The organism is Bifidobacterium saimiriisciurei, from assembly GCF_010667655.1.
Lineage (GTDB): Bacteria > Actinomycetota > Actinomycetes > Actinomycetales > Bifidobacteriaceae > Galliscardovia > Galliscardovia saimiriisciurei.
The window spans coordinates 1-85801 of sequence record NZ_WHZU01000015.1 but is presented as its reverse complement, the minus strand read 5'-3'; the positions used below and the strand labels follow the sequence as shown (position 1 = coordinate 85801).

Genomic DNA, 85801 nt, shown 5'->3' with positions numbered 1-85801 from the left:
CGCGTTCGATGATGTCGCCGTCCTTCATCACGAGAATCATGTCGGCGTTCTTGATGGTCGAGAGGCGATGCGCGATGACGAACGACGTGCGTCCCACGGTCAGCTGGTCCATGGCCTTCTGGATCAGCTCCTCGGTTCGCGTATCGACGGACGACGTGGCTTCGTCGAGAATCAGGATCGGCGCGTCCTGAATCATGGCTCGCGCGATGGTGAGCAGCTGCTTCTGGCCGGCGGACAGGCTCGTGTTGTCGTTGAGCACCGTGTCGTAGCCATCGGGCAGGGAGCGGATGAACCGGTCGAGTCCCACGGCGCGGCAGGCGGCCTGCACCTGCTCGTCGGTCACGCCCTGCTTGGAGTAGACGATGTTCTCGCGGATGGTGCCTTCGAAGGTCCAGGTGTCCTGCAGCACCATGGCGAACTGGTTGTGGACCTCGCTGCGCGGCACCGACGCCGTCGAGATGCCGTCGATGCGGATGTCGCCGCCGTCGAGATCGTAGAAGCGCATGAGCAGGTTGACCATGGTGGTCTTGCCGGCGCCGGTCGGGCCGACGATGGCGACCTTCTGCCCGGCCCTGACCTTGGCGCTGAAGTCGTGGATGACGGGTTTGCCCGGCTTGTAGCCGAAGCGTACGTGGTCGAATTCCACATCGCCGCGCAGGCCGTTGCTGTCGCCGGCCTCATCGGCGATGCGACGTCCTTCGAGCGCCGTCTCGTCGCTCATTTCCGGCTCCTCGAGGAAGCCGAACACGCGTTCGGATGCCGCGGCGCAGCGCTGGAGGTTCTGGAACGCCTGCGCGAACTGGCTGAGCGGCTGTGTGTAGAGGCGGATGTACATCATGAACGCCACGATGACGCCGAATTCGATGGTGCCGTTCATGGCGAGCGCGGCGCCGACCACGCAGACGGCCACGTAGCCGAGATTGCCGATGAACTGCATGATGGGCATCATGAGGCCGGAGAGGAACTGCGACTTCCAGCCGGAGACGTACAGACGGTCGTTGTACTTCTCGAACTGCGCGATGGAGTCGTCCTCGCCGGAGTACGCCTTGACGATGACGTGGCCGGCGTACATCTCCTCCACGTGGCCGTTGACCTCGCCGAGGGCGAGCTGCTGCAGCGTGAAGTACTTCTGCGACGCCTTCATGATAATCATCATGATGATGAGGCCGATGACGCTGACGCCGATGGCGGTCAACGTCATGGTCACGTTGTTGTAGAACATCATGATGAGCGAGCCGACGAACAGCGTGATCGACGTGATGAGCGAGCCGAGCGACTGACCGAGCGTCTGGCCGATGGCGTCGACGTCGTTGGTGATGCGGCTGAGAACATCGCCGTAGCTGGTCTTGTCGAAGTATTTGAGCGGCAGGCGGTTGATCTTCCTCGAGATCTCGTCGCGCAGACGCTGGGCGGTGCGCTGGGTGACAGTCGCCATGATCCAGCTCTGCACGTAGGTGAGCAGCGCGTAGCCGACGTACAGCACCACGAGCGTGACGCAGATCTTCACGACGGCGTCGAGGTCGATGGCGTTCATGACCGGACGTCCGTTGACCATGGCGGGCAGGCCCTTGGTGATCTCGTTGGTGACGTCCTTGAGTTTATCGGGTCCGATGATCTGGCAGACGGTGCCGGCGGCGCCGAGAATCAGCGCGACGACCATGGCGGGCAGATACCGCTTGCAGAAGCGGACGAGCTTGCCCATGATCTTGCCGAAGTCCTGTGGTTTTTCGGTCGTCTGGTTGCGACCCATTGGTCCTGGCATATGGTTCTCCTTATAAGTCCGTTGGATTCGATGGCGCTGCCTACGCGCGGCTAGGCGGCGAGCTCGGCTTCGCTGAGCTGGGATTCGGCGATCTCGCGGTAGACCTCGCAGTTCTCCAGCAGTTCGTGATGCGTGCCCTGGCCGACCACGCGGCCGCCGTCGAGCACTATGATGCGGTCGGCGTGCATGATGGTGCCGATGCGCTGGGCCACGATCAGCTTCGTGGAGTCGGCGCATTCCCTGGCGAGCGCCTCGCGCACCTCGCGGTCGGTGCGGAAGTCGAGCGCGGAGAACGAGTCGTCGAACACGAGGATCTCCGGATGGCGCCATACGGCGCGGGCGATGGACAGGCGCTGCTTCTGGCCGCCGGAGACGTTCGAACCGCCCTGGGCGATCTCGGCGTCGATGCCGTCCGGCATCTTGCTTACGAATTCGCTGGCCTGGGCCACGTCGATGGCGGCCTGCACGCCGGCCGCGGTCGCGGTGCCGTCGGCATCGGTGGCGTCGGTGCCGGCACCGTTCAGGCCGGTCTTGTCGCCGTAGGCCACGTTGCTGGCCACGGTGCCCTTGAACATCACCGAGCGCTGCGGGACGTAGCCGATCTTGTCGCGCAGGGCCTTGAGCTCATAGTCGCGCACGTCCACGCCGTCGACGAGCACCCGGCCCTCGGTGGCGTCGTAGAATCGCGGCACGAGATTCACCAGAGTGGATTTGCCGGAGCCGGTGGAGCCGATGAAGGCGACCGTCTGCCCCGGTTCGGCCCTGAAGCTCACATGCTCGAGCATCGGCTCGCGCGAATCGGGATAGGTGAAGCTCACGTCGCGGAATTCGACCTCGCCGCGCAGCTCGCGGCCGGCGGCGTCCTTCGCACCGGCGGTTCGCGTGCCGGAGACCACGGTGGGCTCGGTGTCGAGCACTTCGAGGATGCGCTTGGCGGAGACGTCGGCGCGTGGCCAGAGCACGAACACCATGCTCATCATGAGGAAGCTCATGATGACCTGCACGGAGTAGCTGGAGAACACCACCATGTTCGAGAACAGCGTGAGCTTGTCGGTCATGTCGGCCGCGTCGATGAGGTAGGCGCCGATCCAGTAGACGGCGAGCATGAGGCCGTTCATCACGGTGTTCATCAGCGGCATCATCACGCTCATCGCACGGTTGGTGAACAGCTGCGTGCCGGTGAGCTCGTCGTTGGCACGGTCGAACTTGGCCTCCTGATAGTCCTCGGCGTTGTAGGCGCGCACGACGCGCAGACCGGTGAGGTTCTCGCGCGAGACACGGTTGATGTTGTCGGTCAGCGTCTGCATGGCCTTGAACTTCGGCATGACCAGCGCCATGAGGACGGCGATGGCGATCAGCAGGACCACGACGGCCACGCCGGTGGCGAGCGTCCAGTCAAAGCCCTTGCCGGCGATCTTGCACACGGCCCATACGGCCATGATCGGCGACTGGACGAGCAGCATGAGGCCCATGGTCACGAACATCTGGATCTGCGTGATGTCGTTCGTGGAGCGGGTGATGAGGCTGGCCGTGGAGAAGCGGTTCATCTCGGCGGGGCCGAACGATTCGACGCGCGAGAACTCCAACGAGCGCAGACGACGGCTGAACGACGCGCCCACGCGGGCGGTGATCAGACCGGTCAGCGCCATGCAGACGACGGCTCCCAACGAAACGGCGAGCATCTTGCCGCCGGCGACCCATACGTCGTGCATCTCACTGCCGGGGGTCTCGACGAGGCGGGTGATGTCGGCCATGTAGTCGGGCAGTTCCAGATTGAACCAGATCTGCGCCACGGTGAGCAGCAGGCCGACGAACAGCTGCCCCCATTCGGCTTTGGAAAGGTATTTGCAAATGCGTATCACGATAGTTCCCCTGTTTTCCTTGTTGTTTTCCCGAAATTTAGTTTCCAGTAATTATTGTTTACGGTGTTCAAGATTGGTCAAAAATAAGACCCGGACGAACCGGGACCATAAAATCGGCTTTCGAAGGCGCATTGCTTAAGTCCTCGCCCTTTCGCAGACGGCTTTCCCAAGCCGCCAACGGACGACGCAAGGCCCGCGAAGCGTCAGATCGCACATGGCGGACCCTCCGGCGGCGAGGGGAAGCCCTCGTCGCGCATATAGTCGACGAACTCCTTGCAGCGGTCGAGGAACTGGCGCGTATGATCCTCCCCCATGCGTTCGAACACATGGACGAAGCGGTCGTGAATCTCGGTGAAGGTCCGACGGTCGGCCTCACGGCCTTTGTCGGTGATGCTCACCAGCACGTTGCGGCGGTTGGACGGGTCGGTCTCGCGAACGACCATCCCCTTCTTCTCCAGGCGGTCCAGAATCGCGGATACGCGACCGGGGCTCACGGCAAGCATGTCGGACATACGGCCCGGGGTCAGCGGGACGCTGGACATGGCCAGCATGTGCAGCGCCGGCATCTCGCCCTTTGCGCCGCGGTTCACCGTGTCGATGTTCTTGCCGCGACTGCGCACGGCGAGGGCGAACATCTCATCGACGGCGTCTTCGGCATATCCCATGACGACCCCTTTCCGAGAATCCGACGCCATGTGCCGACATCGCAGGATGTCGGATGACGCCGCATGACACCGTGCGGCATCATGACGTCACCACGCGTCGTTCTCGATATATTTTCTACCACCAATATTTCATAGTGTCAAATATCGACGTCCCCACGCCCGCCGCCGCGCCTTTCGCATATCCCGCGATTCCTTCGCCCGCAGCCCCAAACACCGAAAACCCAAGGCCTTCAAAAGACGAAATCCCGTTCAATGGACGAAAAACGACCGCTGACATACGGTGCGGCTACCCTCGGTACACGGCAAACAAACGACCACGGATGTTTCACGCAGACGAAGGATGTTTCACGCGCGATGTTTCACGTGAAACACGCGCGGCCGCGCACACGCGTTTCACGACGCGACGCCGCACGGCCGCGCATAACGCGAGGACACAACCGCCGGCCGCATCACAGAGAAGGAAGGGAACGTCATGGCCGAGAACCCATCGACCAAACCCCGCGAGACCGACGACGTGCCGGTGCCCGCGAGCCTGCGTAAATCATTGAAGAACCGTCATATCCAGCTCATCGCGCTCGGCGGCGCCATCGGAACCGGCCTGTTCTACGGCTCGTCCGAGTCCATCGCGCTGGCCGGACCGGCCATTCTGCTGGCCTACCTCATCGGCGGTCTTGCCATCTTCATGATCGTGCGAGCGCTGAGCGAGATGTCGGTCGAAGACCCGAAGGCCGGCGCATTCAGCTACTACGCCACCCAGTACTGGTCCAAGCGCGCCGGTTTCGTCTCCGGCTGGAACTACTGGTTCAACTACATCCTCGTCTCCATGGTCGAGCTGTCCGTGGTCGGCACGTTCGTGAACTACTGGTTCCCCGCTATCCCGACGTGGGTCTCGGCGGCAGTGTTCCTCGCCGCCATCGCGGCGGGCAATCTGCTCGGCGTCAGCCAGTTCGGCGAGTTCGAGTTCTGGTTCGCCATCATCAAGATCGTGGCCGTCGTCGCCATGATCCTCGGCGGCCTGGCCGTCATCATCTTCGCCCTGCCGACCGATTCGGGCATCAAGGCCAGCTTCGCCAACTGGTTCACCGTGGGCGGCGGCTTCTTCCCCAACGGTCTGATGACCCACACCGACAGCGGCTGGACCGGCCTGCTCATGGCCCTCGTCGTCGTGATGTTCAGCTTCGGCGGCACCGAGCTCATCGGCATCACCGCCGGCGAGACCGAGGACCCGCGCCGCACCATCCCGCGCGCCACCAACGACATCATCTGGCGAATCCTCGTCTTCTACATCGGAGCCCTCGGCGTCATCATGGCCGTGGTGCCGTGGAACATGATCGACGGCAAGTCCAGCCCGTTCGTGCAGATCTTCGACTCCGTGGGCGTCCATGCGGCCGCCGGCATCCTCAACTTCGTATGCCTCACCGCCGTGATGAGCGTCTACAACTCCGGCCTGTACGCCAACTCCCGCATGCTGTACTCGCTGGCCAAGCAGGGCAACGCCCCCGCCTACCTCGGCAAGCTCAACAAGCACGGCGTGCCCGTGGCCGGCGTGCTCACCTCCGCGGTGATCACCGCCATCGCCGTGGTGGTCGTGTTCCTGTGGCCCGAGTTCGCGTTCAACTACCTGATGTCCATCGCCACCATCGCCGGCATCATCAACTGGACGATGATCATGTTCACCGAGATGAAGTTCCGCCGCATCGCCTTCGCGGGCAAGTCTCCGGCCGACTCCGCACTGGCCGGGCTTTCCGGCCAGAAGGCGCTCGACGCCATCCACTTCAAGCTGCCCGCCGCCAAGGTGACGCCGTGGATCGTGCTCGCGTTCCTCGCGCTCGTGGTGGTGCTCATGCTCTTCTCCCCCAGCTACCGCGTGGCCGTGATCGCCGGCGTGATCTGGCTGGCCGTGCTGCTGGCCGCCTACCAGCTCACCCAGGCGAAGAAGTAGAGGGATAGCGCACCCGAATCATCCATCCCCATCAATCGCCCATCGTCTTCATTGCGGCACGTCGGCTTCGGCCCCCGGTCTGCAACGAAGACGATGGGCGATCGCCGTATGCGCGTACGTATGCGCGTACGTATGCGCGTGTCACGCGCGACGCCAGAAATCCACCAATGCTTCAGCGAACTCCTTTGGCCGGTCGTAGGTCGGGATATGCGCGGCGTTCTCGAACGCGGCCGGCGTTATCCCCAACGCCTCGGCCTCGCGGCCGTAGACCGCGGTCGGCCAGACGTCGTCATCCACGCCATACATGATGTTCATCGGCAGGCCCTTATGCAGCCGCCGCAGATCGTCGGTCACGTCGTCGAACCGCGTCATGAAATCCGCCACGGACGCCAGATGATGCCGCGACGTCGCATGCATGTTCTGACGAAACAGTTCGGCCAGCCTGTCGCCCTGCGGCTCGTCGCGCAGTTTGGGACGATAGGCGTAATACAGCAGCATCGGGCCGAATACGCGAATCAGCGTCGGCGCCGCCGCGAACAGCGGCGTACGCCGTACTGGCACCGCGCCCGAATCGAACACCGTCAGCGAGCGCAGCAATTCCGGCCGCCGCAACGCCACCCGGCGGGCCACGACGCCGCCGAAGCTGTGGCCGACCAGGTCGACGGGCCGGTCGCGTGCGCCAAGGCGTTCCAATATCTCGCAGCCGTCGTTTACGAAATCATCCAAATCGTAGGCCCGGCGATCGAATGGCACGGCCGAGTCGGCCTGCCCCCGCTGACTGTACGCCACGATGGCGGTGGAACGGCCGGCGTCAACACGACCGGCATCAGATTCCCGGTCGATGGCTTCATGACCGGCCGAGGCCTCATGAATCCCCAACGCTTTCCACAGCGTGGGGAAGAACGGGATGAAATCCTCCTTCGAGCCGGTGAAGCCGGGGATGAACACGGCCACGCGGTCGGCGGAGTCGAGATTACGCGAGCCGATCGCCGTAAATCGGCCGATCGAGCAGTCGATGCCGAATGTGCGAAGAAAATCCGGGGTGTCGAACGGCCCGAACTGCGGGATTCTGGGAAAACGATAGCTCGCCATCCGTTCAGCATAGGTCCCGTTCCATTGAAAACGCGAGTTTTGTGGCCCCACCGCATGCAATAGGGCTCTTTTCGTTCCACATCGTTGAAATTCCAACGACCTGAAACCTCGACCCGGAAACCGAAGCCATATGCCTCGCAAAACGGCGCGGAAGCGTCATCGGAGCTCCACACTCTCGCAACCAACAACGCCTACCATGAGGTTGTATGAGTGTTCTACACGAAGACATTGGCAGTGACGCAATAAACGGCAACGAAGCTAACGACGACAACGATATGAACGGCGGCATAATCGGCAGTCCGACCAACGAGGCCGCCGGTGAAAGCAACAATCCGACGACCAGGCCCGCCGCGGCTCCCGCGACCATGCATGCGTGGCAGATACGCGAACAGCCGGGACCCATCACCGGAGACCCCTTGGAATGGGTGGAGAAACCCGTGCCGCAACCCGGGCCGGGCGAGGCGCTGATCCGTGTGCTGGCGTGCGGCGTGTGCCGTACCGACCTGCATGTCTCCGAAGGCGATCTGCCGGTGCATCGCGACCATGTGACGCCGGGCCATGAAGTGGTCGGCGAGATCGTGGCGTTGGGACCGGACGCCGGCATCGACGTGTTCGGCAACCGATTCGAAGCGCATATCGGCGAGCGCGTGGGCGCGGCGTGGCTGCGGCATACGTGCAGCGAATGCGAATTCTGCCATAGCGGCAAGGAGAATCTGTGCCAGCATTCGCTGTATAACGGCTGGGATGCGAACGGTGGATACGCGGAGTATATGGTGGCGCCCATCGAGTACCTGTATTCGCTGGAGCCGCTTCTGGGAGGCGGCGACGGCGCAGGCAGCACCCCGTATTCGGTGCAGACCGTGGCGCCGCTGCTGTGCGCCGGCATCATCGGGTTCCGCGCACTGAAACGCACCGGGCTGCTGGACGGGATCTCGTTCGATGGTCTTGACCTCGACAAGGCCCGTGAGCAGATCGCCGCGCGACTGGGCCATAAGCCGGTGCTGGGATTGTATGGCTTCGGCGGGTCCGCGCATATCACCGCACAGGTCGCGTTGGCGCTGGGCATGCGCGTGCATGTGCTCACGCGCGGCAAGGAGGCGCAGCGTCTGGCGTTGAAGCTGGGCTGTGCGTTCGCCGACGACGCCTATGAGATGCCTCCGGAGCCGTTGGACGCGGCCATCATCTTCGCGCCGGTCGGGGCCATCGTGCTGCCGGCGCTGGAGGCGCTGCGTCCGGGCGGCGTGCTGTCGTTGGCCGGCATCCATATGAGCGATGTGCCGGCGCTGAACTACGAGAAGCATCTGTTCCACGAGAAGGAGATCCGTTCCGTGGAGTCGAATACGCGGCAGGACGGCCGTGAGTTCCTGGCGTTCGCCGCGGCGCATCACATCACCATCGACGCGCATCCGTATCCGCTCGATCAGGGCCAGCAGGCGCTGAAGGACCTGAAGGCCGGCGCGTTCACCGGCGCCGCCGTATTGATGCCATGAGATCGGGCGAGTATACGTCCATGAAGTAGTGCATCGAGCGGGGACAATGGGGAACTGCCGAGTGGACAGCTCCCCTCACGCATGAGGGGAGCCAATCCGGAAAGCGTCCTGCGCTACGCGCGGCGCTTGCACAGGGCGACGCCGACGCCGGCGAGCACGACGGCGGCCAGGACCACCGCACCCACGGCCGCGCCGGTCCTGCCCAGCCTGCCGGCGTTGGAGCCGGACTTGCCGGACTGCTCGTTGCCGCCGTACTGGGAGCCGCCGCCATTGCCATCGGCATCGGTCGCGGAGCCCGAACCGGTCGAGATGCCGGAACCGTTCCCCTGCTGCGACGGCTGCGTACCGGGCTTGTCGGAAGGCTTGTCGTTCGGCTCCGGAGAGGGGTCGGGCTTCTGCGAAGGCTCGGGATCAGGAGTCTCGCCCTCACCGCCGGAGCCCTCGCCTCCCGAGCCGGAACCGTCGCCGCCCTCCGGCAACGTCCACAGCAACGTTCCCGCCGCCGGCCAGTTCCTCCCCGAGGCGCCGACATCAAGCCCTTCCGGCATCGCGCGCTCGTAGGCTTCGGCCAGATATCGGTATGCCTCGCCGGTCATGTCGACCTTGCGCACCGACTTGTAATAGTTGTACAGCACGCCGAGATACACGGTCACGTCGCCGTCGTTGGACACATTCCGATTCTCGGAAACCGTCACGCCATCGCGATTGAACGAGAATTCACGCTGCGGCGTCCATGTCACGGCCACGCCCGTATGGTATTTCACGTAATAATCCACGCCGGCAAGCAGACGGTCGTCGCCGAATTCGAACGGCGTAACGGCGTCCTTCGCGTTCGAGACCACGCCGGTGCGCGCGTCGACCTTCGTGCCCTGCACATAGATCGCCTGCGCGAGCGTGGTCAGCCCGCCGATGTCGTCGCGCGCGTGACCGGCGTCGCGTCCCATTTCGGCGACCTGCACATGCTGCTCCGATTCGGGCAGCGCCTCGCCGGTCAGCTCGTTTTCGGTCATCCATTTCATCTGATAGTTGATGGAGCCGGTGCCGTTGTCGGCGGAGATATCGTCCGCGCCGCCGCCGACGATGCGTTTGACGGCGCGCGCATACGATTCGCCGTCGTTCTCCCAGACGGCCTTGGCGAGCAGTCCGGCCAGACAGAACTGCTCCTGATTATGGAATCGACGCTGTTGGAATCCGAACGCCGGCTCATACATATCCAGCGCCTTGGTGAACCGTGCGGTATCGTCGTCGTTCCAGATGAGCGAATCATCGGCGGCGGAGCCGTCTGCCGCCGGCGCGGGATCGGTCGCGCGCATGATCTCCGCGGCCATGGCAAGGTTCGCGCTGGCGACGCCGAGACGGAAGCTGTACGTGCCCTGCACGAATTCGACGGACGCGTATTTGCGGATGATGTTCAACGCCGTGGCACGATACGTGTTGTCGCCGGTGATGTACCACATGACGGCCTGCTTGAACGCGGTGTCGCCGTCCCATTGGAATCGCATGGCGAAATAATCCTGCGGATCGATGGACTTCTTGCCGCAGTAGTCGGTCTTCCATGGTCCGAGCACGTTGACGAAGCACGACTCGTAGTAGACACGCGGATTCTTCCTCGCGAACGCATAGGACGAGTACGCCTTGTAGGCACTGAGCCACGGCTCCTTGCCGGCGCGGACGCCGTCGCGCATGGCATTGAGATAGTCGGCGTTCATGATGACACCGGGATGGTGGAACGTGACCGTCTTCCCCACACTGTCGGTCGGGTCGGTGAAGGACACGGTGTTGGTGGAGTCCTCGGCCTGGGGGACGTAATCGGTGATGCCGGGAACCGTGACGGACTCGTCGGCGGAGGCGGCGGAGCCGGGAATCAGCAGTCCGGCAAGCAACACGGCGAGGCCGACGATGGCCGCCATAAGGGAACGGATGATGGAACGGGAAGGCACGAAACAACCTCGCTGTCGATGATGGAAGACGACGATGACGGACCGAGGGAAGCGGGCGCCCCACGCGGTACGCGCGGCTCCCCTCGCTCCCATCAAGATTGAGGGGAGCCGAGGGGAGCCGCTTCGGGAAAGCATCCTGCGCTACGCGCGGCGCTTGCGCAGGGCGACGCCGACGCCGGCGAGCACGACGGCGGCGAGGGCGATCACGCCCACGGCCGCGCCGGTCCTGCCCAGCCTGCCGGCGTTGGAGCCGGACTTGCCGGACTGCTCGTTGCCGCCGTACTGGGAGCCGCTGCCATCGGCATCGGCATCGGTGGAGGAACCGGAACCGGTCGAGCCGTTCGACGAACCCGAACCGTTGCCGCCGGGCTGCTGACCGTTGCCGTCCGAGTTGCCACCATTGCCCTCGGCAGGCACCGTCACGGTGATCTGCGCGCTGGCGCCGGTGGTCGGGTCGGTCACGGTCACGGTGGTCTCGCCGGCCTTGAGGCCCTTGATGCGGCGGTCGGAGGTCGGGTTGGCGCCCATGTCGACGAAGCCGACGACCTTCTCGTCCGCGATCTTCCAGTCGAGCTTGCTCACATCGACGCCGTCGCCCTTGACCGTCACGTTCAGGCCGGTTTCGGCACCGATCTTGAGCGTGAGCCTGCCGCCGTCCACACCGTCGCCGGTGATGTTCAGCGTCGGCTTGACCGGAGTGGTCTCCTCGGCCTTCTCCAGCTTCACGGTGTACGTGGTCTTGGAGCCGTTCTCGGCGGTCACGACGACCGTCACGACGTCCTTGGCGACGGTGACGTCGGCCGTGGCGGCCGTGGCGCCCAGCGTGTACTCGACCTGCTGAGCGGTGACGCCGTCCGGGTCGGCGACCTTCACGGTCGTGCCGTCGGCCGTGGCCGCGGCCTTGAGCTGGTCGGCGGTCAGCGCGACGCCGGCGACGGCGAGCGACTTGAGCGAGGAGTCGTCCGACTTCTTCGCCTCGACAGTCACGTCGAACGTGGCGGTCTTGGTCTCGTCGGCCTTGAGCTTCACGGTCAGGGTCTGCTTGCCGGCCTTGGAGCCGTCGAAGCCGGAGACGGTGTAGTCGGCGGCGTCAAGGACCTTTTCGGTCTTGTCGCTCATGACGGCGGTCACTTCGAGGCCGTCGGCGTCGAACTTGTCGCCCACGGTGTACGTGGTCTTGGCCGGCTGCTTGGTCACCTTGATGGATTCCACGGTCGCTTCGGCCGGCTCGTCGCCGTCTTCGCCCGGGAACAGTTCGGCGAGGCCGACGGCGCGGTTCCAGATCTTGAAGTTGTCGATCTGGCCGCCGAAGTCCTTGTCGGATCCGTAGAACGACAGGCCGAGGTAGCCGGAGGCGCTGGTGGTGCCGGCGAAGTCGGCGGCGGTCAGCGTGGTGGTCTTGGTGGCCACGAGCTTGCCGTCAAGGTAGTAGCTGATGGACTTGCCGCCCTTGACGACCACGTCCACGTGCACCCACGTGTTCTTGGCGGGCGTGGAGCCGGTCAGCTGGGTCTGCGAGCCGGACTTCGAGGCCTCGACTCGCGTGTTGGAGCCGCAGCTGACGATGTTCACCAGATAGTTCTTGTCGTTCTGGCCGAGGGCCCACGGGTAGACGCAGGTGTTGGCGCCGTCCCACTGGTAGTCGGCGGAGATGGTGATGTCCTTCTGGCCGGTTTCGACCACGCCGGACGGGATTGTCACGTACGCCGAGCTGCCGTGGTTGCCGCCCGGCACCTTCAGCGACTTGCCGTTGTCGTCATGGTCGGCGAGGGTGGCGCCGGAGTTCACGATCTTGCCGTCGAGTTTGTCGCCGGCGGAGCCGGTGTTGTCGACGACGGCGTTCGCGTCGGCCGAGGCGGAGTCGCCGTCGAACGTGTACTCGAGGACCGGGTCGCCGGACGGCACCTTGGCGCCGTCCTTGACGATGGTGACCGTGTAGTACTTCACGGTCTTGTGGTCCTGTGCGTAGGAGGCGATGTCGACGGTGGTCACGTCGTTGTCGAGCGTGATCGTGCGGTCCTTCGTGTCGTCGATGATGACGCCGTCGACGGTGACGTACGATCCGGCGTCCTTGACGCCGATCGTCGCGTCGACGGACTTCGCGTTCTTCGGCACGGTGAGCGTGTACGCCGTCTTCGAGGACTTGAACGCGGGCGCGAGGTCGCCTTCGCTGAACTTCAGCGACTTCAATGCGGCGTCGTCGTTCAGCCCGGCAGCGTTCTGGGTGCGCACGCCGTAGACGCCGCCGACGAGGCCGCCGGTGGACTTGAACAGCACGCGGACCTTGCCGTCCTTGGCCTGGGCGACCAGGTCGGCGGGCAGTTCCTGCGTATCCCAGTAGAAGGCGTTGGCGCCGTTCCTGTCGTTGATGGTGACGGTGTAGGTCTTCGCGTTGGCGGAGACCTCGCCCTTCGAGTTGTCGGCGACCGGCGTCGGGTCGACGATCATGCTGAACGTGCGGCCCTTGTCTCCCGAGTAGTACTGCGTGCTCAGGTAGTTCCTGGCACCGGCGGTCACCTTCAGGTCGTAGCTGAACCAGCCGTTGGCCTTGGCGTCGCGGTACTGCTTGCCGGCGTAGGTGCCGGCGTTCGAGTCGTCGGACTTGGCGGCGTTGTGGGCGAGCTCCTGCTGGAACTCGTTGTCGAAGGCGTCGACCGCGTCGGTGATGAGCGACTGGGTGGCGGCGTCGGTCTTCTTCTTGAGGATGTTCTGCTGGTAGGCGCTGGAATCGACCTCGGCCATGTCCCAGTAGATGGCGTACGTGGTCTTGTACGTCGAGTAGTAGGGGTGCAGTTCGAGTCCGGCGGCGTCGCCGTCGACGTTCTTGAACTTGAACGTCAGGGTTTCGCGGTTGCCTTCGTCGGCCTTGTCGGTGCGCACGAGGTTGCCGGTCTTGCCGTCGGCGCTGACGCCCTTGAGCCACTCGCTCACGCTCTGGCCGTCAGTCGGGATGACCGCGGCCTTCGCGTTGGCGTCGGAGTCGTAGTTGGCCACGCGCACCTTCACGCCGCCGTACGAGTAGTTCGTCTTGTAGTTGGTGTCGGTGAGCGCGCCGGCGAGCACGACGGGGCCGTACTGGAAGGCGACCCAGTTCTTGTTGTCGGCGGCGTCGATGGCCTGGAGCTTGGCGGGCAGCGTGTACGAGATTTCCGTGCCGTTCCTGATGGCGACCGTCAGCCAGCCGTTGGCGTCCTTGGTGAGCTCCTGCGTCTTGCCATCGACGACGAGCTTGACGCCGGAGGCGATGGCCCATTCGGGCACGCGCAGCTTGAGGTTGGCGGAGCCGGAGCCGGAGACCTTGAACGTCACAACGTCCTGCTTCGGCACGTTGGCCGTCTGGACGATCTTCAGGTCGTGGCGCTTGTCGGTGTAGGTGGACGACCAGAACATGTTCACGTAGACGTTGTCGGCGTCGGTGAAGTAGAACGAGTCGTTGAGCTTGGCGAAGTTCTCGATGCCCGTGCCCTGGCAGCACCAGTACTCGCCGATCGCGCTGCCGAACCAGTCGGCGTCGTAGTCGGTGCCGGAGACGCCGAACACTTTCGGGTAGCCGGCCTTCATCGGCTGGAAGTACATGGTCATGCCGGTCTCGGGGTTCTGCGAGGCCACGATGGCGTTGATGAACGTGTGCTCGTAGTACTCGGAGTACTTGGAATCCTTGGTCACCTGGAACAGCAGTCGGGCGAGCTTGAGCATGTTGTACTCGTTGCAGGTCTCCACGGTGGAGAAGTTGCGGTAGCCGCCGTTCTGGTCGCCGTTCTGGGTGGCGTCCTTCCACAGCTGGTCGGCCACGTGGAAGTGCTCGGACTGCGAGTTGCCGCCGTTCACGTACGTGTGGTCGTTGACGACGATGTCGAAGAAGTTCTTCGCGGCCTTGAGGTACAGGCTGGTGAGCTTGTCCTGCTCGTCGGCGGAGAGGCTGTTGTAGAGGTCCTGGTCCTCGGTGTAGGCCACATAGCGCTGCATGGCGCCGGTGAGCTTCGGGATGGTGGTGTTGGCGTGCAGGCCGTTGAGCACGTCCTGGCCGTTGGCGAGCTTCTGGAACAGTGCGGTCTCGTCGAAGAGGTGCGCGGCCTGGAGCACGGTCTGCTTGTCTTCGGCGTTCGCGATCTCCGCCACCTGGTAGAGCGCGTCGTTCATGCCGCCGTATTCGGTTTGGAGCATGTTGGTGGAGGCGTGCGCGGCCTTCCAGTTGACGACGTACTTGGCGAAGTCGACGGCCGCGTCCTTGGCGGTCTCGCGGGTCTCGGCGTCGGTGGAGTACTCGTACGCCTGCACCATGCCGGCCTCGATCTTATGCAGGTTGTAGAACGGCACGAGCAATCCGCCACCGCCGTTCGGCACATAGCTGGCCGAGAACGCGGGGAAGAAGCCGGCGTTGGCGGCGTCCTTCTTGGCGTAGGCCTCCTGCGCCTCGCGGATGCCCTTGACCACGGCGGTCAGGTTGGCGGAGAGCTCCTTCTTCTGAGCGTCCGTAGCGAACGTGGAGCGCTGTGCCTGCGAGGCCGCGGAGATCCAGTGGCCCACGAAGTGGCCGGTAAAGCGGGTCGGGTTGTTGGACTTGTCGGGGTTGCGCGAGCCGGACGGGCCGTTCTCCCAGCCGCCGTAGTTCTGCACGCCCTTGGTGTCGAGGCCGGCGTTCGCGCGGAACTCGACGAGCAGTCGATCGGGCTTGAAGCTCAGCAGGTATTCGACTTCCTTCTTGCCCGCGTTCTGCAGGTAGGAATCCGAAACGGTCACGTTCTCCATGCCCTGCTCGGAAAGGTAGTTCTTCAGGTATTCCACGTCGCCGCTGCTGCCGTTGTCGGTCTGGGCGGGCACGGTCACGGTGAACGTCTTGCTCACAGCCGCTGAGCCGTACGACGAGGTGACGGTGATCTTGGCGGTCGCGTCCTTCTCGCCGACAGCCGGTCGGGTCACCACGCCGTCGTTCGAGACGACGTCCTGGTTGTCGGAGACGTAGGTAAGGGCCGAACCGTTGGCGGCGTCGGCGTTGAACGTCAGGTTGGCGGTGGCCTTCGACGTGATGTTCACGTTGTCGAGCGCGGCCTGCGCGAGCTTTTCGGCGCTGAAGTCCTTGACGCCGATCTTGGCCTCGCGTTCCACGTCGGCCGTGGTGGCGACGGTGCTCCACAGCTTCACGTCGTCAAGCGAGCCGGTGAGCTGGCCTCCGCTGGCATGCGTGCCGTTCCAGCCGATGTACTTGGTGGTGTCGTCGGCGGCGATCGTGCCGGCCGACGTCGTGTTGCCGGCGGTCGCCGTCCTGCCTTCGCCGTTGATGTAGAACTTCGCGGTCTTGGTCTTGGCGTCGAACGTGACCATCACGTGCGTCCACGTATTCGCCGGGAAGATGTCGGCGCGGCTGCCGGAAAGGTTGAATTCGAGCGGCTGTCCGCTGCCGGCGCCGTTCGCGCCCACGCCCACGGAAAGCACGAGCGGCTTGGAATCGGAATTCGAGCTCAGATACCAGCCGTTGTCGTTGTACTTGCCCTTGCCCCACATGAGGATCTGCTCGCCGGTCATCGTGGCGCTCGGATTCCAGTAGAACGATAGCGAGAGGCTTTCGGGCTGCAGCTTCTGGCTTGCGCCGAGGCTCAGCGCGCCCTTGTCGAGCCTGACGGCCTGCCCGTCGACGCCGTCCACGTAGGTCGGTGTGCCCTTGTACGCGGCGACGGCGTTCCCGGCCGTGCTGTCATCGTTCAGATTGCCGTTGAATCCGAGGCTGAGCACGTTGTTGGCATCGGTCGTCGCCTCGGTGATCGATGACTTGTCGGCCGCATACGCCGCGCCGGCCGGCAGCAGCGCCAGCAGCATCGGCACGGTCGCGGCCATCGCCACTCCCCTGCGCCACCGTGATGGTTTCCTATCCATGCGAGATTCGTCCTCCTCTTGACTGTGTCCCGTGATGTTCCTCCCCTGCCGTGGCGTGCTTTGACGAGATTCGATATCGGCTGTCGCCGCCGTTCTCTCCCATCGTCGAAGGGGTGTTCGTCTTCGCAACGGGTTTGTCGGCGGTCTGCCGGACGATCGGCTGACCGGCCCATCAATCGATTGGCCGATCGGTTGACCGGAAATCGGATGGCCGGAAATCAATCGCAAAATCGATTGCGAAATCGATTGGCCGGGCCGTCGTCGTCTGCTCCTCCTTGCGCGGGGCCCTCGCTGTTGAGGACCTGCACCTGGTCGGCACGGTTTTCAGTTGTGCCGACCGCCACGTCGACAGGGCACACCGACCGTCGTGCGTCAATCCGTTGACGCACGGCAATCGTCGTGATGCCGTCGATGCCATTGCGACGATGCGTTTGTCATATATCGTTTGGCGTTGCGACATACATCACTGTGTGACCGCTAACACATCATTCTATCATGAGACCGCTCACAAACCCGCTGGGCACCGCAACTCAGTCACATACCAAAAGAGCGTTTCACCCATCCCGTTCACGAATGGTGTGATATCGGCGCATTCACACATTCGTGTGCGTGAAAACGAAGGGCCTCTCGTCCGTCGTGGAAGACCACGGACGAGAGGCCCCTTGATGGGCAACGCCCATCAGCCGGCTGCGCCGACGACGTCTCCCCTCAAACCTGCGGGGAGCCGGTCAACGGCGCCTTACGCGCGACGGCGACGCAGCGCGAGGACCACGCCGGCGCCGGCAAGCGCGACGGCCGCGAAGGCCACCACGCCCACGGCGGCACCGGTACGGCTCAGCTTGCCGGATTCGGAACCGCCCTGCTCGTTGCCGCCGTACTGCGAGCCGGACTGGCCCGCGCTGCCGGACGGCTTGGCGGCGCCGTTCGAGCCATTGGCATTCGAAGAACCGCTGCCGTTGCCCGACTGGCCCGGCTGCTCGCCGCCGCCATCGGTGACGACGGTGACCTCGACGGTCGCGGTCTTGCCGTTCGCCGTGGTGGCGGTCACCTTGGCGGTGCCGGTCTTGAGAGCCTCGAAGGTCTGCTCGCCGGCGACGGCGGCGCGGGCCTTCGTATCAGCGGCGGCGGCCTTGAGCACGGTCTCGTCGGAGGACTTCCACGCGACGGTCGTGTCGGTGGCGTTCTCCGGCTCGACGGAAGCGGTCAGCTTCACGGACGCGCCGACCTTCAGCGTGAGCTTGCCGTCTGCGACACCGTCACCGGAGATGGCGACGGACGCGACCGGCACATCAGGCTGGCCGGGCTTGGCGAGGGCCTTCTGGGCGGCAGCGAGGTCGGCGGTCGCGGAGTCGACGTCCTTCTGGGCGATACCGGAGTCGAGGAAGGTCTGCTTGGCCTTCTTGGCCGCGGCGAGCGCGTCCTCGAACGCCTTCCAGCTGTCGTCGGTGTAGCCGTCGTTCGTCACCTTGCCGGCGACGTCGATGGCCTTGTCGAGTGCGGTCGTGTCGGCCATCTTGACGGCGCCCACGCCTTCGTCGGTCGGCTTGATGGTCTGCATCAGGCCGTCCTCGCCGAAGTGGATCTCGTCGATGGCGGTCTCGCGGTGGTAGCCGAGGCCGCTGGTGAACACGCCGAGCGGCGTGTAGTGGCGATGGTAGGCCATGAACCAGCGGTCGTTGCCGTCCGCGTCGGTCACGTGCACGTCGGACTGGTGTGCGGTGCCCTGCAGGTTCTTGGAGGTGTCCTTCTGCAGCAGCACGCCCTTGTACGTGATGGCGCCGTCGATGGAGTCGGAGACGCCGTACTCGACGTGGTAGTTCGGCGAGTTGGCGTCGTCGCACGACCAGGTCCAGTGGTACTTGCCGTCACGGTAGGCGACGACCACGGACTCGCGGAAGTTGCGCAGGCCGTTGAGCTTCTTCACGGTGCCGGCCTTGACGCTCATCATGTCGTCGCTGAGTTCGGCGATGGCGGGCGTGCCGTTGCCGTACAGGATGTACGACTTGTTGGTCTTCGGGTCGGTGAAGATCGACGGGTCGATGGCCTGGCCGACGGTCACGCCCTCCATGGTGCGCGTGACGATCGGCTGGTCGGCGGCCTTGTACGGGCCGGCAGGGTTGTCGGCCACGGCAACACCAATCGCGGACTGGCCGTTCGGGTACTTGGCGCAGTAGTAGAAGAAGTACTGGGCCTTGCCGTTGATGACCTTCTTCTCGATGGTCGGCGCCCACGCGGAGCCCACGGACCATGGCGAGACGGTGGTCTGGTCGGTCCAGTAGGACTGCTTGTTGCCTTCGTGGCTCTTGTCCACGTCGAGGATCACGCCCTCGTCCTTCCAGTTCTTCAGGTCGGTGGACGACCATGCGTGGAAGTAGTTGCCGCTCCAGCTCTTGAATCCGTCGGTGGTCGGGAAGATCCAGAACTTACCGTCGAAGTAGTCGATGTCGGGGTCGGCGTACTGGCCGGGCAGCACCGGGTTGTTGCCCACGGTGGCGGCCTTGAGCGTCCACGTCTCCGCGGTTCCGTCGGCGTAGGTGACGACGAGCTTGCGGTCCTTGGTCAGGTCGGCGGTGCCGCCGTTCGTGAACGCCTGGCCGTCGAGCGTGAGCTTGACGGTGTCGGCGCCGCGGTTGAACGACACGGTGACCGGGGTCTTGGCGGCGTCGCCGCGGCCGTTGAGCACGGTGGTGACGGTCCTGGCGTTCCAGTCGAGCGAGGAGCGCACGAGGGAGTGGTCGTCGGTGCCGCGAAGATCGGCGGCCTCGTCGGCCGTCGGGGCGCTGCCTACGTTGATGCCCTGCAGCGTCACTGGGCTGGCGTCCTCGATCTCCTTGTCGGAAAGCACACGGCCGTAGATCTTCACGTTGTCGAGCAGGCCGGAGTAGTACTCGCCGGAGCCCCAGTTGGCCTTGCCCAGCTGGAGGATGCCGCCGCCCTCGCCGAGGATGCTCGGCAGTTCGAGGCCCTTGACGTCGGTGCTTTCCTTGACGAGCGCACCGTTGACGAACACGCGGGTGGCGGTGTCGCTCACGGTGACGGTCACCTTGTACCAGCCGCTTGCAGTCGCGGAACCGCTGGCGTTGCCGCGGGTGTCACGGTTGCCGTCGGTGTTGTAGCGCTCCACGCTCACGGAACCGGGCTTGGCCATCACGCCGAGATAGTGCTCGGACTTGTTGTAGACGGGTGCGGCGGTGCTCGGCGCGGCGTAGAACGCCCAGCCGGGGTTGTTGGCGTCGGGCTTGGCGTCGAAGGTGACGGTCAGGTCGTTTACGCCCTTGAGTAGCGGCGTGCCGTCGGCCTTGGTCACGTTCAGCCAGAAGTCCTTGCTCACCTTGGCCGCAGCGGTGTTGTTCTTGTCGTTCGTCGCCACGGCGGCCGTGCCTTCGATCGTCGCCTTGGCTGCGGAGCCGGCGTCGTTGATGTCGCCGGTCGCGCCGGCCTTCAGGTCGTCGAACGTGAAGTCGGCGAGCACATCACCCGTCGGCTGGTCGGGATCGGGATCGGTGGCGCCGGAATCGGAGATCTCCGAGGCGGCGAGCGCACGGTTCCACACCTTGACGTTGTCGAACGAGCCCTTGAAATACGGGTCGCTGTAGAACGACTTGCCGAGGTAGCCGATGAGGTTCTTGCCGAGGTCGGAGACGGTGGCGGAGGTGGCCTTGTTCTGGGCGACCTGCTGGCCGTCGGAGTAGACGGTCATGGTCTTGTCGTCGAGGACGACGGTGACGCGGTGCCATGCTCCGTCGAGCGTGGCGTCGGCCTTGGATTCGGCGCCGTAGGAGCCGACGGTGATGCGGTTGGCGAGCGTGCCCTTGTTGTACTTCATGAAGTAGTACTTGGCGGTGCTCTTGCCGAATGCGAATGTGAACTGGTTCGTGTTCGCGGCGGTCTCGGACTTGACGTCCATCTGCACGGTCAGCTTGTTACGGCCGTCGAACAGACCCTTGGGGAACTCGGCGTACGTGCCGGAAGTGCCGTCGAGCGTGAGGACCTTGCCGGAGGGGGCTGCCGAGGCGGTGTCGTCGGCCTGTGCGGCGGCGGCATCGGCGTCGGTTGCGGCGGCCGCGCCGTTGAGGGTCAGGTCGTTGCTGCCGGTGCCGTCCTTGCCGGCGGAGGTTCCGTCGAAGTCATAGGTGGCGATCGGCGCCGAGCCGGCGGCGTCGGGCGTGACGGTCTCGACCTCGTCGCCGTAGGCGGCGAGCACGGCCTTCTGTTCGGCGGCCGTCAATGCCATCACGCTGCCGTGGCGGAAGCGCAGCGGGAAGTTGGAGGTGGTCTTCGTGGTGCCCTTGCTGGCCTTGAAGTCAGCGAGGTTGGCGATGGTGAAAGCGCGGTAGCCCTGGTTGTCGCCCATGATGACCCACGAGCCGTCGGTCTTCTGGAAGACGGTGAGGCCTTCGATGCCGCCGAGGCCCGCGGCCGACGTGGTGATGATCTTCTGGTCCCCCTGCGCCGGGTTGTTGGCCTTCTGGTATTCGGCGAGCTTGGATGTGCCGTCGGCGTTCACGGCGTTGTCGCGGTCGACGAGACGCGTCCAGTGTTCGGCGTCAAGCGTGGGCGAGGTGTCGACGACGGTGTTCCAGTCGGAGGTGGAGAAGCGGTAGTAGTTGCCGTCCTCGCCCTTGACGATGGTCGTGTCGATGATGTTGGCGTTGCCGACGCCGCTTTCGTCGATCCAGCGTTCCGGCGTGGTGAAGGTCTTGAAGTCCTTGGTGTACGACTTGTAGACGCCGAGCGGGGTGCTGGTGTTGCTGTTCGGCTTGGACGACCAGTACACGAGGTACTCGCCCTTGGCCTCGTCGTAGATGGCTTCCGGCGCCCATGCGCGGTTGGCGTCGTCCCAACCGGCGAACACGGCCTCGGCCTTCGTCCAGTTCACCAGGTCCTTGGACTTGGAGACGATGAGATTCTTGGACTGCTGGCTCCAGTCCTTGCCGCCCGCCGATCCTTCGGCGTGCAGGTCGGTGCCGATCATGACGTACTTGTAGCCGTCGGCGTCGGCCTCATGCAGGCGGATGATGTGCGGGTCACGGATGCCCTTGTTGGCCACGTCGGATGTGATCAACGGCTGGTTGTCGTTGAGCTTGTTCCACGTGACGCCGTCGGCGCTGTAGCCGTAGTAGATCTTCTCGTAGTCCGTGGCCTCGAAATGCAGCCACAGGTAGCCGTTGCTGCCGTCGGCCACATCATCGGTGGCGGCGGCCTGCGTGACGGACTGCGTCTGTTGTGCGGCGAGCGCCTTGGCCACTACCGCCTGCGTGGTCGGACTGACGATCGACGTCGCCTCCGCCGCGTTGGCCGCCGGCACTATCGCCGCCAGCATCGGTATGGCGGCAACCGCTGCCACCACTTTTGTCCATTTCCCCATGATTCTCCTCTGAAATGGGTGGATTGAATCGATATTGAGTTATCGCGATATTCGGTTATGCATATTCAGTTGTGGTCATTGAGTCCGGCGGGATGGGTTGTGACCGTTGCCGTTCTCGGATGGATATGGGCATCGTCGTTGTGCGCGCTCACATCATCGGCGGCAATACAGCCTCGCATTGCCATGATGTTTTTGCGCGACGTTTCGTCGGACCTTGACGACCCGTCACATGTGAACCCTCACAAAGACTTTCGTTCATTCTACAGCATCTCCGATCGCCACCACGATTCGCATGGATCATGCGCTATCGGAGCATTGGCACATTCGTGCGCGTAAAAACGAAGGGGTCCCTCGTCCGTCGTGGAAGACCACGGACGGACGAGAGGCCCCTTGATGGGCAACGACCATCAGCCGGCTGCGCCGACGGCTCCTCTCAAACCTGCGGGGAGCCGATCAACGGTGCCTTACGCGCGACGGCGACGCAGCTTGAGGGCCACGCCGGCACCGGCAAGCGCGACGGCCGCGAAGGCCACCACGCCCACGGCCACGCCGGTCTTGCTCAGCGAACCGGACTTGCCGGCGTCGGAGCCGGTCTGCTTCTGCTCGTTGCCACCGTACTGGGAGCCGTTGTCGGCGCCCGGCTTGGTGGTGGCGGCGGTCTTGCCCGGCGTCGGCTTGGTGCTCGGCTTGACGGCTTCGGCCTTGACCAGCTTGGCGTTCTGCAGGTTCTTCAGCGCGGTGTCGACGTCGGACTGCTTGGCGGCGCTGTTCTTGAGCACTGCCTGGGCTGCCCTGAGCGCCGTCTGGTAGGCGGCCCACGAGTCGGCGGTGTAGTCGGACTGCTTGAGACCGTCGGCCTTGGCGATTTCCTTCTCCAGCGCGGACTTGTCGACCGTGGCGGTGGCCTCGGTCACCGTGAGCTTGAGCTCGCCCTTGATTGAGGAATCGGACACCGACGTGGCAGTGATGACGGTGGTGCCGGCCTTGAGCGCCGTCACCTTGCCATCGGCGTTCACCGTGGCGACCGACTTGTCGGACGAAGACCACGTAACCGACGGGTCGGTGGCGTTCTCCGGTTCGACGGAGGCCTTCAGCGTCGTGGTCTCGCCCGCCTTGAGCGAGTCGGCGCCGGAGACCTTCACGCCGGTGACCGGGACGGTCATCGGCTTTTCGGCCTCGCCGACGGTCACCTTGGCAGTCGTCAGCTCATGGGTCTTGGAAGCCGAGGCGCCTGCGGTGCCGGGCTGGGCGTTCTGCAGCACACCGGTGGTGTTCTCGCCAATGGCCTTGGCGTACACGACCTTGCCGGCGTCGTCGTTGGTCAGCGTGTATTCGGCGGCGGTCGCTCCGGCGATCTTGGTCTCGCCGGTGCCGTCGGCCTTGTCGGCGCGGTACCACTGCACGGAGGCGAGCTTCCAACCGTCGTTGAACGAGGCCGTCAGCTTGGTGCCGACCTTCGTGGCGGCGTCACCGGAGGCGGCCCCTGCGACCGAGACGGCGGGTGTCGTCTCGGGCAGAACACCCTCATACGTCACCGGCACCACGTTGATCTGGCCGTCCTTGTCGTAGGTCATGCGGGCGATGCGCACCTCACGCTTGTTGCCGTTGGCGAGCTGCGCGTTGCCATGCGTGGAATCGTAGCCGCGCGGACGCATCTCGTCGGTGAGGAAGGCGTGGTACACGATGTACCAGTCGTCCGTGCCGGGCACCTGCACGATGGAGTGGTGCGCGGTGCCGAGAATGCCCTTGGCCTCGTCCTTGACGAGGATGTCCTTGCCGTACTGCCAGTCGGTGCCCTTCACCTCGTCGAGGCTCTTGGCGGAGACCCATGCATAGGCGACGCGATAGTTCGGGCTGGAGGTGTCGTCGATGGAATAGCTGTAGTAGTAGATGTTCTTCGACGAGTCGTTCGGGTCCGGACGGGACGTGATGTACGAGCCTTCGCGCATGTTCCTCGTGGCGTTGGTGGTCACCGTGGTGCCCGCCTTGATGCCGGTCATGTCGTCGTTCAGCTCGGCGTACTTGCCCGGGGACTGGCCCCATGCGAGGTACCACTTGCCGGTGGCGGGATCCTCGAAGATGGCCGGATCGATGCTCGACTCGACCTTGACCTTCTGGATCTCGTAGCCGGAGGTGATGGTGCCGCCCTTCGCCGGGTCGGAGATGGCGACGTTCACCATGCCGTTGCCGGAGAAGTACAGGTAGAACTTGCCGTCACGCACGGCGAAGCCCGGCGCCCAGGCCTTTTCCTTGCGGCTGTCGGGCATCTTGTCGTAGTCCTTGGAAAGGTCCACGACGACGCCCTTGTCCTCCCAGTTGGCCATGTCGGACGATTCGAACACATGGATTTCGTGTCCCTGCCAGCCGGAGGAGCCGTCGGTGGTCGGGAAGATGTAGTACTTGCCGCCGTAGGCCACGACCTGCGGATCGGCGAAGAACATGCGGCCCGTCTCACCGGTCGGCGCCTTCTCACCGGCCACGCGGATCGGGGTGACGAGCACCTGCGCGGTGACGTCGTAGACCTGCGAGGTCTTGCCGTCCGCCGCCGTGACCTTGACCTTGAAGTCCTTGGTCAGGTCCTGCGTGGCGGGCAGCGCGGAGCCGTCGGCCATGGTGACCTTCGAGCCGTCGGCGACCTTGAACTTCAGGGCCAGCTTGGACTTGTCGGTCTTTTCGCCGGTGACGCCGCCGTTCGGGGCCCAGTAGTCAAGCGTGAGGTTGAGCTCCTTCTCGCCGTTCTCGCCGTCGATGATCTTCTGGGAGAGCACCTGGTTGTTCGGCGTGGTCTTCTCGACGCTCAGCTTGGTCTGCGCGATGGGGTTGGCCGCGGCGATTTCGGCGGCGGTCAGTTCGCGGCCGTAGATCTTCACGTTGTCGAGCAGGCCGGAGAAGTACTCGCCGGAGCCCCAGTTGGCCTTGCCCAGCTGGAGGATGCCGCCGTCGGCGCCGAGGATGTCGGCAAGCGTACGGCCGGTGAAGTCCTTGGCCTCGTCGACGAGCGAGCCATCGACGTAGAGCTTCGTGGTGGAGTCGGTCAGCGTGATGGTCACGTTGTGCCATGCGGCGCTGCCGGAGCCGGTCACGCCGGCGCTTTCGTCGCGCGAACCGCTGTTGACGTAACGCTGCACGGTCAGGCCATCAGTCTTGTCGAGCACGCCGAGGTACTTCTCGGACCTGAACACGGGGGCGTTGGTGTTCTCCGCCGCGTATACGGTCCAGCCGGTGTTGCCGCTGGCATCGGGCTTGACGTCGTAGGAGATGGTCGCGTTCTTCACGCCCTTGAGCAGCGGCGTGCCGTCGGCCTTGGTCACGTTCAGCCAGAAGTCCTTGCCCACCTTCGCGGCGGTGGTCTTGTCGCCGTCGTTCGTCGCCACGGCGGCCGTGCCTTCGATCGTCGCCTTGGCTGCGGAGCCGGCGTCGTTGATGTCGCCGGTCGCGCCGGCCTTCAGGTCATCGAACGTGAAGTCGGCGAGCACGTCACCCGCCGGCTGGCCGGGATCGGTGGTATCGGAGTCAGCGATCTCCAAGGCGGCGAGCGCACGGTTCCACACCTTGACGTTGTCGAACGAACCCTTGAAATACGGGTCGTTGTAGAACGACTTGCCGAGGTAGCCGATGAGGTTCTTGCCGAGGTCGGAGACGGCGGCGCTGGTGGCCGTGTTCTCGGCGGCCCTTTTGCCGTCGACGTACGAGGTCATCGTCTTGCCGTCGAACACGACGGTCACCTTGTGCCAGTCGCCGTCGAGCGTGCTGTCGGCCTTGGACTCGGCGCCGTAGGAGCCGACGGTGATGCGGTTGGCGAGCGATCCCTTGTTGTACTTCATGAAGTAGTACTTCTGATTGTTCTTGCCGAATGCGAACGTGAACTGGTTCGTGTTCGCCGCGGTCTCGGACTTGACGTCCATCTGCACGGTCAGCTTGTTACGGCCGTCGAACAGACCCTTCGGGAACTCGGCGTACGTGCCGGAGGCGCCGTCGAGCGTGAGGACCTTGCCCTTGGCCGCATCGGTCGTGACCGTCGCGTTGCCCTTGAACGTCAGGTCGTTCTTGTTGCTGGTGCCGTCGGTGCCCTTGCCGTCCTCGAACGTGTATTCGGCGATCGGGCCGGCGCCGTCGGCATCGGGTTCGACGGGGTCGGCGGCCTTGTTCTTGTCGTACGCCTTCATGACGGCGTCGTATTCGGCGGTCGTGATGGGCAGGATGGTGCCGTGGCGCTTCTTCAGCGAGCCGAAGTTCACGTCGGAGGCGTAGCCCCAGTCGGTCTTGTCGGTGCTGCCGAGGTCGGCGGAGCGGTAGGGCGTGTAGCCCTTGCCGGCCGCGTACTGGTCCCACATCAGGCCGTACTTCATCTGCTTGCCGGCGGCGTTGGTCTTGATGTCGTCGCTGTTGTAGAAGAACAGTTCGGGGCCTTCGAGCTGCGCGCCGGTCAGTCCGGTGCCGGTCAGGTCGCCGAACGTGCCGACGAGCGTCCACTGGTTCTCGTCGTCGCCGGTGTTGTAGTAGCCGTCGGCGACGGTGGTGCCGGTGGTCAGCGTGGTGGCGTACGGGTTCTTCGAGCGTTCGATGCCGAGGTACGTGTCGCCGGAGACGCGGTAGTAGTAACCGTCGTCGGCCTTCAGCATCGTCGTGTCGATGACGGACTTGCTGCGGTCGATCCACTTGACGGGGTCGGTGAAGGTCTTGAAGTCCTTCGTGGTGGAGTAGTACATGTTGGTGCGGTCGCCGGACTCGTTGTCCTGGTCGGAGGCGGTCGCCCAGTAGACCATGAACTGCTGGTTGGCGTCGTCCCAGTAGGCTTCCGGCGCCCAGGCCATGCCGGCGCCGGGGATCTTGGAGGCCACGTCGACGGCGCGGGGCTGCGACCAGTTGACGAGGTCGGTCGACTCCCAGATGATGAGGTTCGTGCTGCCGTTGGTCGTTGCGCTGGCCGCGCCCCAGCCGCCACGGTAGTAGATGCTCAGCTCGGTGGCGATGAGGTAGATCTTGCCGTCCTTGGGCGAACGGACGAGATACGGGTCGCGCACGCCGTTGTCCTTGCCGCGCGAGTTGCCGGTCTGGCTGCTCGTCCAGCTGAGGACGGGATCGCCCGCGTCACGGGTGTCGTGCCAGGAAAGGCCGTCCTTGCTTGTGGCGAAGTACATCTGCTCGTCGGTGGCGTTGCGTTCGGTGCCGGTGAAGTGCGCGAACAGATAGTCGCTTGTTTCCGACGACATGTCGGCGGCCGCGGTTGCACTGGCCGTCTTGGCGTTGGATTTCAGTGCGGCCTGCAGCGCCTGCTGCGCCTGGGCCGAATTGCTTTGGGCTGATTGGCTTTGGGACGAGTCCGACGTCACCGTCGCCTCGGCCGCGTTTGCTGCCGGGACCAGCGTCGCCAGCATCGGGACGGCCGCCATGGCCGCCACCACTTTCTTCCAATTCCCCATTGTTCTCCTCTGATCGATGGGATGGGATTGATTGCGATATTGAGTTATGGATGAGACCTCTTAATTCCCCTCAGTCGGCCAGGCCGACTGAGGGGAATCGACCCGAAAGAGACGGCTCGCGCTACGCGCGGCGGCGACGCAGCGTCAGCACCACGCCCGCGCCGGCGAGCGCCACGGCGACAAGCGCCACAGCACCCACGGCCACGCCGGTCTTGCCCAGCGAACCGGTCTGCTTGCCGGAGTCGGCCTTGGCGGCGGACTGCTGGCCGTTGGCGGCGTTGCCGCCGTTCTGCGTACCGTCCGTGCCGGTGTTGCCCGGATTGCCGGTGTTCGAACCGTTGCCGTTCGGCTTGGTGTTGCCGTCGTTGCCGCTGCCCGGCTTGTCGCTGGGCTTATCCGAAGGCTCCGGGTTCGGGGCGGGCTCGGACTTCTTGACCAGATTGACGGTGTAGGTCTTGGTGGTCGTGCCGTCCTGCGCGGTCACGACGACGGTGACCTTGCCGTTCTCGACCGTCGTCTTGGCGGACGCGTTCTCGTCGTTGGCCACGGCGACCACGTCGTCCGTCTTCACCGCACTCGGGTCGGTGACCTCGAGCGAGGCGCCGTCGGCGGCCGCGGCCTTGTCGAGGTCGATGTCGGAGCCGGCCACCTTCAGCGACTTGAGGGTCGCGTCGGTGGAGACGGTGTCGTCGACGACCTTGACGGTGAGCTTCACGTAGTTGGCGGCGGCGTACTCGCGCTGCAGCTCCTCGGTGGTGGTCATGTCGATGATCGGCGTGCCGTCGGCGCGGAAGTGCACGGGCACGACGCCGGCATGACGTGCGGTGTTGCTGTTGCCGTTGGTCATGGCGTGGTACACGTTGTACACGTCGCCGTAGGGGTCGGAGAAGTACGAGTTATGGCCGAGGCCGTACTGCCCGGCGAAGGTGCCGTTGTGCAGCCACGGATAGTTGGACTTGGTCCAGCTGGACGCCTTGGTCAGGTCATCGCCCACGTTCGCGACCAGCATGCCGGTGGCGTACTGCGGCGTCACGAGCTGCGCGGAGAAGACCATGTAGACCTTGCCGCCGGAGACGAGCACGTTCGGGCCTTCGTTCACGCCGTCGAGCTCCCATCCCCATTCGGGGCGCATGATGCGCTGCGGTTCGGTGAGCGCCTGCCACGGCTTGTCCTTGCTGACCTCGGCGATGGAGACGTTGGCCTTGGCACCCTTGCGCACCTGGTCGCCCTGGCTCCAGGCGATGTACGCCTTGTCGCCGACCTCGAAGTAGGTCATGTCGATGGACAGGCCGTGCGGCGACAGCACGCCGCCGTCCTTGGCCTGCACGCGATGCTCGATCCAGTCGGCGGTCCTGGTGGGGTCGCCGCCGTCCTTGAGCTCCATCACGTAGGCGGAGGGGCCGGCCCAGTTCGGCGAGGCGGTGATGTTCTCGTCGCCGGCGCCGCCGGTCGGGTAGGTGGCGTAGAAGCAGTACAGCTTGCCGTCGATCACATGCAGCTCCGGCGCCCAGTGGTAGCCCTTGTGGCCGAGGCCGTCGTTCTCGCCGAACAGGTAGACGTCCTGGCCCTCGACCTTGTAGCCGCCTTCGGTCGCGGTGCCGGCCTTCTGGTCCTTCAGTCCGGCGAGCGTGTCGGAGGAGCGGATGAACAGCGTCTTCATGCCGCCGGTGTCGGAGGTGCCCATGGCGTAGTACTTGCCCTTGTAGTACACGATGTTCGGGTCGGCGCGGTTGCTCATCATCGGGAACTGCTCGGAGTAGTTCTGCTGGATGGCGGTGCCTTCGATGGTCGTCTCGCCGGCCTCGTCGGTGCTCAGGCTCTTGAGCTGGTCCTCGTTCCAGTTCACGCGGAAGTCGAACGTGGAGCCGTCGGAATATTCGGCCTTGAGCGTCTTGCCCTTGGAGAGGGTGCCGTCCTTCTGCTCCACGCCGCCGGAGATCTGCTCCTTGAGCTTGGCCGGGTCGGAGCCCTTCTTCACGGTGATGGCGGTCGGCTGCTCGACGCCGGTGTTGTGCACGCGGCCGAGCTTCTCGGTCAGCGTGGCGGCGGTCGCCTTGGTCACGGCCATCGTGCTGGCGCTTACGGCGTTCGCCACGCCGGCGAGGTCGGCCTTCGTGCGGGCGAATCCGACGCCGGTCTTCACGGCGGAAAACGTCTTGAAGTCCGTGGTCGTCACATACTTGCCGACGCCGTTGACCTGCCACGAGATGCGGTAGTCATCGGCGGCGGCATCGTATCCGGCGGCGATGGTGCCGGCGTCGAACACGGTGGTGTCGTCGGTCACCTTGACCATGTCGCCGCGCTCGTCCTCGTTCGGCTTGCCCGACCATGCCATCAGGTCGCTGGACGTGGAGAAGGCGATCTGGCCGCCGTCCACGCGATTGCCGTTGACGTCGGTGAAGGCGGCGACGTACGCGTACTTGCCGTCCTTCATCCGGAACAGGTACGGGTCGATGAGGCCGCGGATCGTGGTGGATTCGGTGGTTGCGGTCCCGTCGATCTTCGCCTCGGCGAACGCGACGCCGTAGTTGGTGTTGAGCGCCGTGTACTTCGTGCCGTCGTTCAGCGCGAGGTGCAGGGCGTCGCCGACGCGCGCGCCGCCGTTGATGGAGTGGTCGCGCGTGTAGGAGGCGAGCGTCTGCGCGTTCTTCGGCATGACGTGCAGGCCCTTGAACGTCTTCGTGGCGGTCTTGCCGTCGAGGGCGATGGTGGCGGTGAGATCGGCGGTCACGGCGTTGTCGCCGTCGGCGCCGGTCACGGTGCCATCGGCGGCGACGAGCTTGGCGCCGTTACCGGCGGCCTTCCACGAAATCGTGGCGCCGTACAGGCTGGTGGCGAGTTTGGCGCCGGCCGTCAGCTGGTAGTCGACGAGCAGTTTGTCGGCGACCTGCTGCGGGTCGGCGATCTTCGCCGGCACGGTCAGCTCGAACGTTCTGGTGGCGGTCGCACCGTTTACGGTCACGGTGGCGGTGAGCTTCACCGTCGTATCGGCGGCGGCCGGCGTCACCTTGCCGGCAGGCGAAATCACAGCCTCGTTGTCGGAGGACCACGTCACGGTCGCACCGTACAGGCCGGTCGTCGGCAGCGTGATATCGGACGTTACATTGCCCTTGATGCCGAGGTCGAGCGCGCCGGCCGCGGCTTCGGCGACGGCCTGCCTGGCGGCGTCGGTCTGCGCGTCGGCGAACACGGCGGCCACCTGATCGGCGCTCAACGCGGAATCGTAGAAGCGCAGGTCCTGCACGGAACCGCCCCACGTCTTGTCGCCCGTGTAGTTCGAGCGGCCGATGTAGGCGTTGATGTCGCCGGTCCAGTCGGCCAGGCTCTGCGAGCGCGCTGTGGTCTGGATCTGCCTGCCATTGAGGTAGCTGGTGATGGACGTGGCGGAGATCACCGTGGTGTAGTTGGCCCACTTGCCGGTCACATCGGCCGTGGACGTGCTCGAGCCGCCGACCTCGGTGTTGTACGGGGCGTTGGCGTTCGTGCCGTTGGTGATGACGGACTTGTAGTTGCCGCTCGGATTGCTCGGGTTGAGCAGCCAGTAATGCGTCGGCATGTTGTTGCCGGCGGGCTGCTCGCCGAGGTAGAGCGCGGCGGTGTTGGTCCTGGTGGTGCCGTTCTTGATCCATGCGGAGATGGTGACGGCGTTGGATGCCTTGGCCTTCGCGCCGATGTCGTTCGGCAGCGTGATAGCGTCGGTGCCGGCCGCCGTGGCCTTGCCGCCGGCGAGCGTCGCGCCGTCGGTGGCGCTGAACGTCACGCCGCTTTGCGCGGTGCCGTTGAGATTGTTGCCGCTGACGTCGTTGACGTTGGCCGTCAGCGGATAGCTTGCGACGGGCGCGGGCGCCGTGGCGTCGGCCGCCGCCGCGGTACCGGCGCCGATTGCCAGTCCCGCGAATGCCATGGGCAGCGCCGCTATTGCCGCCACCACTTTCTTCCAGTTCCCCATGATCCTCCTCTGATCGATATGGGTGAGGTGATTTGTTCAGTTATGGATTGACGTATGTGGATTGGGGTCGGGTTGCGTCACATGGGACGGACTGTGCCACGTGGGACTGATGCCCCGTGTGACGGGCATCGGCCCATGTGACACAGCTGCCCGTCCCATGTGACGGGTCATACGCGTCGCCTACGCGACGTGATCGCCGCGGCGGCGCAGGGTGAGCGCGATACCGACGCCGGCGAGCGCGGCGACGGCCAGGACGACTGCGCCCACGGCCACACCGGTCTTGCTCAGCGAACCGTTCTTGCCGGACTGCTGGCCGTTGGCGGTGGCGTTGCCGTTCGCCGAACCGTTCGCGGTGTTGCCGTTCGCGCCGTTGGCACCGTTCGCGCCGGTGCTGCCGTTACCACCGTTCGGCTTGGTGGTGCCGTCGTTGCCGCTGCTCGGCTTGTCACTCGGCTTATCGCTCGGCTTGTCCGAGGGCTCGGGGTCCGGGGTCGGCTCGGTCTCCGCGGCCTCCACGACCACCTTCACCGTCACGGTGCGGTTGGCGGGCGCGACCTCCTGGTCCTTGGTCAGCGACATGTCGAGCATGCCGTTGGCGCGCACGTTCACCGACTTGATCCACGTGTTGCGGTCCTGGTCGAACAGGCCGCCGGCCGCGTTGCCGGAGTGGATCTCCGGGTACGGGCGCGCGTGGTAGGCCATGACGATGTTGTTGGCATCGTCGTGCACGAGCGAGATGTGGCCGGGGCCGGCATGCTTGCGCTCGTACGTCGTCTCGTCGGCGCCGTACGCACCCGTGTAGGTGTCGTTGGTGTCGAACGACGGGAACGCGGCGGTCGTCCAGCTGGCCGGATCGGTCAGGTCGGCGTCGGCCTTGGCGCGCATCACGTTGGTGTTGTAGTACTTGTCCACCGTGGCGCCGGCGTACGCGATGTACACGTAGTCGCCGTGCCCGAACATGAACGGCGCCTCGACGATCGCCTGGTCCGACCCTTCGGTGTTGTCGCCGGGGGTCGGGGCGTACTTGCCATACTCGAACTGCTGGCTGACCTGGTAGATCTGCTTGAGCGAGCCGTCGACGAGCGGGGCCTCGCCGTTGTCGCCCATCTTCGCCTTGGCGAGGTACAGGCCGGCGCTCTTCGGGAACAGCCAGTAGCCCTGGGTCTTGCCGTTCTCCTCGCGTTCGAAGTACGTCACGTCGAACGCGGCGCCTTCGAGCACGGTCGGCTCGCCCCAGTTCTCGGCCTTGAGGAAGCCGCCGTCCTTGATGGACTGTTCGTCGCCGGTGTACGGGATGAGGATGGTGTTGTTGCACCAGCCGCCGTTCGTGGTCGAGGCCCCCTTGTGGAAGCCGGCCACGATCCACCACCTGCCGTTGATCTTGTGGAACTCCTGCGCCCAGATGAACGCGCTCCAGCCGTAGAACGAGTTCGGATACTGGTCCATATGACCGGGCGTTCCGTTCTCCGGCTTGATGATGATGGTCTCCTTGGCGTCCTTCAGCCCGTTGATGGTCTTGGCACGCTTGAGTCCGATGGAGCGATAGCTGTCCTTCTGGTTGTTGGTCTTGTCGGTGGACTTGACCTCGTAGGTGGATCCGGTCAGGTAGTAGTATCCGTCGTCCTCGTTGTAGAAGATGTCGGGATCGGCGCGGGCGTCGTTATACATGGCCTCGGCGGTCTGGTCGACCGTGCCCTTGACCTCGTACGTGCCGCCCTTCTTCGTGTCGATCTTGGCCAGGTCGTCGGCGTTCCACGTGACGTTGAACGTCTTTTCGGAGCCGTCGTTGTACGTCATCGTGGCCTGCTTGCCGCTGACGGCCTTCGTGACGTCGGCGATGTCCTTCCTGCCGTTGTTCTGCAGGTCGACGTAGTTCTTGGTGAACGTGTCGTATTCGGACTTCGACATCGCGAAGGCGCTGGTCTGGCCGCTGCCGGCCCATGCCGGCAGACCGGCCGTGACCGTGCCGACGCCCATCGTGACGGCGTCCGCCTTGAGCGTCTCCCCGGCCTTGGCGTCCTTCGTCAGGCCGCTCAACGTGGCCACGCGGCCTTCGCCGGAGAGGCCGTCGGTCCAGAAGACCTTGTAGCCCTTGGCGACGGCATCGTAGACGATGCGCGGGTTCGTGACGATTGACGAATCGGAGATGGTGATGGCGCGTTCGTTGGCGAACGTCGCGCCGTCGGCCTTGACGTCCCACACGTAGATGGCGCCGGTGGCGTTGTTCTGCGACGAGACGACGCCGAGCCTGCCGTCGGCATTGCGGAAGAACGTCGGCGAACCCATCTGCGCGTTGGGCTTCGCGGACTGCGAGCCGTCCCACTTGACCGACAGGATCGACTGCGAACGGTTCAGCGTCTCCCACTTTTCGGAGCCGGCGGCCTTGGCGGCCACGTACAGCGAGTCGGCGCGGCGGTCGTCGTTGTAGGCGAGCGGATCGTACTTGGCGCCGTTCTGGTCGCTGCGGTCGACGTCCTTGATGTAGGAGGCGATGGCGCCGCCGTTGTCGAGGATCGTGGCGTCGGCCGTGACCGGCGTGGCGACGCCGTCGATGGTGGCGGTGAGCTTGACGCTTACGCCCTTCTCGCCGGCCTTCGGCTGCGTGACCTTGCCGTCGGCGGCGACGAGCTTCGCGCCGTCGCCGGCCGCGGCCCACGTGACCTTCTTGCCGAGCACGGTGGACGGCAGGTCGCCGGTGATCTTCGCCGGGATGGCGAGCGCGGCGGCGTAGTCGGTCTTCGCGGATTCGACGCCGAGGTCGGTGTCGCTCAGGGCCTTGCCGTAGATCTTGAGGTTGTCGAGGAGGCCGGAGAAGTATTCCCCGCCGCCCCAGTTGGCCTTGCCGATCTGCAGGATGCCGCCGGATTCGCCGAGGATGTCGGTGAGGGTCTTGCCGGTGGTGTTCACGGCGACGAGCTTCTTGTCGACGTACAGCTTGGCGGTCTTGCCGGAGACGACGATGTCGACGTGCTTCCAGCCGGTGTTCGTCTTGGTGTAGGAGACGTTGCCGGAGGAGTCACGCGTGCCGCCGGCGTTGCCGTAGCGTTCGACGGTGACGCCGGTGGTCTTGTCGAGCACGCCGACGTAGTGCTCCTTGCCGTACTCCTGCGTGGTGGCGTTGGAGGCGGCGAAGAACGTCCAGCCGGTGTTGCCGCTGGCGTCGGGCCTGACGTCGTAGGAGATGGTGACGTCGTCGTGGTTCCTGAGCAGCGGGGTGCCGTCCTTGGCGGTGACGTTCAGCCAGAAGTCCTTGCTGAGCTTCGCGGCCTTGCCGTTGCCGTCCTTGGAGTCGGCGAGCGTGGCAGTGCCTTTGGTCTCGCCGGTGGCGTTGCCGCCGTCGAACGTGGCGCCGCTGTTCTCGAACGTGAAGTCGGCGAGCAGGTCGGGGTCGGCCGGCGTGGTTTCGCCGGTGCCGACGGTGACCTTGGCGGTGACGGTGATGGCGGTGGAACTGTACAGCGGACGGTTCTTCCGCGCGGTGGCGTTGTCGGTGAAGCCGCCGGTCTGCTTGAAGCTGTTGTTGGCGTTGGCTCCTTCGTTGATGAGGTCGTCCTCATCGGTCTTGGCGTCGCCGGCGGCGTTGGTCCACTTCCAGTGGTTCTTCGCCGCGCCGATGGTGTCGACGGTGCCGGTGACGGTGGTCGTGCCGTCCTTGGCGGTGTCGACCTTGGAGACGTCCCAGGTGACGTTGCGCTCGGCGGTACCGTAGCCGTTGGCGAGCGTGACCTTCTGGGTGGCGGGCAGGGCGGCCTTCACGTCGTCGGCGGTGGCGTTCTTCTTGACCTTCACTTCGCCGGCGTCGAGGCCCTTGTTGTCGCCGGCCTTGGCGTCGGCCGCGCGGATGGCGTCGTACTGCGCCTTGGTGAGCGAGACCACGCCGCCGTGCTTGGTGTTGGCGGTGAGGACGAATCCGTCGTTGCCGACGGGCGTCCACACGTTGCCGTCGGCGGCGTCGAGGTCGTCGGATTCCAGCAGGTTGTAGCCGTAGCGGGCGCCGGAGGCGACGGACCCATAGTTGTCGACGAACATGTACCACTTGTTCTGGCCGTTGACCTTGAAGCCGTTGGCTCCCTCCTGGTTGCTGCCGAGGCTGTGGCCCACGTTGTTCTGACGCAACACCCAGCCGTTGGCCGGGTCGGTGGCGTACTGGCCCTTGTCGTTGGCGCGCCACCAGTCGGCACGGTCGGTGTACTCCATGAAGATGGTGCCGGAGCCGCTCGCGCGGTAGGAGCGCAGGTGCTCCTTGCCGTTGGCGTCGGTCACGGTGCGCTGCAGCATGGTGGTGTCGATGGTGTTGCCCGGGCGGTACTTGCTGTTGGGCACGAACACGCCGCCGAACATGTAGGTCTTGTTGGTGAAGTCCTTCGTGGCGGCCCACAGTACGTGGGTCACCTTCTTGCCGGGCTGGTTGTTCTCACCGTCGTATTTGGCGGACGTCGACCAGTACATCACGAACGCGCCGCCCTTCCGGTCGGCGGGATTGTTCGCGTCGGAACCGTTGGCGACGCCGTCGTCGTTGAGGTCGTAGAAGTTCGGCACCCACGTGGCCTCGGGGGCCCAGGCCATGCCGATCTCGGAGATGGTCTTGCCGGTCACGGAATCGGTGAGCGTCTGGGTCTTGGCGGGCTTGTCGGTGTACTTGTCGGCGGTGGAGGTCTCCAGCTCCGTCATGTCGTTGAAGTGGATGAGGTCCTTGGACTCCCACACGTGCAGCTTGGTGCTGTAGTTCGTGGACCAGGTTCCCCAGCCGGCGTTGTCGCCGCCGAACACACGAAGGTCGGTGGCGAGGATGTAGTAGGTCTTCGACTCGGGGTTGTAGGCGATGAACGGGTCACGCACGCCGGTGGTCGACTCGTTGCTGGCGAGGATCGGTTCGCCGCCGTTGAGCTGGTCCCACTGGGTGGGGTCGTTGCCGCGGGTGATGTCGAGGTAGATCTTCTCGGAGTAGCCCTTGCTGTTCTCCATGAAGTGGACCATCACGTAGCCGTAGGCGTCATCGTCCTTCACGGTTTCGACGGTCACCTTGAGCGTGGCCTTCACGGTCGGTGCGGCCTCGGAGGTGGCGGTGATGGTGGCGGTTCCTGCCTTCTTGGCGGTCACCTTGCCGGTGGCGGAAACCGTTGCCACGGCGGGGTTGTCGGATTCCCACATCACTGCGGGATCGGCGCTGCTCGGTTCGACGGCCGTGCTCAGCGCGGTGCTGGAGCCTTCCTTCAGGCTCAACGTGCCGTCGTCGGCCACGCCGTTGCCGTCGATGTGCAGCTTGGTCGGCACCGCGACGCCGAGGTCGGTGGCGGAAAGCGCGCTGCCGTAGATGTTGAGGTTGTCGATGAGTCCGGTGAAGTATTCGCCGTTGCCCCAGTTGCCCTTGCCGATCTGCAGCACGCCGCCGGATCCGCCGAGGATCTCGGTGAGCTCCTTGCCGTTCACGTTGCTCGCGACGAATTTCTTGTCGACGTAGAGTTTCGCGGTCGTGCCGGAGATCACGAGGTCGACGTGCTTCCAGGCGTCGGCGGTGCCGGCGTTCCGGTCGATGGTGGCCTCGTCGGAGCTGCGGCCGTTGAGGTAGCGTTCGACGCGGGTCTTGTCGGTGCGGTCGAGCACGCCGAGGTAGGTAGGCGCGTTGCCGTTGACGGCGTTCGCGTTCGGCGCGGCGAAGACGGTCCACTGCCCGCCGGCGGCCGCGGCCTTGGAATCGTAGGAGATGGTGACGTTCTTCAGGCCGGCGAGCAGCGGGCTGCCGTCGGACTTGGTCACGTTCATCCAGAAGTTCTGGCCGAGCTGGGCGGCCTTGCCGTTGGCGGCGGCGTCGGTCCGGTCGACCAGGGTCGCCGTGCCGTTGACGGCGGCCTTGGCCTTGTCGGCATCAGTGCTGACGAATGCGCCGTCGGTCGGGTCGGCGTTGAAATCGAAGCTGGCGATCGGGTCGGCGGCGGCCTTGGTGGTGTTCGCCGTCGCGATGGCATCGGTCGTGCTGATTACGGATGATGACGGGTCGCTCTCCGCCGCCGACGCGACGGGCGGCAGGGTAAGCCCCACGCCCAGCGTCGATATCGCGGCGATCCATGCCGCGAGTTGTCTGGCTCTCCTCAACGAGAATCCTTCCTCCTGGAAGTATGGCTTCGACGTCGACCAACCACCTGATTGTTATCGTTTCGTTATGATTTCGTTATCAAACGACGGGTCGTCGTTATCGAAACGATAGGGAACCGGCTCCTCACGGTCAGTCAAATCAATTGCCAATACTTCGTTGTTAATAGTTGCACCCAGACCGGCGAGGCCTACGATTGCCTGCGTTGCGAACGACTTCGTTTTTCTTTGCGCACGGCAATCGCCCGCACCGACGATGTGAGCACTAACAAGTTTAATGTGCGCGCTCACTATTTACCACCGCATCCCCGACGCACGGGGCCCTCAATCCCCCGATTCCCCCGACGTGGTCGACCTGATTCGGTCCGGTTCAGCCCAGCTCGGTCCGACCCGATTCGACCCGACCGACCCGATTCGACCTGCTCGCGGAATACGCCGAGCACCCCGTTCACGAATCACCCGATACGCACATGTTCTGCAATTCGCACCCCAATCCCCCGTTCACGAATCATCCGATACGCGCATATCATCCAATCCCCGCGCCGCCGTCCCGTTCACGAATCGACCGACATCCCCATATCCGCCGACTCCCGCACGCCGTTTTTATTCACGAATCAATCGATACACACGCATTTCACAATTCGCCCGCCAATCCCTCGTTCGCGAATCATCCGATATGAATGCATTTCGCAAATCACGCTCCCTCCCTTCGTTCACGAATCACACGATGCGTATTATTCCGCAATTCGCGCGCTCATCCTTCGTTCACGAATCGTCAGATACGCATGCAGCCCGCCGTTCACCCGCGGATACCCCACACACGAATGCAACGATATCCTTTCATCCGTCGATTCACGCGCGCTTTTCTCGTTCGAGAATTGGAAGACGCCGGTCTTTCTCGTAAATCGCGCGACGGCGACGCAAATGCAAATCGTCGAATATGAGCACATCGGGCGATTCGTGCGCAATATTCGAAAGCACGAAATAAATGACATGCCCATATCCTGCAATTCATGCAAGCGGAGGTGACGGCCAGCCGGTATTCAAGACGACGTTGTGCAAAGTACGAAAAAAATCTTATCTTGACAAAAAATTATTATCACTGATAGAATTTTATTGTCATAACGTTTGCGAGATGACTTCTGCAAAGGAACCGACCTGCAAACACCCGACGCACCAAGCCGTAACGAGCACACTACGCCGACAAGGGAGTCGAAATGGGAACTGGAGCACTTATCGCGGTGCTGATCATATCGATCGCGCTCATCGTCTTATTAATCATTAAATTCAAGATGCACGCCTCGATGGCGCTGCTGCTGGCGGCGTTCTTCGTAGCTGTCGCCACCGGCATCGACCTGAGCAAAGTCGGAGACATGATTGAAGACGGCGTCGGAGGCACACTCGGCTTCCTGACGCTAATCATCGGCTTCGGCGCCGTACTCGGCAAGTTGCTTGAAGTCTCCGGTGGCGCAGAACGTCTCGCCACCACGATGGTCAACGCCATTGGCAAGCAACGCGCAACGCTCGTCATGGCGTTACTCGGTCTGATCTGCGGCATCCCCGTGTTCGTCGAGGTCGGTTTCGTTCTCCTGGTCCCGCTGGTGTTCGTCGTCGCGAAGGAAGCCGGAATCTCCCGCATCAAGGTGGGCATCCCGCTGGCGACCTCGCTGATGGTAGTGCACTGCATCCTCCCGCCACACCCGGCAGCCACTGCCATCGCAGGAACGCTCGGCGCCGACATCGGCACCGTCATCATGCTCGGCCTGTGCATCGCGATTCCCTCCGTGCTGGTAGGCGGCCCGCTCTACGCGCACTTCGCCATGCACAATCTTGGTCCCGACGAGGATCTTGACGACGATTCGACGTCTGCGAAAGCCACGTCGCTCACCGAAACCAAGGATCTTCCGGGCTTCGGCATCACCCTGTTCACCGTGCTGCTGCCGCTGCTCATCATGATTGCCCGCACCATCTGCACAAAGACCCTGGCCGCAGACACCATGGCCTACAAGATCATCGACATCATCGGCAACCCAATCACCGCCCTGCTGATCTCGGTCTTCTTCGCCTACTTCTCGCTCGGCCTGAGCCGCGGTATGAAGCTTACCCAAATCTCTTCGCTCACCGACGGCTCGTTCGGGCCGATCGGCGGCATCTTGCTCATCATCGGCGCCGGCGGCGCGTTCAACCAGATGCTCACCGAATCCGGCGTGGCCCCGGCACTCGCCGATGCGCTGTCGCACCTGCCCGTCAGCCCGATCATCCTCGCCTACATCATCGCTCTCGTCCTCCACTTCTCCGTCGGCTCGGCCACCGTCGCCATGATCAGTGCGGCCGGCATCGTCATGCCGATGCTGCAGACCTCGGACGGCCTAAGCCCGGAGATCCTGGCCCTCGCCATCGGCGCCGGCGCCATCGGATTCACGCACGTCACCGATTCGCTGTTCTGGATGGTCAAGGAATACCTGCATATGACCGTACCTCAGGCACTGAAAACCCTAACCGTCAGCACCACAATCACCTCTGTGGTGGCGCTGTGCGGCACGCTGGTCGTCAGTCTGTTCTTCTGACCGGAACCGGCGAGCGGAACCGTAAACCGACAAACCGACGAAACAGCGACATAAGACAATCCGGCAACTACATTCCAACAACCACGCAACAACCCATAAAACAAACACAAAATACCCAGCAATACAAAGGAGTGCAAATGACCGACAACATCGTGCTGAACAAGCCAGTCTCCCAGTGGGTCGAGGAATTTCCCAAGCTGCAGGAGCTCATCGACCTCAAACCGAGCACCTGGTTCAACCCTGGCGTGAAGCCGACGGCCGAGGCCCTGCCCGAAGTCGGGCTCACCGTCAAGGACGTCGACGATGCCGCCGACCGACTCAAGCGTTTCGCGCCACTGCTGGTAGAACTGTTCCCCGAAACCAAGGTGACGGAAGGCATCCTGGAATCCCCACTGGCCGCCGTGCCGGACATGCTCGACGCCATCGCCAAGCGATACGGCCAGGAGCTTCCGGGACAGCTGTGGACCAAGCTCGATGCCAACCTGCCGATCAGTGGCTCAATCAAGGCCCGTGGAGGTATCTACGAAGTGCTGAAGCACGCCGAGGATCTCGCCATCGAAGCCGGCAAACTCACCTATGACGACGACTACCGCAAGTTGGCCACACCCGAGATGCGCGAATTCTTCAGCGGATACAAGGTTGCCGTAGGCTCCACCGGCAATCTGGGACTTTCCATCGGCATCATGAGCGCGGCGCTCGGTTTCGACGCCAGTGTGCACATGTCGGCGGATGCCCGTCAGTGGAAGAAGGACAAGCTGCGCGAGCATGGCGTGCATGTGTTCGAATACGAGTCCGACTACTCGGTTGCCGTGGCACAGGGCCGCAAGGAAGCCGAGGCTGACCCGACTGCCTACTTCGTGGACGATGAGAACTCCTCCACGCTGTTCCTCGGATACGCCGTCGCCGCACGTCGACTCGCCGGTCAGCTGGAAACGTATGATGTGCGCGTGGACGAGAATCATCCGCTGTTCGTCTACCTGCCGTGCGGTGTCGGCGGCGGCCCCGGCGGCGTTGCCTTCGGTCTGAAGACCGTGTTCGGCGACAATGTTCACTGCATTTTCGCCGAGCCAACGCACTCCCCCTGCATGTATCTGGGCGTCTACACCGGCGAGCACAACAACGTATGCGTGCAAGACTTCGGCATCGATAACCTCACCGCAGCCGACGGCCTGGCCGTGGGACGCGCCTCCGGATTCGTAGGCCGCCATATGGAACATCTGCTCGACGGCTTCTACACCATCGACGATGACGAGCTCTACCGCCTGATCGCCATGCTGGACCACACCTCCGGATTCGATATCGAACCGTCTTCCTCCGCCGGTTTCGCCGGACCGTGGCGAGTGCTGGACAACACCGAATACCGCGAGCGCATGGGGCTTACCGACGAGAAGATGGCCAACGCCACGCATATCGCCTGGGCGACCGGCGGCTCGATGGTTCCCCGCGAGGAGATGGCCAGCTACATCGCCAAGGGCTCGGCCCTGCTGTAGCATTCACCGGCGGACCGGCCACGCAGCCGAGGCATCGGGACGAGGGGGGCACTCTCCTTTCCATTCCCGATGCCCCCCCATCACGCAAATAATGGCAGAACGGCATACACATAGTCGCCGCTGCCGCAACGATGAGTGGAAAGGCAGGAACATGAACGAGGACAGCGAATACGTGCGTTCCTTCATACCCTTGGTGCATTTTCTCGGCGCGGCCCTGGGTTCCAATACGGAAGTGGTGCTCCATGACGTCACGAATCCCGAATCATCGGTAATCGCCATCGCCAACGGGCACGTCAGCGGACGATCAGTCGGATCGCCGGCCACGGACCTGATGCTGAAGGTATTGAACGACGGTATGGCACAACACAAGGACTACATCGCCGGATATCCCGGACACGTCAGTCATAGCGAGCATTCGCTGGTCTCCTCCACCTATTTCATCCGCCGCAACGACCGAATCGTGGGAACGATTTGCGTCAACACCGATCAGACGGCCTTCCTCACGCTCAAGCGGTCGATAGAGCAGATCGAGCATGCCTATCTCCCCACCCCCAACGTCGAGGAGACCTCGGAGACGTATGAGGAGAATCTGGCCGTTTCCGTGGAGGATATGGCCATGCAGGTGTTCAATGCCATGAGTGCGGAAAACGGGATTCCCGTAACGAAATTCAGCGTAGACGATCGTCTCAAGGCGATGAGAACGCTGAATTCCCGCGGATATTTCCAGTTCAAGGGCGCGGTCAGCAATGTCGCGAATCTGATGGGCGTTTCCGAATCAACCGCGTACCGGTATCTGCGCATGGCGCAGGCCGAGTAAACGGGCAAACTATCGAGTCAATTCAATTCAGTTCAGTTCAATCGATTCATAAATCCAAACCATTGCACTGCAACGCACAATCTCAGGCGTGCACCGCAATGGCAGACCACATTTACCAAGGAGCAATCATGGCCGGACCTTATTCCGCTGTTCGCGAAGCGGGCGATATGGTGTTCGTTTCGGGACAGCTACCCATCGATCCGGAGACGGGCGTCATGCCGGAAGGCATCGAGGAACAGACCCGCGCGACACTGCGTAACCTCGAAGCTGCAGTGAGGAGCATCGGACTGGACAAAGAAGCTATCGTGAAAACCACGGTATTCATGACCGATTTTTCGGATTTCCCCGCCATGAACGCCGTGTACGCCGATTTCTTCGGCGAGCCGTACCCATCCCGCAGCGCCATGGAGGTCGGAGCGCTCGCCGCCGACGCTGTCATCGAGATTGAGGCCGTGGCCCATCGTTCATGACGAAAGTCGTAGGGGCATAAAAGCGACTTCTTTCGTTCGTGAATCGAGTGATATATCCATATCGCGCGATTCGCGAATGGAGTCAACGCGACCCAACCGTCTCAAAAACCAAACTGCGCGACCGGAGAACCTGAAAAGAGGCTTAAAACGGTTCTCGGATCGCGCAGCAGGGGTTTCTAAAGGGGAAATGAAAGAGAGAGGTTGTCGCAGCTCCTTTGATGGTTGGCGGAGAAGGTCACTCTTCTCCGATTTGTCGTTGGTCGGTTGATTTGTTCGGTTGTATACAGCACATCGCATCAGGCCCCGACGTCGGCATCGCTGCCACCGTCGGCGTTCGGTAGACGTGTTGCTTTGCATTTGTCGACACTCACGAAACGGCGTCAACGTCGTCTTGTGAGGGCTAACAAGTACATTTTTAGTATAGCAGATGTTAAGGCTCTCACAAGCCGTTTCGTAATATTTTCCGGATTATTTGGTTATGCAACCCCATTTACGCGAGGCCATCACATCCATGGATCGTCGGATACGCCTGTATCTGACGATCTATGAACGGCGCTCCCGTACGCGAACCGTGAAATACGCGGACTACTGACGATTCATCGACGATATAATCGCGCACGAATCACGCAATACATCCATATCAATCAGTTCGTGCATGTTTATCCACATCGCGAATCGCGATATGGAGGCGTACCAGTCGATTCGCGAACAATGACTTGATTCGCGAATCAACGAATACGCCGATAAACGCCCATTCGTGCGCGCAAACAACCGACGTCGCAGGCAAGCCCGCAGTCGCGACCGATAAGTGCCCATTCGTGCACAAACGGCCGGCGGCACCGACGGGACTGCGACCACGACCCATCAACAAGCCCGCGACCACGACCCATAAACGTCCATGCGAACGTCCATGCGAACGTCCATTCGCGTGCACAAACGACGGTGCCGTCGGGACCTATGAATGAAGAAGGTCCCGACGGCACCGGATCGTGCATCTACGTAGTCGCATCTACGTAGGTATGGCCACACACGGCGTCGGCGCAACTACACGCGACGTGAGTACGGCCAACGCAACGCAGGTACGATTACGCGCGACGTCGGCGCAGCGCAGCAGCCGCGCCGGCCGTGGCCAGCAGCGCGACGGCGAGCGCGACGCCGCCGACGGCAGCGCCCGTCTTCGACAGCTGCCCGCCACCGGCCTGCGAACCATGAGATCCGGTCGAGCCGTCCGAACCGGAGCCATTCGAACCGGCGCTACCGGCGTCGGAACCGCTGCCGTTCTGGCCCGGCGCCGGCTTGGCGCCATCGGCCCTGACCAGTCCGGCAGCGGCCGTGTTCAGCGCGGCGAGCGCGTTGTCGACGTCGTCCTGCGAGGCCGCTTTGTCGGCAAGCACGCCGGCCGCCGCGTCACGGGCCTTGGCGAACGCGTCCCAACCGGACTTGTAGTCGGCGGCACGATAGTCCTTCACCTTGTCGTAGGCCTTGCGCAGGCCGGCCTTGTCGACGGTCTGGCCGGCTGCCTCCCTGATCGTGAACGTCACGGCCTTCGTACCTTCGTACAGGCCGACGCCGGTCACGGTCACGGTCGCGTCGGAACCGGGCTTCACGTTGTTCGCGTAGGCGACCGTGTAGTCGGCGCCGGCCACGAGGGTCTTGTCGCCGAGCTTCACGGTGACGGCCGGCTTCTTCTCCGAACCGTCGGCGGTGTACTCGGTCTTCTCGAGCGTCACGTCGGCGTCGGCGATGCTCGTGCCGGTCACGGTCACGGTGGCCTCGACGGGCATGCGGGAGTCGTCCTGCGCCACGCCCCTGACGGTGAACGTTCCGGTCTTGGCGTAGTCGTCGGCGGGGATCTTCTCCCAGACGACATCCACATCGGCCTCGGAGCCGTCGACGTGGGTGAGGTGGGCCTTGGCCGGCAGGCTGCCGGTCGGGTCCTCGCCGACCTTGGTCGAGACGGCCATGGCGTCGACCGACTTCACGGCCACGTTCTTCGCATACGCCTCGAGCACCTTCTGGTACTGGGCGCGCGTCACCGGCACGACGGTGCCGTGACGCGGCTTGCCGCCGTCGGAGTTGGTCGGCAGACTCTTGTACTTCACAGAGGTCACCTCGCCGGTGGCCAGATCGTTGACCTTGAAGCCGATGTAGTGGTTCGGGCCGCCGTGGTAGCCCGGCTGGTCGATGAACAGATACCACTTGTTGCCGTTCACGTCGCCGTCGTTGGCAGGGAACACCGACGGGCCCTCACCACCGGAGAACGTGCCGCCGTACTGGTTGTTCTGACCGTTGCCGATCTGGTCCCTGACGAGCGTCCACTGGGCGGATGCAGCGAGGCCGGTCTGCTTCGGCAGCGTGCCGGGCGTCGTGGCCGTGCCGATCGCGGCGAGCAGGTTCGTGGACTTCTCCTCGCGGATCTTCATCTGCGATTCGTCCTTGTAGAAGCGGTAGTAGACGCCGTTCTCCTCGGCGATGGTCGCGTCGATCATGCCCTTGCCCTTGCCCTGGTTGACGTTCACCCACACCTGCGGGTCGGAGAAGCTGACGAAGTCATCGGTCGTCACGTAGATCATCTGGTTGTAGGTGACGTGGGTGCGGACGGACAGGCTGTTGTCGGTCGTGTCGTACATGTTCGACGCCCAGTAGACGACGTACTTGCCGATAGCCGTGTCGTAGTAGGCCTCGGGCGCCCACGTGTTGCCGGCGTAGTCGGAGCTCACCTTCACATGGCTCTGCTTCGACCAGTTGACCAGGTCGTCGGACTTCCACACCTCGATGTACTTCGAGCCGTTGCGCTGGCCGGAGTCGAATCCGCCGGCGCGGCCGTCGATCTTCAGATCGGTGGCGAGCATGTAGAACCTGTCGCCGTCCTTGGAGCGGATGATGAACGGGTCGCGCAGGCCCTTCTCGCCGTATTCGGACGTGAACAGCGGCGTGCCGTCGTTGAGCGTGTTCCAGTCGAGCGCGTCGTTGCCCTTGGAGGCGGCGAGGCTGATCTTCTCGGCGCCCGCGCCCTCACCGGTGAAGAACGCCCACACGTAGGCCTCGTCCTTCTCCTCGGAGGCCGGCATCGGCTGGATCTCGACGGTGAAGTCCTTCGTCTCGGTGGCCGAACCGTTGGTGACGGAGGCCCTGAGCGTCACGCTTACGGCCTTCGCTCCGGCGGCCGGACGCTTGACGTTCACGGTCACGTAACGGCCGTCGGTCACGTCGCCGATCGCGGCGCTGTCGCCGCCGGCGACGACCGTCCACGCGATCTTCGAACCGTTTTCGCCGGTCACGGGCAGGGAGATGTTGGAGCGCACGTCGTCGGAGGATTCGATGGCGATGGCGGCCGCGTCCTTCTGCGCCTTGTCGGCGTCGGACAGCTGCTTCGGCACGGTGACGACGTAGGTGACCGTCCTGGTGTCGTCGCCGAGCGTGAACGTGGCGGTAAGCGTGACCTTCGCGTCGCCGGCGGAGGCGGCCGGACGGACGACGGCCGCCTTGCCGGTCGCGTTGTCGACGGCGATGGCGGCGTTGTCGGACTTCCACGTGATGGTCGCGCCGGCGGCGGACGTCGGCAGCGTGAAGTCGGCGTCGGCCGACGTCGGCACGGAGGACGCGATCGACGACACGGCCTTCTCCAACGCCTCCGCGCCGTAGAGGTCGGCCACGGCGTCGGCGCTCAGCGCCGCGCCGTAGACGGCGTAGTCGTCGACGTCGATCTTCGAGTTCGGGTCGGAGTACGCCGACTTGCCGATGTAGGCGACGAGGTCGCCGTAGTTCGTCAGGCCGCCTTCGGGGATGGCGTAGGTGGCGTCGCCGACCGGCCGGCCGTTGAGATAGAAGCTCATCGTGCCGTTGGTACCGTCGATGACGGTGGTGTAGAGCGCCAGATCGGAGGTGGCCTTCGTGCCGGACGCGGCGGCGTTCGTGGCGCCGGGGCCGGTTTCGGTGCCCCACGGGCTGCCGGACGGCGCGGCCGCCGTGGCCGTGGTCATGACGGACTTCACGTAGCCGCTCGGATTGGCGGGGTTGAGCAGGAAGTAGCCGTTGTTCGGATAGTTGCCGGTCTTGGCCGCGCCGATATAGGCGGCGGCCGTGTTGCCGTTGCCGTAGTTGTTCTTCAGCCAGATGGAGACGGTGACGTCCTTCTGGTCCTTGAGGGCCGTGGTCGGCACGCCGATGGTCTGCGATCCGGTGAGTCTGATCTGACCGTCGGCGACCGTGGCGTCGCCGCTGAGCGTGGCGTCGGAACCGGTGGCGCTGCCTTCGTTGGCGATGGTCTTGCCGGTAAGCGCCTTGTCGAATGAATAGTGGATGAGCGGATTGGTCTCCGCGGCCGATGCCGTCATCGGCACCAGCATGCCGGCCGCGAGCGTCGCCGCTCCGACCGTGAGGCCTATGGCCTTCTTCCAGATTCCCATAATGCTCCTCTGCGATTGGATGGGATTTTTGGGTGCTTTGCGATATTGAGTTATGGATTACGTGGTTGGGTTATGCGTGATGTGACCGGATCGGGGTCGGATCGGCTCCCCTCGAATATGAGGGGAGCCGGATGGGATGGCGGGATGGGCGCTACGCGCGACGACGACGCAGGGCGACGATGCCGATGCCGGAGAGCGCGACGGCGGCGAAGGCGAGCGCGGTGACGGCCGTGCCGGTCTTCGACAGCTGCTGCCGGCCGCCGTACTGGTTGCCGTCGCCGGCGGCGGTCGTCTTGCTGTCGGACGGCTTGGCGGCGGCGTTGCCGTTGCCGGCGTTGCCGCCGTTCGTGTTGCCGGAACCGTTATTGCCACCGACGTTGCCGGCGTTGCCGGAACCGTTGCCGTTGTTCGGCTCGTTCGGCGTCGGCTTGGTGGAGGGCCCGGACTTGAACGCGAAGGTGTAGACCTGCGTGACGGCGCCGTCGGGGCTGGTGACGGTGAACACCTGGCCTGCGTCGGTCGTGGCCGCGTCGGTCTTCCATCCGGTCGGCACGCCCTGCAGCCTGACGCTGCGGCCCTTGTCGATGCTCACGGGGTCGGACTTCTGGGAATCGAAGCCGGCCACGGTCGCGCCGTTGTCGGTGTACACGGCGGTCACCTTGGCGAGGTCCTTCACGCCGTACTTCGTGGCCTCAACGTCCTTGACCTCGGTGGAGGAGGCGTTGACGAGCTTGTCGGTGTAGCCGTCGTAGACCACCGAAATCGTGCCGGCCACGTCGCCCGGAACCGTGACCGCGGCCACGCCCTTGGCGTCGAGCTTCACGGTCTTGGACCACTTGCCGTCCGTGGTCGAGAACTTCACCGAACCGGCGACCGTGCCCTTGTCGGCGGCGGTCACGGTGGCGGTGAGTTCGCGGGAGTCGGCGTCGTACTTGGCGGCGGTCGTGGAGTCCACGGCGGGGATCTTCGTCGGGTTGGCGGAGGTCCACTTGTGCATGTTCTCGGCGACGGCGGCGGAGACGTTCACGAACGCGCCGTGGCGGGTCGGGGTCGGCATGTTGGTCGGGGTGACCTTGCCGGTGACGCCCGGGCCCCACTGCTTCTCCGTGTACCAGCCGTTGGTCTGCGAGAGGCGGTTCGTCCAGCCGGAGGCGGCGAGGGCGGACTCGGAGGCCATGAACGGCTTGTAGCCGCCGGAGTCGGCCATGATGATCATGGCGTCGCCCTTCTCGTTCTGGTTCGGGTCGCCGGCGTTGAGCTTGATGGACTCCGGACCCTCGAACGGCAGGATGTTCTGGTCGACGAGCTGCCACGTCTTGGTGATGTCGGCGTTCGGGTCGGCCGTCGTCGTGGTGCAGGTCAGGCACTTCGAACGCTCGAGGAACGTGGACTTGCCGGTGGTGATGTAGCTGCCGGCGGCCCCGCCCTCCTCGTTCTTGGTCAGGCGGTAGTAGGTGTCGCCGACCTTGAACACGGTGGAGTCGATGCGGGAGTACTGGGTGTCCTGCCACTTTTCGGCCGGGGTGAAGGTGCGGAAGTCGCGCGTGGTGGCCATCACGAGGATGTTGTACGCGTTGCCGGTCTTCGAGCTCTTCACCGCGGTCTTGCGGGTGGCGTCGGTGTATTCACGCGACGACCAGAACACGACGTAGGAGTTGAGCTCGTCGCTCCAGAAGGCTTCGGGCGCCCAGGTCATGCCCATGTTGTCGGCGTTGACCTTGATGCCGGTGTCGCCGTCCTCGGCGTTGGTGCGCGTCCAGTTGACCATGTCGGTCGACTCCCAGGCCTCGAGCTTGAGGGAGCCATACTGCTGGTTCTGGCCCCATCCCTGCGACGAGACCTTGAGGTCGGTGGCGATCATGTAGAACTTGTCGCCGTCCTTGGACTTGAGCACGTACGGGTCGCGCAGGCCCTTGGTGTCGGTGTTCGACACGATGACCGGGTTGGAGCCGTTGATCTCCTTGAACGAGAAGAAGTTGTTGCCGTCGGTGGCGGATTCGTACAGCGCCTCGCCGATCTTGCCGTTCGTGGTGGCGGCGTCGGAAAGGAACGTAACGGCCGCGTACGCGCCGTCGGGCACTTCGCGCGTCTTCTCCTTGACGGTGACTTCGACGGTCTTCGTCACCTTCTCGCCGCCGTTGTAGCTGGCGGTGGCGGTGAGCGTGACGGGCTTGGAATCGCCGTCGCCGTAGGCCGGACGGGTCACGACGCCGGCGCCCTTGTACGGGTCGGCCATGCCGTTGGCCGGCGCCTTGTAGTCGGCGTCGGTGCCGGTGATGAGCTTCGGGTCGGAGGAGGACCACGTGATCGCGGAACCGTTCTCGGAGCCCTTGGCCGCGAGCGGCAGGTTCTCGTCGGTGGTGGTCTTCAGCGCGGCGATGGCGGCGTCGAGGTCGGCGGTGGCGGCGTCATGCGCGTTCATCGGGTTCACGGTCACGGTGATGGAGCCGCGCTTGTCGCCCAGCTCGCTTGTCGCGGTGATCGCGGCCTCGCCGGCCTTCACGGCGGTCACGGTGCCGTCGGCGCTCACCTTCGCGACGGACTCGTTGGAGGAGGCCCACGTGACGTTCTTGCTTACGGCGTCGTCGGGCTTGACGGTGGCGGCGAGCTTGGCGGTGGCCTTTTCGATGAGCGTGAGCTTGCCGTCGGCCACGCCGGTGCCGGAGATCGCGACGGATTCGGGCAGCGTCAGCTCGGCGCCCTTGTAGATCTTGATGTCGTCCATCGCGCCGTTCCAGTATTCGTCGACGCCATAGAACGACTTGCCGATGTATGCGGTGGTGGCGCCGAGGTCGCTCATCTTGATGCCCGTATCGGCCTTGAAGATGATCAGGGCGTCGTCGCGGAACACGGCGAGCCTGGTGCCGTCCACGACGATCCTGAAGTTGTGCCACACGTTGTCGTTGTTGGAGACGTTGACCTTGGCGCCCTGCTCGTTGCCCCAGTTGTTGTCGGAGATCACGCCCTTGACGGCGGTCGTGCTGTCGTAGAACATCAGGTACTTGTTGGCGTTCGCCTGATCGGTGGTGTTCGAGTCGTTCGAGCCGTCCTTGCCGACGATGAGCGAGAAGAACTTGCCGCTGTCGTTGTGGCGGGTCTTCGCGGCGAACTCCATGGTGAAGGAGTCGCCGGCATCCTTGAACAGCTGGTCGTCGATCTGCGCGTACTGGCCGTTGCCGCGCAGCGACAGGGATTCGTTGTTGCTGCGGTCGCCGTACTGCTCGATCGCGGCGCCGCCGTCGAGCGTCAGGTCGTATTTGCCGGTCGAATCGGCGATGGCGCCGCTGCTCGTGCCGTTCTTGCCGGTGAAGTCCCAGCTGGCGAGCAGGGTCGGCTTCGCATCGGCGGCAGCGGCTGTGGCGACCGTCGGCGTTGCGGCTGCGTCGGCGTCGGCGGCCATCGCCGGCACGCCCACGCACAACGAGAGCAGCGACGCCGCGGTGGCGCTCACCGCCACCAGACGCCGGCCCAGGCCGTTTCGTTTCTCTGCGGGGGCAGAATTCATTGACATCCTCCTCAATGTCTGCGGCTCGGAGGCTCCTCTTCCCCCTCGTCGCGCTTCCCTTGCGCCCGACGCCTTCGACACGGTCCCGTTCGGCGGCTGCTTCGCCCGGGCCGGAACGGCGTCGATTCGTCATGCAAGGTCTGTCTTCGATATCGCGAGCGCCTGCGGTCTTCCTTGGCCTTGAAAACTACATCACGGTGCTGCTCATGGTGCTCATGGTGCTCCGGGCGACTTCCCGCCCGTCATTCACACGATGCCTCGCACAGTGTTCCGCACAATATATGCGCGCTCACAATATGTCATCGTCCATTGTAGACCACAACACCCGCCACCCGAAACCACCCGTCCACCCCGTTCGCGCGGTGGCTCGGCACGCGCAGCCCGCACGACCGGTTACGGCGGCTGTCTCCCCCGTTCGTGAGGCGCCCCAGCACGCGGCAAACCCCGCATCCCGTCCGCACCGCACACCGCCCTCGTATGCACAAACATTCCCGTTCGTACAGGCGTTCCCGCACCCTCGCCCACGCCCATACACACGAATCGTTCGATACACCGACATCCCCCTATCCGCTCGCGACTTTTCCCGTTCACGAATCGTCCGGCATATCGATATATGGCAATTCATGGGCATCCTCACCATTCACGAATCGTCCGATATAAACACATTTGCGCATTCATGCACGCAATGTCCGTTCACGAATCCATCGATATGCCCATATTTCATAATTCATTCCTCGAATTTCCACGCATGAATTATCAAATATGACCGCATCTCACAACCCATGCATGGCCAACTTTTTCGCAAATCACGTGATGTCGGCATATATCGAAATTCATGCGCGACGGAATCATCCACGAACCGCTCGATACCCCTTCATCCAAGGATTCAAACACCGGGTTTCTATTCACGAATCATCGATTACACCCGTATCGCGCAATTCATGCAATCCGAAACCGTTCACGAATATTCATTTGTGAAGGATTCATGAATTCACGTTCGTCAACATTTTCGTTTTGCCTTGCACCGCGCCGAACGACCCCGATACCGTGCAGTGCAAGACCACGCAAAGGAGCGATTATGAATACAACCACCTACGGCGCAATCATGGAACGAACGGGCACCCCTGCAGCCACGGCCATGCCCCCAGACGTCCGAACGAATCCGAAGTTCCATTCCAATGCCAAAAATGCCCGACCCAACGTCAGCTCAGGCCCCGCCGGCGTCGCCATCGACCGCTCGGCGAAACCATTGACCGCAGCATCACTGAACGAAACATACATCGAAACAGCGCGAGCCTGCCACGAACATAATCTGCAGATTCCGTACAGTCACACCACCGCGCTCGCCCTTCAACGCATCGAACTGCCGCAGACGACGACGCTGCAACCGCTGTTGCACGCGACCGTACTGCAAAAACGCATGCGCAGGTCCGTGATCAACGGCGTGAACGTACATATGTGGTCGGCGCTGACGGATTCCGATATCGTTGTTCCCGCACCGGGACTGACGGCGGTCCGCCCTCTTGTCGCATGGGCGCAGATGTCGAAATTCCTTGATTTGGAATCGTTAATCATCCTCACCGAATCGATACTGCGCCATACGACACTCGATCTTGATGATTTTCGAACGTACGTCGGCATTATGGGCAAGTTCCCTGGAAAACGACGCTGCGTGCGGGCGCTGCGACTCGCCCGCCCCGGCGCCGATTCACCGAAGGAATGCGAGATGCGGCTGCGAACCCTGCAGTTCGGCATGGATCAGGCGGAAATCAACTACACGATTCCGGGGCTGGCGTATCCCAACGGCACTGCGGTGACACTGGATCTTGCGTGGCCCGATGCACAGGTCGGAATGGAGTACAACGGCGACCATCATCGGACCGACAAAAAGCAATGGCGACGCGACGAATGGAAACGCGAGGCGGTGGCCGCAAAGAACTGGCGACTGTTCACTGTGACACAGCTCGACCTTTCCGACGATTGGCATATGGCGACGTTGATGATGCGCGTGGCCGCCGCCATGGAAGCACAGACCGGCCGTCGCGTATCCATCACGCCGCCCATGAGCATGGAGCAGCTGGCCGACCGACGTCGACGCATTCATCGGCTCTGATTATTCGGCTCGAATCGTGCGTTACGGCCGCGTCTGTCTCACAAATGTCGAAATGCGACCGTATTTTGACATTCGTGAGCAGAGCGACCGTGCACGAATCATTGGATATGGGCATATTCGCATAATTATGCATCAACATTTGCGGCACGAATCAATACTTATGCCCGTATCTGATAATTCGTGGATAAACGTAATTATCACGAATTGTCAGATACCCAAATATTCGATGATTCATGCGTCGTTTCTTCAATCACGAATCGTTCGATATAAGCACATTTGCGCATTCATGCACGCCACGTCTGTTCACGAATCGTCGAATATGGGTATATTCGATGATTCGTGCGTCATTCACGATTCCACGAAACGCCACATGTATCTGTACCAGACGATTCATGCGCCGATATCGGTCGTACGAATAGGCCAATACGCTCATATCTGGCGATTCGTGCACTATAAGCAATCGCACGAATCGCTCGATACGTCCGTATTCATCGATTCATGAACACCGGAAAATCGGGGCGCGGAAACATCAGAAAATGAAGGCGGAGACGGCGGTCAGGGAGACGAGCGAGAACAGCGTCGTCACGAGCACCAGGCCGACGGCGTATTCCGGCATGTTCTTCGCGCGGCCGGAGAACATGGCGATCGTCGTCATCGTCGGCAGGCCGGATATCAGCGCCATCATCTCGATCATCTCGTGGGTGAGCGGCAGGCCGGTCACGCCGGCGAACCACGTCATCAGCGCGTAGAAGCCGACGGGAAACAGCAGCATCTTCGCCACCATGCCGACGTACAGCTCGTATTTCGCGAACACGCCCCACCATTTCGTCAGCGCGAACAGACCGCCGAGATAGAACAGCGACAGCGGCGTCGACATCTGGCCGATCGTGTGCAACGGCGTCAGGATCACAGCCGGCACGCGCACGCCGGCGACGATGATCGCCAGCGCGATGAGAATGCCGATGAACGCCGGATTCGCAAATCGCCGAAGAAAACCGAGAATGCGGCGAGACAGCGGAATCGTCGCGGCATCGGCGCCGGCCCCCGAACGGACGGTCGACGCGGCAGTCACACCCGATCGGGAAGCGCCGGCAACGGAAGCGCCGGAAGCGGAAACGCCGGCAACGGAACCGGCGTCGTTCCCATCGGCCGCTCCCCCGCGAGCCGACTCGCGAACCGGCTCGCACAGCCACACGCCGTACGACCACAGCAGCGCCTGGTCGACGAGCGACATCAGCACGATGAAGATGGCGCCGTCCTTGGGAAACAGCGCCATGACGAGCGGGATGCCGATGAACCCGGCGTTGCCGAAGATGAATCCCGCCTGGAAGAGATGACTGCGGCTGCCGCGCAACCGCAACGCCCACGCGACCAGCGCGAACACCGCCATCAGCAGTCCGTACATGATGGCCGTGAGCAGGATGATTCCCCAGTTGCCTACAAGATCGGCGCGCGTGGTGTCGGCGACCGCGTTGCTGAACACGAGCACGGGGATGAGCACCTTCGTGAGCAGCATGCACATGCCGTCGAGCGTCTTCATCCCGTAGAACCGCAGCCGAACGCAGCCGTATCCCACCATCATCATGATGAAGAACCCGACGATCTGCCCGACGACGATCTCGAACTGCGTCATGTCCGCCTCCCTTTGCCCATCGGGGCATGATACTCAGAGGCGTCAACGAGACGGACGAATTCGCAGATGTACGTCCGCGCCGGTCGCGCGCGGCCGCTACTTTCGGCGCGCGACGGCCCGCTTGAGGTCGCGGTCCTCCAGCCTCTGCCTCCACTGGCAGAATCCACCGAACACGACGAGCCACACGAGGCCGGCGATCGCCGGGCCTCGCGTATCGGTCGAGATGAACAGCGTGCAGTACACGAACACGAAGAACGCGATGGCCAGCGTGTTCGTGAACCTCCAAGCCGGCATCACATAGCCGTCGGCGATGAAGTCGGCCGAAACGCGGTAGCGACGGTGCGCGATCATCGTCAGCGTGTAGATGAAGATGATCACGGCCGACGACGCCGACGAGAACAGCACGAACGCGCTCGAAACCTGCGGGAACGCGTTGATGATCGGCGAGAGCACGATCATGCAGGCCGACACGACGATGGCCTTCGCGGGCACGTGGTTCTTCGAGACGACGCCGAGGCGCTGCATGGCCGGCGACGGCGATTCCTTGGCCAGCTGGTACAGGTGGCGGCCGGCGGAATACAGCAGCGAGTTCAACGCCGACGACGCGGCGGTGATCACCACGAAGAACACGAGCGCGGCGGCCCAGTCGAGGCCGGCGTATTTGAACACCATGATGAACGGGGAGGCGAACGATCCGTCGGCGTTCGGCTGGAAGTTGCGCCACGGCACAATCACCATGATCGCGACCAACGCGCCGACGTAGAAGATGAGCACGCGCAGGATGATTTCGTTGATGGCCTTGGGCAGCACCTTGCGCGGGTTCTCGGTCTCGGAGACGGTCACGCCGATGAATTCGATCATCTGGTACGCGTAGAACACCATCTGGAAGCTCATGAGCAGGGCCAGCCAGCCGTTCGGCGCGAGAGAGAACCCGTCGGTGATGTTGGCGATGCTCACCTGGCCGGCGGGGCTGATGTGGTCGGAGCCGGTGATCTGCACGGCCGGATAGTGGTAGCCGATGACGAGCATCACGACGGCGGTGGCTATCATGCCGCAGATCAGCGTGATCTTGATCATCGAGAACCAGAACTCGGCCTCGCCGAACACCTTCACCGCAATCAGGTTGATGCCCGACAGCGCCACGAGGAAGCACAGTTCGATCAGCCATTTCCAATGGCTGAGGTCGATGCCGAACGTGTCGAAGAACGTGACGAAGTACGTGGAGACGGCCGTGATCTCGCTCATGCCGATGAGGATCAGCACGATCCAGTACGTCCATCCGGCGAAATGCCCCCAGCCGCGGCCGAGATACCGCGTGATGAAGTTGATGAACGTGTGCTGGCTCGGGTCGCGGTACATCATCTCGCCGATGCCGCGCATCAGCAGGAACATGATGATGCCGACGGCGATGTAGACGAAGACGATGCTCGGTCCGGTGAGCGAAATCGACTTGCCGGAACCAAGGAACAGGCCCGTTCCGATGGTGCCGCCGATGGCGATGAACTGCACGTGGCGGTTCTTCAGCCCTCGGTTCATCTGGTTTTCCGCGTCAAGTTCCTCGACGTCCTGCATGTACTCCTCGTTTCCCGCCGCGGCTTCGGTACTGTCGTTCCCGTACATACGCATGTATCCGCATGTACTCGCGCGGCTATCGCAATAATGCACTAATCGCAATAGTGCAATAGATTACAAAACCTACGGGAGATTTATGTAACGAGGGAAGATTTTCACCGTCAGGAAGGCTTGCGCACCAGCCGCGTACCGGCTGTTCACCTTTTCGCCGCGAATGCGGACGGCATGGGCCGCCCGCATCGCACCGCAATCGACCCGGCTGCCCCGCGCTACTCGGCGAACGCCTTGCGGAGGAAGTCGCGCTGGAAGAGCAGCAGGTTCTCGGCGACGGTCTCGTCGTTGGTCATGTGGGTGATGCCGGTGAGCGGCAGCACCGTGTGCTCGCGGCCGGCGGCGAGCAGCGCGGAGCTGAGCCGCAGCGTGTTGGCCACAGTCACGTTGTCGTCGGCGAATCCGTGGATGAGCAGCAGCGGACGGCGCAGGTTCGGCGCGTCGGCGATGATGCTGTTCCTCTCGTATACACGCGGGTTGAGGCCGAGATACCGCTCGGTGTAATGCGTGTCGTACAGCGTCCAGTCGGTGGGCGGGGCGCCGGCGCAGGCCGCGGCGAACACGTCGGGCGCACGCAGCACGGCGAGCGCGGAGAGGAATCCGCCGAACGACCAGCCGATCATGGCCACGTGGTCGAGGTCGGGCCGGGGGGCGCCGGCGAACGGGCCGTCGCCGTCCGCGAGCGAGGCCATCGCATCGGGCAGGGCGTGTACGGCGTCGACCTGGTCCTCGAGCGAGACGTCGGCGAACCTCTCGAACATGGCGTGGTCCCAGGCGAGACCGCGGGCGCCGGTGCCGCGTCCGTCGGCCGCGACCACGATGAAGCCCTGGTCGGCCCACCACTGCGAATCCCAGTGCATCGCCTGCGAGAGCATGGCCTCGCGGTGCATCGGCCCGCCGTACGGCTTCATCAATACGGGCAGTGTTTCGGCGTCGGCGTAGGGGCTGCCGGCCGACGGCAGCGTGATCGCCGCGTGCAGGCGACGGCGGCCGAGCCGCACGAACGTCGTGTTCGGCGTGAATCCGGGGGTTTCGGCGTGGTTGCTGATTGCCGCGCGGGAATCGCCGACGATGTGCAGCATGACGGCCTTCGCGTCGTGCATCGTTCGGCCGGAGATCACCAGGCCGTCGCCGGAGCGCGAGGCGGTCCAGACGCCCGGCTCGGGATTCAGCACGGTCGGCATGGAGGATTCGGCGTGCGGGCCGTCGGCGCCGGCCGCGGCGAACTGGTTGCCGAACCCGTTGGCCGAACCTTCGGCCGCCGACGTCTCGCAGTCGCCGCAGTCGCCGCAGCTGTCGCACGACTCGTTGAGGTCGCCTTCATGCAGCTCCTGCCAGTACGAGCCGAGGAACTCCTGTCCGGCCGGCGGCAGCGGGAAGCTCACCACGTCCACGCCGCGGGCGTCGCGTGTGGCGCGCGCCAGCACGTCGTGGTCGGTCACGTCGAGCAGGTCGAGCACCTGCCATCCGGCGGGCGTGAACGCATGGCCGTCCACCGCGAGACGCATGGTGTCGGTCTCCTCGTCGGGCATGGCGGTGATGAGACGGCCGTCGGGCGTGAACGCTGGACAGCCGTGGATGAGGTCGAGCCAGTATCGGCTGCCGCTCACGGTGAGCATCGTCGTGGGCAGCCAGCGTTTGCCGGATTCTTCGGCCGCGAGCGCGCCACCGTCCTGTTCGAGCGCGAATCCGTCGAGGATGCTCTGCTGCGGCGCGTATCCGACGTTGGGGTTGCTGCCCTCGGCGCCGATCGACAGCACCTGGTCGGCGGTCTGGCGGCGGTTCTGCACGAGCAGCAGCGGGTCGCCGCCACGGCTCCAATGCACGTCGGCGAGGTATTCGTAGCCGCGGCGGTCCCACCAGACCTCCGGCAGGTCGACGATGCTGGAGTACGCCATGTTGCCGGCGCGGCGCTCGGCCGAGCCGATGTCGAAACGGAACAGTCGCACGTCGGCGTTCTTGGTGAGCGCCTGCGGATAATGCCGCGTGCGGGCCGGCGCGGTCGGGTCGGCCGGGTCGGTGATGTGCCAGACCGGTTCCGGCGATTCGTCGGCGCGTTCGATCAGCAGGCTCTTCGAGTCGGGCGACCACCAGAAGCCGTCGTATCGGTCCATCTCCTCGCCGGCCGCGAATTCGGCGAGGCCGACGGTCACGTTCGGGTCGTCGTAGACGCCGCAGATGGAGCGTTCGTCGTCGGGCTCGCCGTTCTCGCCGATGACGACGAGGTTGATCATGCGGCCGGTCGTGTAGGCGACGAGTCTGCCGTTCGGCGAGATGCGCGGATTGAGCACCGGACGGAACAGGCGGCCGGGATGGCCGTGCACGGCCATCGCGGAGACGTACCAGGTGTCGCCGAGCTCGCGGGTGACGGCGTGGAGCTCGCCGTCCTCGACGCTCACGCGGGCCGGGCCGGCGGACGCGCCTTCGGCGGCGGCGCCGGCCTCGGCCATGATGTCGCCGGTGCCGCCGTCGTTGATGTCACCGTCGTTGATATCACTGATGAATTCGATGTCGCCGTCGAACACGATGGTCGTCAGCCACAGACGGCCGTCGACGGTGAACACCACGCGGTTGCCGGAATCGTTGACGCTGTAGGACACGATGCCGGAGGCGGATTCGCGGGCACGCTCGCGCCGGGCCTTCTCCTCGTCGGGCACGGACGCCTTGGCGGCGGCCGGCGTGGCACCGGCGTTCGCGCCGTTGCCGGCGGCCAGCAGATCGCGCGGATCGGCCAGAAGGGTCTCGTGATGTCGGCCGGCGCCGTCGAACCAGCTCAGCCACAGGCAGGTGACGTCGTCCTCGGGGCCGCGCGAACGCAGGAGCAGCGCGCGCGAACCGTCATCGAGGACCTTGGCCGTGCGGGGCGCGCCGAGCGAGAATCGTCGGGTCCGGGCCTTCGCGCGCGGATACGCCGCGATCGCCGCGTTGACGGCGGCGATATCGTCGGCGGCCGCACCGGTCGCACCGGTCATCGTGGCCTGATTCGGCTGTGCCATATCAGGCTGTTCCACATCGTTCTGTGCCATTGTGAGTTCCGTCATGATCCGTCTGTCCCCGTTCATTACCATCTCTCAGCGGACAAATTCAAATCAACCACAATACCCGAACTTCGGCAAGTATGCGACGGGTGTTTTCGCAGCGTGCGGATTGATGGCAGGGAACGCAGGAAATCGTCATCAATACGTTCCGTGCCAAGAACATGCGGCACGGAATCGCAGAGTCGTCATTATCGTCATTCCGTGACAGAAGACGGCCATAAACAGTTTCGTGATTCCTTGCAATTTCAGTGTTTTGCATATGCTTCGAGGACCGATATCCGACACGGAGTCGCATAACGACGATTTCCTGCGTTCCCTGCCGCGGAATCATGGCAGGGAACGCAGGAAATCAACCAATCGTCACTTCGTGGCTTACGGGAGAACCATACGGCTTGGCCGGCAGCCCGATCAACGGCCGATGCGAATCAATCGGCCCACGTTTTCGGCGGTGCGCTCAAGGTTCGCCGGTCCGTCGGCGAGCGCACGGTCCAGGGACACGGCGGCGGGGACGATGCCGAACACCGAGTCGATGCCGAGGTCGTACAGCTGGTCGATGCCCTCGCCCACGTATCCGGCGAGCGCGACCACGCCGATCCCCGGATTGCCGCAGTGCACGGCCTGCGCCACACCCATCGGGGTCTTGCCGTACTGCGTCTGGAAGTCGATGCCGCCCTCGCCGGTGAGGCAGTAGTCGGCGCCGACGGCACGGTCGGCCAGACGCACGGTCTGCGAGACGATCTCGACGCCGGAGCGCATGGTCGACTTCGTGAAGGCGAGAAGCCCCGCGCCGAGGCCGCCGGCACCGCCGGCGCCCGGCGCATCGGCCACCTCGACGCCGAGGTCGCGGCGGATGACGTCGGCGTAATGCGTCAGGTTCGCGTCGAGCCGCGCGACCATATCCGGCGTGGCGCCCTTCTGGGGGCCGAACACCGCGGAGGCGCCCTTCGGGCCGACCAACGGGTTGGTCACGTCGGAGGCGATGAGCATACGGGTCTCGGCGATACGCGGGTCGATGCCGGAGACGTCGATATGGTCGAGACGATCGAGGAAGCCGCCGCCGCGCGGAATCGGGTTGCCGTCCGCGTCGAGGAACCGCACACCCAGCGCCTCGGCCATGCCGGCGCCGCCGTCGTTCGTGGCCGATCCGCCCACGCCGAGGATGATCGTGCGGGCGCCGTCGTCGAGCGCGGCGCGAATCAGCTGACCGGTGCCGTAGGTGGTGGTGACGAGCGGGTTCTTGGTTTCGTCGTCCACGAACTGGATGCCGCTGGCCGCGGCCATTTCGATGACGGCGGTGAGACCGGCGGAATCATCGGCGGCATCAGCGACGCCCGCCGCATCCCCCAGCAGCCCATATTCCGCAACGGTCCGCCGCTGCAACGGGTCGAGCACCTGCGCCTGCCGCAGCTCGCCGCCGGTGGCGTCGACCAGCGACTGCACGGTGCCTTCGCCGCCGTCGGCCATCGGCACCATCACATACTCGGCGTCGGGGAACACGCGGCGCAGGCCGGCGCGCATGGCCTCGGCCGCCTGCTTGGCGGTCATGCAGCCCTTGAACGAATCCGGCGCGATAACGAACTTCATGGCGATCTCCTTTGATTTCAACGATATGGTTGCGATACGTTTCTTCGATACAGCGGTACGGCGATACAACGATGCGTCCTGCGATACGGGAATCGGAACGCTCGGAACGCCGAGGACGCTCAGAACAGCGTGTAGACGAGCGTGGCCACGATGGTCATCGTCAGACCGACGATCGACTCGAACGGCACGCTCTTCATGCGCTCGCCGACCGTCATCTTCATGGCCTGGCCGGAGACGTGGAAGTAGTTGCCGTGCGGCAGGTGGTCGATCACCGTGGCGCCGGCCTGCATGGTCACGGCCGCGGCGACCGGGGTCACGCCGAAGTCGAGGATCGACGAGCCGAACGAGCTGCTGCCGAGGATCACGCCCGTGGAGGTGGACGCGGTGGCGGCGGCCATGAGGATGCCGGCGAGCGGGGCGAGCAGGGAGCCGGACACGCCCCACGCCTTGATGAGGTTCACGATCTGCGTGGAGAGGTCGGAGTTCGTGATCAGGCCGCCGATCGCGCCGGCGCCGATGAGGATGAGGACCACGTCGGTCATGCGGGCGAGTCCGGCCTTGGTGTAGTCGAGCAGGTGACGGCCCTGCCCCATGACGAACAGGCCGATCACGGCGGCGAACGGCAGGATGTACATGGCGTCCACCTGGAATTTGGCCAGCAGTCCGATGCCCAGCACGCTGCCGATCGGATTGACGAGCAGCAGCACGATGGCGATGACCGGGGCGACCAGGGCGCGGCCGATGGTCGGCAGTTCGCGGGCGGATTCGGCGGAATCCTCGGCTTCGCTGTCGCCATTGGCGTTGCCGCCGCCGGCCTCGGCGAGGGTCGGCGCCGCGCCGTGGTTGCGCAGCAGTGTGGCCAGCAGGACCGCCATGGCCAGACCGCAGACGGCCGGGATGAAGCTGCCGACCATGACCGCGGACGGCTGGATGCCGAAGCCGGAGGCGGCGGCGATGGTGTTCGGGTTCGGGGAGATGATGTTGCCGGCCTTGCCGCCGCCGGACAACGCCACCAGCAGCGCCAGCTTGGAGATGCCCAGACGGTTGCCCACCTCGAGGGCGATCGGGGCGACGATCAGCACGGCCACGGGGATGAACACGCCTACCGCGCAGATGATCATCGTGGCGAACGCCAGCGAGAAGATGGCCAGGCTTTCGCCGAACTTCGCGACGATGGTCTTGGCGATGCGGTCCGCCGCGCCGGACTCCATCATCACGCCGGCCAGCACACCCGCGGCGAGCACGCGCACGATGGTGCCGACCACGCTCTGGCCGCCGGCGACCACCACGTTCACCGTCTGCGCGAGCGAGGCGCCGCCGATCAGGCAGCCGACCACGGCCCCCAGCAGCAGCGCGTACGTGGCGTTGAGCTTCCTCAGAATCAGCACGATCGCGACGGCAAGGCCGGCCAGCGCCGCCCACCAGGCGATCGACACACCTTCCACCATGACATATCTCCTTTGATTACGTGGTATATGGACCAATGCTTTCGATAACGATTGATCTTGATGCTTCCATTTTCCAAGGAAAGCCGCCTGTTTTCCATATCCTCCGGAACGGAAAGATTGGCATGGCAGACGCCTCAAAATAGTACTGGTAACAGACAGCTGTGGAGATGTCGTCTATACTGACGTTATGAACATCGATTCCCGCATCGCGCAGACCATCGTGGAGAATCTCAAGAACATCATTCGCCACGACATCAACTTCTTCTCCCCCGACGGCGTCATGATCGCCAGCACCGATCCGGCCCGCATCGGCTCGCGCCACGATGCGGCGCGCCTCGCGGCGACGGAGCGATGCACCATCGCCGTGGACGCCGACAACCAGTTCGAGGGCGCGAGGCACGGCATCAACGCCCCCGTGATGCTGGGCGACGACGTGGCCGCCGTCATCGGCATCACCGGCGAGCGCGCCGAAGTGGAGCCGTTCGGCGAGGTGATCCGCAAGATGACCGAGATCCTGATTCGGGAGAACATGGACCAGATCACCCGATTCGACCGGCGCATGATGGCCGCGAATCTCATCGGCCTGCTGAGTGCGAAGGACCACGACCGCGGTCTGGTCGAGTATCTGGCGACCACGTTGGGCCTCGACATGAAGGCGCCCCATCGCATGGCCGTCGGCCGCTGCACGCAGCAGGACGCCGATCATTCCGGACGCGACGACATCTACGATATTCTCGCCCGGCATCTGTCGGACCGCGAGAACACCGTCTTCGCGGTGTCCGCGCAGGGATTCCAGCTGCTGCTCGGCGAACGGGCCGATAAGGGGAACGCCGACGGCGACGGCAACGGCGGCCATGCCGACGGCGCCGAATCGTCGGACGACGTCACGACCCCCGACGATGGGCAGTCGCCGCACGACACGCTTGAAGCCATCCGGCGGGACATCGAACAGGCGCTCGACCGGCCGATCAGCATCGGCATCGGCGAGCGCGCGCCGACGGCGGACCGGTGCTGGCTCAGCTACAGCCAGGCCCGCACGACCGTCGACTGGCTGCGGTTCACCGGTCAGGCCCGTGTGGCGGACTATGATTCCATCGGCCTCGGCATCGTGGCGTCGGCAGTCGACCGCGATGCGGCGCAGCGGTTCGTGGCCCAGGTGTTCGCCGGGCTTTCCGAGCGGGACATCGACCGCTTCCGCACCACGTTCGAGGTGTACACCCGCCATAACGGCAGCATCAATCGCGCGGCCGACGAGCTGTTCATGCACAAGAACACCCTGCAGAACCATCTCAACAACATGGCGAAACGGACCGGCTACAATCCGCGCGATCTCGCCGACCACGACACGTTGGCGATGGCTTTTCTGCTGCGCGGCCACCTCGCCTTCCGCGCCCAATAGCGGGGAGACGACGGCGGAGACACTGCCGGCGGGGTCCCGTCCGAACCGCAACGTGGAGGCCCGCAGGATATACGAAAGGCCCGGTCCGTGCGGCACCTGATGGGTGCCATACGGACCGGGCCTTTCCCTACCGGGCTGCGCTACCGGACTGTGCTACCGAATCGGCGGATCAGTGGCGTCGTCCGCCACGGCCGCGGTGGCTGCCGTGCGTGCCGGATGCGGCGGAGGCCCCACCGAACCGGCCGAGCGCGGTACCGGCCAGGGCCCGCAGACGGTCGGAACGAAGGGCGACGGCGGCCGCGGAGAGCAGCATCGCCACTGCGGCGAGCGCGGTGACCGCGACGCCGGTGCGGGAGAGCGCGGACGCGCGCTTGCCCGACTGTTCGGCCTGCTTGCCCTTGCCGGCATCGCCGGACTGGACGCCGCCCGCGGACGAACCGGCGTTCGAGGCGGAACCGGAACCGTTCGTCGAACCCGAGCCGTTGCCGTTGCCGCCGGCGCCGCCGGAACCATTGCCGTTGCCGGACTCGGTCTTGTCGGCGGAGGCCGTGAACGCCTTGACGGCGTCCCTGAGCGCATCCTGCGCATGCGCCACCTCGTCGGCGGTGGCCGAGCCATTGTCGAACACCTGCTGCGCCGAGGTGATGGCATCCTGCAGCGCCTTCCACGCCTCATCGGTCTTCTTGCCCTGCTCAAGCGCCTTCGCGGCGGCGATGTCGTCGCGCAGGCCCGACTTGTCGACCGTGGCCGGCTTGTCGGCGGAGTTCTTGAACGCGGCGACCGCGGCGTTCAGCGCATCGACGGCGGCGGTCACGTCGGCGTCCTTGGCCGAATCGGAGTCGGCGACCTTCTGCGCGGCGGCGATGGCATCCTGCAGCGTCTTCCACGCCTCGTCGGTCTTCGAACCCTGCTCGAGCGCCTTCGCCGAGGCGATCGCCGCGGTCAGCGCGGACTTGTCGACGCCGGCGCCGGGCGTCACGTCCTTGGCGTTCTCCAGGTCGAAGCGGACGGGGCCGGTGCCGAACGCGCCGGCGTAGCCGTTGATGGTCACGGTGAATCCGTTGAGATCGGCGAGGTCGAAACGCCAGGTGATCACGTTGTCGTAGTCGTCGAGCGAGCCTTCCACGGCCACGGCCGACTTGTCGGTCGCGACACCGTCGCCGATGCCGTCGCCGTAGGTCGGCGCCTTGCCGAAGCCGGCGGACGAGCCCGTGGTGATCAGCGCCTCGTACTTGCCGTCGCGGTACGTCACCCTGGCCGGCTTGAGGCCGGAGAAGGTGCCGTCGGTGTTGTAGAAGTACACCGAGTACTGCTTGGAGTCGTCGAGCTGGATCGGGATCTCGTAGGTGTGGCCTTCGACCGGCGTGGAGCCGTTCGAGGAGCCGTCGTCCGACGCCTTGAACGCGGCGACCGCCTTGTTCAGCGCGTCCGTGGCCTTGCGCACGTCGTCCTGCGAGGCCGAGGCGTTGTCGTAGGCCTTCTGCGCGGCGGCGATGGCGTCCTGCAGCGTCTTCCACGCCTCGTCGGTCTTCGAACCCTGCTCGATCTTCCGCGCGGCGGCGATGGCGTCGCCGAGCGCGGTCCTGTCGACGGCGATTGCGCCGGTCTTGGCGTCGGCCGAGACCGAGTACCAGGTGGCGTCGCGCGTGAAGGCGCGGACGGTCAGGCCGTCGGCGCCGTTCGGCACCGTCCATGAGGCGGTGGAGGCGTCGCTCCAATCCTGCAGGACGGTGGTCTTGCCGGACTTGTCGACGGCGACGAAGCGGTACTGCCTGGCCACGGCCTTGCCGTCGACCTCGTCGACGCCGCCGGCCGCCTTGGCGGCGACGGTCAGCCTGGCGCCGGCGGTGACCTCGCCGTCGACCGTCGCCGTCAGCGTCAGCGGCGTGTACGCCTTGACGCGGTCGGCGCCTACGGCGGCCACCGCGGTCGTGTAGCCGTCGGTGTCGGCCGGCGCGTACACGGTGCCGCTGCCGGCGAGCTTGAGCTTCGCCAGATCGGACGGCACCACGACGACGCTCGGCGTATCGGAGATGTTGATGTTCGTCATGCCCTTGCCGAAGTAGGCGGTCTGCATGCCTTCGGCCATGATGCCGCCGGAGTAGCTGCCGTTGACGCCGCCGCGCACCACGAGGTGCGTCGGGCGGTGGCCCCAGAACTCGTCGGCGATGGACTTCGTCTTGGTGCCGAACTCCACGTACTTCAGGCCTTCGGCGAACAGGAACGACGACTTCGAGCGCTCGAATCCGTCGGGGAAGACGACCTCCTCGAGCGCGTCGGCCGAGTTGAACGAACCGGTCGTCGTGCTCTTGAGGCTGGCCGGCAGCGTCAGCTTCCGCAGCGTGTGGTTGTTGCGGAAGGCCTGCGCGTCGATGGCCACCGTGCCGTCCTTCACCGTGTATTCGGTCGTCGGGTTGCCCGGCGCCGACAGCACGAGATGCAGGCCGTCGGTCTTGTTCTGGTAGAGCACGTTGCCCGTGGCCGAGAACACCGGGTTCCTGTCGGAGACGGTGATCTCCGCCAGCTCGTTGGCGCCGGTGAACACGCCCTCCACGCCGGTCGTGATGCCGGCGCCGAGGTGCACGGACTTCAGCGACGTGATGTTGCTGAACGCGTCGCCGCCGAGGTCGGTGACCGAATCGGGGAAGTCGAGCGACTCGATGGCCGCGGACTGGCCGAACGCGAGCGAGCCGAACGTCTTGAGACGCGCGTATTCGGGCCGCATGTTGAGCTCGGTGAGCACCGGGTCGGAGTAGAACGCGCTGCCGCCGACGGTGACGGTGCCGCCGAGGTCCACGGACTTCAGGCCGGCCATGCTCATGAACGCGGCATGCGAGACGGTCTCGAGGCTCTTCGGCAGCACGACCTCGGTGAGGTTCGTCTGCAGGAACGCGGAATCGCCGACGGTCTTGAGTCCCTCGGTGAAGTTCACGCCCTTCAGCGTGCTGTTGAGGTAGAAGCCGTACGCCGCGATCTCGGTGACCGTCGCGTCGAATCCGGCCGTCGTCTTGGACGGGATCGTGTAGACGCCGTCCTTCGGGCCGGACGCGTTCGCGTTCGGGTAGTCGATGAGCGTGGAGCCGGCCTTGTCGAACAGCACGCCGCCGAAGACGCGGTAGTGCTTCACATCGTCGGATGCGGTGAACGTGGCGAGCTTCGGATCGTTGGTGAACACGCCGATCAGCGCACGGTCGGGGATGTTCCTGCCCAGCGTGACCGAGACCAGCTTCGGCATGTCGCAGAACGCGCCGCTGCCGACCGCGGTGACGGAGTCGGGGATGACGACGTTCCTGCCGTGTGTGCCGGAGAACGCGTTCGCGCCGATGGTCACGAGGCCGTCGTTGAGCACGAAGTCGGCCTTGACGAGGGCGAGCGCGGAGTCGCCGATGGTGCGCAGCGACTTCGGCAGCTCGACGGTGCCGGTGAAGTTCGTGCCGGCGAGCGCGCCGCCGCCGATGGTTTCGAGCTTCTGCGGCCACTGCTTGGTCACGTTGCCTTCGGCGTCGGTGAGCTTGAACTCGCCGAAGCTCAGGTCGGCGTTGAACGCGTTCTCGCCGATCGCCGTGGTGTCGGCGGAGATCGTGACGTCGTACAGCTGCGCGGAGGCGTTGAACGTGTCGGCGGGGATCTCGGTCAGGCTGGCGGGCAGCGTGACGTGGCGCAGCGTGGAGTTGCTGAACACGCTGGTGCCGAGGGTGAAGTCCTTGGCGCCGGCGGGCAGGTTGACGGTGTCGAGCGAGCCGGTCTGGTCGAAGGCCTTGTCGCCGATGTGCTTCAGCTGGCTCGGGTGCTTCTCGTCGTTCTCGAACGTGACCGTGGTGAGCGCGCCGGCGTAGGTGAACGCCTGTGCGCCGATCTTCTCGACGCTGGCCGGCACGGTGATGGTGACGGCCGAGGTCTGGGCGAACGCCTGGTCGGCGATGGCCTTGGTGTTGTTCGGGATGACGATCTCGCGGGCGCTGCCGGTGTAGCCGAGCAGCGTGGTGCCGTCCTTGTCGAAGACGAACTTCGCGAAGTCGCCCGGCTGCACCTTCACGTCCATCGTGGCGGACTTGCCGTCGACGGTGGCGGTGATCCTCGCGGTGCCGACCTGGTCGCCGGCGGTCACGGTCGCCGTCGTGGACGGCTGGCCGGCCTTGGTGGCGACGACGGCGACCTTCTCGTCGGAGCTCGTCCACGAGATCTTCCTGCCGTTGAGGCCCGGGGCGACGATTGCGGTGACGTCGACGCTCCTGCCGGGTTCGACGGTGGCCGAATCCTGCGACATGACGATGCCGGTCTCCTCGGAGACGTCGGCGACGGTGACCTGCGCCGTGGCCCTGACCGATGGGTCGATCTTCGAGGCTGCGGTCACCTCGACGGGCTTGTCGCCGGTCGGGGCGACGGCGGTGAGGTTGCCGTCGGCGTCGACCGTGACCTTGGACTCGTCGGCGCTCGACCAGTCGAGCTCCTTTTCGGTGGAGTCCTCGGGCTGCACGGTGGCGGTGAGCCTGGCCTTCTGGCCGGGGGCGAGCGTGAGGGCGGTCTTCGAGAGGGTGATGCCCGTGGCGGCGACCGGCGTCATGACGGCGTCGGCCTTGGCGCTCGGGTTCACGCCGTAGTCCCATGCGTACAGCGGCACGGAGTTGGGCAGCGAGCCGCCGATCTTCGACGCCGTCCAGGCGGCGGCGATGTCGGAGACCTTCACCTCGAAGTGCCAGGTCCTCGAGCCGTCGGCGTTGGTCGTGTAGTCGTCGCCGGCGAGGATGCGCTTGAAGTAGGCGCCCGTGGTCGGGTCGTGGAAGTCGACGGCGGACAGCCAGCTCGTGTCGGTGGCGTCGAAGGAGAACGTCTTGGCGTCGCCTTCGCCGGCGAGCTTCATGTTCGAGATCTTCGGGCCGGCGGTGTCGAGCGTGACGTTGTACTTGCCGCTCTTCTGCTTCGCGGAGCCGGGGCCGGAGGTGGTGCCGGTCTGCTGGAGCGTGTACGTGCCGTCGGGCAGATTCTTGCCGTTGTCGTCCTTGCCGTCGAAGGCGCCGGCGCCGTTGCCCAGTCGGGCCTCGGCGTAGAGCACGGAGCCGGAGGACACGTTGAGCGTGGACTTCGGCACGTGGTCGTAGCTGTCGCTCTTCACCACGGCGCCCTTGGAGTCGGTGTACTCGTAGTCGAGCCTGTCGACGTTGCGCAGCAGGCCGGTGAGGGGCCAGGCGGCGGTGGGCGAGACGCTGTAGTTCGTGCGGGAGACGACCATCTTCGCCGGGTCGATGTTGTACAGCGGGCCGGCGGTGGCGGATTCGTCGAGCGGGTTCACGCCCAGCGGGACGCCCGTGGTCGGGCTGGCCAGCGCGGTGCCGTAGATGTGGTAGGCGTTGGAGCCCTTGTCCCACAGGGCGGAGTCGAAGACCGGGGCCTTGCTCCAGTCGCCGTAGAAGCCCACGAACGGTGCGGAGAGGTCGGTGCCGTCGGTGGCGGTGTCGCCGGTGGCGCGCAGCCTGGCGAAGCCTTCGACGAATGCGCCGTTCGGCAGGTTCTTGGCCACGTAGTCCTTGAACGCGGCTTCGGCGGTCACGCTTACGGTGAGCTGCGCGGTGCCGCCGGCCGGCACGGTCACGACGCCGGTCCCGGCGTCGTACGTCTTGCCGGAGTAGGCCACGGCGATGCCCTTGCCCGTCCAGTTCCGGTCGGTGTTCTGCAGCAGGCCGTCGGCCACCTGCTCGCTCAGCGCCTGTGCGTCGGGAGCGTAGGTCCGGGCCTTGTCGCCGAGGTTGTGGAGGGTGAGCGTGAAGGAGTACCTGCCGTCGGCGCTTTCGCCGAGGTCGGCCTTCGGACGGGAATCGTCGGATGCGCCGTCGACGGTCAGATAGACCGGCGTCTTGACGGCGGCGGCCGCGTTGGCGACGCCGGCGCCCTGCTGGCGCGGCGAGGCGTACGAATCGCCGGAGGCGACGGGCCTGGCGGTGCTCATGAGCAGCTGCGTGACCATCTTCGCCTTGTCGGCGGCGGAAAGATTCCCGAACTTCGCGTCGTTCTCCACGTATTCGTGGATCTGCGCGGAGATGCCGGCCATCTGCGGGGTGGCCATCGACGTTCCCGACATGTACTCGTACTTGTCGCCGGGCACCGACGACCAGATGTTGCCGCCGGGGGCGGTGATCTCGGGCTTGAGCTTCAGGTCGGGGGTGACTCCCCAGCTGGTGAAGTCGCTCATCGTGTAGTCGGTCGGCGTGGCGGTCGTGCCCTTCTTCAGGGTGATCGTCTTGTTCGCGGCCTTGGCGAGGGCTTCGCCGTCGCGGCCGGAGATGGCGACGACCGGGTAGTTCACCACGGTGCCGTCCTTGATGGCCACGCCGGTGAGCGCGGCGTCGGAGTTGTTGTAGAAGACGACGGCCGCGGCGCCGATGGCGGTGCCCACGTTGAGCAGCTTGTCGGTGAAGGTGAGCGAGTGGCCGTCGGTCGGCTCGGTGCCGCCGCGCTTGACCAGCACGATCTTGCCGGAGAGGTCGAAGTCGTAGGCGTTCGCCAGTCGGGTCTGGTCCTCGCTGGAGCCGATGCCGCCGTCGACGAACTCGTACTTGCCGTCGGCGAGCGTGTGGTCGCCGGTGTAGAAGTCGGGGGTCGTCCGGCCGGTGGACTGGCCGCTGTCGGAGGCGAAGCTCAGCAGGTTGTAGCCGATGGCCTTGCCGTCGGGGCCGAGGAACGCGGACTGCGGCTGCGCGTTGTTCACGCTGGCCACGGAGAACGCGTCGCCGAACGACGACGGCGAGGAGATCACGGAGCTGTCGGGGTCGGAGGCATACGGCAGGTTCTTGCCGGACTGGTTGCCGGCGGCGGCCGTGCCCGCGTTGCCGGCGGCCACGTTCACCGTGGCGCCGCCGTCGCGCAGCGTCTTCATGGCGTCGCCGTACGTGGAGGTGGCCTCGTCGGCGAAGCCGGCGTCGGAGCCGAGCGACATGTTCACCGTGTCCACGCCCAGCGCGGCGGCGTCGTCGATGGCGGCGAGCAGCGCGGAATCGTAGATGCCGCCGGAGAAGTCGTCGGCAACCTTCATCGGAATGATCTGCGCGTTCGGCGCGGTGCCGCGAATCTGGTCGCCGGAGTTGGCGGCGGCGATGCCGGCCACATGCGTGCCGTGCTCCATGCCGTCGAGGTCGCTCGGGGTCACGTCATCGTCGTTGTCGGCGTAGTCGTGGGCGAACGGGATCTTCTCGGAGACGTACTTGCCGTGGCCGAGCCGCTTGATCTTCGCTTCGGCGTCGGCCTTGGTCTCCTTCACCTTCGCGTCGTCGAGGTCGCCCTTGAACGCCTCGTGCGCGGTATCGAGACCGGAGTCGATGATGGCGATGGTCTGGCCGTCGCCCTTCTGCGAGATCCTGTCGGCGGCGGTCATGTCGAGCGACGACTGGTTCTTCAGCGTCGAGGACTTCGCCGTCTGGTCGTTCGGAATGCTGTAGCGGTGCTCCACGAACGCGCGCTTGACTCCCGGCAGGCTCCTGATCTCATCGAGGATGCCGGCCGGAGCCTTCACGGCGAAGCCGTCGATGGCGTGGTAGTAGTCCTGCACGTCCTGCACCTTGGCGCTGGCGGTGTCCGTGGAGTCGCCCGTCGCGGCGGAGGCGTCGGCGGAGTCGGCCTTCGCGGACTTCGCGGCGGACTTCGCGCTCTTGAACGAGAGCGATGAGGTCGCCGGCTGCTGCGCAGCGAGCTCGCGGATGCTGTTCTTGATGGACTCGTGGCGCTTTTCCTTGCTCACGCCGAACAGCGAGCGGAACCACGGCACGCCGGCGGTCGTGTTGTCGAGCTGCACGACGATGGTGACGTTGCCGTCCTTGGACGCGGTGCCGGCGTTATCGCCGCTGCCGGTGTCGTCGCCGACGAGCAGCCCCTTGCCGCTCTTGTCCGCGGAGCCCTTCGCCGCCTTCGCGCCGTTCGCGGCGGCGTCGCCGGATTTCGAGCCGCTTTCGGCGGCCTTGCTCGCCGGCGTGAGCAGCGAGTCCTTGGCCGACGCCGACGACGCGCCCTTCGTGGCGGCGTCCGGCTTCGTGTTGTCTGCAGCGGTGCTGTCCGCCGTGGCGTTGCCCGCAGCGGTGGCGGCCGTCGTCTGCACGGCCTGCGTCTGCGATTGCTGCGTCTGTGATTGCTGCGTCTGTGCATCCTCCGGCACGGCGAACGCCATGTTGGCGGGCAACAGCATGATGCCCGCCACGGCGAAGGCCACACCCGATCGCAGCACACCAGTGCGCCGAGAAACCATCAGGTTCTTCCCCTCGTTCCGTCGATGTCGCACGTCGTCCTCGCAGACGCGATACCGTCGTCATCTTCCAACCGATGCCGCAGGCCATCAACGCGCCGCGATTGCGACGCACATGGGCATACGACGCACTAACCCCGTCGCACGCCGTTGTCCATCGAAACCAAAATTGCAGGGACACCATAACGGTACGAAAAATCAAAAAACAAGTCTTGATTTTATGAATTCTATGCGGTATATTGCATAAATTTTTCCTGACGGAACCGCCGACGCATCCACCCCTCAACCACGCTTGACAAGCGTTCACACCCCCATGATTGCAACGCTGAATATATCTACGTCAAACGATTCACCTTCGCCGGACCATACGTTCATATGCACGCGGCTATACGCACCATTGCATAATCGGCCGACGCAAAACCGCCGCCTCCGAACGAATCGGAAGGCGGCGGTTTTCAATCGCGCCTGGTCAGTGGGCAAGCCCACTGCACCGCTTTTTCAGTCGGTGATAGATCACTGCCGGCGCCGATCGGTCAGCGATAAATCACTGCACCTGGGCGCGGGCGATCTTGCCGGTGAAGGAGTTGGCCTCGTCGGCGTCCTTCACGGCGTCCTTGTTCCAGGAGAACATGGCGCGCAGCTTCGGGCCGACGGTCTCGATGCGCTCGTTGGAGTACTTCTCCTGCAGCTCCTTGAAGTGCGGGGCGCCGGCGTCCTGGTCGTCGATGAACTCCTTGGCGAAGGAACCGTCCTGGATGCGGCCCAGGTGGTACTCCATGCGCTTGCGGCAGTCCTCGTTGATGACGGTGTTGGTGTAGTCGCCGTACTGGGCGGTGTCGGAGCAGGACCAACGGGCCTTGTTCAGACCACCCTCGTTCATGAGGTCGACGAGCATCTTCAGCTCGTGGCAGACCTCGAAGTAGGCGATCTCCGGCTGGTAGCCGGCATCGGTGAGGACCTCGAAGCCCATCTCGACGAGCTTGTTCACGCCGCCCATGAGCACGTTCTGCTCGCCGAAGAGATCGGTCTCGGTCTCTTCCTTGAACGTGGTCTTGATGGCGCCGGCGCGCAGGGCGCCGAGGGCCTTGGCGTAGGCGAGGGTCAGAGCCCAGCCGTCGCCACGCGGATCCTGCTCGACGGCCACCACGACCGGGACGCCACGGCCGGCGGCGTACTCACGACGCACGATGTGGCCCGGGCCCTTCGGGGCGACCATGAAGACCGGGTGGTCGGCGGTCGGCTTGATGTAGCCGTAGTGGATGTTGAAGCCGTGGGCGAAGGCGACGGCGGCGCCTTCCTTGATGTTGGGCTCGATGTCGTTGGCCCAGATCGTACGCTGGTACTGATCGGGGGCGAGGATCATGATGACATCGGCTTCGGCGGAAGCCTCGGCCACGGACTTGACCTCGAGGCCCTGCTCCTTGGCGAACTGGACCGACTTGGAGGTCGGACGCAGGCCGACGACCACGTCGACGCCGGAGTCGCGCAGGTTCAGCGCGTGGGCGTGACCCTGGGAACCGTAGCCGATGATGGCAACCTTCTTGCCGGCGAGGACGGAGAGATCGCCGTCGTTTTCGTACCAGATCTGTGCAGCCATGTAAGCACTCCTTAACTACTGCGAATGTTGTTGTGGTTGCGCATAAGCGCCGCGCGTAATGCGCGTGGTGTCCGATGCCTGGACGCTCGCCGGCCCATTCACCCGCGTGGCGTGCACACCCCGCGCAACGATCATGAACCGCTCGATCGTCCACTCAGACGAGCTCATCTGAGGATTTTGTCCTGCAAACTGCCCACCATCCTACCGATAATGTCGCTTCCGTCACATCGGCGTCCACAACGTGGGCGCTTCCTTGAGTCGGCACAGCTCAACCTGCATCGTTTGACCCCGATTGGGGAGACATCCCGTTCATTCCCCGCATGAACGCCCGGATACGCCGGCATCCTATGACGCCGACGCAGGGCGGGAATCCACGAATAAAAAAAACCGCCGCCCCGAATGAATCGGGAGCGGCGGTTTTCTACGCTATCGAAACGTCGGTCAGCGATAAATCACTGGCAGTGCCATCGGTCAGTGATAAATCACTGAACCTGGGTACGAGCGATCTTGCCGTTGAAGGACTCAGCCTCGTCGGCGTCCTTGGCCGGACCGTTGTTCCAGGAGAACATGGCGCGCAGCTTCGGGCCAACGGTCTCCAGGTGCGGGTGGGAGAACTCCTCCTGCAGCTTCTTGAACTTCGGGGCGCCGGCGGCCTGGTCATCCATGAACTCCTTGGCGAAGGAGCCGTCCTGGATGCGCTTGAGCTGGTACTGCATGCGCTTCTTGGTCTCCTCGGTGATGACCGTGGAGGTGTAGTCGCCGTACTGGGCGGTGTCGGAGCAGGACCAACGGGCCTTGTTCAGACCACCCTCGTTGGCGAGGTCGACCAGCATCTTCAGCTCGTGGAACACCTCGAAGTAGGCGATCTCCGGCTGGTAGCCGGCCTCGGTCAGCACGTCGAAGCCGAGGTCGCACAGGTGGTTGATGCCGCCCATGAGGACGTCCTGCTCGCCGAACAGATCGGTCTCGGTCTCTTCGGTGAAGGTCGTCTTGATGGCGCCGGCGCGCAGGGCGCCGAGGGCCTTGGCGTAAGCCAGGGTGATGGCCCAGCCGTCACCGCGAGGATCCTGCTCGACGGCCACCACGACCGGGACGCCACGGCCGGCGGCGTACTCACGACGCACGATGTGGCCCGGGCCCTTCGGGGCGACCATGAACACGGGGTGATCCTCGGACGGCTTGATGTAGCCGTAGTGGATGTTGAAGCCGTGGGCGAAGGCCAGGGCGGCGCCCGGCTTCAGGTTCGGCTCGACGTCCTTCTTGTACACGGCGGCCTGGTACTGGTCAGGCAGCAGGATCATGACGATGTCGGCCTCGGCGACGGCCTCCGGCACGGACTTGACCTCGAGGCCCTGCTCCTTGGCGAACTCGACGGACTTGGAGGTCGGACGAAGGCCGACGACCACGTCGACGCCGGAGTCGCGCAGGTTCAGCGCGTGGGCGTGACCCTGGGAACCGTAGCCGAGGATGGCCACCTTCTTGCCTTCGAGCACGGACAGATCGGCGTCCTTCTCGTACCAGATAGTTGCTGCCATGATTGGCACTCCTTTATATTGGTTTGGTGATTGCCGAGCGATTGGACGTCCGGCAATCGGGTGAGATTGCTGACGGCCTTCGGCGAGAAGGATTGTGTCCTAGACGTTGAAAGTCATCTTCACTAGGGGCTATTTCTAGTCCTCCAGCGTACGACGCGGAAGTCCGCGTCCAAATATTGGATATTCAATTTTCGTATCGCGGATGGCGGTCTTTCGGCCGCCGAATCCGCATTGTGTTCATTCGACCATCATCGGATGAACAGCAGCTGAATTTCACCAAAGAGCCCGGTGAAATTAGCCGATGACAAACCTCAGAACAGCGACATCACTTCGTGAAGTCGACGTTATTGGCTGAGGCTTCTCAATGGGAACAGTCCAGTGGACTGTTCCCGAAGCCGATGCGAGCGCGAGTCATCGAGCGCGAGGCTGAGACTTAGAACGGAGACTTCACTTCGTGAAGTCGACGTTCTTAGTCTCATGGCAGCTCAGCACTGCGACGAGGCAGCACACGGCCATGACGCCGAGGTAGAGACCCACCGAGTGCACGCCGAAGTGGCTGGACAGCCAGGTGGCGATGGTCGGCACGAAGGCGGCGCCGACGATGGCGGCGAGGTTGTAGCCGATGCCGGAGCCGGAGTAGCGCACGTTGGCGTCGAACAGCTCGGGCAGGAAGGCGCCGATCGGGCCGAAGGCGGTGCCCATCAGGGCGAAGCCGACGCACAGGAACACCATGTTGGCGAAGAAGTTGCGCTGGCCGACGATCTGGCCGTTCAGCAGGAACGGGAACAGGGCGGCGAACACGACGAGCAGCACGGAGGAGGTGATGATCACGCGCTTACGGCCGAACTTGTCGGCGTTCACGCAGGAGATCACGATGAAGGCGGCGAACACGCAGATGGCGATCATCAGCATGAGCAGGTACTCCTGGTTGGTGAAGCCGAGGCCGCCGCCGCCCTCGCCCTGGGCCTTGGTACCCCAGGCGAGCGACCAGGTGGCGAGCGTGTAGAACAGCGTGTAGGTGACGGCGACGAGGAACGTGGCCTGCAGGACCTGGACCCAGCTCTTGCGGAACACCTCGACGATCGGGGCCTTGACGACCTGCTTCTTCTCCTGGGCCATGCGGAAGATCGGGGTCTCCTCCATGTGGACTCGCACGACGAGGCCGATGATCACGAGGACGGCGCTCAGCAGGAACGGAACACGCCAGCCCCAGGCCAGCATGGCGGCGGAGTCGTTGAAGGATTCAAGCACGAAGTAGGTGCCGTTGGAGAGGAAGAAGCCGATCGGGGCGCCGAGCTCCGGGAAGGAGCCGTAGAGGGCGCGCTTGTTCTCGGGCGCGTTCTCGGTGGCGACCAGTGCGGCGCCGGACCATTCGCCGCCCAGGCCGATGCCCTGCACGAAGCGCAGCAGGCAGAGGATGGCGACCGCGGCGATGCCCCAGGTGTTGTAGGTCGGCAGGCAGCCGATGAGGAAGGTGCCGACGCCCATGGTCATCAGGGAGACGACCAGCGTGGTCTTGCGGCCCATGCGATCGCCGAAGTGGCCGAACACCAGCGAGCCGAGCGGGCGGGCGATGAAGGCGATGGCGAAGGTGAGCAGGCTCATCAGCAGGGCGACCGTCGGGTTCGCCTTGTCGGAGAAGAAGATGTGCGGGAAGTAGTTCGCAGCGGCGGTGCCGTATGCGTAGAAGTCGTAGAACTCGATGGCCGTGCCGACCATGGAGGCGGCGATGACGGTCTTGACGGAGTCACGCGCCATCGTCTTGAGTTTGCTATCAGTCGTAGCCTCGACTGCTGTCATTTCTCTAATCTCCTGTGTAGTCCGTGAATCTTCTGTTCGGGGGCCAACGGTTTCTCTCTGCAAGCGGCCGTCCGTCCGATTCCCGGGTTTCTCAGTTTCTTGAGTTGTTTTCCGCCGTTCGTTTTTTCATTACGTGTATCGGGTTGCGATCGTGCGACATGAAAAAAGCCCCGCTTTTGGCAGGGCTCAAAACTGGATTTTGTCTGTTCCGAACCCCGCCGCGTTGACGGGATCGAACAGTGAAAATGTCGAATCAGTCCGCCAACGAAGACGGAATAATAATTCGGCCGGACACAGCGGCGCTTTCAGCGGTAAGTGCAGCGGTCATTCCGTTCATCTTGGCGAACCTCCTTTCGGCGTCATACATCTTTGCGGGCCGTTCGACCCGAACCACTGTGAAAGATAGGCGCGGCCGCAGGCACACACAATGAGAGGGTCACTATGTGGACACATCGGTGTTCATGTTACGAACGGCGTGCATGCGCGGCGCTTTTGCTCCCAACGTATAGGAACCGAGCGCACCCGCGTTCCCATCCGTCGTATACGCCACGACCAATGGGAATCGGGGCGCCACCTACGTTCCCTTCCGTTGGGTGGCGCGCAACGGAAGGGAATCCGAGACGAGACACCGTTCCTATCGGTCGCATACATCACAACGAATAGGAACCGAAGGCGCGGCTACGTTCCCGTCCGTCGCATGTCGCCCAACGGATAGGAACCGAAAGGTGCGTTCGGTTCCCGTCGGTTGCGGATTCCCCGCGATCAGCGCGTGGTTTCGCCGTCGACGAGGGCGACGGGGACGAGACCGGCGGCGTCGGAGGCGACGGCGGCGGCAGACGCCGAATCGGCATCGCCAGCTGCGTCGGGCCCGGCATGCCCCTCCCCCATGGCCGCCATCATGGCGACGGCGAGCCGGTCGGCGATGGCGTCGATATCCTGACGGACCGTGGTGATGCGACGACCGGCGAGCGCGGTGACGGGAGTGCCGTCGTAGGCGATGATCTGCAGATCGTCGGGGATGCGACGGCCGCGGGCGATGGCGAGGCGCACGCAATGGGCGGCTGCCAGATCGGGCGCGATGATGGCGTCGGCGTCGGGGAACCGTCGGAACGCCTCCTCGGCGGCCTGTTCGAACAGGTCGAGGTCGCTGACGTGTTCGATGGTGATGTAGTCGCATCGGACGCCGGCTTCGGCGAGGTCGCGTTCGAAGGTGCGGTGATAGCGCACGGTGGGGAACGTCGTGTCGGCTGGGGATGACGCGGCCGAAGCGGACGCGCGGCCGGCGAGGTCAGAGCCGGCGGAGGCCCCACCGGCCGCAGGCGCGGCGCCATCGGCGCCGGCGAGGTCGTGGAACTGCGAGCGCGGGCCGCCGATCTCGACGACGTGACGCACGCCGGTGTCGATGAACCGCCGTGCGGCGAGATGGCCGCCGGCCTCGTGGTCGGAGCAGACGCTGGGGATGCCGTCGCCGAGGTAGCGGTCGAACGCCACGATGGGCCGGCCGATCGACTGCCAGTAGGCGGGCGGACGGCTGGTGTGCGAGCCGATGATGATGCCGTCCATGGTGTGGCGGCGGAGCATGTCGATGTATTCGGCCTCGCCGCGGTCCTGGTCGGCGGTGGAGCAGAGCATCACGCGCAGTCCGGCCTTGTGCAGCCGTCCTTGGATGGCGGCGGTGAGCTGGGCGAAGAACGGGTGGGCAATGGTGGGGATGGTCACGCCGACGAGGTTCGTGCGGCCCTGCGAGAGACTGCGGGCGAGGTCGTTGGGCACGTAGTCGAGTTCGGCCATGGCCGCTTCGATGCGCTCGCGCGTCTCGTCGGCCACGTAGCCGGTGCCGTTCACCGCCAGCGACACCGTGCTCAGCGATACGCCGGCACGACGCGCCACGTCCCGCATCCCCACCATCGTCGCCTCCTTTGCTCATGTGTTGTTGCGTATCGTATCCGCCCCCGCTGGATGAAACACCCACCGGGCCGTTCATCCAGCGTTCATCCAGCGGGAGCCGAATCACGGCGTCCTACAGCTCGTAGGCGAAGGCCTCCCAGGGGGCGAGCTTGCCGAAGAGCACGTCGGCGGCGGTCTCCTCCTCGGGATAGGTGCTGATGAGGATGCGGTCGGCGCTCACGCCGCCGAGCGTGGTGCCGGCGAGCCCGAGGCCGAGCATGTCGGCGGCCTCGGCGGGGATCTTCGCCGACTCGCTCGACATGTTCACCACGACCACGATCCTGCGCTCGCCCGAGCCGTCGATGCCGCCGCCGACGCCGTCCTCGCGCAGCGTGCGCACGAACGCGTACACCTGCGGGTCGTCGGCGTCGAGCATCCGCCAGTCGCCGGCGGCCACCACCGGGTTCTCGTGCCGCAGCGCGATGAGCTTCTTGTAGAAGTTGTACACGGAGTCGGGGTCGCGCTTCTCCTTCTTGGCGTTCACCACGTCGCGGTTCTCGTTGACGGGCAGCCACGGGGCGGTGGGCGCGTAGGGCGCGGTGAATCCGGCGTACTTGGTGGCGTCCCACTGCATGGGCGTGCGGGCGTTGTCGCGGCTGATGGCCTTGAGCGAGGCCATCATCTCGTCCGGGGTCATCACGCCGGCCTCGGTGAGCTGATGGTACATGTTGATGGATTCGAGGTCCTGGTACTGGTCGAGCGAGTCGAAGTAGGCGTTGGTCATGCCGAGCTCCTCGCCCTCGTACACGTACGGGGTGCCGCGGTGCATGTGCAGCAGCAGGGCGATGGCCTTGGCGGAGCGGGCGCGCAGCTCGTCGGTGGAGTCGTCTCCCCAGCGGGAGACCACGCGCGGCTGGTCGTGGTTGTTGAAGAACAGGCTGGTCCAGCCGGTCTCCTTCACCGCGGCCTGATGCCCGGAGAGGCAGTGCTTGAGGTGCGTGAGCTTCCACGGCGCGGCCGTCCACTTGGACTGACCGCCGCCCGGCTCCACATGGTCGAAGAGGAACAGCATGTCGAGCTCGCGGTTGGCGGGGTCGGTGATGTGCTGGTTGCGTTCGGGCGTGATGCCGGGCGCCTCGCCCACGGTGATGGTGCCTTCGCGCCCGTCGAACACCTCGCGGTGCATTTCGGCGAGGAACTCGTCCTGCCTCGGTCCGTCGGCGCAGAACGGGTTGGGGCTGGAGTAGCCGTCCTCCCCCACCGGTCCGGAGGATTCGGTGTTCGCGCCCACGCCCGGCAGTTCGCCGTTGGCGTCCACATGCTTGGAGATCAGCGTGATCACGTCCATGCGGAATCCGTCGATGCCGCGGTCGAGCCACCAGTTCATCATCTTGTACACGGCGGCGCGAACCTCGGGGTTCTCCCAGTTGAGGTCGGGCTGCTTCTTCGAGAACTGGTGCAGGTAGTATTCGCCGCGCTTCGGGTCGTATTCCCATGCGGAGCCGCCGAAGTACGAGCCCCACTGGTTCGGTTCCGCACCCGGCGTCCCCGGCTCGTGCCCTTCCTTGGCCGGACGCCACCAGTACCAGTCGGCGTGCGGGTCGTTCTTGTCGCGCGAGGCCTGGAACCACGCGTGCTCGTCGGACGTGTGGTTCACCACGAGGTCCATCACGACCTTGATGCCGCGGCTGTGCGCCTCCTCCAGCAGCTCGTCCATGTCGTCGAGCGTGCCGAACATCGGGTCGATGTCCTGGTAGTCGCTGATGTCGTAGCCGTTGTCGTCCTGCGGCGACTTGTACACCGGCGACAGCCAGATCACGTCCACGCCGAGGTCGGCGAGATAGTCGAGCCGCGACGTGATGCCCGGAATGTCGCCGTATCCGTCGCCGTTCGTGTCCTGGAAGCTGCGCGGATAGATCTGGTACACCACCGCGTTCGACCACCACGGGTTCGGCGTCGCGCCGTTGGTGTGAATCGTGTCGGGGAGCGCCGCGCGCTGTTCGGTCGTCATATGCATCCTCCTTGATTGCCCGGAAACCCGGTCACACGGAAACCGGGAATCGGGAACATGACCGCCGGAAACCGTAATCTCCGCCAATTTTACCGTTCAAGCGGTCTTTTCCGGCGTTCCACCGGCCGTTGTCATGGGCGAATCATGCGTCGCGGACGTCCGTCTTACGACGTCCGCACCGCGAAATCCGCGAAATACCAAGGGCGTTGAGATTGCGCGGCGTCCACGCCTTTTCCCGCAATGCGAACACCCACAACTCGCATATTCCACGTCCCGCCAAGACCTCCTATGATGTGCTTGAGGCAATACGACCGGGGAGTGAAAGATGACCGATACGAACAGCGGCAAGGCCGGCGGCAAGCCGGCGAAGAACGACGAAAAGTCGTTGTTTGACGACGAATTCACGGCGGCGAATCTGGCGGCGTCGAATCTTCGCATCGACGACGAGGGCAACATCGTCGAGTCGAAGTGGGACATCCCCACGCTGTCGTTCCCTGCTTTCGATGAGGACGCCGGCACGACGCCGAAAGCATCGGCATCGGGCGTGACGACGCCGGCCGATGCCGGCACGGCCGCGTCGCCGATGACGGCCGGCGCATCGGCACCGGCATCTGCGGCGGCCGAGGCGGCCATAGACCCCGCCCATGCACTTGAAGACACCGCATCCATTCCGCCGGTCGAGGAAAGGGTGACGGCGCTGCGCGACGCATTGCAGACCATCCGGCCGGCGAGCGCGACGGCCGGCGCCACGAACGGCGCGGCATCAACCACGTCCGCCGTTTCCACGACGCCGGCAGCCGCCGCGGCGTCGGAGGCGACCACGGCGATGCCGTCCATCATGCCGGATACGCCTGCGGACGCGGCGGCCGCCGAAGACGGCGCCACGGTGGTGATGCCGTCGGCAGGCATCGCCGCAGGCGCGGGCACCAACGCAGACGCGCAGCCGGCCGCGGTCAAGCCGCCGACCACTGCTGACGCCGCCACCGTCGTCGCCCCTGCAACGGCCTCGGCCGCCGGCGCGAATGCGAACGGCCAGGCCGCGAAGCCGGCGCAGCACCATACGACGCACGGCGCTTCGGCCAAGGCGAAGAAGCAACTCCGTATGATTGCCATCGCCGCGGTCGTCGTCATCGTGCTGGCGGTCGCCGGATTCGCGGTGTGGAAGCACGTCAGCGACAACAAGGCGCATGCCGACGCCATGGAGACGTGCTCGCAATCGGTCACCGACTACAACAACGCGCGCAAGAAGCTGGATGCGACCATCAAGAACGCGCAGGGCAAGCTGCCGTCCGACACCACGGGCGCCGGCACCGCCACGACGACGCTGCAGCAGCGGCTGAACACGGCGAAGGCCAAAGACGCGGACGGCCGCGAATGCGCCTCCACCATGCCCACCGCGCAGCTGGAGGCCAACGGCAAGGTGAACCAGAAGCTGGCCTCGTCGTTCACGACGGCCACCGAAAACCTCACCAAGGCCGTGAAGGCGTTCGAAAAGGCGCAGTCCTCCGCCGAAAGCGGCACGGGCACCTCGGGCTCGCAGTCCGGTTCGGGCTCGGGCACGTACTCCAACGGATACTCCAACGGATACAAGAGCTACGGCAATTCGTACGGCAACAACTACTCCAACGGCTACGGCAACAGCTACTCGAACAACTCGTACGGCAACGGGTACTCGAACAACAGCTATGGCAACGGCTACCAGTACGGCACGAACGGCTACGGCAACGGGCAGTACTCCAACGGCACCAATGGCAACGGAACCGACAGCAAGACCACGACCAACAACGGCGGCGACAGCACCAAGACCGACACCGATAAGACCACAACCGGCAACGGCGGCGACAAGACCAGCACAGACACCGGCAACAAAACCGGCAACGGCGGCTCCGGCAGCGCCAACACCGGCAGCACCGGCACAGGAACGGGAACGGGAACAGGCACCGGCAAGTAGTCAACGCACCGCATGGAGCACTTGGCCCCATGCCCCCGAGTGCTCCATGCACGCCACAGACCAAGAGCCGTCACACGGGCATCGAATCCAACCCATGTGACGGCTCTTTCACATCACCAGACAACACCACACAACCAGCCATGAGACATCGCGCGCCACATGGGCCGTCTGGTCGGCATCGACCGGCATTGCATCCAGCCCATGCGACGGCCACGGACCCCGCGCCTACTACCGCATCAGGCGTTCGCGCAGTCCCGGCGTGATCTTCACGGCGGTCCACAGGCTGCGCACGAGCAGCACGCCAAGATACGCGGCGAACAGGTTCGCACCCATGCGCGGCGACACCCATCCGGCCACGATCGTGCCGAACGGCGCCACGATCGCCGCGGTGATGCCGATGGCCAGTCCGTTGCGCAGATGCACCAGTTTGCGCTTCATGTTCGCCACGGTTCCGGCGATGGAGCTGGGGAACATGGCCAGCAGCGACGTGCCGCGCGCGATCAGGTCGCTCGCGCCGAACAGCACCGAGAGCGACGGCACCATCACCGCGCCGCCGCCGATGCCGAGCAGGCCGGCGAGCGTGCCGATGCCCACGCCGAGCAACGCCAGCAGCGCACCGGTCGCGATGGTCATATGAATCACATGGTCGCGCGACGGCGTGAACACGATCTGCGAGAGAATCACGAACACCAGGAACACCACGAACACCCAGCGCAACACGACCTCCGGCAGTCGCGACAGCAGCCAGCTGCCGATCTGCGCCCCGACGACCATGCCGCATGCCAGCAGCAGCGCGGCGATCCAATCCACGTCGCCGCCGGTGGCGTACGAGATCACGCCGGTGATGGACGTCGGGATGATGGCCGCCAGCGACGTCGCCGCCGCATGACGCTGCGAAAGCCCCAGAAACACCAGCGCGGGCACGATCACCGTGCCGCCGCCGATGCCGAACAGTCCCGAAAGAAAACCGGAAAGGATGCCCACGCCGATGAGCATGGCCCACACGTGGCTCGCCGGACGCCCCTCCCCCAGGGTCGCCGAGCCTTCGCCGCTGTAGGCGGGCCCGTTCACGCCACGCACGGCGCCGTGCCCACGGCCCGCGGCGTCATTCGCGCGTCCGTCGCTATGCTCGTTATGAGCCGCATGGCCGTCCACGCGAGCCTCATCACCGTCCGCACGGTCATTCGCCGCCGCGGATGCAAGGTTCTGTTTCGTCATATCGTCATTCACGTCGGTCACTTTACTCCCCGCCGACATCCGAAGATGGGGCATCGACCATCAATATTTGATGGATTACGTCGGTTTTTGTCGAAAACGAGCAGTAATCCATCGGAATTCCATAGGATTCCATGGATTACGTTGCAAATCCACGAAAATCACGCGCAGTCCATCGACCAATTGATATTCCGACGGAAGAAACCGCATGATTGCAACGTTTTGAAAATCACATGACGGCAGCTTCGATGGACTACGACGCATTTCCCCCGTTTTTGCAATCCAATCCATCGATATCACGCCGAAAACGATGGACCGCGTCGCATATCCGTAAATATGCGACGCGGTCCATTGAAACTACGAGTAACTACGAGTCACAGGGTAAATAAAGGCAGAATATCATCCGTCGAATCGCACCGAATCGTGCGGCACGTCACGCAATCGGCGTCGGAACGCCACAGGCGTCACGCACCGCACGATGATTAATAATCACCGGACGACGAGCACCGTCGAATCACGCGGCGGCGTCGGCGATGGCGCGGCGCTTGGCGAGCTCGGCGCGGATGAACGGCTCGTTCTTCTCGAAGTGACGGTAGCCGAGCATGATCACGATCACGACGGCGTACACGATCACCGGCAGCCAGATGAAGCAGAACTGGATGGCGTTCAGGGCCTCGGGGGTCTGCGTCTGGTTGGCGACGTAGCCGGCGGCGGCCATGATCTTCGACGGGATCAGGTTGCCGAGGCCGGAACCGAACTGGATGCAGAAGGAAGCGCCGACGGCGGACAGCAGGCCGGCCGCGCGGATGCCGTTCTTGTATTCGCCGTAGTCGACCGTGTCGGCGAGCATGGCGAACGGCATGGCGAGCGCCATGGCGGCGCCGAGGATGGAGATGGCCCAGAACACGACGAACAGGGCGAAGCTGTGCGACGCGGTGAGCAGCAGCAGCTGGCCGATGATGGCCATGACCATGCCGAGGATCATGGTGTCGGTCTTGCCGGCCTTGCCGAACTTCTTGGAGATGACGGGGATGAGGAACGTGGTGATCAGACCGAGGATCTGCATGCCGTTGAGGATGGTGGCGAGGTTCTCGTTGTTCAGGTTGTACTTGGCGTAGTACACGGCCACGGACATGCGGTCCTCCTGGGCGATCCAGAAGATGACGAACGCGACGATGAGGATGATCCACGGCCAGTTGCCCTTGATGGCGTGCAGGCTCTCCTTGAACGGCAGCGGGTTCTGGGTCTTCGGATCGTAGTTGTGCTCCTTGATGTTCCTGAAGGCCCACAGCAGCAGGGCGATGGCGATCACGCCGTACAGCGCAAACGTGAACATGAAGCCGACCTTCTGGTTGGAGGCGCCGGTGAGCGCCTTGCCGGCCCAGTTGACCAGCGGGATCGTGCAGACGGCGGTGATGAACGTGCCGAACAGGCCGCCGGACAGGCGGAACGTGTTGGCCTTCACGCGCTCGGCCGGGTCGGGCGTGAGGTTGGAGAGGATGGCCGTAATCGGCGTCTGGATGCCGGTGTACACGAGGCCGGCGGCCAGGATGTAGGTGACGGCGGCGTACACGGCCTTGCCCATCGGGGGCAGGTTCGGCGCGGTGAACGCGAGGAACACGGTGATGGCGAACGGCACGCACATCCACAGGAAGAACGGACGGCTCTGGCCCCACTTGGTCTTGGTGTGGTCCACGATGGAGCCCCACACCGGGGCGGAGATGCAGTCGCCGATACGGGCGATGAGGAGGATCCAGCCGGCTGCGGCGGCGGTGATGCCGAACACGTCGGTGTAGAAGAACATGATGTAGGTGCCGAGCGAGGAGTACAGCAGGTTTCCTGCCATATCGGTGCTCAGATACGCGACCTTCTCGCGGACGGGCAGCACCCCGTCGAATTTCTTTCCAGTAACGGTGCCGTGGACCGCGCTCGTCGCGGCGCTGGCATTCCTCGTTGTAGCCGACATTGGTTGTCGCCCCTTTGCTTTGTTTGTCCTCTGTTGCGGCGTCATGCGCATCGTGCGCGCCC

The 85801-nt window shown here is 64.5% G+C and carries 34 protein-coding genes; 9 read left to right on the top strand and 25 right to left on the bottom strand.

The window, feature by feature from the left end:
• The 3 genes from GFD18_RS08975 to GFD18_RS08965 all read right to left on the bottom strand — a co-directional run.
• On the bottom strand, positions 1–1762 hold a 1762-nt coding region (locus GFD18_RS08975), incomplete at its 3' end, for an ABC transporter ATP-binding protein (protein ID WP_163228276.1).
• Positions 1763–1812: 50 nt separating this feature from the next.
• The gene (locus GFD18_RS08970) at positions 1813–3624 is read right to left on the bottom strand and encodes an ABC transporter ATP-binding protein (protein WP_163198614.1); all 1812 of its coding nucleotides are present in this window, start codon (positions 3622–3624) and stop codon (positions 1813–1815) included.
• Positions 3625–3827: 203 nt separating this feature from the next.
• On the bottom strand, positions 3828–4289 hold the full coding sequence (locus GFD18_RS08965; protein WP_163198616.1) for a MarR family winged helix-turn-helix transcriptional regulator: 462 nt from the start codon (positions 4287–4289) through the stop codon (positions 3828–3830).
• 472 nt (positions 4290–4761) lie between these two features.
• Between GFD18_RS08965 and GFD18_RS08960 the strand changes: the two genes are divergently transcribed.
• A complete protein-coding gene (locus tag GFD18_RS08960; protein WP_163198619.1) occupies positions 4762–6231 on the top strand; it encodes an amino acid permease in 1470 nt (489 codons plus the stop codon).
• Between the two features lie 141 nt (positions 6232–6372).
• Here the strand turns inward: GFD18_RS08960 and GFD18_RS08955 are convergent, their stop codons facing one another.
• Positions 6373–7374: an alpha/beta fold hydrolase gene (locus GFD18_RS08955; protein WP_318644533.1), complete on the bottom strand. Its 1002-nt coding sequence runs from the start codon at positions 7372–7374 to the stop codon at positions 6373–6375.
• Positions 7375–7598: 224 nt separating this feature from the next.
• Here GFD18_RS08955 and GFD18_RS08950 point away from each other — a divergent pair, with 224 nt between their 5' ends.
• On the top strand, positions 7599–8813 hold the full coding sequence (locus tag GFD18_RS08950; RefSeq protein WP_204313965.1) for an alcohol dehydrogenase catalytic domain-containing protein: 1215 nt from the start codon (positions 7599–7601) through the stop codon (positions 8811–8813).
• Between the two features lie 113 nt (positions 8814–8926).
• On the opposite strand, the gene GFD18_RS08945 is transcribed toward GFD18_RS08950, so the two are convergent.
• From GFD18_RS08945 to GFD18_RS08920, 6 genes are all read right to left on the bottom strand, one after another.
• Positions 8927–10753: a hypothetical protein gene (locus GFD18_RS08945; protein WP_163198625.1), complete on the bottom strand. Its 1827-nt coding sequence runs from the start codon at positions 10751–10753 to the stop codon at positions 8927–8929.
• Positions 10754–10894: 141 nt separating this feature from the next.
• Positions 10895–16624: a beta-1,3-specific beta-L-arabinofuranosidase gene (locus GFD18_RS08940; RefSeq protein ID WP_204313966.1), complete on the bottom strand. Its 5730-nt coding sequence runs from the start codon at positions 16622–16624 to the stop codon at positions 10895–10897.
• Between the two features lie 739 nt (positions 16625–17363).
• The gene (locus GFD18_RS08935; protein ID WP_163198628.1) at positions 17364–21971 is read right to left on the bottom strand and encodes a family 43 glycosylhydrolase; all 4608 of its coding nucleotides are present in this window, start codon (positions 21969–21971) and stop codon (positions 17364–17366) included.
• 485 nt (positions 21972–22456) lie between these two features.
• Positions 22457–27415 carry a LamG-like jellyroll fold domain-containing protein gene (locus GFD18_RS08930; RefSeq protein WP_163198631.1) on the bottom strand — a complete coding sequence of 1653 codons (4959 nt, stop codon included), beginning with the start codon at positions 27413–27415 and terminating at the stop codon, positions 22457–22459.
• 121 nt (positions 27416–27536) lie between these two features.
• A complete protein-coding gene (locus GFD18_RS08925) occupies positions 27537–31364 on the bottom strand; it encodes a family 43 glycosylhydrolase (RefSeq protein ID WP_163198634.1) in 3828 nt (1275 codons plus the stop codon).
• A 180-nt stretch (positions 31365–31544) separates the two neighbouring features.
• Entirely contained in the window at positions 31545–37457 is a 5913-nt protein-coding gene (locus tag GFD18_RS08920) for a LamG-like jellyroll fold domain-containing protein (protein ID WP_225433022.1), read from the bottom strand.
• 1214 nt (positions 37458–38671) lie between these two features.
• Here GFD18_RS08920 and GFD18_RS08915 point away from each other — a divergent pair.
• The 4 genes from GFD18_RS08915 to GFD18_RS08900 all read left to right on the top strand — a co-directional run bounded on the left by GFD18_RS08915 (position 38672) and on the right by GFD18_RS08900 (position 42798).
• Positions 38672–40021 carry a GntT/GntP/DsdX family permease gene (locus GFD18_RS08915; protein ID WP_163198637.1) on the top strand — a complete coding sequence of 450 codons (1350 nt, stop codon included), beginning with the start codon at positions 38672–38674 and terminating at the stop codon, positions 40019–40021.
• Between the two features lie 137 nt (positions 40022–40158).
• The gene (gene dsdA / locus GFD18_RS08910; protein WP_163198640.1) at positions 40159–41511 is read left to right on the top strand and encodes a D-serine ammonia-lyase; all 1353 of its coding nucleotides are present in this window, start codon (positions 40159–40161) and stop codon (positions 41509–41511) included.
• Between the two features lie 151 nt (positions 41512–41662).
• Positions 41663–42328: a helix-turn-helix transcriptional regulator gene (locus GFD18_RS08905; RefSeq protein WP_163228275.1), complete on the top strand. Its 666-nt coding sequence runs from the start codon at positions 41663–41665 to the stop codon at positions 42326–42328.
• Positions 42329–42456: 128 nt separating this feature from the next.
• A complete protein-coding gene (locus GFD18_RS08900) occupies positions 42457–42798 on the top strand; it encodes a RidA family protein (RefSeq protein WP_204313967.1) in 342 nt (113 codons plus the stop codon).
• 1085 nt (positions 42799–43883) lie between these two features.
• Here GFD18_RS08900 and GFD18_RS08895 read toward each other — a convergent pair.
• Together GFD18_RS08895 and GFD18_RS08890 are read right to left on the bottom strand one after the other, a co-directional pair.
• Positions 43884–47207, bottom strand: a complete 3324-nt coding sequence (locus GFD18_RS08895; RefSeq protein WP_163198650.1) for an immunoglobulin-like domain-containing protein — start codon at positions 47205–47207, stop codon at positions 43884–43886.
• A gap of 151 nt (positions 47208–47358) precedes the next feature.
• Positions 47359–50712 carry an Ig-like domain-containing protein gene (locus tag GFD18_RS08890; protein WP_318644532.1) on the bottom strand — a complete coding sequence of 1118 codons (3354 nt, stop codon included), beginning with the start codon at positions 50710–50712 and terminating at the stop codon, positions 47359–47361.
• 1078 nt (positions 50713–51790) lie between these two features.
• Between GFD18_RS08890 and GFD18_RS08885 the strand changes: the two genes are divergently transcribed.
• Entirely contained in the window at positions 51791–52825 is a 1035-nt protein-coding gene (locus GFD18_RS08885) for a hypothetical protein (RefSeq protein WP_163198653.1), read from the top strand.
• A gap of 529 nt (positions 52826–53354) precedes the next feature.
• Here the strand turns inward: GFD18_RS08885 and GFD18_RS08880 are convergent.
• From GFD18_RS08880 to GFD18_RS08860, 5 genes are all read right to left on the bottom strand, one after another.
• Positions 53355–54458 carry an AEC family transporter gene (locus tag GFD18_RS08880; protein ID WP_163198656.1) on the bottom strand — a complete coding sequence of 368 codons (1104 nt, stop codon included), beginning with the start codon at positions 54456–54458 and terminating at the stop codon, positions 53355–53357.
• 96 nt (positions 54459–54554) lie between these two features.
• A complete protein-coding gene (locus GFD18_RS08875; protein WP_163198659.1) occupies positions 54555–56078 on the bottom strand; it encodes an amino acid permease in 1524 nt (507 codons plus the stop codon).
• 221 nt (positions 56079–56299) lie between these two features.
• Positions 56300–59053 carry a S9 family peptidase gene (locus GFD18_RS08870; RefSeq protein WP_163198974.1) on the bottom strand — a complete coding sequence of 918 codons (2754 nt, stop codon included), beginning with the start codon at positions 59051–59053 and terminating at the stop codon, positions 56300–56302.
• Positions 59054–59527: 474 nt separating this feature from the next.
• The gene (locus GFD18_RS08865; protein ID WP_163198662.1) at positions 59528–60703 is read right to left on the bottom strand and encodes a glycerate kinase; all 1176 of its coding nucleotides are present in this window, start codon (positions 60701–60703) and stop codon (positions 59528–59530) included.
• Positions 60704–60822: 119 nt separating this feature from the next.
• Positions 60823–62151, bottom strand: coding sequence for a GntP family permease (locus GFD18_RS08860; RefSeq protein WP_163198665.1), 1329 nt, complete (start codon positions 62149–62151; stop codon positions 60823–60825).
• A gap of 187 nt (positions 62152–62338) precedes the next feature.
• Between GFD18_RS08860 and GFD18_RS08855 the strand changes: the two genes are divergently transcribed.
• Positions 62339–63550, top strand: coding sequence for a CdaR family transcriptional regulator (locus GFD18_RS08855; protein ID WP_163228274.1), 1212 nt, complete (start codon positions 62339–62341; stop codon positions 63548–63550).
• 169 nt (positions 63551–63719) lie between these two features.
• Here the strand turns inward: GFD18_RS08855 and GFD18_RS08850 are convergent, their stop codons facing one another.
• The 6 genes from GFD18_RS08850 to GFD18_RS08825 all read right to left on the bottom strand — a co-directional run bounded on the left by GFD18_RS08850 (position 63720) and on the right by GFD18_RS08825 (position 80607).
• The gene (locus GFD18_RS08850; RefSeq protein WP_163198671.1) at positions 63720–71780 is read right to left on the bottom strand and encodes a leucine-rich repeat protein; all 8061 of its coding nucleotides are present in this window, start codon (positions 71778–71780) and stop codon (positions 63720–63722) included.
• A gap of 541 nt (positions 71781–72321) precedes the next feature.
• Complete coding sequence (gene ilvC / locus GFD18_RS08845; protein ID WP_100510293.1) at positions 72322–73374, bottom strand: ketol-acid reductoisomerase; 1053 nt, start codon at positions 73372–73374, stop codon at positions 72322–72324.
• A gap of 482 nt (positions 73375–73856) precedes the next feature.
• Positions 73857–74909, bottom strand: a complete 1053-nt coding sequence (gene ilvC / locus GFD18_RS08840; protein WP_100510294.1) for a ketol-acid reductoisomerase — start codon at positions 74907–74909, stop codon at positions 73857–73859.
• Positions 74910–75356: 447 nt separating this feature from the next.
• The gene (locus GFD18_RS08835; protein ID WP_163198674.1) at positions 75357–76709 is read right to left on the bottom strand and encodes an MFS transporter; all 1353 of its coding nucleotides are present in this window, start codon (positions 76707–76709) and stop codon (positions 75357–75359) included.
• A 762-nt stretch (positions 76710–77471) separates the two neighbouring features.
• On the bottom strand, positions 77472–78617 hold the full coding sequence (locus GFD18_RS08830; protein WP_163198677.1) for a LacI family DNA-binding transcriptional regulator: 1146 nt from the start codon (positions 78615–78617) through the stop codon (positions 77472–77474).
• Between the two features lie 112 nt (positions 78618–78729).
• Positions 78730–80607 carry a glycoside hydrolase family 13 protein gene (locus GFD18_RS08825; protein WP_163198680.1) on the bottom strand — a complete coding sequence of 626 codons (1878 nt, stop codon included), beginning with the start codon at positions 80605–80607 and terminating at the stop codon, positions 78730–78732.
• 325 nt (positions 80608–80932) lie between these two features.
• On the opposite strand from GFD18_RS08825, the gene GFD18_RS08820 reads away from it, so the two are divergent.
• Entirely contained in the window at positions 80933–82558 is a 1626-nt protein-coding gene (locus tag GFD18_RS08820; RefSeq protein WP_163198683.1) for a hypothetical protein, read from the top strand.
• 228 nt (positions 82559–82786) lie between these two features.
• Here GFD18_RS08820 and GFD18_RS08815 read toward each other — a convergent pair whose 3' ends face one another.
• Positions 82787–83554: a sulfite exporter TauE/SafE family protein gene (locus tag GFD18_RS08815; protein WP_225433024.1), complete on the bottom strand. Its 768-nt coding sequence runs from the start codon at positions 83552–83554 to the stop codon at positions 82787–82789.
• 733 nt (positions 83555–84287) lie between these two features.
• Positions 84288–85739 carry an MFS transporter gene (locus GFD18_RS08810; RefSeq protein WP_100510301.1) on the bottom strand — a complete coding sequence of 484 codons (1452 nt, stop codon included), beginning with the start codon at positions 85737–85739 and terminating at the stop codon, positions 84288–84290.
• Positions 85740–85801 lie beyond the last annotated feature (62 nt).

Excerpts from the sequence above, each read along its gene's own strand:
- GFD18_RS08965 (WP_163198616.1), bottom strand. The coding sequence starts at position 4,289 with ATGGGATATGCCGAAGACGCCGTCGATGAGATGTTCGCCCTCGCCGTG.
- GFD18_RS08960 (WP_163198619.1), top strand. The coding sequence starts at position 4,762 with ATGGCCGAGAACCCATCGACCAAACCCCGCGAGACCGACGACGTGCCG.
- GFD18_RS08950 (WP_204313965.1), top strand. The coding sequence starts at position 7,599 with ATGAACGGCGGCATAATCGGCAGTCCGACCAACGAGGCCGCCGGTGAA.
- GFD18_RS08940 (WP_204313966.1), bottom strand. The coding sequence starts at position 16,624 with ATGGATAGGAAACCATCACGGTGGCGCAGGGGAGTGGCGATGGCCGCG.
- GFD18_RS08930 (WP_163198631.1), bottom strand. The coding sequence starts at position 27,415 with ATGGGGAATTGGAAGAAAGTGGTGGCGGCCATGGCGGCCGTCCCGATG.
- GFD18_RS08925 (WP_163198634.1), bottom strand. The coding sequence starts at position 31,364 with ATGGGGAACTGGAAGAAAGTGGTGGCGGCAATAGCGGCGCTGCCCATG.
- GFD18_RS08915 (WP_163198637.1), top strand. The coding sequence starts at position 38,672 with ATGGGAACTGGAGCACTTATCGCGGTGCTGATCATATCGATCGCGCTC.
- dsdA (WP_163198640.1), top strand. The coding sequence starts at position 40,159 with ATGACCGACAACATCGTGCTGAACAAGCCAGTCTCCCAGTGGGTCGAG.
- GFD18_RS08905 (WP_163228275.1), top strand. The coding sequence starts at position 41,663 with ATGAACGAGGACAGCGAATACGTGCGTTCCTTCATACCCTTGGTGCAT.
- GFD18_RS08900 (WP_204313967.1), top strand. The coding sequence starts at position 42,457 with ATGGCCGGACCTTATTCCGCTGTTCGCGAAGCGGGCGATATGGTGTTC.
- GFD18_RS08895 (WP_163198650.1), bottom strand. The coding sequence starts at position 47,207 with ATGGGAATCTGGAAGAAGGCCATAGGCCTCACGGTCGGAGCGGCGACG.
- GFD18_RS08890 (WP_318644532.1), bottom strand. The coding sequence starts at position 50,712 with ATGAATTCTGCCCCCGCAGAGAAACGAAACGGCCTGGGCCGGCGTCTG.
- GFD18_RS08885 (WP_163198653.1), top strand. The coding sequence starts at position 51,791 with ATGAATACAACCACCTACGGCGCAATCATGGAACGAACGGGCACCCCT.
- GFD18_RS08880 (WP_163198656.1), bottom strand. The coding sequence starts at position 54,458 with ATGACGCAGTTCGAGATCGTCGTCGGGCAGATCGTCGGGTTCTTCATC.
- GFD18_RS08875 (WP_163198659.1), bottom strand. The coding sequence starts at position 56,078 with ATGTACGGGAACGACAGTACCGAAGCCGCGGCGGGAAACGAGGAGTAC.
- GFD18_RS08870 (WP_163198974.1), bottom strand. The coding sequence starts at position 59,053 with ATGACCGGTGCGACCGGTGCGGCCGCCGACGATATCGCCGCCGTCAAC.
- GFD18_RS08865 (WP_163198662.1), bottom strand. The coding sequence starts at position 60,703 with ATGAAGTTCGTTATCGCGCCGGATTCGTTCAAGGGCTGCATGACCGCC.
- GFD18_RS08860 (WP_163198665.1), bottom strand. The coding sequence starts at position 62,151 with ATGGTGGAAGGTGTGTCGATCGCCTGGTGGGCGGCGCTGGCCGGCCTT.
- GFD18_RS08855 (WP_163228274.1), top strand. The coding sequence starts at position 62,339 with ATGAACATCGATTCCCGCATCGCGCAGACCATCGTGGAGAATCTCAAG.
- GFD18_RS08850 (WP_163198671.1), bottom strand. The coding sequence starts at position 71,780 with ATGGTTTCTCGGCGCACTGGTGTGCTGCGATCGGGTGTGGCCTTCGCC.
- ilvC (WP_100510293.1), bottom strand. The coding sequence starts at position 73,374 with ATGGCTGCACAGATCTGGTACGAAAACGACGGCGATCTCTCCGTCCTC.
- ilvC (WP_100510294.1), bottom strand. The coding sequence starts at position 74,909 with ATGGCAGCAACTATCTGGTACGAGAAGGACGCCGATCTGTCCGTGCTC.
- GFD18_RS08835 (WP_163198674.1), bottom strand. The coding sequence starts at position 76,709 with ATGACAGCAGTCGAGGCTACGACTGATAGCAAACTCAAGACGATGGCG.
- GFD18_RS08830 (WP_163198677.1), bottom strand. The coding sequence starts at position 78,617 with ATGGTGGGGATGCGGGACGTGGCGCGTCGTGCCGGCGTATCGCTGAGC.
- GFD18_RS08825 (WP_163198680.1), bottom strand. The coding sequence starts at position 80,607 with ATGACGACCGAACAGCGCGCGGCGCTCCCCGACACGATTCACACCAAC.
- GFD18_RS08820 (WP_163198683.1), top strand. The coding sequence starts at position 80,933 with ATGACCGATACGAACAGCGGCAAGGCCGGCGGCAAGCCGGCGAAGAAC.
- GFD18_RS08815 (WP_225433024.1), bottom strand. The coding sequence starts at position 83,554 with ATGCTCATCGGCGTGGGCATCCTTTCCGGTTTTCTTTCGGGACTGTTC.
- GFD18_RS08810 (WP_100510301.1), bottom strand. The coding sequence starts at position 85,739 with ATGTCGGCTACAACGAGGAATGCCAGCGCCGCGACGAGCGCGGTCCAC.